This is a genomic window from Clostridium sp. UBA871 (genome assembly GCF_002295255.1).
GTDB lineage: Bacteria > Bacillota > Clostridia > Clostridiales > Clostridiaceae > Clostridium_J > Clostridium_J sulfidigenes.
Genome location: NZ_DBFV01000007.1, coordinates 1 through 115,343, shown reverse-complemented (window position 1 = coordinate 115,343; position 115,343 = coordinate 1). Strand labels below are relative to the sequence as shown.

The 115,343-nt window shown below is 30.1% G+C and carries 105 protein-coding genes and 1 pseudogene (1 of these 106 running past the window's edge); 96 read left to right on the top strand and 10 right to left on the bottom strand.

Translation table 11 applies throughout. From position 1 onward, the window contains the following. Positions 1 to 505 carry the 3' portion of a lysine exporter LysO family protein gene (locus B3086_RS11235; protein WP_035133637.1) on the top strand. The gene continues 95 nt to the left of window position 1, outside the view, so 505 of the gene's 600 nt are visible here — the last part of the coding sequence; its start codon lies off the left edge, out of view; it ends in the stop codon at positions 503 to 505. 144 nt (positions 506 to 649) lie between these two features. Here the strand turns inward: B3086_RS11235 and B3086_RS11230 are convergent, their stop codons facing one another. Genes B3086_RS11230 through nuoE form a run of 3 tightly spaced genes read right to left on the bottom strand, consistent with a single transcriptional unit; the run spans position 650 to position 4,796 of the window. Then, positions 650 to 2,383: an NADH-dependent [FeFe] hydrogenase, group A6 gene (locus tag B3086_RS11230; protein ID WP_346846554.1), complete on the bottom strand. Its 1,734-nt coding sequence runs from the start codon at positions 2,381 to 2,383 to the stop codon at positions 650 to 652. Positions 2,384 to 2,405: 22 nt separating this feature from the next. Further along, positions 2,406 to 4,301, bottom strand: a complete 1,896-nt coding sequence (locus B3086_RS11225; RefSeq protein WP_346846555.1) for an NADH-quinone oxidoreductase subunit NuoF — start codon at positions 4,299 to 4,301, stop codon at positions 2,406 to 2,408. A gap of 18 nt (positions 4,302 to 4,319) precedes the next feature. After that, a complete protein-coding gene (gene nuoE, locus B3086_RS11220) occupies positions 4,320 to 4,796 on the bottom strand; it encodes an NADH-quinone oxidoreductase subunit NuoE (RefSeq protein WP_035133630.1) in 477 nt (158 codons plus the stop codon). Between the two features lie 411 nt (positions 4,797 to 5,207). On the opposite strand from nuoE, the gene B3086_RS11215 reads away from it, so the two are divergent. The 4 genes from B3086_RS11215 (at position 5,208) to xdhC (ending at position 10,369) form a co-directional block, all read left to right on the top strand. Then, the gene (locus B3086_RS11215; protein WP_346846556.1) at positions 5,208 to 6,524 is read left to right on the top strand and encodes an amidohydrolase family protein; all 1,317 of its coding nucleotides are present in this window, start codon (positions 5,208 to 5,210) and stop codon (positions 6,522 to 6,524) included. 103 nt (positions 6,525 to 6,627) lie between these two features. After that, entirely contained in the window at positions 6,628 to 8,919 is a 2,292-nt protein-coding gene (gene xdhA / locus B3086_RS11210; RefSeq protein WP_346846557.1) for a xanthine dehydrogenase molybdenum-binding subunit XdhA, read from the top strand. Positions 8,920 to 9,023: 104 nt separating this feature from the next. Next, entirely contained in the window at positions 9,024 to 9,881 is an 858-nt protein-coding gene (gene xdhB / locus B3086_RS11205) for a xanthine dehydrogenase FAD-binding subunit XdhB (RefSeq protein ID WP_346846558.1), read from the top strand. A gap of 14 nt (positions 9,882 to 9,895) precedes the next feature. Further along, positions 9,896 to 10,369 (top strand): xanthine dehydrogenase subunit XdhC, encoded by a 474-nt coding sequence (xdhC, locus tag B3086_RS11200; protein WP_346846559.1) that lies wholly within the window; start codon positions 9,896 to 9,898, stop codon positions 10,367 to 10,369. A gap of 121 nt (positions 10,370 to 10,490) precedes the next feature. On the opposite strand, the gene B3086_RS11195 is transcribed toward xdhC, so the two are convergent. Next, positions 10,491 to 11,864, bottom strand: a complete 1,374-nt coding sequence (locus tag B3086_RS11195) for a nucleobase:cation symporter-2 family protein (RefSeq protein ID WP_346846560.1) — start codon at positions 11,862 to 11,864, stop codon at positions 10,491 to 10,493. 415 nt (positions 11,865 to 12,279) lie between these two features. Between B3086_RS11195 and ygeW the strand changes: the two genes are divergently transcribed. From ygeW to B3086_RS11100, 19 genes are all read left to right on the top strand, one after another. Next, the gene (gene ygeW, locus B3086_RS11190; protein WP_346846561.1) at positions 12,280 to 13,476 is read left to right on the top strand and encodes a knotted carbamoyltransferase YgeW; all 1,197 of its coding nucleotides are present in this window, start codon (positions 12,280 to 12,282) and stop codon (positions 13,474 to 13,476) included. An 86-nt stretch (positions 13,477 to 13,562) separates the two neighbouring features. Beyond that, entirely contained in the window at positions 13,563 to 16,595 is a 3,033-nt protein-coding gene (ygfK, locus tag B3086_RS11185; protein ID WP_346846562.1) for a putative selenate reductase subunit YgfK, read from the top strand. A 47-nt stretch (positions 16,596 to 16,642) separates the two neighbouring features. Next, entirely contained in the window at positions 16,643 to 17,971 is a 1,329-nt protein-coding gene (ssnA, locus tag B3086_RS11180) for a putative aminohydrolase SsnA (protein ID WP_346846563.1), read from the top strand. Positions 17,972 to 17,987: 16 nt separating this feature from the next. After that, the gene (gene yqeC / locus B3086_RS11175; protein ID WP_346846564.1) at positions 17,988 to 18,812 is read left to right on the top strand and encodes a selenium cofactor biosynthesis protein YqeC; all 825 of its coding nucleotides are present in this window, start codon (positions 17,988 to 17,990) and stop codon (positions 18,810 to 18,812) included. 12 nt (positions 18,813 to 18,824) lie between these two features. Next, positions 18,825 to 19,406 (top strand): molybdenum cofactor cytidylyltransferase, encoded by a 582-nt coding sequence (gene mocA / locus B3086_RS11170; protein ID WP_346846565.1) that lies wholly within the window; start codon positions 18,825 to 18,827, stop codon positions 19,404 to 19,406. Positions 19,407 to 19,422: 16 nt separating this feature from the next. Continuing rightward, a complete protein-coding gene (gene yqeB / locus B3086_RS11165; RefSeq protein ID WP_346846566.1) occupies positions 19,423 to 20,244 on the top strand; it encodes a selenium-dependent molybdenum cofactor biosynthesis protein YqeB in 822 nt (273 codons plus the stop codon). A 195-nt stretch (positions 20,245 to 20,439) separates the two neighbouring features. Next, positions 20,440 to 21,702 carry a YgeY family selenium metabolism-linked hydrolase gene (locus B3086_RS11160; protein ID WP_346876949.1) on the top strand — a complete coding sequence of 421 codons (1,263 nt, stop codon included), beginning with the start codon at positions 20,440 to 20,442 and terminating at the stop codon, positions 21,700 to 21,702. A 77-nt stretch (positions 21,703 to 21,779) separates the two neighbouring features. Further along, a complete protein-coding gene (thrC, locus tag B3086_RS11155; protein WP_346846568.1) occupies positions 21,780 to 23,018 on the top strand; it encodes a threonine synthase in 1,239 nt (412 codons plus the stop codon). A gap of 43 nt (positions 23,019 to 23,061) precedes the next feature. Then, positions 23,062 to 24,540 (top strand): pyridoxal-phosphate dependent enzyme, encoded by a 1,479-nt coding sequence (locus B3086_RS11150; protein ID WP_346846569.1) that lies wholly within the window; start codon positions 23,062 to 23,064, stop codon positions 24,538 to 24,540. Positions 24,541 to 24,693: 153 nt separating this feature from the next. Beyond that, positions 24,694 to 27,333 (top strand): selenium-dependent xanthine dehydrogenase, encoded by a 2,640-nt coding sequence (gene xdh, locus B3086_RS11145; protein ID WP_346846570.1) that lies wholly within the window; start codon positions 24,694 to 24,696, stop codon positions 27,331 to 27,333. Positions 27,334 to 27,407: 74 nt separating this feature from the next. After that, on the top strand, positions 27,408 to 28,688 hold the full coding sequence (gene guaD, locus B3086_RS11140) for a guanine deaminase (protein WP_346846571.1): 1,281 nt from the start codon (positions 27,408 to 27,410) through the stop codon (positions 28,686 to 28,688). A gap of 57 nt (positions 28,689 to 28,745) precedes the next feature. After that, entirely contained in the window at positions 28,746 to 29,330 is a 585-nt protein-coding gene (locus B3086_RS11135; protein ID WP_346846572.1) for a TetR/AcrR family transcriptional regulator, read from the top strand. A gap of 135 nt (positions 29,331 to 29,465) precedes the next feature. Continuing rightward, a complete protein-coding gene (locus B3086_RS11130; RefSeq protein WP_346846573.1) occupies positions 29,466 to 30,302 on the top strand; it encodes an FAD binding domain-containing protein in 837 nt (278 codons plus the stop codon). A gap of 33 nt (positions 30,303 to 30,335) precedes the next feature. Next, positions 30,336 to 30,803 carry a (2Fe-2S)-binding protein gene (locus tag B3086_RS11125; protein WP_346846574.1) on the top strand — a complete coding sequence of 156 codons (468 nt, stop codon included), beginning with the start codon at positions 30,336 to 30,338 and terminating at the stop codon, positions 30,801 to 30,803. A gap of 13 nt (positions 30,804 to 30,816) precedes the next feature. Continuing rightward, complete coding sequence (locus tag B3086_RS11120) at positions 30,817 to 32,064, top strand: xanthine dehydrogenase family protein molybdopterin-binding subunit (RefSeq protein WP_346893400.1); 1,248 nt, start codon at positions 30,817 to 30,819, stop codon at positions 32,062 to 32,064. Between the two features lie 19 nt (positions 32,065 to 32,083). Next, positions 32,084 to 33,034, top strand: coding sequence for a xanthine dehydrogenase family protein molybdopterin-binding subunit (locus tag B3086_RS11115; protein WP_346846576.1), 951 nt, complete (start codon positions 32,084 to 32,086; stop codon positions 33,032 to 33,034). Between the two features lie 107 nt (positions 33,035 to 33,141). Next, entirely contained in the window at positions 33,142 to 33,684 is a 543-nt protein-coding gene (locus B3086_RS11110; RefSeq protein ID WP_346846577.1) for an ECF transporter S component, read from the top strand. A 242-nt stretch (positions 33,685 to 33,926) separates the two neighbouring features. Further along, positions 33,927 to 35,852 (top strand): ABC-F family ATP-binding cassette domain-containing protein, encoded by a 1,926-nt coding sequence (locus B3086_RS11105; protein WP_346846578.1) that lies wholly within the window; start codon positions 33,927 to 33,929, stop codon positions 35,850 to 35,852. Positions 35,853 to 35,893: 41 nt separating this feature from the next. Beyond that, positions 35,894 to 38,212, top strand: a complete 2,319-nt coding sequence (locus tag B3086_RS11100; RefSeq protein WP_346846579.1) for an ATP-dependent DNA helicase — start codon at positions 35,894 to 35,896, stop codon at positions 38,210 to 38,212. 84 nt (positions 38,213 to 38,296) lie between these two features. Here the strand turns inward: B3086_RS11100 and rbr are convergent, their stop codons facing one another. Further along, positions 38,297 to 38,836, bottom strand: a complete 540-nt coding sequence (rbr, locus tag B3086_RS11095) for a rubrerythrin (protein ID WP_035133587.1) — start codon at positions 38,834 to 38,836, stop codon at positions 38,297 to 38,299. A 1,217-nt stretch (positions 38,837 to 40,053) separates the two neighbouring features. On the opposite strand from rbr, the gene B3086_RS11090 reads away from it, so the two are divergent. The 22 genes from B3086_RS11090 (at position 40,054) to B3086_RS10985 (ending at position 64,515) form a co-directional block, all read left to right on the top strand. Next, positions 40,054 to 41,160, top strand: a complete 1,107-nt coding sequence (locus B3086_RS11090; RefSeq protein WP_346846902.1) for a DegT/DnrJ/EryC1/StrS family aminotransferase — start codon at positions 40,054 to 40,056, stop codon at positions 41,158 to 41,160. A 103-nt stretch (positions 41,161 to 41,263) separates the two neighbouring features. Further along, positions 41,264 to 41,860: a sugar transferase gene (locus B3086_RS11085; RefSeq protein WP_346846580.1), complete on the top strand. Its 597-nt coding sequence runs from the start codon at positions 41,264 to 41,266 to the stop codon at positions 41,858 to 41,860. A 15-nt stretch (positions 41,861 to 41,875) separates the two neighbouring features. Next, entirely contained in the window at positions 41,876 to 42,562 is a 687-nt protein-coding gene (locus B3086_RS11080) for a YveK family protein (protein ID WP_346846581.1), read from the top strand. After that, positions 42,562 to 43,290 carry a CpsD/CapB family tyrosine-protein kinase gene (locus tag B3086_RS11075; RefSeq protein ID WP_346846582.1) on the top strand — a complete coding sequence of 243 codons (729 nt, stop codon included), beginning with the start codon at positions 42,562 to 42,564 and terminating at the stop codon, positions 43,288 to 43,290. Before B3086_RS11080 ends, B3086_RS11075 begins: the two co-directional genes overlap by 1 nt. 87 nt (positions 43,291 to 43,377) lie before the next feature. Continuing rightward, on the top strand, positions 43,378 to 44,055 hold the full coding sequence (locus B3086_RS11070; protein ID WP_346846583.1) for an acetyltransferase: 678 nt from the start codon (positions 43,378 to 43,380) through the stop codon (positions 44,053 to 44,055). Beyond that, complete coding sequence (locus tag B3086_RS11065; RefSeq protein ID WP_346846584.1) at positions 44,021 to 45,169, top strand: glycosyltransferase family 4 protein; 1,149 nt, start codon at positions 44,021 to 44,023, stop codon at positions 45,167 to 45,169. The genes B3086_RS11070 and B3086_RS11065 overlap by 35 nt, the downstream gene beginning before the upstream one ends. A gap of 65 nt (positions 45,170 to 45,234) precedes the next feature. Continuing rightward, complete coding sequence (locus B3086_RS11060; protein ID WP_346846585.1) at positions 45,235 to 46,341, top strand: glycosyltransferase family 4 protein; 1,107 nt, start codon at positions 45,235 to 45,237, stop codon at positions 46,339 to 46,341. Positions 46,342 to 46,398: 57 nt separating this feature from the next. Next, complete coding sequence (locus B3086_RS11055; protein WP_346846586.1) at positions 46,399 to 47,295, top strand: glycosyltransferase family A protein; 897 nt, start codon at positions 46,399 to 46,401, stop codon at positions 47,293 to 47,295. Between the two features lie 13 nt (positions 47,296 to 47,308). Beyond that, positions 47,309 to 48,394, top strand: coding sequence for an EpsG family protein (locus tag B3086_RS11050; RefSeq protein WP_346893397.1), 1,086 nt, complete (start codon positions 47,309 to 47,311; stop codon positions 48,392 to 48,394). A 20-nt stretch (positions 48,395 to 48,414) separates the two neighbouring features. Beyond that, on the top strand, positions 48,415 to 49,575 hold the full coding sequence (locus B3086_RS11045; protein ID WP_346846588.1) for a glycosyltransferase family 1 protein: 1,161 nt from the start codon (positions 48,415 to 48,417) through the stop codon (positions 49,573 to 49,575). Beyond that, positions 49,547 to 50,737 (top strand): glycosyltransferase, encoded by a 1,191-nt coding sequence (locus B3086_RS11040; protein WP_346846589.1) that lies wholly within the window; start codon positions 49,547 to 49,549, stop codon positions 50,735 to 50,737. Before B3086_RS11045 ends, B3086_RS11040 begins: the two co-directional genes overlap by 29 nt. Positions 50,738 to 50,825: 88 nt before the next feature. After that, positions 50,826 to 51,938, top strand: a complete 1,113-nt coding sequence (locus B3086_RS11035) for a polysaccharide pyruvyl transferase family protein (protein ID WP_346846590.1) — start codon at positions 50,826 to 50,828, stop codon at positions 51,936 to 51,938. A gap of 10 nt (positions 51,939 to 51,948) precedes the next feature. Continuing rightward, the gene (locus tag B3086_RS11030; protein ID WP_346846591.1) at positions 51,949 to 53,139 is read left to right on the top strand and encodes a glycosyltransferase; all 1,191 of its coding nucleotides are present in this window, start codon (positions 51,949 to 51,951) and stop codon (positions 53,137 to 53,139) included. A 51-nt stretch (positions 53,140 to 53,190) separates the two neighbouring features. Then, positions 53,191 to 54,381: a glycosyltransferase gene (locus B3086_RS11025; protein WP_346846592.1), complete on the top strand. Its 1,191-nt coding sequence runs from the start codon at positions 53,191 to 53,193 to the stop codon at positions 54,379 to 54,381. Positions 54,382 to 54,410: 29 nt separating this feature from the next. Beyond that, positions 54,411 to 55,598, top strand: coding sequence for a glycosyltransferase (locus B3086_RS11020; RefSeq protein ID WP_346846593.1), 1,188 nt, complete (start codon positions 54,411 to 54,413; stop codon positions 55,596 to 55,598). Positions 55,599 to 55,611: 13 nt separating this feature from the next. Further along, positions 55,612 to 56,511: a glycosyltransferase family 2 protein gene (locus B3086_RS11015; RefSeq protein ID WP_346893394.1), complete on the top strand. Its 900-nt coding sequence runs from the start codon at positions 55,612 to 55,614 to the stop codon at positions 56,509 to 56,511. A gap of 10 nt (positions 56,512 to 56,521) precedes the next feature. Next, on the top strand, positions 56,522 to 57,325 hold the full coding sequence (locus B3086_RS11010) for a glycosyltransferase family 2 protein (RefSeq protein ID WP_346846595.1): 804 nt from the start codon (positions 56,522 to 56,524) through the stop codon (positions 57,323 to 57,325). A gap of 166 nt (positions 57,326 to 57,491) precedes the next feature. Continuing rightward, entirely contained in the window at positions 57,492 to 58,313 is an 822-nt protein-coding gene (locus tag B3086_RS11005) for an ABC transporter permease (RefSeq protein WP_346846596.1), read from the top strand. A 10-nt stretch (positions 58,314 to 58,323) separates the two neighbouring features. Further along, the gene (locus B3086_RS11000) at positions 58,324 to 59,604 is read left to right on the top strand and encodes a polysaccharide ABC transporter ATP-binding protein (RefSeq protein ID WP_346846597.1); all 1,281 of its coding nucleotides are present in this window, start codon (positions 58,324 to 58,326) and stop codon (positions 59,602 to 59,604) included. Between the two features lie 101 nt (positions 59,605 to 59,705). Continuing rightward, on the top strand, positions 59,706 to 60,623 hold the full coding sequence (locus tag B3086_RS10995) for a phosphodiester glycosidase family protein (protein ID WP_346846598.1): 918 nt from the start codon (positions 59,706 to 59,708) through the stop codon (positions 60,621 to 60,623). 183 nt (positions 60,624 to 60,806) lie between these two features. Further along, positions 60,807 to 62,036 (top strand): nucleotidyltransferase family protein, encoded by a 1,230-nt coding sequence (locus B3086_RS10990; protein WP_346846599.1) that lies wholly within the window; start codon positions 60,807 to 60,809, stop codon positions 62,034 to 62,036. Positions 62,037 to 62,127: 91 nt separating this feature from the next. Continuing rightward, entirely contained in the window at positions 62,128 to 64,515 is a 2,388-nt protein-coding gene (locus B3086_RS10985) for a right-handed parallel beta-helix repeat-containing protein (protein ID WP_346893392.1), read from the top strand. Positions 64,516 to 64,566: 51 nt separating this feature from the next. Here B3086_RS10985 and B3086_RS10980 read toward each other — a convergent pair whose 3' ends face one another. Continuing rightward, positions 64,567 to 64,818 (bottom strand): hypothetical protein, encoded by a 252-nt coding sequence (locus tag B3086_RS10980; protein WP_346846601.1) that lies wholly within the window; start codon positions 64,816 to 64,818, stop codon positions 64,567 to 64,569. A gap of 312 nt (positions 64,819 to 65,130) precedes the next feature. Here B3086_RS10980 and B3086_RS10975 point away from each other — a divergent pair, with 312 nt between their 5' ends. From B3086_RS10975 to B3086_RS10960, 4 genes are all read left to right on the top strand, one after another. Then, complete coding sequence (locus B3086_RS10975) at positions 65,131 to 65,361, top strand: hypothetical protein (RefSeq protein WP_346846602.1); 231 nt, start codon at positions 65,131 to 65,133, stop codon at positions 65,359 to 65,361. 101 nt (positions 65,362 to 65,462) lie between these two features. Beyond that, the gene (locus B3086_RS10970; protein ID WP_346846603.1) at positions 65,463 to 66,404 is read left to right on the top strand and encodes a hypothetical protein; all 942 of its coding nucleotides are present in this window, start codon (positions 65,463 to 65,465) and stop codon (positions 66,402 to 66,404) included. 105 nt (positions 66,405 to 66,509) lie between these two features. Continuing rightward, a complete protein-coding gene (locus tag B3086_RS10965) occupies positions 66,510 to 66,836 on the top strand; it encodes a lasso peptide biosynthesis PqqD family chaperone (protein ID WP_346846604.1) in 327 nt (108 codons plus the stop codon). After that, a complete protein-coding gene (locus B3086_RS10960; protein ID WP_346846605.1) occupies positions 66,811 to 67,284 on the top strand; it encodes a lasso peptide biosynthesis B2 protein in 474 nt (157 codons plus the stop codon). Before B3086_RS10965 ends, B3086_RS10960 begins: the two co-directional genes overlap by 26 nt. 61 nt (positions 67,285 to 67,345) lie before the next feature. On the opposite strand, the gene B3086_RS10955 is transcribed toward B3086_RS10960, so the two are convergent. Further along, positions 67,346 to 69,139: an ABC transporter ATP-binding protein gene (locus B3086_RS10955; protein ID WP_346846606.1), complete on the bottom strand. Its 1,794-nt coding sequence runs from the start codon at positions 69,137 to 69,139 to the stop codon at positions 67,346 to 67,348. 236 nt (positions 69,140 to 69,375) lie between these two features. Here B3086_RS10955 and B3086_RS10950 point away from each other — a divergent pair, with 236 nt between their 5' ends. From B3086_RS10950 to B3086_RS10820, 27 genes are all read left to right on the top strand, one after another. Further along, positions 69,376 to 70,050 carry a hypothetical protein gene (locus tag B3086_RS10950; RefSeq protein ID WP_346846607.1) on the top strand — a complete coding sequence of 225 codons (675 nt, stop codon included), beginning with the start codon at positions 69,376 to 69,378 and terminating at the stop codon, positions 70,048 to 70,050. A 19-nt stretch (positions 70,051 to 70,069) separates the two neighbouring features. Then, on the top strand, positions 70,070 to 70,720 hold the full coding sequence (locus tag B3086_RS10945) for a zinc dependent phospholipase C family protein (RefSeq protein ID WP_346846608.1): 651 nt from the start codon (positions 70,070 to 70,072) through the stop codon (positions 70,718 to 70,720). Between the two features lie 241 nt (positions 70,721 to 70,961). After that, a complete protein-coding gene (locus B3086_RS10940; RefSeq protein ID WP_346846609.1) occupies positions 70,962 to 72,029 on the top strand; it encodes a nitronate monooxygenase in 1,068 nt (355 codons plus the stop codon). A 132-nt stretch (positions 72,030 to 72,161) separates the two neighbouring features. Further along, positions 72,162 to 73,670: a DUF1846 domain-containing protein gene (locus tag B3086_RS10935; RefSeq protein WP_346846610.1), complete on the top strand. Its 1,509-nt coding sequence runs from the start codon at positions 72,162 to 72,164 to the stop codon at positions 73,668 to 73,670. Between the two features lie 186 nt (positions 73,671 to 73,856). Further along, complete coding sequence (locus tag B3086_RS10930; RefSeq protein WP_346846611.1) at positions 73,857 to 75,245, top strand: MATE family efflux transporter; 1,389 nt, start codon at positions 73,857 to 73,859, stop codon at positions 75,243 to 75,245. A gap of 153 nt (positions 75,246 to 75,398) precedes the next feature. Beyond that, positions 75,399 to 76,424 (top strand): asparaginase, encoded by a 1,026-nt coding sequence (locus B3086_RS10925; RefSeq protein ID WP_346846612.1) that lies wholly within the window; start codon positions 75,399 to 75,401, stop codon positions 76,422 to 76,424. Between the two features lie 111 nt (positions 76,425 to 76,535). Continuing rightward, entirely contained in the window at positions 76,536 to 77,306 is a 771-nt protein-coding gene (locus tag B3086_RS10920; protein ID WP_346846613.1) for a copper homeostasis protein CutC, read from the top strand. A gap of 150 nt (positions 77,307 to 77,456) precedes the next feature. Beyond that, positions 77,457 to 78,260 (top strand): polysaccharide deacetylase family protein, encoded by an 804-nt coding sequence (locus B3086_RS10915; protein ID WP_346846614.1) that lies wholly within the window; start codon positions 77,457 to 77,459, stop codon positions 78,258 to 78,260. A 222-nt stretch (positions 78,261 to 78,482) separates the two neighbouring features. After that, on the top strand, positions 78,483 to 79,154 hold the full coding sequence (locus B3086_RS10910; protein WP_346846615.1) for a GntR family transcriptional regulator: 672 nt from the start codon (positions 78,483 to 78,485) through the stop codon (positions 79,152 to 79,154). Positions 79,155 to 79,396: 242 nt separating this feature from the next. Further along, entirely contained in the window at positions 79,397 to 79,681 is a 285-nt protein-coding gene (gene citD / locus B3086_RS10905) for a citrate lyase acyl carrier protein (RefSeq protein ID WP_346846616.1), read from the top strand. 12 nt (positions 79,682 to 79,693) lie between these two features. Then, the gene (locus tag B3086_RS10900; protein WP_346846617.1) at positions 79,694 to 80,602 is read left to right on the top strand and encodes an aldolase/citrate lyase family protein; all 909 of its coding nucleotides are present in this window, start codon (positions 79,694 to 79,696) and stop codon (positions 80,600 to 80,602) included. After that, a complete protein-coding gene (gene citF, locus B3086_RS10895) occupies positions 80,595 to 82,145 on the top strand; it encodes a citrate lyase subunit alpha (protein WP_346846618.1) in 1,551 nt (516 codons plus the stop codon). Before B3086_RS10900 ends, citF begins: the two co-directional genes overlap by 8 nt. Positions 82,146 to 82,263: 118 nt before the next feature. Next, a complete protein-coding gene (citS, locus tag B3086_RS10890; RefSeq protein WP_346846619.1) occupies positions 82,264 to 83,610 on the top strand; it encodes a citrate/sodium symporter CitS in 1,347 nt (448 codons plus the stop codon). Positions 83,611 to 83,720: 110 nt separating this feature from the next. Beyond that, positions 83,721 to 83,924, top strand: coding sequence for a hypothetical protein (locus B3086_RS10885; RefSeq protein WP_150842468.1), 204 nt, complete (start codon positions 83,721 to 83,723; stop codon positions 83,922 to 83,924). 39 nt (positions 83,925 to 83,963) lie between these two features. Next, the gene (gene citC / locus B3086_RS10880) at positions 83,964 to 85,001 is read left to right on the top strand and encodes a [citrate (pro-3S)-lyase] ligase (RefSeq protein WP_346846620.1); all 1,038 of its coding nucleotides are present in this window, start codon (positions 83,964 to 83,966) and stop codon (positions 84,999 to 85,001) included. Between the two features lie 123 nt (positions 85,002 to 85,124). Then, on the top strand, positions 85,125 to 86,504 hold the full coding sequence (gene citG, locus B3086_RS10875) for a triphosphoribosyl-dephospho-CoA synthase CitG (protein ID WP_346846621.1): 1,380 nt from the start codon (positions 85,125 to 85,127) through the stop codon (positions 86,502 to 86,504). 314 nt (positions 86,505 to 86,818) lie between these two features. After that, the gene (locus tag B3086_RS10870) at positions 86,819 to 87,295 is read left to right on the top strand and encodes an NAD(P)H-dependent oxidoreductase subunit E (protein WP_346846622.1); all 477 of its coding nucleotides are present in this window, start codon (positions 86,819 to 86,821) and stop codon (positions 87,293 to 87,295) included. A 1-nt stretch (position 87,296) separates the two neighbouring features. Next, positions 87,297 to 89,171 carry an NADH-quinone oxidoreductase subunit NuoF gene (nuoF, locus tag B3086_RS10865; protein WP_346876915.1) on the top strand — a complete coding sequence of 625 codons (1,875 nt, stop codon included), beginning with the start codon at positions 87,297 to 87,299 and terminating at the stop codon, positions 89,169 to 89,171. 4 nt (positions 89,172 to 89,175) lie between these two features. Beyond that, positions 89,176 to 90,864, top strand: a complete 1,689-nt coding sequence (locus tag B3086_RS10860; RefSeq protein ID WP_346846624.1) for a [FeFe] hydrogenase, group A — start codon at positions 89,176 to 89,178, stop codon at positions 90,862 to 90,864. A gap of 5 nt (positions 90,865 to 90,869) precedes the next feature. Further along, complete coding sequence (locus B3086_RS10855; RefSeq protein WP_035133546.1) at positions 90,870 to 91,118, top strand: (2Fe-2S) ferredoxin domain-containing protein; 249 nt, start codon at positions 90,870 to 90,872, stop codon at positions 91,116 to 91,118. A 230-nt stretch (positions 91,119 to 91,348) separates the two neighbouring features. Further along, entirely contained in the window at positions 91,349 to 91,771 is a 423-nt protein-coding gene (locus B3086_RS10850; protein ID WP_346846625.1) for a hypothetical protein, read from the top strand. Between the two features lie 117 nt (positions 91,772 to 91,888). Next, a complete protein-coding gene (gene htpG / locus B3086_RS10845; protein WP_346893388.1) occupies positions 91,889 to 93,754 on the top strand; it encodes a molecular chaperone HtpG in 1,866 nt (621 codons plus the stop codon). Between the two features lie 117 nt (positions 93,755 to 93,871). Continuing rightward, on the top strand, positions 93,872 to 94,528 hold the full coding sequence (locus B3086_RS10840) for a response regulator transcription factor (RefSeq protein ID WP_346846627.1): 657 nt from the start codon (positions 93,872 to 93,874) through the stop codon (positions 94,526 to 94,528). Beyond that, positions 94,528 to 95,967: a HAMP domain-containing sensor histidine kinase gene (locus B3086_RS10835; RefSeq protein WP_346846628.1), complete on the top strand. Its 1,440-nt coding sequence runs from the start codon at positions 94,528 to 94,530 to the stop codon at positions 95,965 to 95,967. The genes B3086_RS10840 and B3086_RS10835 overlap by 1 nt, the downstream gene beginning before the upstream one ends. A 117-nt stretch (positions 95,968 to 96,084) precedes the next feature. Then, positions 96,085 to 96,495: a hypothetical protein gene (locus tag B3086_RS10830; RefSeq protein WP_346893386.1), complete on the top strand. Its 411-nt coding sequence runs from the start codon at positions 96,085 to 96,087 to the stop codon at positions 96,493 to 96,495. A 153-nt stretch (positions 96,496 to 96,648) separates the two neighbouring features. Continuing rightward, positions 96,649 to 97,392, top strand: a complete 744-nt coding sequence (locus B3086_RS10825) for an NAD(P)H-dependent oxidoreductase (RefSeq protein WP_346846630.1) — start codon at positions 96,649 to 96,651, stop codon at positions 97,390 to 97,392. A 158-nt stretch (positions 97,393 to 97,550) separates the two neighbouring features. Beyond that, the gene (locus B3086_RS10820) at positions 97,551 to 97,901 is read left to right on the top strand and encodes a hypothetical protein (RefSeq protein ID WP_346846631.1); all 351 of its coding nucleotides are present in this window, start codon (positions 97,551 to 97,553) and stop codon (positions 97,899 to 97,901) included. Positions 97,902 to 98,021: 120 nt separating this feature from the next. On the opposite strand, the gene B3086_RS10815 is transcribed toward B3086_RS10820, so the two are convergent. Beyond that, a complete protein-coding gene (locus B3086_RS10815; protein WP_346846632.1) occupies positions 98,022 to 100,178 on the bottom strand; it encodes a C25 family cysteine peptidase in 2,157 nt (718 codons plus the stop codon). Between the two features lie 720 nt (positions 100,179 to 100,898). Here B3086_RS10815 and B3086_RS10810 point away from each other — a divergent pair. From B3086_RS10810 to B3086_RS10800, 3 genes are all read left to right on the top strand, one after another. Then, a complete protein-coding gene (locus tag B3086_RS10810) occupies positions 100,899 to 101,720 on the top strand; it encodes a GNAT family N-acetyltransferase (RefSeq protein WP_346846633.1) in 822 nt (273 codons plus the stop codon). Positions 101,721 to 101,822: 102 nt separating this feature from the next. Beyond that, on the top strand, positions 101,823 to 102,326 hold the full coding sequence (locus B3086_RS10805; protein ID WP_346893384.1) for a flavodoxin family protein: 504 nt from the start codon (positions 101,823 to 101,825) through the stop codon (positions 102,324 to 102,326). Then, positions 102,323 to 102,961 (top strand): hypothetical protein, encoded by a 639-nt coding sequence (locus B3086_RS10800; RefSeq protein ID WP_346876913.1) that lies wholly within the window; start codon positions 102,323 to 102,325, stop codon positions 102,959 to 102,961. The genes B3086_RS10805 and B3086_RS10800 overlap by 4 nt, the downstream gene beginning before the upstream one ends. A 183-nt stretch (positions 102,962 to 103,144) precedes the next feature. Here the strand turns inward: B3086_RS10800 and B3086_RS10795 are convergent, their stop codons facing one another. Continuing rightward, positions 103,145 to 103,612: a VOC family protein gene (locus B3086_RS10795; protein ID WP_346846636.1), complete on the bottom strand. Its 468-nt coding sequence runs from the start codon at positions 103,610 to 103,612 to the stop codon at positions 103,145 to 103,147. Between the two features lie 126 nt (positions 103,613 to 103,738). On the opposite strand from B3086_RS10795, the gene B3086_RS10790 reads away from it, so the two are divergent. Further along, positions 103,739 to 103,891 carry a hypothetical protein gene (locus B3086_RS10790; protein ID WP_167402807.1) on the top strand — a complete coding sequence of 51 codons (153 nt, stop codon included), beginning with the start codon at positions 103,739 to 103,741 and terminating at the stop codon, positions 103,889 to 103,891. Positions 103,892 to 104,012: 121 nt separating this feature from the next. Here the strand turns inward: B3086_RS10790 and B3086_RS10785 are convergent, their stop codons facing one another. After that, a complete protein-coding gene (locus tag B3086_RS10785) occupies positions 104,013 to 104,366 on the bottom strand; it encodes a hypothetical protein (RefSeq protein WP_346846637.1) in 354 nt (117 codons plus the stop codon). A gap of 289 nt (positions 104,367 to 104,655) precedes the next feature. Here B3086_RS10785 and B3086_RS10780 point away from each other — a divergent pair, with 289 nt between their 5' ends. The 15 genes and pseudogenes from B3086_RS10780 to B3086_RS10710 all read left to right on the top strand — a co-directional run. Further along, positions 104,656 to 104,781 carry a hypothetical protein gene (locus tag B3086_RS10780; RefSeq protein ID WP_346846638.1) on the top strand — a complete coding sequence of 42 codons (126 nt, stop codon included), beginning with the start codon at positions 104,656 to 104,658 and terminating at the stop codon, positions 104,779 to 104,781. A gap of 622 nt (positions 104,782 to 105,403) precedes the next feature. Beyond that, the gene (locus B3086_RS10775) at positions 105,404 to 105,880 is read left to right on the top strand and encodes an NUDIX hydrolase (protein ID WP_346846639.1); all 477 of its coding nucleotides are present in this window, start codon (positions 105,404 to 105,406) and stop codon (positions 105,878 to 105,880) included. 68 nt (positions 105,881 to 105,948) lie between these two features. Continuing rightward, a complete protein-coding gene (locus B3086_RS10770) occupies positions 105,949 to 106,764 on the top strand; it encodes a class I SAM-dependent methyltransferase (RefSeq protein WP_346893382.1) in 816 nt (271 codons plus the stop codon). A gap of 148 nt (positions 106,765 to 106,912) precedes the next feature. Then, positions 106,913 to 108,157 (top strand): SEC-C metal-binding domain-containing protein, encoded by a 1,245-nt coding sequence (locus B3086_RS10765; protein WP_346846641.1) that lies wholly within the window; start codon positions 106,913 to 106,915, stop codon positions 108,155 to 108,157. Positions 108,158 to 108,483: 326 nt separating this feature from the next. Then, positions 108,484 to 109,317: a GNAT family N-acetyltransferase gene (locus tag B3086_RS10760; protein ID WP_346846642.1), complete on the top strand. Its 834-nt coding sequence runs from the start codon at positions 108,484 to 108,486 to the stop codon at positions 109,315 to 109,317. Between the two features lie 67 nt (positions 109,318 to 109,384). Beyond that, a complete protein-coding gene (locus tag B3086_RS10755) occupies positions 109,385 to 109,852 on the top strand; it encodes a hypothetical protein (RefSeq protein ID WP_346846643.1) in 468 nt (155 codons plus the stop codon). Beyond that, positions 109,853 to 110,449 (top strand): GNAT family protein, encoded by a 597-nt coding sequence (locus B3086_RS10750; protein ID WP_346846644.1) that lies wholly within the window; start codon positions 109,853 to 109,855, stop codon positions 110,447 to 110,449. Between the two features lie 36 nt (positions 110,450 to 110,485). Continuing rightward, on the top strand, positions 110,486 to 111,013 hold the full coding sequence (locus B3086_RS10745) for a GNAT family N-acetyltransferase (protein ID WP_346846645.1): 528 nt from the start codon (positions 110,486 to 110,488) through the stop codon (positions 111,011 to 111,013). Between the two features lie 54 nt (positions 111,014 to 111,067). Continuing rightward, positions 111,068 to 111,412 (top strand): DUF1801 domain-containing protein, encoded by a 345-nt coding sequence (locus B3086_RS10740; RefSeq protein WP_346846646.1) that lies wholly within the window; start codon positions 111,068 to 111,070, stop codon positions 111,410 to 111,412. A 61-nt stretch (positions 111,413 to 111,473) separates the two neighbouring features. Next, complete coding sequence (locus tag B3086_RS10735; protein ID WP_150843676.1) at positions 111,474 to 111,665, top strand: hypothetical protein; 192 nt, start codon at positions 111,474 to 111,476, stop codon at positions 111,663 to 111,665. A gap of 73 nt (positions 111,666 to 111,738) precedes the next feature. Further along, on the top strand, positions 111,739 to 112,785 hold the full coding sequence (locus B3086_RS10730) for an NUDIX domain-containing protein (RefSeq protein WP_346846647.1): 1,047 nt from the start codon (positions 111,739 to 111,741) through the stop codon (positions 112,783 to 112,785). Beyond that, positions 112,766 to 113,404 carry a nucleoside deaminase gene (locus B3086_RS10725; protein WP_346846648.1) on the top strand — a complete coding sequence of 213 codons (639 nt, stop codon included), beginning with the start codon at positions 112,766 to 112,768 and terminating at the stop codon, positions 113,402 to 113,404. Before B3086_RS10730 ends, B3086_RS10725 begins: the two co-directional genes overlap by 20 nt. Before the next feature lie 22 nt (positions 113,405 to 113,426). Beyond that, positions 113,427 to 113,921 (top strand): NUDIX hydrolase, encoded by a 495-nt coding sequence (locus B3086_RS10720; protein WP_346846649.1) that lies wholly within the window; start codon positions 113,427 to 113,429, stop codon positions 113,919 to 113,921. Positions 113,922 to 113,995: 74 nt separating this feature from the next. Then, entirely contained in the window at positions 113,996 to 114,478 is a 483-nt protein-coding gene (locus B3086_RS10715; RefSeq protein WP_346846650.1) for a GNAT family N-acetyltransferase, read from the top strand. A gap of 158 nt (positions 114,479 to 114,636) precedes the next feature. After that, a pseudogene (locus B3086_RS10710) lies at positions 114,637 to 115,343 on the top strand (collagen-like protein); the annotation flags it as partial.

The window sequence follows — 115,343 nt, the reverse complement described above, 5'->3', positions numbered from 1 at the left end:
ATCCATTTCATTATTTGTTTTAATCTTTTTAGTTGGTATAGATGTAGGTGGCAACAAGACCATATTTAAAGATCTAAAAAAGGCAGGATTTAAGGTTTTGTTAGTACCATTTGGAGGAATTGTAGGTAGTTTACTAGGAGGACTTTTAGTAGGATTCCTATTTAATATGGCTCTTAATGAGAGCTTAGCTATAGGTTCAGGATTTGGATGGTATAGCTTATCAGGAGTAATGCTTAAAGAAATGGGTGGAGATACTTTAGGAGCTATAGCATTTTTAACAAATGTATTCCGTGAGATGATAACAGTTATTTTAATTCCAATATTAGCTAAAAAGCTGAATGGCTACACAGCCATAGCACCTGCAGGAGCTACTTCTATGGATACAACATTACCACTTATAGCTAAAGCAACAAATCCAGAGATAGCTGTAATAGCATTTATAAATGGAGTTATATTAAGTTCTTTAGTTCCAGTATTTGTAACATTCTTTTATAACTTAGGATAATATTACTTTATATGTTTTTAATTTTTATAATTGTAAATAAGGAACTATATAAAAATGATGGTATAAATANNTATTTATACCATCATTTTTATGTTTATATTTATATTAGTTAGGGACTAATAACTAATAACTAAATTAAGGTGTTTATCTATTTATATAGTGAGTATGAAGTAAATGGTGAGATTTTTCTCCATTAGGTTTTCCAAGGAATTCATCATAAAGCTTTATTATCTCAGGGTTTTCATGAGATTTTCTTATAACCTTATTAGCATCCTCACTATAAAGAGCATTCATTCTTTTTTCTATTAATGAATATTGCTCATTAGAATATGGTTGACCACCACCGTTTATACATCCTCCTGGACATGCCATAACTTCAATGAAGTGATATTTTTTAGATGTATCTTCTATATTATCTAACAAATTCTTTGCATTTGCAAGTCCATTTACAATAGCTATATTAATTTTGTTACCATCAATAATTAATGAAGCTTCTTTGATTCCTTCAAGGCCTCTAACAGATTTAAAATCAAGTTCTTCTAAAGTGCTATTTGTAATCCATTCATAAGCAGTACGTAAAGCAGCCTCCATAACGCCACCACTAGTTCCGAAAATAACTCCAGCACCAGTAGATTCACCCATAATAGTATCAAAATCAGAGGAAGGTAGAGAAGCAAATTCTAATCCAGAGCGTTTAATCATTTTAGCTAATTCTCTTGTAGTTATAACTACATCGATATCTGGATTATTATTTTCATTGACAAATTCTTCTCTATTAGCTTCGGATTTTTTGGCAACACATGGCATTACAGATACAACATAAAGTTTTTCCGATGGTATACCCAGTTTTTCAGCAAGGTATGTTCTTGCAATAGCGCCCCACATTTGTTGAGGAGATTTGCATGTTGATGGAAGATTTAATAGGTTTCCATAATGTTTTTCTATGAAATTAATCCATCCAGGACAACAACTAGTAATCATAGGAAGATTTTCACCACTCTTATACCTTCCTAGAAATTCTGTAGCTTCTTCCATAATAGTTAAATCTGCAGCAAAATCAGTATCATAAACCTTATCAAAACCAAGTTCTCTTAGTGCTTCAACCATCTTGCCAGTAACAGCACCTTCTTTAATACCAAATTCTTCTCCAAGTGCTGCACGAACAGCCGGAGCAGTTTGAACTACTACCAATTTATCTTTATTTCCTATAGCGTTTAATACATCTATAGTATTATCTTTTTCCATTAATGCCCCAGTAGGACAAACATTTATACATTGACCACATAAAGTACAAGCGCTATTATTTAGCTCTTCAAAGAATGCAGTGCTTATAGTGGTATTAAAACCTCTATTTATTGGTCCAATTGCACCAACCTTTTGAACTTGGCTACAAACAGCTTCGCATCTTCTACATAAAATACATTTAGAAGTATCTCTTACTATAGATGGATTTTTAAGTTCTTTTACAGCTACAGATTTTGAACCAGTATATTTTAAATTAGTTACTCCATAAGTACTAGCAAGCTCTTGGAGTTCACAATTTAAATTTTTTTGACAGGTTAAGCAATCCATAGAATGGTCTGATAATAAAAGTTCAATTATAGTTTTTCTTGCTGCTATTACTCTTGGAGTACTAGTATTAACAACCATACCTGGAGCAACAGCTGTACAACAAGATGGTGCTAAATTTTTTCTTCCTTCCACTTCAACTACACAAACTCTACAAGAACCAGGTTTATTAGTTGTCTTTTTATCATGAAGATTTAGGTAGCAAAGGGTAGGAATTTTTATATTAAGCTTACGTGCAGCATCAAGAATTGTGGTTCCTTGCTCCACTGATATTTCTTTATTATTTATTTTAAGTGTAACTAAACTCAATACTTTCACCTCTTTTAAATTATTAAACTAGATCTATTGCATCAACTGGACAGCTAGATTTACATGCACCACATTTAATACATTTGCTATGGTCAATTACATGCTTAGTTTTAACTTTCCCTTCGATACAGCCAACTGGACATTGTCTTGCACATTTAGTACAGCCAATACATCTATCAGTAATAACAAATTTCATAAGGTCCTTACAAACTCCTGCTGGACAAATCTTATCTACAACGTGACTTCTATATTCATCATAGAAATATTTCATTGTACTAAGAATAGGGTTAGGAGAAGTTTGTCCTAAAGCACAAAGTGAAGTATCTTTTATAGTGTTACTAAGCTCTTGAAGCTTATCCAGATCACTTAAATCACCTTCGCCCTTTGATATTCTTTCAAGAATTTCAAGTAATCGAGTGTTACCAATCCTACAAGGTGTACATTTACCACAAGACTCCTCTTTTGTAAATTCTAAATAGAATTTAGCTATATCAACCATACAGTTATCTTCATCCATTACTATCATTCCACCAGATCCCATCATAGAACCGATAGCACTTAAAGAATCAAAGTCAATAGGAGTATCTAAAAATTCTTTAGGAATACATCCACCAGAAGGTCCTCCTGTTTGAACAGCTTTGAATTCTTTATCAAATTTAATTCCTCCACCTACTTCAAAAAGAATTTCTCTTAAAGTTGTTCCCATAGGCACTTCTACAAGACCAACGTTATTAATTTTACCAGCAAGAGCAAAAACCTTAGTACCAGCGGAAGATTTAGTGCCGATTGAACTAAACCAATCTGCACCATTATTAATAATAGCTGGAATATTCGCTAAAGTTTCAACGTTATTAACGCAAGTTGGCTTGTTCCAAAGTCCAGATTCAGCAGGGAATGGTGGTTTATTTGTTGGTTCTCCACGGTTACCTTCTATTGAATGAATAAGAGCAGTTTCTTCACCACATACAAAGGCACCAGCTCCGTATTTAATTTCAATATCAAAATCAAAGCCTGAATTTAGTATATTTTCACCAAGGAGTCCATATTCTCTAGCTTGATTTATAGCAATTCTAAGTCTTTGAATTGCTAGTGGATACTCAGCTCTAATATATATATTACCTTTAGTAGCACCTATAGCATAACCAGCTATAGCCATAGCTTCAAGAACACTATTTGGATCTCCTTCTAAAATCGAACGATCCATGAATGCACCTGGATCACCTTCATCGGCATTACAAATAATATATTTTTGATCAGCATCATAGCCTTTTGCAAATTGCCACTTCTTTCCGGTAGGAAAGCCGCCGCCGCCTCTTCCTCTTAGTCCAGATTTCAATATAACATTTATTACGTCATCAGGAGTGCATTCTGTTAGACATTTTCCAAGAGCTAGATATCCCTTTTCGGCAATATATTCATCAATATTTTCAGGGTTTATTAATCCACAATTTCTTAGAGCTATTCTAACTTGCTTCTTATAGAAAGTCATTTCATCTTGAGTCTTAACTTTTTCTTTTATAGTTGGCTCTTCGTAAAGTAATCTTTGTACAACATTTCCATTAACAATATGTTCATTTATGATTTCTTCAGCATCCTCAGGAGTTACGTGAACATAAAACACATCATCTGGAGTAACTTTTACTATAGGACCTTTTTCACAGAAACCAAAACAACCAGTTATGGAAACGTATACTTCATCTTCCAAATCTAACTTACTAATTTCTTTTTCAAGGTTATCTTTAATTAAATCACTTTGTGCAGACTTACACCCAGTTCCTCCGCAAATAAGTATTTCTTTTTTATAGTTATTTTTTTCACAAACAAAGCCATCGATACCAGTTGCTTTTCTAATATCAAGGGATGATTTGTATTCCTGATAAATTTTGTTTAATTCTTCAAAGGAATTTATTTTATTCAACTTTGTTACCTCCTAATTCTACTCATATTCAGCTAATATACTTTTTACTTGGTCTGGAGTACAGTGACCGTAAACCTTATCATTTACAGTTAAAACAGGAGCTAGACCACAAGCACCAACACATCTTAAAGAACCTAGTGTAAATTTCATGTCTTCTGTAGTTTGTCCAGATTTAATACCTAGTTCTTTTTCAAATTCTTTAAGAACATCTCCAGCACCACGAACAAAACATGCAGTACCCATGCACACATTTATTACATTCTTACCACGAGGTTCAGTAGTGAAAAATGAGTAAAATGTTACAACACCATAAACTTTAGATATAGGTAAATTTAGTTTATCAGCGACGAAAGTTTGAACTTCCTTAGGTAGATATCCAAAGATATGCTGAGCTTTATGCAAAACCTCTATTAAAGCTCCATCTTTGACAGGTAAGGAATTAATAAAGTCTTCTAATTCCTTAAACATTTGATTTTTTTCTAAGTTACAACACACTTAAAAAATACCCCCTTACTAAATAAGTTTAACATTGAAAATATACAAAATATTTTCAATAATTCATCAAATCACTAACAGTATAATACTTTTTTAAAGATTTGTATAGTGGGATTTTAAAAAAATGTAATCTATTACAATAAATATTTATCCGATGACTACCAGCTCTAATACTCCATCTTCTTCGAGGCGGTAGCAAAGAGCTGCTACGTCCCTGGATAACGAGTTCTAAGCTTCCGTGGGAGGAATACTTCCTCTGAAGCTTAGAACTCTGTTTATCAAGAGCCATATTAGAGAATTTAATTTAATATTTCATATCAATAATTTCTATTAGTACAATAATATTTTATGGTAAATAAAAGAAAATAATGGTAAAATATTATTATAAAGCAAATATGTGGGGTTGATATTGTGAATTGTTATGATTTAGCCATAGTCAATGGGAATATATATGTGGAAGGGGAATTTATTAGAGGAAATTTGTACATTGATAATGGAATTATTAAAAACCTGTCAAAGGATATTTTCTTATCAAAAGATATTTATGATGCAAAAGGAAATTATGTATTACCAGGATTTATAGATCCTCATGTACATTTTCAGCTTAGGGTGGGTAATGAGGTTTCTGCTGATGATTTTTACAATGGTTCTATAGTAGCTGCATATGGTGGAATTACTACATTTATAGATTTTTTAGATCCAGTAAAAAATATTGAAGAGTTAGAAAAAGCTTTTGTAGACAGAAAAAGAAAAGCAAAGGTTTCTGTTGTAGATTATGGATTTCATAGTACTATTGCAAATTTTCAAGATAATGAAGAACTATTTATTGAGGAGATTAAAAAGAGAGGAATTTGTAGCATAAAATTCTTTACTACTTATAGTTCCAGTAATAGAAAAACTGGATTAAGAACTATCAGTAATTTACTGAAAATTTCGAAAAGAATGAAGGTTATACTTATGTCTCATAGTGAAAATGAAGAGCTAATCAGAGAGGGAAAGTTTCCAGTAAGATCCCATGAAGAAAATAGACCCACATTATGTGAGACTACAGAAGTTTTAACTTTAGCTGAAATGACTAAGAATATGGATGGGTATATGTATATTGTGCACCTTAGTTCAGGAGAATCTTTAAGACGAATTACGGACTTATATAAAAGTTTAATAAATAAAAATTTATTTATAGAAAGCTGCCCTCAATATTTTTATTTATCTAAAGATAATTATTTATTAAAGGATGGTTTTCTATATACCTTAACACCACCTCTTAGGTCTTTAGAAGAAATTGATGAATTAAGAAAAAATATAGATCATGTTAGTGTAATAGGTACTGATCATTGTCCATTTAAATCTAATGAAAAAGCAAGAGCAACTTTAGATTTAATTCCTATGGGAATAGGTGGAATAGAATATTCTTTTAATTTATTGTATACAATGTTTGGTGATAAAATAATTGATAAATTTACAAAGAATCCAGCAAAGATTCATGGTTTATATCCTAAAAAAGGAACGTTACTCCCAGGATCAGATGCTGATGTTGTAATATTTGACCCTTTAGATAGACATAAAATAAAATACTCTCATTCCAATTGTGACTACAATTTATATGAAGGACTAGACGTAAAAGGTAAAGTAATTACGACTATTTCAAGGGGAAGATTTATTATAAAGGATGGAAAATTGGTAGGTAATGAAAAAGGAAATTACGTAGGTAGAGAGTTAAAGTTATAGAAAACACTAAAAAGCTTGTATAGTTATATATTTTTGTGACTAATTAATCAGTAAGAATAAAGGGAGGTGCTTTAGTAGGATTATAATCTTGCTAAAGAGAATTATGAATTATAAGGTAATAGGTAGTAGTGTATCTAGATTAGATGGTGTGGCAAAGGTTACAGGGAAGGCTAAGTATGCTGATGACTATTTTGAAAGGGAAATGCTAATAGGAAAGGTGCTTAGAAGTCCTTATGCCCATGCAAAAATAAGAAGTATTGATGTTTCTAAAGCAAAAAATTTAGATGGTGTTGAAGCAGTAATTACTTATCAAGATTTACCAAAAATAAAATTTGCAACGGCTGGACATCCTTGGACCTTTGATGAAGCACATAGAGATGTAGAAGATAGATTAATCATTACTGATAAAGTTCGCTTTTGTGGAGAACCAGTGGCGGCAATTGTGGCCATAGATGAAATAATAGCTCTAAAAGCTATAAAACTTATAGATGTAGAATATGAAGTGTTGCCATTTGTAATGGATCAGGAAGAAGCTATAAAAGAAGGTGCCCCAATAATACATGAAGAAAGACAAAATAATATTATTAGCTCTTTTGGCAATGAAGTAGGAGACGTAGAAATAGAGTTAAAAGAAGCTGACAAAGTATTTACAGGTAAATTTAATACTAGTACTGTACAACATTGTCATCTGGAAAATCATAGTGCGTATGCTTATATGGAGTCAGATGGAAGAATTGTAATAGTAACTTCTACTCAAATACCACATATTGTAAGAAGGATAGTAGGACAGGCACTAGGGATGCCATGGGGAAGAATAAGGGTTATAAAGCCATATATAGGTGGTGGATTTGGAAATAAGCAAGATGTTGTTATAGAGCCATTAACTGCAGCAATGACACTTGCGGTTAATGGAAGACCAGTTAGATATGCATTAACTAGAGAAGAATGTTTTATAGACACAAGGGTTCGTCATGCTATGCGATTTACATTTAAAACTGGAGTTACTAAGGAAGGTAAGTTACTAGCAATAGATATAAAGAACTTAGTAAATAATGGAGCATATGCATCTCATGGACATTCAGTGACCATGAGCTGTGGGAGTAAATTTAGACCATTATATAATTTTAATGCTATAAAATATGAGCCTAAAACTGTATATACTAATATGCCGGTAGCAGGAGCTATGAGAGGATATGGAGTTCCACAAATTTCATTTGCTCTAGAAAGTCATTTAGATGATATTGCTAGAGAACTAAATATAGATCCTGTGGAATTCAGATTGAAAAATTTGGTGAAGCAAAATCATGTAGATCCATCCTCCAAAAATGTGGTGCGCTCCATGGGACTATCACAGTGTCTTGAAAAGGGAATGGAATTAATAAATTGGAATGAAAAGAAAAAGCTATATAAAAATCAAATAGGTAGTTTAAGACATGGAGTGGGAATGGCTTGTTTTAGTTATTTTGCAGGTACCTATCCCGTAGCTCTAGAAGTAGCAGGTGCAAGGATTGTGATGAATCAAGATGGTTCAGTACAGTTGCAAATCGGGGCTACAGAAATTGGTCAAGGTAGTGATACTATATTTGCACAAATGACTTCAGAGGTTTTAGGAATTCCAATTGATATGGTTCATGTAATTTCAAATCAAGATACTGATATTACTCCATTTGATACAGGTGCTTATGCATCAAGACAAACTTTTGTTACAGGTGCTGCAGTTAAAAAAGCTGCTATGGAGGTAAAGAGTAAAGTTCTTCAGTTTGCTAGCAGAAAAAATGGCCTCAATCCAGAGGTAATGGATATAGTTGATTGTAATGTAGTTGAAAAAACAACGGGTATAGTTGTCTGTTCTCTTGAGCATATAGCGTTAGAATCATTTTATGATAGGATTTACAGTTCTCCTATAACTAGTGACACTTCTGTTAATATAAGGACTAATGTAGTTGCTTATGGAGCAACCTTTGCAGAGGTTGAAGTAGACATAAAAACTGGTCAAATAACCGTAGTAGAAATATATAATATTCATGATTCTGGAACTATAATTAATCCAATGCTAGCAGAAGGGCAAGTTCACGGTGGTGTAAGTATGGCACTAGGATATGCTTTATCAGAGCAAATGATATTTGATGAGAAGACTGGAAGAGCTCTTAATAACAATCTTTTAGACTATAAATTACAAACTATTTTAGACACGCCTAATATTGGTTCAGCATTTGTAGAAATTCCAGATGATGCAGGAAGTTTTGGACAAAAATCTCTAGGCGAAAATACAACACTTTCTCCAGCCCCAGCTATAAGAAATGCAGTTTTAGATGCAACTGGTGTTGCTTTTAATAGAATACCAATGAATCCACAAAGAGTATTTGAAAAGTTTAAGGAAGAGGGCTTAATATAGGATTTACCTTAAATTTAAGAGTGCAGATTGTATAGTTAGTAGACTATATAAATATAGAAGGAGGTGAATTTTAGTAGAGTGTTAAATCTCTATTAAAGATAAAAATGTTTGATATTAAGAATATACAAGAGCCTAGAAGTGTAGAAGAGGCAGTAAAAATTCTTCATGAAAATAATAATCTAAAAATAATATCTGGTGGAACTGATGTTTTAATTAAATTGCATCATGATGATATGGAAGAAGTAGAACTTTTAAGTCTAAAAAATTTAAAAGAATTAGACTTCATAAAGGTTCTAGAAAATGACACCATAGAAATTGGCTCCACTACTTGCTTTACTAATATATATAGAAATAAAATTATAAAAGATTTTATTCCTGCTTTAGGGCAAGGTGCTGTATCTATGGGAGGACCACAAATAAGAAATATGGCCACTATTGGAGGGAATGTATGTAATGGAGCTGTTTCAGCAGATAGTGCACCAAGTTTATTTGCATTTAATGCTAAATTAAGACTTAGAAGTTTTAAGGGGGAGAGAATAGTTCCAATAGAGGAATTCTACGAAGGTCCTGGAAAGGTTAATATAAGAAAAGATGAAATTCTAATAAGCATTTTTATTGAAAAAAAAGACTATGAGGGAGTAAGAGGAACATATATTAAGTATAGTAATCGAAAGGCAATGGATATTTCTATGCTAGGTGTATGCGTTGTAGCTAGTAAGAAGGAAAATAAATTTAAAGATTTAAGAATAGCGTTAGGGGTAGCTGCGCCTACTCCTATAAGATGTAAGGATGCAGAGAAGTATGCCCTTGGTTTAGAATATTCAGAAAAAAATATTAATAATATTGCACAATATGCAGTAAAATCAGCAAGTGCTAGAGACTCATGGAGAGCATCAAAGGCTTATAGGGAGCATTTAATAAAAGAATTAACAGTACGAGGTATTTATGAAGTAACTAAATAAGGTGGGATTTTATTATGATTGATAAGAATTGTAAAAAGATATCAGTAAAAGTAAATGGAAAAAATTATAATTTAGAAGTAGATGTACGAGAATCGTTGTTAGATGTATTGAGAAATAGACTTCAATTTACAGGGGTAAAGCAAGGATGTTCAGTTGGAGAATGTGGAGCTTGTACAGTACTAGTGGATGGAATACCTATAGATTCATGTATTTATATGGCTATTTGGGCTGATAAAAAAGAAATTTTAACTATAGAGGGGGTATCAGAAAATGGAAACTTATCAAAGGTGCAAAAGGCATTTATAGAAGAGGGGGCAATTCAATGTGGATTCTGTACTCCAGGATTAGTACTTACAACTACAGCATTGGTAAATAGTGGTAAGGATTATACTGATGAAGAAATAAAAAGAGAAATATCTGGACATTTATGTAGATGTACAGGATATCAAAAAATATTTAATGCTACAAAAAAATCCCTTAAGAAATAAATTGAATAGAAAAAATTCCAGTTGATATTTAGGCTGGAATTTTTTGTGGAAAAATAAGAGATATAAAGAGTCGTGATCAACTTTCTATATCTCTTATATAGATTTGGGGAATACAAAGTAGTTATTTGCTTAAAGATATACCAGATTTAGTTTTAATAACAGGTTTTTGAGACTTATCGCTAGGTAAGATTAAATTTAATATTACAGCAAATATAGTTGCAGTTGTTACACCAGAACCAAAGATTATTTGTAAGGATTCTGGGAACATACTAAGAGCTTCAGGTCTAACAATGACACCTACACCTAAAGCAAAAGATATCCCAATTACAAAAATGTTCCTTCTAGTCATATCAACTTTGCCTAGAATTTTAATACCAGAACAAGCAATAGAACCGAACATAACTATACCAGCAGCTCCAAGAACTGGACTAGGCATAATTGATATTAAAGAAGCAAATTTTGGTATCAGACCCATTATAGATAATATTATTCCAGCTATAATTATAACAAACCTACTAGCAACTCCTGTAACATTTATAAGGCCAGTACATTGGCTAAAGGATGTATTTGCAGTAGAGTTAAAAAATCCAGCTAGAATTGATCCAAGACCATCACAAAGTACACCTCCAGAAAGTTGGTTGTCAGAAACCTCAATTTCACATGCCTCTCCAATAGCTAGAGTATCACCTACAGTTTCTACAGTAGTTGCTAGATAAACAGCTAAAAAACTAATAATCGCTGGTATAGAGAATTTAATTCCGAATTTAAGAGGTCTAGGAATAGAAATCCAGGATGCAGCAGATATTGGAGTAGTGTCTAATAAGTTGAGAGGTATAGCTAATAAATATCCACATAATATACCTATAAATATTGAGCAAGAACTTATAAAAGTATTTTTAGATTGATTGGTAATTATAATAATAATTAGGACAATAGCACCAAGCAATAAAAATTTAGGATCTCCATAGTTTGGGTTTCCAGAGCCTCCAGCTAACCAATCAATTCCAACAGGAATGATAGTGATGCCTATCATAGTAACAACAGTACCAGTAACAAGTGGTGGAAAAATTTTTTTAACATGGTTAATAAAAAAGCTTAGAATTACTTCTAGTAAGGCACCTACCATTGTAGCTGTACATATGGTAGCAATACCTAAAGTCATATTGCCGTTATAAGTGCTACCGATGGCAATAGCCGGACTTACAAAAGCAAAGGAGGTACCCATGATAAATGGAAGCTTGCTTCCTATGGGTCCAATACCTTTAGCTTGAATAAGTGTTGTAAGACCAGAAGCAAATAGGGCACATGAAACCAGAAATGATGTATCAGATATTTTTAATCCTAGTGCACCAGCTACTACTAGTGGAACTGCTACTATACCACTGAAACATGCAAAAATTGCTTGAAATGCAAGAATTAAAGTTTGTTTCATAGGTGGTTTGTCATCTAGTTTAATTCTAAGAAGCGATTTCTTTGGAGCGTTAGTTGTTTGCAATTTAATTCCCCCTCTAAATTTATAATTATATCTTATGCATAATGCGTGAAGTGCTATAAATATTTTACTAACCAGTTAATATAAAAAATAAAGAAAAAATATATACTTAACTATAGTTTATGAATAAGTATAATAAGGATATGAATAAATATTAAGATAATAAAATAATTTAAGCTTGAAATGAATAAATTTAAATTATTTAAATTTTACCAATCAAGAGGATGAAATGCAATAAATTTACATAAAATAAATAGAATAGAATAGTTTGAATTATCTGATTTGAATATTGACATTAAATGTAATGGGAGTTATAATTTGATTAATTAGTCAGTAAAGGGAAATTATGACGAATTTCAAAAATATAAGTATAAATTTATTTTGGAATAGGAGATTAATAAATTGAGGAGTGGATTTTGTGGAGAATATTAAAACCCTTATGGAGAGACTTAAAAAACTAGATTTCAGGGAGATGTACAATAATGATTTTTTCTTAACATGGGAAAAAAGTAACGAAGAATTAGAATCAGTATTTGTTGTTGCTGATATTCTTCGTACAATGAGAGAAAATAATATATCGACGAAAATATTTGATAGTGGATTAGGTATTTCGGTATTTAGAGACAATTCTACTAGAACTAGATTTAGTTTTGCTAGTGCGTGTAACTTATTAGGGCTAGAGGTACAAGATCTCGATGAAGGAAAATCTCAAATAGCTCATGGAGAAACTGTCCGTGAAACTGCAAATATGATTTCTTTTATGGCAGACATAATTGGAATTAGAGATGATATGTTTATAGGAAAGGGTAATGCTTATATGAAAGAAGTTTCTAATGCTGTTCAGGAAGGTTATGCTGATGAAGTATTAGAACAACGTCCAACTCTGATTAATTTACAATGTGATATAGACCATCCAACTCAATGTATGGCGGATTTATTACACTTGATTCACTATTTTGGTGGAGTGGAAAATTTAAAAGGTAAAAAATTAGCTATGACTTGGGCTTATTCACCTTCTTATGGAAAACCACTCTCGGTTCCGCAAGGAGTTATTGGACTTATGACAAGAATGGGAATGGAAGTTGTATTAGCACATCCAGAAGGATATGATGTACTTCCTGAAGTAGAGGAAGTTGCTAAGGCAAATGTAGAGAAAAATGGTGGAAGCTTTACAAAGACTAATTCTATGAAAGAAGCCTTCGAAAACGCAGATATAGTTTATCCAAAGAGCTGGGCACCATTTGAAGCTATGGAAAAACGTACAGAACTATATTCAAAGAGGGATATAGCAGGTATTGATGAACTTGAAAAAGAATTGTTGAAAGAAAATGCTAGATATAAGGATTGGGAATGCAATGAAAAAATGATGGAGCTTACTAAGGATGGTAAAGCATTATATCTTCATTGTTTACCAGCGGATATAACAGGTGTAAGTTGTGAAATTGGAGAAGTAGGAGAATCTGTATTTAATCGTTACCGTGAATTACTATATCGTGAAGCTGGATATAAACCATATATTATTGCTGCCATGATGTTCTTAAGTAAAGTTAAGGATCCTATATCTGTTTTTGAGAAATTGCTGGAAGAAGATAAGCCGAGATTTATAGAAAAATAAAGAGTAAATAGATTAATTAAATTATGTATTTACTTAAGGGTATATAATGCTTTTAAGTAACTTATGAATTATAGGGGGGAGTAAATATGAGTGACAAAATACGCCCAATAAGTTTTGAAAAACTCATTAACTGGATTTTTACTGAACTAAAAACTAAAGATAGTATTTTTGGAATTCATAAAGATAAGTTTTACTATGGAATCCCTAATAACACTATCTCTTTTTTAGGAGAGAAGTTAGGCCTACCAATTGGACCAGCAGCAGGTCCTAGTTCACAATTAGCTCAAAATATTATAGCAGCATATCTTACTGGTAGTAGATTTATTGAGTTAAAGACAGTCCAGATTATTGATGGAGAAGATCTTCCAGTGTTAAAGCCATGTATTAATGCTGAGGATGAATGCTATAACGTAGAGTGGTCTACAGAACTAACTGTAGAAGAAGCTTTTGAGGAATATGTGAAAGCTTGGATTATATTACATGTTTTAATGAAGGAACTTAACTTAAGTGTAGACAGAGACTTTGTTTTTAACATGAGTGTAGGATATGATTTTGATGGAATAAAATCAGATAAAATAGATTCCTACATAGAAAATTTGAAAAATTCACAAAATACAAAAATATGGAAGGAATCTATTCAAGTGTTGGAGAATAATATAGAAAAATTTTATAGATTTTCAATTGAAGATTTATATAAAATTCCTTCAAGGGTGTGCAATTCAATTACCCTATCAACTCTACATGGATGTCCTCCACAAGAAATAGAAAGAATTGCTATTTATTTATTAAAAGAAAAACATCTTCATACCTTTGTAAAGATGAATCCTACATTGCTTGGTGAAGCATTTGTAAGAAAAATTCTTAATAAAATGGGTTATGAATATATAAAACTAAATTCACATCATTTTAAAAATGATCTGCAATACAATGATGGAATAAAAATGATAAAAAAATTAAAAGCCGTAGCTGAAATGGAAAGTATGGAGATTGGAGTAAAACTTACAAATACTCTTCCAGTAAGGATATTAAATGAAGAACTACCAGGAGAAGAGATGTACATGTCAGGTAGATCTTTATATCCTTTAGCTATTAATTTGGCAAGTAATCTTTCAGAGGAATTTGAAGGGAAATTATATATTTCATATTCTGGTGGAGCTGAATTCTTTAATGTAGATAAGATATTTAAAACAGGAATATGTCCAATAACTTTTGCTACTACAATATTAAAACCAGGTGGTTATGAAAGAGTTAAACAGATAGCTGAAAAGGTAGAACCACTTATTTCTAATAGAAAGTCAACAATTGACATGCAATTGCTAAAAATATTAGCAAAGGAATCAATTGATGATAAGCATCACCTTAAGAAAGCAAGGGTAGTTAAAAGTAGAAAACTATATAAGGACTTACCAATATATGATTGTACAATTGCACCTTGTAGTGAAGGCTGTCCAATTGAACAACAGATTCCAAAGTATATAGAGCTTGTGGGAGAAGGAAAATATGATGAAGCTTTTCAAGTAATAGTTAGAGATAATGCAGCCCCAGCTATAACAGGAACTTTATGTAATCATAACTGTCAAAATAAATGTACTAGACTAGATTATGATAGTTCCTTAGAAATTAGAAGAATGAAAAAAATAGCTGTGGATAATGCTGAAGAATTATATATAAAGAATATAAAGCCATGCGCAATTAAAAGTCATAAAAAGGTAGCTATCATAGGAGCTGGGGTAGCAGGTTTATCTACAGCGATGTACCTTAGAAGAAATGGTATTAGTGTAGAAGTATTTGAAAAAAGAGATAAACCATATGGGATTATAAATTATGTAATTCCAAGTTTTAGAATAAATAATTTAGCTTTAGAACAGGATTTTAAAATGGTAAAAAGCCATGGAGTTAAGATAAATTTTAATGTAGCTGAACAGGTTGATCTAAATGTTCTAAGGAAAAATTTTCATTATGTTGTCCTAGCAACTGGAGCTTGGAAGCCAGCAAGTATTTCACTTAAAAGAGGTACTGATAAAGTCTTAAATGCTATTGAATTCTTAGAGGATTTTAAAGAAAACAGTGAGGATATAAAACTAGGAACCCATGTATGTGTTATTGGTGGAGGGGACGTAGCCATGGATGTATCTCGTGCTGCCAAAAGAGTTAATGGAGTTGAAAAGGTAACTATTATATATAGGAGAACTAAAGATTTAATGCCTGCTAGTAGAGAAGAAATTAAATTAGCTATTGAAGAAGGTATTGAATTTAAAGAGTTATTATCCCCTGTAGCGTTAGAAGATAATATTCTTGTTTGTGAAAGAATGATTTTAGGAGAACAAGATAAATCAGGTAGAAAAAGTCCAATTTCCTTAGGAAAATATGAAAGTATAAATGCAACTACAGTTATAGCAGCTGTTGGAGAAAAAATAGATTCAAAATTATTTAAAAGTCTTGGTATAGATATAAATTCTAAAGAACTTCCTGAAGTAAACAGTAAATGTGAAACTAATATATCTAACGTATATATAGCCGGAGATGCTAAAAGTGGTCCAGGTACTATAGTAGAAGCATTGTCTCATGGGAAAATTATAACTAGGGACATTTTAAAAAAAGAAAATATGCCTTGTGATCTCATTAGGGCTGAGGAAAATACTTGTGGATATGAACTTAAGAAATCTTATGAAAGAAAAGGTGTACTACTTGAATCAATACCTTCTAAGGAAGAGGCTATAAGATGTCTTAAATGCAATAATATTTGTGAAATATGCGTAGATGTTTGTCCTAATAGAGCAAATGCGTTTATCCATATTAAAGAAGGTCCTATAGTAGGTCATCAAATTATACATTTAGATGGTATGTGTAATGAATGCGGAAATTGTAGAGTATTTTGTCCATATAAAGGTAATCCTTACAAAGATAAAATTACTATATTTTGGAGTGAGGAAGATTTTGAAAACAGTAGCAATTCAGGTTTCTGTGTAATAGATTCTATTAAAGGTATTTTTAAAGTTAGGGATGAAAAAGGTGAAATTTATAATTGGTGTATTGAAGAAAATAACTCAGAATCAATCTCCAAGGAAATGAAATCTATTATTAAAACTTGTGTAAACAGGTATGAATATATAATCTAGAGGTATATAAATACGGTTATAATATTTAATCTATAGGGGGAGTGTGAATGCTACTAGTAGGTAATGGGATAGTTGTAACCAGAGATGATTTAAACACAATTATAGATGATGGATGTATAGTTATAGAAAAAGATAAAATTGTAGAAGTAGGAATTACAAAAAATTTAAAAGAAAAATATCTAGACTATAAATTCATTGATGCAAGAGGGAAATTAATAATGCCGGGTTTTATAAATACACATATGCATTATTACAGTACCTTTGCTAGAGGAATTGCTAATGATAGTCCTCCAGCAAAATGTTTTTTAGATATATTGAAGGGATTATGGTGGAGATTAGACAAAAAGTTAACTCTAGAGGATGTATATTATAGTGCAATAGTTCCAATGATAGATCAAATTAAGAATGGTGTAACAACTTCCTTTGATCATCATTCCAGTCCAGATGGTTTAAGGGGGAGTTTATTTACTATTGCAGATGCAGCTAAGGAAGTAGGTATTAGAAGTAACCTGAGTTATGAAACTTCTGATAGAGATGGGGAGAACGTAATAAAACAAAGTATTGAAGAAAATATTGAATTTATAAAGTATTGTAATAGGGAAAAGAATGATATGATAAAAGGATTATTTGGACTTCATGCATCCATGACTATTAGTGAAAATACTGTAGAGAGATGCCTAACAGCCATAGAGGGTTTAAATACAGGATTCCATGTACACTGTGCTGAAGGAATTGAAGATGTACAAGATTCTATGGAAAAGTATGGTGTAGGCGTAATTGAAAGATGGTATAAAAGAGGTGTTCTTTCTGATAAAACTATGGCTATTCATTGTGTACACATAACTGATGAGGAAATGGATATGCTGAAAGAAAAGAATTCCATAGTAGTTAATAATCCTCAATCTAATATGGGAAATGCAGTGGGAACATCGCAAATCTTAAAAATGGCTAAAAAACAAATATTGTTGGGGTTAGGAACAGATGGATACACCTCTGATATTTTAGAGTCTTATAAAACCGGAAGTACTATTCAAAGGCATGAAGCTAAAGACTCAACAGTAGCTTGGGTAGAATTACCACAAATGCTTTTCAAAGGAAATAGAGTTATAACTGAAAGATTTATAGATAATTCCATAGGAATTATAAAAGAAGGTGCATTAGCTGACGTTATAATTGTTGACTATAATTCTCCAACACCTATATATAAAGATAATATAGATAGTCACATTCTATTTGGAATAAGTGGGAGACATGTTGAAACCACTATTGTAAATGGGAAGATTATAATGATGAATAGAAAACTGGTTAATTTAGATGAGGAGAGAATTAGGGCTAGAAGTAGAGAACTAGCAACTGAGGTTTGGAAGAGGTTTTAAAAAGGAGTGAAAAAGGGTGGACATTTTAAATGTTCTTACTGTTAATAAAGGAGAAAAAATATCTATAGTAGGAGCTGGAGGAAAGACCACTCTTATGTTTATCCTAGCAGAAGAGTTGAAAAAAAGAGGAAGAGTTCTTATAACAACAACAACTAAAATATATCTACCTAAAAGAAATCAATACAATTGTTTAATTCTAAAGGACAGCTTTGGAGCTTATATTAATGAAGAAAGTAAGTATATTCTAAATGGAAATATAGTATGTGTATACTGTGGAAATATAAGTAAAACAAAGGAACCAGATAGTGAAATTCATGTTTATGGTTCTAGTGTTAATGGAGAAAATAAAGTCATTGGAATTGATGATAAAAGTATTTCTAATATACTTAACAATTATGATTATATTTTAATAGAATCTGATGGAGCAAAAGAAAAAGCTTTAAAAGCTTGGAAGGAAGATGAGCCAGTAGTAAGTAATTTTACTAGTACAACAATAGGAGTTTTAAGCGGAGAAGCCTTAAATTTAAAAATCCATGATGGAAATATTCATAGGATTGATGAGTTTTTAAAACTTATAAATAAAAGTGTAGGAGATAGTATAAATGAAGAAGATTTGCTAGCTTTAATATTTAAAAAAGAAGGATTATTTAAAAACTCCAAAGGTAGAAGAATTTTATTTATAAATAAGGTAGAAGAAGAGGACTTTAAGAAGTTAGAAAATCTAATAGAATATATAACAGTAAAAAATAAAGAATTAAAGTTATTAGACGGAATACTTATTGGAAGTTTATTAAATAAAACATATAGGGTTATATATGAAGAATCTACAGAAAAGCTTTAAGGGGGATTCAATGTGGTAACTGGGATTGTTATGGCATCAGGCCGTAGTACTAGGATGGGAAGGTATAAATTACTATTAAAGTATAAGGGTAAATATCTAATAGAATATGTTTTAGATGCAGTAAGTAAAAGTAATTTAGAAGATAAAATTGTAGTAACTGGCAATGAAACAATAGCAGAGTTAGCTCAGACTAGAGATTTAAAAGTAGTTAAAAACTCCCAGACATATATGGGACAAAGTCAATCTATAAAACTTGGGTTGAAAGCTGCATCTAAAATATCTGGATATGCTTTTATTACAGGGGATCAACCTTTTTTAAATGAGAGTCTTATAAATAAACTTATCGAAAAATTTGAAAAAAATCAAGATAAGTTTATTGTACCAATTTATAAAGGTAGAAGAGGAAATCCTGTAATATTTCCATGGAAGTATCGAAATGAGCTTTTAGCACTTAATGGAGATTTGGGCGGAAAAACTATTTTAAAAAATCATGAGGATAATATATTTTTTGTGGAAGTAGATGAAGAATATTTTCTTTGGGATATTGATACAGAAAAGGATTATATAGAATTATTACAATCAAATTATCATTAAGCAAGGGGACGATTTGGTGATAAATAATAGAATAATTGTAAGAGGTGGAGGCGATATTGCCTCAGGTACTATACAAAAACTTCATAGAAGTGGATTTAAAGTTCTAGTACTTGAGATAGAGATACCTTCTAGTATTAGAAGAAATGTATCTTTTAGTGAGGCAGTATTTGATGGTGAAACAACAATTGAAGGTATGAAGGGTGTTCTTGTTAGAACCTATGATGAAATACTAGAAGCTTGGGATATGGGATATATTCCGGTAGCTGTTGATAGATATGGAAAGCTCATTGAAACGGTTAGGCCTATTGCTGTAGTTGATGCAATTTTAGCGAAAAAAAATATAGGTACCACTATAGATATGGCACCTATAACCATTGCATTAGGTCCTGGATTTAAAGCAGGTATAGATGTAAATGTAGTAATAGAGACAATGAGAGGACATAGTTTGGGAAGATTAATATTTGATGGATATGCTTTAGAGGATACAGGAGTACCAGGATCTATATGTGGTTATGCAAAGGAAAGAGTAATTTATAGTTCTTATGAAGGAAAAATTAAGAATATAAGACAAATAGGAGATATAGTTAAATCTAATGAAACTATAGCACTAATAGATGATTTAGAAGTAAAAGCTAAAATTGATGGAGTGCTAAGAGGCATTATTAGAGATAACACTTATGTTACAAAGGGGTTAAAAATTGCAGATGTAGATCCAAGGCATGATGAGATCAGTAATTGCAATACTATTTCTGATAAGTCAAGAACTATAGGTGGATCAGTTCTAGAAGGAATATTATACTTTCAATCTATTAAACCCTTTTTATCTGTAGCAAACTAAATAAAATTTTCTAGTTTATTGGTATTACTAAACTTATTTAGTAATACCAATAAATTAGATTATAATGCAGGTTAATTGTATTGAATTATATAGGTTTTTATTTGAATTAACTAATTAATTAGTTAGTAAGTATTTAAATTATTGAAATAATGGTTGAAAAATAAAATATATTTATATTTAAAGGGGGATTTAAATATGTCAGAGATTACATGCCAAGAAGAAATACTGAAGTTAGCAAAAAACTATAAGGCTGATATGACAAGGTTCTTAAGAGACATGATAGCTATTCCTAGTGAAAGTTGTGATGAAAAGAGAGTAGTTTTAAGAATCAAAGAGGAAATGGAAAAAGTAGGTTTTGACAAAGTAGAAATAGACAAGATGGGAAATATACTAGGTTATATAGGACATGGCAAACATGTAATTGCTATGGATGCTCATATTGATACTGTTGGAATTGGAGATATAAATAATTGGACTAATGATCCATATGAGGGTTATGAAGATGATGAAGTTATTTATGGTAGAGGTGGTTCTGATCAAGAAGGTGGAATGGCTTCAATGGTTTATGCAGGTAAGATAATCAAAGATTTAAATTTAGAAGATGATTACACGCTAATAGTTACAGGTACTGTACAGGAAGAAGATTGTGATGGATTATGCTGGCAATATATTATAAATGAAGACAAGATAAAACCAGAATTTGTAGTAATAACTGAACCAACTTCAACTAATATTTATAGAGGGCACAGAGGGCGAATGGAAATAAAAGTGACAACTCATGGAATTAGTTGTCATGGTTCAGCACCAGAAAGAGGAGATAATGCGATATTCAAAATGGGTCCTATTCTTAATGAATTAAAAGAGTTAAATAAAAGATTAATAGATGATCCATTCTTAGGAAAAGGAACTTTAACAGTTTCAGAAATATTCTTTTCTTCACCTTCTAGATGTGCAGTAGCTGATGGTTGTACTGTTTCCATAGACAGAAGACTTACTAATGGGGAGACTTGGGAATACGCTTTAGATCAAATAAGAGAATTACCTTCAGTAAAAGAGGCTAAGGCTAAAGTAGAAATGTATACCTATGAAAGACCTGCCTATACAGGACTTATCTATCCAACAGAGTGCTATTTTCCAACTTGGGTTCTTGAAGAATCACATCCAGCTTGTAAAACTTTAATAGATTCTTATAAAGGGTTGTTTAAGGAAGATCCATTAGTAGATAAGTGGACATTTTCGACTAATGCAGTATCTATAATGGGAAGGTATGGTATACCTTGTGTTGGCTTTGGTCCAGGCCATGAAGATCAAGCTCATGCACCAAATGAATTAACCTGGAAAGATGAACTTGTAAAATGTGCAGCTATGTATGCTTTAATTCCAATTACCTACGTAAAAGAATACTGTAAGTTCGACGAAGTAGAAGGAGTTTCATTTAAAACAACTTCAAATCTATGATTTGGTTAGTCGCACTTACTCATTCGACGGAGGAGAAGGATTTTTAAAGGTTAAATCAATAAAACTGAGGTGAAATTATGGAAAAAGTTAAGGGATTAGTATGTTCTAAATGTGGTAAGAAAGTTGGAGAAGAAGTAATGTATCACTGTCCAGACTGTGGCATAGAAGGAACACTAGATGTAATTTATAATATGGACTCAGTTAAAAAGGAATTAACTAAGGAACATCTAAAGGAAAATGAAGATAAGAATGTTTGGAGATATATTCCTATTCTTCCTCTGGAATCTAGAGAAGGTATGGCACCTTTACAAATAGGAGGAACACCACTTTATAAAGCCAATAGATTAGAAAAATTATTAAATATAAAGAATGTATATGTAAAGGATGAAGGTAGGAATCCTACAGCATCTTTTAAGGATAGAGCTACAGCTATTGGTGTGGCCAAAGCAATAGAACTAAAAAAAGGTATTATGTGTGCAGCATCTACAGGCAATGCAGCTTCTTCTCTTTCAGGATTTGCAGCTTGTATGGGAATAAAAAACTATATATTTGTTCCTAAAAACATTCCAGAGGCAAAACTAACGCAGCTTCTAGTATTTGGAAGTGATGTAATTTTAGTAGATGGTGATTATGATGTAGCATTTGGATTTTGTTTAGAAGCTGTGAATCATTTTGGTTGGTATAACAGAAGTTGTGCCATAAATCCTTACTTAGCAGAAGGGAAAAAAACTGCTGCTTTTGAAATATGCGAGCAATTAAACTTTAAGGTGCCAGACAAAGTAATTATGTCTGTGGGGGATGGATGTTCCATATCTAGTGTATGGAAAGGGTTTAAGGAATTTTATGAACTAGGTTTAATAGATCGGCTTCCAACAATGGTATCAGTACAAGCAGAAGGAGCTAATCCAGTTAATAGAGCTTATAGAAATGGAATAAGAGCATTTAGTTATATACCACCAGTAACTATTGCAGATAGTATATCTGTAGGAATTCCGAGAAATGGATATAAAGCTTTAAATGCTCTTGAGGAAAGCAATGGGATTGCTATTGATGTCAGTGATGAAGAAATTTTAAGTGCAATAACAACCTTAGCAAGGCAGACTGGAGTATTTGGGGAACCAGCAGGAGTAACTAGTTTTGCTGGACTTAAAAAATTAGTTGAACTAGACCAAATAAGAGAAGATGAAACGGTGATTATTGTAGTTTCTGGTAGTGGACTTAAGGATATAAAATCAGCTCAACAGGCAGTTAATAAACCAGAATTAATAAAGCCGGATATGAATAAATTAATTGAATATCTAAAATATTTGTCTTGAATTATAAGTAATTCCTTTATAAAGATTTTGAGGAGGATATAAAATGCATAAATTAATAGATTTAGAAGTTAATGAGGATCAAATTCTAAAAACAGCAGAGAGTGCAAAAGAGAGAAATATAATTATTCCTACTATTGCTCAAATGAAGGATCCAAATAAAATACCACAAGAGATTAAAAATAAACTTGCCGAAACTGGCCTTTGGGATATTGATCCAATCAACTTATTTAGAATATCTTGGTATAATCAGCCAATTAAAGAAGGCGGTTTATATAACACATTACCCAATTATATAGAAATACCACAAGAAATATCAGGAGTTAAAGCTAGGATTTTTGCTATGTCAGGAAAGTTTTTTCCTATAGGAGCTCATAAAGTTGGAGCAAGTTATGCTTGTCTTGTACCAAGACTAGTAACAGGGCAATTTGATCCAAAGTTTCATGAAGCTGTTTGGCCATCAACTGGAAATTACTGCCGAGGAGGGGCTTATAACTCAACATTACTAGGGTGTAAATCAATTGCTATTCTACCTGAGAATATGAGTAAAGAGCGTTTTAATTGGCTTAAGAGCATAGCTGGAGAAGTAATCGCAACTCCAGGATGTGAAAGTAATGTCAAAGAGATCTATGATAAGACTTGGGAACTCAGAAGAACTAGAGATAATGTTGTTATATTTAATCAATTTGGCGAACTTGGAAATCATCTTTGGCATTATGAAGTAACTGGTAATGCCATGGTTTCCATAATAGAACATGAAAAAGGCGATAATGGAAAAGTGGCTGGTATTTGCTTGACTTCAGGTTCAGCAGGTACCTTAGGAAGCGGAGATTTCATTAAAGATAAATATCCAGGAGCTAAACTTGCAGTTGGTGAAGCCCTTCAATGTCCAACACTTTTAAATAATGGTTTTGGTGATCATAGAATTGAAGGTATAGGAGATAAGCATGTACCTTGGATTCACAATGTAAAAAATACAGATATGGTTATCGCGATAGATGACGATGATAGCGTAACTATGTTTAGACTATTTAATGAACCAGTTGGTCGACAATATTTAAGATCCATTGGAGTATCAGAAGAAGTCATAGAAAAACTTAGTTGGGTAGGTATTTCTGGAGCAGCCAATATAATATCTGCAATAAAATTTGCAAAGTACTATGAGCTTGACGAAAATGATATGGTATTAACTGTTCTTACAGACTCAGCAGAAATGTATCAGTCTAGACTTGAAGAAATGAGAAAAGATAGAGGGCATGAATATGAAGAAAAGGATGCTATGGTTGATTATAACAGAAGTATTATAGGTATAAGAACGGATTCTATGGAAGAACTAACTTATGCGGCTAAGAAGAGAATTCATAATTTGAAATATTATACATGGATAGAACAACAGCAATATGAATTAAATGAATTAAATGCTCAATGGTATGACTATGATAATTATTGGGGAAGACTTCATAAAATGGCACCAGAATTAGATAAATTAATAGAGAAATTTAATGAAAAAGTTAAAAACTTATAAGAAATAAAAGTAAATTTTATATCCTTGTAATCAAGCATACATTATAATTTAAATATGCTAGGACCCTGAGTTTATATTATATTTGATGGGTCCTATTCAGCTATATAATATGTTGGTGAATTTATATATTAGTAAATCATTGGGAGGAAATTTATGTATGAGTTTGTGCTAAACGGAAAAAATATTTCATTTAAAGAAAATATGAACTTGCTTGAATACTTAAGGGAAGAAGCAAATTTAACATCAGTTAAAAATGGGTGTGGAGAAGGTGCTTGTGGAGCTTGTATGGTTTTAATAAATGGAGTTCAAGGAAGGGCGTGCATAAATACTCTTGGAAAAATTAATGGTAAAGAAGTACAAACTGTTGAGGGTTTATCAGAATTCGAAAAACAAGTATTTTCATGGTCTTTTTCAAAGGTTGGTGCAGTTCAGTGTGGATTTTGTATTCCAGGCATGGTGATTAGTGCTAAGGGATTATTTAATAGAAATCTAAATCCATCTAAAGAGGAGATAAAAGCTGCTATTAAAGGAAATGTATGCAGATGCACAGGATATGTAAAGATAATAGAAGCAATTGAATTAGCAGCACAAATTTTTCGGCAGGGAAAACTAAATTTTGATTTAGAACGAAACGGTTCTATAGGAAAATCGTTAACAAGAATTGATGCTATGGATAAAATTTTGGGAACTGCTATATATGTTGATGATATGAAGGTTGATGGGCTTGTATATGGTTCCGCATTAAGAACAAAATATCCAAGAGCACTGGTTAAAAAAATTAATATAGATAAAGCTCTAAATCATCCTAATGTTATAACCATATTAACAGCAAAGGATATACCTGGGAATAGATATATTGGACATATTTCAAAGGATTGGCCAGCTTTAATAGCAGTGGGAGAAGAAACTAGATACGTGGGAGATGCTATAGCACTAGTGGCTGCAAAATCAAAAAAGGCTTTAACGGAAATTTTACAGCTTATAGAAGTAGAATATGAAGAGATTGTACCACTAACGAAACCTGAAGTGGCTATGAGATATGATGCTCCAAAAATTCATCCTGAAGGAAATATATATAGAAATGAAAGAGTTATAAGAGGTAATATTGAGGATGCATTAAAAAACTCTAAATATATAGTTACTAATTCTTATTCAACTCCATTCACAGAGCATGCTTTTTTGGAGCCGGAAAGTGCTTTGGCAATGCCGGATGGAGATGGAGTGCTAGTTTATACTGGCTCCCAAGGAATTTATGATGAGCAAAGAGAAATATCAGAACTATTAGGGCTGCCTAAGAAAAAAATAAGGTGTATTAGTAAATATGTTGGAGGTGGCTTTGGTGGAAAAGAGGATATGAGTGTTCAACATCATGCAGCTTTACTAGCATATATTATAAAAATGCCTGTGAAGATTACTTTAAGTAGGAAAGAAAGCATAATAATTCACCCCAAAAGACATGCTATGGAAATTGAAGTAACTACAGCATGTGATGAAGAAGGAAAATTAACAGCTTTTATAGCTAATATAGTTGCCGATACTGGAGCATATGCATCTTTAGGAGGACCAGTATTACAAAGGGCATGTACCCATGCTGCAGGGCCATACAGATGTGATAATGTTGATATCACTGGCACAGCAGTTTATACTAATAATCCACCTGCAGGAGCTTTTAGAGGATTTGGGGTAACTCAATCTGTATTTGCAGGGGAGTGTAATTTAAATCTTTTAGCTGAAAAGGTTGGTATATCAAGCTGGGAAATTAGATATAGAAATGCTGTAGAACCAGGAGATATACTTCCTAATGGTCAGATAGCTGATTCAGGTACAGCAATTAAAGAAACGTTACTAGCTGTAAAAGATAAATATTATGACAATGAAATTGTAGGAATTGCTTGCTGTATGAAAAATAGTGGAATAGGAGTTGGACTTCCTGATATAGGTAGGTGTAACCTAGTCATAAAAGATGGAGTTATTAATGTGAGAACTAGTGCAGCTTGTATAGGGCAAGGCATAGGTACTATAATGACACAGATAATTTGTGAAATTACTGGATTATCACCCAATAAAGTTGCAATAGGTTTTCCTGATACCTTTGATTCACCTAATTCAGGAACAACTACAGCTTCAAGACAGACATTGTTTACAGGAGAGGCTGTTAGGATTGCCACGATGAAGTTTATGGAAGAAGTGATGAAGCAATATAGTGAAGAAAAATTAATAAACTATGCAAAAGAAAGTTGCATAGATCGTAGTATCATTAGAAAATGGCTCTTAAATAATACAGATAAGGTTCTGAATTTTTTAAATGATAGAGAATTTTATGGAGAATACAGGGGAATAACAGACCCGATAAATTCTCCAAAGGAAAATCCTGTTAGTCATGTAGCCTATGGGTATGCAACACAGCTTGCAATACTTGATAAAAATGGTAAACTTAAAGAGATAGTTGCTGCTCATGATGTAGGAAGAGCAATCAATCCTATAAACGTGGAAGGACAAATTGAGGGGGGAGTTGTTATGAGTTTAGGATATGCTTTAACAGAGGATTATCCACTTAATAATTGCATACCTATAGCTAAATTTGGAACTTTAGGTTTATTTAGAGCTCCAGCAGTTCCTAAGATATTACCTATAATAATAGAAAAGAATACTAGTGATTTAGCCTATGGGGCAAAAGGGATAGGAGAAATAACATCTATCCCAACAGCGCCGGCAATTCAAGGAGCTTACTATATGCTAGATCATAAATTCCGAACTAATTTACCTCTAGAAGATACATTTTATAAGAAATAAGAAGAAAAAGAGTTCACTAGGTAGAAAGATTAAATTATAGTTTGAATATGATAATTTAATTAAGGAGGAATGTGATGAGCCAGATTAAAGCAATAAAAGGAAACATTATTTTTACCAAAAACTTTGGAGAATATGAAATAATCGAAAATGGGTATGTGGTACTAGTGAATAAGATAATAAAGGGAGTATATGAAGTATTACCAGAAGAACTTAAAAATGCATTAGTAACAGATTATGGAGATAAATTAATTATTCCTGGTTTTGTTGATTTGCACCTTCATGGACCTCAATTTCCTAATTTAGGGTTAGGATTAGACAAGGAATTAATGCCATGGTTAGAGACATATACTTTTCCAGAGGAAGAAAAGTATTGGGATACAACCTATGCAAAAGATGTATACACTAGTTTAGCAAGAGAACTTTGGAAAAATGGAACTACTAGAAGTTGTATATTTGCCACAGTACATCTAGATTCAACAAAGCTCTTAATGGATATCTTAAACCATTCAGGTCTCGGTGCTTATGTAGGAAAGGTAAATATGGATAGAAATTGTCCGGAATTTTTAAGAGAAGATTCAGTGAAATCTATTGAAGATACGGAAAACTTTATAAATGCATATGGGGATAAGTATGAACGCGTAAAACCAATTATAACTCCTAGATTTGTCCCAACTTGTACTACGAAATTATTAAGAGGATTAGGTGACTTAGCTGAAAAATATAAAATACCAGTACAGTCACACTTAAGTGAAAATAAAGATGAAATAGAATTTGTAAAATCCTTGCATCCAGAGTATAAAAATTATGCCAGTATTTATAAAGATGCAGGGCTTCTTGGTAACCAACCAACAATTATGGCTCACTGCGTATTACTTGAAGATGAAGAAATAGAAATGCTTAGGCAGAATAAAGTGTTTGTAGCTCATAGTCCAAATTCAAACTCCAATTTAGCAAGTGGTATAGCTCCAATTAGAAAATTTATAACTGAAGGAATACCAATTGGACTTGCTTCTGACATATCAGGAGGACATAGCTTGTCTATGTGCAACGTAATAGTAGACAGTGCACAAGCATCAAACATTAAATGGCTTGAAAGTGGAAAAAAAGAAGCACCACTAAATACAGCTGAATTGTTTTATTTAGCAACTAAGGGAAGTGGAAGTTTCTTTGGAAAGGTTGGTAGTTTTGAAAAAGATTACGAATTTGATGCATTAATTATAGATGATAGTTCATTAAAAAGTTTCAAAAAACTATCAATACAAGAAAGATTACAAAAATTTATTTACACAGGAAATCCTAAAAATATCATTAAAAGGTATGTGGCTGGAAAAGTTATAGATGAGCCATATATGTAAATTAAAAACTATATACTTTTAGATGAAATTAGGGTTAAGTGAGAAAGAAGGTTAATCATGGAAAAAGATGTGGATAAGAGGATACTTAAAGCGGCACTTGAAGTAGTATCTAAGGAAAAAATTAGTGGAACTCGTATGCATATAATTGCTAAGGAGGCTAATATGAGCCAAGCTAACCTACACTATCACTTCTCTACTAAGAATGATATTATGGTAGCATTACTTAATAGCATACAAGAGGAGTTTTCTAAGGGTCGTAAGAACTATATAGATACTGAAGCTAAAACTGTTACTGAAAATATTCAAGGGTTCTTTGAACAGAAAAAAGATGATATTTTAATAAATAAAAAGATGGAATATGCCCAAATTGATTATTGGGTTCAAGGAACTGTAAATGAAGAGATAAGGATTATATTTCAAAATACCTTTAATATCTGGAGAAAGAGTATAGAAGAGACTTTTTCTAAAGAAGAACAAGAAGGAATTGATGATAAAACTATGAGAAATATTCCTTTTGTAATGGTATCCTTAATGTTAGGGGCTTCATTACAGTACTTAATCGACGAAGGGAAATTTGATTTAGATGATTATTTTCAAGTTGCAGAAGAGATGATATTAACGGCATGCAACAAAACAAAATAAAATAATGTCATTACAGTAAAATAAGTCTTCTATATATTTAATATAGAAGATTTTTTTAAAAATTATATGTAATAAATTTGAATAAAATGAATAAATTGAATAAATATATATGAATGGGGGTATAGCGTAAAAGTGTTGAAAATTTACAGTCCTAAAACTATAGAAGAAGTTAAAGAATATATGAAAGATCATTCTAATCTTAAACTGTTAGCTGGGGGAACAGACTTAGTTCTAGACTTTAAAAGAAATAAAGTAAAGTGCGAATCCATAGTTTCCTTAGAAAAAATTTCAGATTTGAAAAAAATAGTAGATGATAAGGATGAAATATATATTGGTGCTATGGTGACTTTTAGTGATTTAATTGAAAATAATATTATAAAGGATTACTGTAATTTACTTTTAAATTGTAGTATGTCTATGGGATCACCACAAATTAGAAATGTAGCCACTGTTGGAGGTAACATTGCTAATGGAGGATCAGCAGCTGATATAATACCTTGTATAATTAGTTTAGGAGGAGTATTACTTATAGAATCAGAAGAAGCAATAAGAAGAGTAAGTTGCGAAGAATATTTTGAAAATTATAAAGAAGAGAGATTAAAAGAAAATGAAATATTAACTCATATTATTATACCTAAAACACAAAACATAAGTGGCTATTACAAGTTAGGTAAAAGAAATTCTTTAGCCATTTCAAGAGTAAGTGCTGCTGTAAATTTAGAAATAAAAAAAGATAGGATTTGTGCTATAAATATATGTCTTGGAGCAGTTGGAAGATATCCCTTTAGGGCTAAAGAGTTAGAAGAAAGGTCTTTGGGAAAAGATATTAAATGGCTATATTCTGAAGAAGCTTTAGAATATTTAGAAAGTATTGTAGAGAAAAGCATTGAGGGTAGGAAAACTATGCCTTTTAAAAGGGAGGCAATTAAAGGTGTATTTAAAAGAGCCTTAGATAACGCTTTACAGCAGTAGATATAATTTTGAATTATAGAAAAGAGGTATGTTGTGGTAGAAGTAAATATAAAAATAAATGGAATTGAATATAAAAGAAATATAAATAGTATGATGAGACTAATAGATTTTATAAGGGACGAAATTAAGCTAAAAGGAACAAAGGAAGGGTGTGGAGAAGGAGAGTGTGGTGCTTGCACTGTTATTCTAGATGGTAAAATCGTGAATTCTTGCCTTTTACTAGCTGCAACTTTAGATGGTTGCGAAATAATTACTATAGAAGGTATTAGTAATAACGGAATACATCCCATTCAAGAAGCTTTTATGGAGGTAGGAGCAGTTCAATGCGGATATTGTACTCCAGGAATGATACTAAGTGCTAAAGCTATACTAGATAAAAACATAGATGCAACTGAAGAGGAAATAAGGGAAAGTATTTCAGGAAACCTTTGCAGGTGTACAGGTTATGACAAAATAGTTCAAGGCATAATTTTAGCTCAAAGCAAGTTGAAAAATAATTAGAGGAGAGGTTGCAATGGAGTCTGTTGGAAGAGGACTTATAAGGCCAGATGTATACAATAAAGTACTAGGTAAATCGATTTATCCTGACGATTTAGAATTTGAAGGTATGTTATATGCTGGAGTAAAAAGAAGTACAATTCCCTATGGAAAAGTTAAAAATATAAATATGGAAGAAATAAGATCCATGGAAGATGTGGAAATGGTCATAGATTATACTATGATACCAGGAGCTATAAGTCATGGTGTTGTATTTAAGGATATTCCTACTCTTGTAAAAGATATAATTAAAAGAGTAGGGGATCCCATAATTATAATAGTTGCTAAAAATAAGGAAGCTTTAAAAGACGCTTTAAATAATGTGAAAATAGAGTATGAAGAGTTTAAGGGTATTTTTAATATTGAGGATGCTTTAAAAGAAGATGCTCCAATTTTAGGTGAAGTAAGTAATTTACTTTATGATTTAAAGATAAAAAAAGGGAATATTGATGATGGATTTGAGGAAGCTAAATATATAGTAGAGAACTGGTATAATACTCCTATGGTAGAACATGCTTTTCTACAGCCTGAGGCATCTGTAAGCAGAGTTGATGAAGAGGGAGTGGTAGAAGTATATGTTGCAACTCAATATCCACATTATGATAGAGAAGAGGTAGCTAGGTGCTTAAATATTGAGGAAGAAAAGGTTAGAATTAGAAATATGACTATTGGTGGAGCCTTTGGAGGTAGAGAAGATATTAATCCACAATGTCACGCGGCAATTGCAGCTTATTTGACTGAAAAACCAGTTAAGGTAGTTTATGATAGAGAAGAATCTACTATATCCCATAGTAAAAGACACCCTATGAAAATTTTTTTTAAAACAGGGGTGAGAGAAGATGGTAAACTTTGTGCGTTAAAAGCTAGAATCTATGGAGATACTGGTGCATATGCTTCATGGGGGATAAATGTATTAAGAAAGGCCGCAGTACATGCTACCGGTCCATATAATATACAAAATGTAGATATAAGAGCCATGGCTGTATATACCAATAATCCATATAGTGGGGCAATGAGAGGATTTGGAGCAACACAATGTCCTATTGCTACAGAAAGTCAGATGGATATGTTAGCTGAAAAGATTGGGATTCACCCACTAAAATTTAGATATATAAATGCTTTTAAAGTAGGAGATAAAACTGCTACAGGTCAAGTGTTAAAATCAAGTGTAGGTCTTAAAAAATGTATAGAAAAGCTTGCAGACCTTGATGGAGTAGAAATTTAAAAGAAGGTGTGAAATTGATATGAAGAACCGTGGTGTAGGGTATGCTACTATATTTTATGGTACTGGGTATGGAAATGGGTTTCCTGATGAATCAAGAGCAACGGCAGAACTTAGGGAAGATGGTGAAATTGTAGTATATGTGGAAGTTTCAGATGTAGGTTCTGGTGGTATAAGTGTGATGTGGCAAATTGCTACAGAAACACTAAATACAGATAAAAATCTAATTAAAGTAATGTATGATAACACTAGCTTTGTAAAAGATAGTGGTACTGCAGCAGCAAGTAGACAAACTTACAATACAGGAAATGCTGTATATGATGCTTGTAAAAAACTTAGAAGTAATTTAAATAAAGGTTTAAGTAGATCAAACGATAACTGTATTCATAAAGAAGAAATAAAGCTCCTTTATAAGCAAATGAAAGAAAAGGGAATTCCGATAAAGACAGAAGGTTATTTTAAAGCAGAAACTTCACAAATTGATATGGAAACTGGTGAAGGTAATCCTTATTGGCCTTATACCTTTGGAGCACAAAAAGTTACTATTGAAGTAGATGATGAAACTGGCAAGGTTGACATAATTGAAGTTATAGCTGTAAATGACGCAGGAAAAATAATAAATCCGGCTTCCGCAGAAGGTCAGGCACAAGGCGGAGTTGCCATGGGAATAGGTTATGCACTTATGGAAGAAATAGAAATAGAAAACGGTTCTATAAAAAATAGAAATTTTTCAAATTATATAATACCAACCAGTAAAGATGTACCACATATAGATACTTATTTTGTGGAGGAATTTGAGGAATCAGGTCCTTATGGAGCTAAAGGAATTGGAGAGCCTGTAATGATACCTACAGCTCCAGCTATATTAAATGCCATATATGATGCAGTAGGAGTTAGAATGTATAGCATACCTGTAATATGTGATAAGTTATTATTAGCGTTAAAAGAAAAAAAAGGTCAAATTTATAACTGATTTAAATAGAAAGTATCCATTGTTTTTTTATAATGGATACTTTCTATTTACAACTGTAACTTTATGATATATACTAATGTATATACAGTGCAGGTAGGAGGATAAAAATGAAAACAAATCTAAAAAAGATGGTAATTAGTTCATTATTAATAGCTATGTCTATTATAATACCAGTAATATTTGGGCCTTTTCTTAAGGTATATATACCACCATTCTCTGCAACTTTGGCATCACACGTACCTATGTTTATTGCTATGTTCTTAGGACCTTTTGAGGCTGCAGTAGTTGGAATTGGTTCAGTGGTAGGTTTTTTATTTGCTATAGGAGATCCAATTGTAGCAATGAGAGCATCATCTCATATAGTAGTAGGATACATTGGAGCTAAAATGATTGTGAAAAAAATGTCTTATGGTAAAGTTGTAGCTTTTACAGCACCAATACATGGAATTTTTGAAGGATTAGTAGTACTTATATTTACAGGCAATATAGTTTTATCAATTGTTGTAACAGGAATAGGAACTATAATTCATCACGTTATAGATGGTTTAATTTCTCTTCCAATTATTAGAATAATACAAAAAGGATTAGGAATTAATTTATCTACTATAGGTGAAAAAAAGAAAGAAGAGCCTGAAGATGTAGCGGTATAACACATTTCTTATAGTTTTATTTTATGAAAGTTATATTTTTTAGGATAAATTTGATTAGAAATATAGTATAAAGTCCCTATAAATATTAAATATTAAGTAAAAACCTTTAGATAATAATAGTATCTAAAGGTTTTTATTTCTTTCTCGATTAGGTATAATGTCCATAGGAAAGGTTTTATAAATAGAAGATATTATAAAAAAAATAAATAATTAAACATAGCTAAGAATAGAGGATGATACATATGAATTTAATAACACTTGAAAATATATATAAGAGTTATAGTGAAAAACCATTATTAACAGATGTTAAACTAACCATAACATCAGAAGATAAAGTTGGAATAATTGGTGTAAATGGAGCTGGAAAGTCTACATTATTAAAAATAATTGCAGGAATAGAACAAGAGGATTCTGGTACAATTACAAAGATGAATGGACTGAACATATCTTATTTACCTCAACATATTGAGTTTAATCCAGAAGATAGGATTATGGATCATGTTTTTAATGGTGCCGGGGAAATAATGGAAGTACTAAGAGAGTATGAACATGTATTAGAAGAACTAAAAACCAATAGTGATAATTCAAAGCTGCAACAACAGTTATTTAAGCTTACTAGTAAAATTGACGCATTAGGAGGTTGGCAAATAGAAAGTGAGGCAAAAGCATTACTAACAAAGTTAGGTATAACGGATTTTGATGCTAAAATGGGAAAGCTTTCTGGAGGGCAAAGAAAGAGAGTAGGGCTTTGTAATGTGCTAATAACTCCTTGTGATCTTTTAATATTGGATGAACCTACTAACCACATGGATAATGAAATAATTGATTATATGGAGGAGCTATTACAAAAAAGAAAAGGTGGGGTTATAATGATAACCCACGATAGATACTTCTTAGATAGAATTACTAATAGGATCTTTGAACTAGATAGGGGAGAACTTTATTCTTATCAAGGAAATTATTCTGTATTTTTAGAGAAAAAAGCAGAGAGAATGCAGCTTTTTGAAGCGCTTGAGAGTAAAAGACAAAATCTTTACAGAAAAGAGTTAGCGTGGATAAAAAGAGGAGCTAAGGCGAGATCTACTAAGCAAAAGGCAAGGATTGATAGGTTTGAAGAGTTAAAAGAAACATCCTATAAGATAGATGAAGATAGAATGGAATTAAATACAGCTGGTTCAAGGTTAGGAAAGAAGATATTAGAGCTTGATAATATAAGCAAGGACTTTGGAGACAAGGTAATTATAAAGGATTTTAGTCATATCTTTACTAAGGAAGAGAGAGTAGGAGTTATAGGGAATAATGGTATGGGTAAATCTACTTTATTGAATATTATAAGTGGAAGATTAAGCCCTGATAAGGGAGAAGTTACACAAGGTGAAACTGTTAAGATAGGATATTTTACCCAAGAAAATATAGAATTAGATGGAACTATGAGAGTTATCGAGTATATTAAAGAAATAGCTGAGTATATAACTACAAATGATGGAAGTAAAATTACTGCTTCTCAAATGTTAGAGAACTTTTTATTTGATGGAACCATGCAGCATAGTTTTATATCTAAATTGTCTGGTGGAGAGAAGAGAAGATTATATCTTTTAAGAATACTAATGGAATCACCTAATGTATTATTTTTAGATGAGCCAACCAATGACTTAGATATTCAGACTTTAACAATTCTGGAAGACTATTTGGATAGATTTAATGGTACGGTAATAGCCATATCCCACGATAGATACTTCCTAGATAGAATTGCCAATAGGATTTTTAGCTTTGAAGGACAAGGAAAGATTTTAGAGCTTGTAGGAAATTATAGTGATTATAAAGAGTATAGGGATATAAAGGCTGAAGAAGAAGTTGCTACATCAAGTACTAACAAAGAAAAGAAATATGATGAAAATAAAAATCGTAAAGAAAAGCCAACTAAATTAAAATTTACATTTAAAGAGCAAAAAGAATTTGATACCATAGATGATGAAATTGAAAAAAAAGAGGAAGATATTGCCACAGTAGAGACAGAGATAAACCAGTGTGGAAGTGATTTTGTAAAGTTGCAACAGTTACTGGAAGATCAAAATAGATTAAAAGATGAATTGAATTTTTTATTAGAAAGATGGGAATATCTAAATGAAATTTTTGAAGAGATGGAAACCCAGAAACAAAATAAGTAAGTACTAGGTTTAATCATGGATATACCTTTTAGGAGAAGAATATGATAGAAAATAATATGAGAATATCTGTTAGAAATTTAATAGAATTTATTTATAGACAAGGGGATATTGATGATAGAATAGGGGGTATTGGATCAGCTCAAGAGGGGACTAGACTTCATAAAGTCATACAAAAGGAACTTAAAGAGCAATGTGATGAATCAGAAGAGAAGATCTATATTAATGAGATGTATCTATCAAGAGAGTTATGCTATAAGGAAATAAATATTATTTTAGAAGGGAGAGCCGACGGTGTTATTATTAGTTCACAGAAAGGTAGTAACACTAGAGTTAAAATAATAGAGATAAAGACTACCATGAAGGACTTACTTACACTTGAAGAAAATGAAAACTTTCTTCACTGGGCCCAAGGAAAACTATATGGGCATATCTATTGTGAAGAAGAAAACCTAAGTGAAATAGATATAGATCTTATATATTGTCACAGAGAAAGTTTGCATACAAAGACCTTTTCAAAAACTTTTTTAAGGGAAAAACTAAAGGAATTTTTCAATGAAGTGATGGGCAGGTATACAAGGTGGATTCATCTTCAGAGTAGTTGGATAGAACTAAGAAATAACTCTATTGAAAAGTTAGATTTTCCTTTTAAAAATTATAGGAAGGGTCAAAGGGAACTAGCTATAAATATATATAGAACTATTAAAGAGAAAAAAGATATTTACATTGAAGCACCTACGGGGACAGGAAAAACTATTTCAACAATTTTTCCTGCAATAAAGTCTTTTACTATAAATAATTCAGCTAAGCTTATATATCTTACAGCAAAAAATATTACTAAAGGAGTGGCTGAAAATACCTTAGGCATATTAAGAGACTCTGGTATGAGGCTTAGAACATTAACTATTACTGCAAAAGATAAGATTTGTTTTCTAGAGGAAAGAATATGTAATGGCGATGCCTGTGAATATGCAAAGGGACATTTTGATCGAGTTAATGACGCCATATTAGCTATGATAGGAAACAATGAAGTTTTTAATCAACAGATTATTGAGGAGTACAGCAGGCAATTTAAGGTATGCCCTTTTGAACTTTCCTTAGATTTAATTGCTTGGTGTGATTTTATAATAGGTGATTATAACTATTTCTTTGATCCTAAAGCTATGATAAAGAGAATGGCATTTGATGATACACCATATATATTTCTTATTGATGAGGCACATAATTTAGTAGACCGTGGAAGAGAAATGTATTCTGCTGAGATAAAAGAAAGTGATTTGAAAGAATTAAAAAAAGAATTTAAATATAAAAATAAAAAACTAATAGGTATAATAAATAAAATAATTAAGAAACTAAAGGAATATACAATAGGTGAAAAGGGTAATATAGTAATAGATGAAGGACCCGGAGAAATGCTAGTTCTTTTCAGGCTTTTTGCAACAGAAGGTGAAAATTATTTAAAAGAACACATTGGTGAAACCATAGATGAAATATTTTTAAATGTATATTTTTCTTTCTTAGATTTTATTAGAATTGGAGAGTTATTTTCAGAGGATTTTGTACTATACTGTAATAATGAAGATATGGATATCCGGATAAAAATATTCTGTTTAAACCCAAGTAATGTGATAAAACAGTGTATAAAAGGTAATATAAGTAATATATTTTTTTCAGCCACTCTGTCTCCAATGAATTATTTTAAAAATCTACTAGGTGGAGATGATAAAAGTTATAGCATAAAACTTCAGTCTCCCTTTCCACCAGAAAATAGAAATTTGATTCTAAAATATGACATTGATACTAGATACAAGTACAGAGAGAAAAGTTATTACCCAATCTGTAAATATATCAATGAAACTCTAAATAATTATGAGGGAAACTTTTTAGTGTTTTTTCCTTCCTATGAATATATGACAAAAGTATATGAAGTTTACTGTAAGAATTTTAGTGAACATAATATATACTTACAAGAAAGTGTTATGACAGAGGAAGAAAGAGAAGAATTCTTGGAAAGATTTTCTTTGATGGATGTAGATAAAAATAGTAAGGAGAGAACTATAGGTTTTGTAGTTCTAGGAGGAGTATTTTCAGAAGGAATAGATTTAATTGGGGATAGACTTAAGGGAGCGATTATAGTGGGAGTTGGATTACCTAAAATATCCTTTGAAAGAAAATTAATAGAAGAATATTTTAACGAAATAGGGGAACCGGGATTTCACTATGCGTATACATTTCCAGGAATGAACAAAGTTATACAGGCTATGGGAAGGGTTATTAGAACTGAAGAAGATAAGGGTACCATAATGCTTTTAGATAAGAGGTATAGAAGTGAAATATATCAAAAGTTAATGCCTATAGAATAAGACTTTAATATAGAATAAAACATATTAAATAAGGGTATCGAATCTAGAATTAATTCTTGATTCAATACCCTTGTTATTTTAATATTAATAGTTTTTAGCTAATAATTGGAAGTAGCTTTGAGGATGTGCACAAACAGGACATGCATTTGGTGCTTTTTCTCCTTCATAGATGAATCCGCAATTAGCGCATTGCCATACCACTTTTTCTTCTTTTTCAAATACTTTTCCGTCTTCAATATTTTTTAATAAAGCTAAATATCTTTCTTCATGCTCTTTTTCAATTTTACCTACACCTTCAAATAAGTTTGCAATTTTATCAAAGCCTTCTTCTCTAGCTTCTTTTGCAAAAGTAGCATACATATCAGTCCACTCATAGTTTTCACCAGCAGCTGCATCTTTAAGGTTTTCCATAGTATCACCTATGCCATCATGAAGAAGCTTGAACCATATTTTTGCATGTTCTTTTTCATTATTTGCAGTTTCAGTGAAAAGAGCAGCAATTTGCTCATATCCTTCCTTTTTAGCTTTTGAAGCATAAAAAGTATATTTATTTCTAGCTTGAGATTCTCCTGCGAATGCTGTTGCTAAATTAGCTTCTGTTTTAGTTCCTTTTAGATTTCCCATCTTTATTCCCCACTTTCTTATTCTATAACATTACCATTAAAAGTAAGTTATTATTTAATAATTATTATTATCTAACAATTTAAATATAGTGTACCATATAAAAAATGGAATGTAAATAATTATAAACAAATATTAACATTTATTTATAATTCCCATAATATTTACACTTATTTATTATCATTATGAAATTATATATGAATTTTAACAATAGTTAAATGGTACAATTCTAATGAAAATCTCATACTATACAGAGAATCTATATGTATAGCTTAATAAAATTATAGATTAAAATGATTTATAGTTATTAATAGAGGAAATGTAGAGGTTACTAACATTATACTAGTTGATAAATTGGATAAAAGATTAGAATTAGTTCCAGAGTGATAGAATATCATTGGCTAATTTTACTTTTTTCAAAATAAGAAAATCTCTGAAACCCTTGAGGCCACAACAAATAGTTAACTATTTATATAGTTTCCTATTAACATATATAAATAGTTTAATATATATCTATTTGTTATATGAAAATATAAATTCTCTCCAAATTCTATCACTTTCATTAAACATAGAGCCTAAAACTAAAGTAGAGAGTAGTGCAACAAATAAATTTTATTAGAGTGTGTCATAGCAATGCTAGGCACACTCTTTTACTATATAATAAAACTTTTATTCAATATTATAAAAGTTTTATTGTAACTTTAGGGTGAAAGAAGAATTTTATTATTAAAATAATTAGTTATATAAAGTAGAAGTATGTATAAATAAGTGCATATACATACAAATAAAGTATCATGCAAAAGGGCATTGTTATTTCCTAGGATAAAAAGACGAAGAAAACTAAATGAAACAAATGTAAAAAAGTGGTAATATTGTAATGTAGAACTATATGTTAATTATTTATACAAAAATAGTGGATTTAATATATAAACAAAAATTTTAATCAGATTTTATAATAATAAAACTTAATATTGATTCGTGGTTAGGGATTTTAATATAAAAGTTTTAAGGAAAAGGAAAGAGTTTTTTTACATATTATCCTATGAAAGGAGGCGAAGTATATAGTGGAAAATATGAAAAGTAACAAGGATATTATTCAATCAATAAAGTTCTACAAAATAGATGAAAGTAAAGAAATTTTAGAATTAGCAGAGCAAAATAGGTTTAGTGAAATAATTAATGAAGATAGCAGAAGGAAAATATACCTTTCATCGCCACATATGGGTGAGGAAGAAATTAAGTACGTACTTGAGGCTTTTGATACTAATTGGATAGCACCAATGGGTCCTAATGTAGAGAATTTTGAGAATGAGATAGCAAACTATGTAAAAGTAAAAAGAGGCTTGGCACTAAGCTCTGGAACTTCAGCAATTCATATGGCATTGAAGCTATTAGATGTAAAAAATAATGATTTAGTTTTTTGTTCATCATTAACTTTTGTAGCAAGTTGTAACCCAATAATATATGAAAGAGCTGTTCCAGTATTTATTGATTCAGAACCTGAAAGTTTTAATATGTCTCCCAAAGCATTAAAAAGAGCTTTTGAATATTATGAAGAAAAAAATATGAAGCCTAAAGCGGTAATTGTAGTTCATTTATATGGTCAAAGTGCAGATATGGACGAAATAATAAAAATTTGCAACTTTTATGATGTGCCTATTGTAGAAGATGCTGCAGAATCATTAGGTGCAACTTATAAGGGTAAGCAAACTGGAACCATGGGTGAATTTGGAGTATTCTCTTTTAATGGAAATAAGATAATAACTACTTCTGCTGGTGGAATGCTTGTATCAAATAATATGAATGCCATAGAGAAAGCAAGATTTTGGGCCACTCAAGCTAGAGACAAGGCTAGATATTATCAACATTCAGAGCTTGGATATAACTATAGAATGAGTAATATTTTAGCAGGAATAGGTAGAGGTCAACTTAAAATATTGAATCAACGAATAGCTAAGAAAAAAAGTATTTTTGAATTTTATGATAGAAATTTTAGGAATATTCCGTGGATTGATATGGAAGAAATTTGTGACTATGGAACATCAAATTATTGGCTTAGTGTGATGACTTTATCTAAAGGATGCAAAATTAAACCTATAGATATAATAAAAGCTTTAGAAAAAGAAAATATAGAATCTAGACATGTTTGGAAGCCTATCCACCTTCAACCTTATTATAAAGGATTTAGTTTTTTTAATCACAATGATGTAGGTATAAGTGTATGTGAAGATATATTTGAAAGAGGAATTTGTCTTCCATCAGATACAAAAATGACAATTGAAGATCAACAAAGGGTAATAGATGCTATAAAAAGATTATTTAAATAAAGTTTGGAATTATAAGTAATTTATACTTGGTTAATATAAAATTTAAAAAATAAATTTACATTTAAAAAGACAGAGATAAAATTTAAGAAAGTTCGAGGAGAATATGTTTATAAAAAGAATATTTGATGTTGCTATTTCAATATTAGGACTTATTATTTTATTACCTATGTTAATTATTATAGCACTGATAATAAAGATTAAATTAGGAAAACCAATTTTTTTTATACAAGAGAGGGTAGGAAAAAGGAATAAGATTTTTAAAATGATTAAGTTTAGAACAATGAAAGATATAAAGGATGAAAATGGGAAGGTATTACCAGATGAAAAGAGGCACACAACAATAGGAAAAACACTGAGGGCATTAAGCCTTGATGAAATACCAGAGCTTATAAATGTTATAAAAGGAGATATGAGTTTAGTAGGACCAAGACCTCTTTTAAAAGAGTATTTAAGTTTATACTCACAAGAGCAGTTAAAAAGGCATCAGGTTCTACCAGGAATTACGGGGTGGGCACAAATTAATGGTAGAAATGCTATATCATGGACAGAAAAATTTAAATTAGACATATGGTACGTGTGTAACTGGTCCCTACTTTTAGATTTGAAAATTTTATTTTTAACCATATATAAAGTTATTAAAAAAGATGGAATAAACCAAGATGATAATATTACCATGGAATACTTTAATGGAAGCAATTAAAGGAGGATGAAATTTATGGATGAAAAATTGATAAATTTTGATGAAATAGTAGATTTACTAAAGAAAAAAATTTGGATTTTAATATTAATTACTGGAGCTATATCATGTTTAGGTGGTTATAAAGCTTCATTAATGACTACAAGTTATCAAGCTACAGCGAAAATTTACGTTGGTAGAGGAAATAATCTAATGGACTATTATTCTCAGAATGAAATTCAATATTACAATGAATTTATGAATACCTTTAATGAAATAATTAGGGTAGATGATTTTTTAAATGAAACATTGAAAAAATATAAAATTAACAAGTCGTCTTGGGAAGTGAAAAATTCATTAGGGTTTTCTGCATCAGAGAATACACCTATATTTACAGTAACATATAATACTAATGATATGGAGGGAGCAGAACAGGTACTAACAGCTATATGTGAAGAGTTTAATGAGCAAGCAAAAACTATAATTCCAGATGCTAAGCCGAGAATTATAGATAGTAGTAAAGTATATCCCATAGTACCTAATAAAAAGAAGCTAATGCTTATGTACTTCGGAGTTGGTGTAATATTTTCTTTGGGATTAATATTTTTTATAGATTATCTTGATGACACTATTAAGAGTAACTCTAGATTAGAAAAAGTTTTGCCAGTACCAGTATTAGGAAATATACCTAAGCACGAAAAAGGATTTAAGGGAGGAAGAGAGTAATGTTTATATACAATAAAATGCCACATTCTATATCTGCTGAATCTTATAAATCCATACGCACAAGTTTAAAATATTCATCTGTTGATAAAGCAATAAAGACCATTGTAATAACTAGTTCAGTACCAGGAGAGGGGAAATCAACAATTGCTGGTAATTTAGCACTTTGTTTAAGTGAAAGTGGAAATAAAGTTTTAATTATAGATTGTGATCTTAGAAGACCATCTTTACATAAAAAATTTAGGCTTTCTAATTTAAAGGGAATTACGGATTGTTTAATTGATAAAGATAATTTAAAAGAATCTATACAAGAATTTACTTCTGACCTATCAGTAATATCATCAGGTACTATTCCTCCTAATCCTGCAGAAATTTTAGGTTCGAAAACTTTTGAAGGATTTTTAAAAAATATAGGAAGTATCTATGACTATATAATATTAGATACTCCACCGTTACTAGCTGTTACTGATGCCAGCATTCTTGCAGGTAAAGCAGATGCAACAATTATAGTGGTGAAGTACGGTAAAACTAGAGAAAAAGATATTAATTTAGCATATAAAGAATTAAAAAAGGTAAATGCAAATGTAGTTGGAAGTATACTGAATAGTTGCGACATAAAGAGAACAGATTCTTATTATAAATATTATACTAAAGAAAAAAAGAGTTTTCTTAGTAAAAAATCAAGAAGAAGAAATTATGAAAAATATAAAACAAAAAAAGTTAATGCTTAAAATATCAAATTAAACATATTAATCTTTGACTTTAAAAATCAATTGTCATAGATTTGTTTTATTAAATGTGAAAAAGAGGAAGTTGCTATGAAAAAAGTTATCATTATAGGAGCAGGAGGAGTTGGAAGAGAAGTTGCATTAATAATAAATCAAATTAATAATTTTAAACCAACTTGGAATATAATTGGATTCCTAGATGATAATCCAACAAATTTAGGGAAAACTTTAAACGGACATAGAATTATAGGAAATGTTGAGTTATTAAATTACATTAGTAAAGACATATATGTTGTTGTAGCTATATCAAACTATAGAGTAAAGAAAGAAATAGTTTCAAAGTTAGAGGGAAAGTTTAAATTCGCAACTTTAATTCATCCAAGAGTATCCATACATGATTTTATGACTGTGGGACATGGGACAATAATATATGAAGGAGCAATTTTAACAACAGATATTAAAATCGGAGAACATGTAATAATAAGTCCTAAATGTGGTATTGGTCATGATTCTATTATAAAAGATTATGTATCCTTGTTATGGAACGTAAATATTTCAGGAGGAGATATTATTGAAGAAGGAGTACTTATGGGATCCTGCTCTACGGTAATTCAAAATTTAAAAATAGGAAAGGGAGCAATAATAGGAGCTGGCTCTGTAGTAGTAAAGGATATCCCAGCTTATAGTACTGCTGTAGGAGTTCCTGCAAGGGTCATAAGGGAAGAGGAAGTTTATGAAAAAGATATTATATATAACAACAGTAAGTAGAACAATTAATGCATTTTTAATTCCACATATAGAAATGTTAATAGATAAAGGATATGTTGTTGATTGCGCATGCTTTATAGATAAACCTATAGACAAGAGATTAATATCCAAAGGAGTTAAAGTATACAATGTACCATTTTGTAGAAAACCTTTAAGTTTAAGAAATTTTAAAGCTTTTTGGAGATTAAGATTTATACAAAAGATAAATAAATATGATGTTGTCCATGTTCATACACCTATAGCAGCATTATACGGAAGAATATTAAAACTTTGGTTTCCTAAAATAAAAATTATATATACAGCTCATGGCTATCACTTTTATAAAGGTGCACCTAAGATAGCATGGTGTATGTTTTATCCTATGGAGAAGCTTATGGCTAGATTTACAGATGTAATAATAAATATTAATAATGAAGACTATGAAATAACTAAAAATAAGTTAAAGCCTAAAATGTGTTACTTAGTTAATGGAGTAGGTATAAATATAGAGGATATTAGACGGACTGAACTAAAGGCAGAAGTGCTTAATATAAAGAAGCTCTCTTTTGATAAAGATGATTTTATAATACTTATGATAGCAGAATTAAATCATAATAAAAACCAACTTCAGCTTATAAAGGCGTTGGAACTTATAAAAGATAAGTATCCAAAGATTAAGGCAATTAGTGTAGGAGAAGGAAATAAGCTAAAAGAGTTAAAAGAGGAAATAGTAAAAAGGGGAGTAGAAGAAAATATAAGTTTTTTAGGTTATAGAGAAAACATAAATGAGCTTATAAAAATTTCAGATATAGGGATATTACTCTCCTATAGAGAAGGGTTGCCTAAAAGTATAATGGAGTTTATGTCACATAGGAAAAAAGTTATAGGTACTAATATAAGAGGAATAAGAGATCTTATAGAAAATGAAAGTATAGGTAAGCTAGTAGAAGTGGGAGATTATGAAGCTACTGCAAGAGCTATAGAGGAATATTATCTAGAAGGAGATAGAAGCTTTAATACACCTAAGGAAATAGAGAAATATGATTTAAATAATGTAATAAGTGAGTTGGAGTATATATATGATACTTTAGATTTACAAGACTACTATTTGCCTGAAAAAAATATAAATTTATAAAGCATAACTTATTACTAGAATTTAATAAGTAGCAATGAAAATATATATTGAAGGGATGTAAAAATATGAAAAGGTGTCTTCATATATTACCAATGAATAAGCTAAGTGGAGCTGAAAAAATGGTGCTGCTAATTTGTAAGAATTTAACTAATTATGAGTCGATAGTCCTATGTGGTGGGGACAAGCTTAAAAAAAGTTTTGAGGATAATAATATAAATAGCTATTCCTTAAGTTTTTCTAAGAAGCATATTTTAAAAAATATAAAGTATCTTAAAAATATTATAAGGGATAATGATATAAAAATAGTCCATGCTCATGATAATAATGCTTCAATACATGCTTATTTAGTAAAGAGTATATATGGAGTAGATATAAAGGTAATATCACATATTCATAGTTGCTATCCATGGATAAATAGTAATGGATTAAATAGTAGTATTGATAAGTTATTAAGGCCAAAATATGATTACAATATTACTTGTGGTAAGGTTGTATATGATTTTTATAAAGAAAATACAAATTATCTTAATAGGGAAAAAATATCTATATTATCTAATGCTATGGATGTAGAAGAAATAATAAATTTTAAAAGTAATAAAAGGGCGTGGATAGCTACAAAATATATCATTCCACAGAATGGAAAAGTAATAGGATTTGTAGGTAGATTAGATGAAGAAAAGGGACTTATACCTTTTATAAAAGAATTTGATAAATATAAGGAAAAATTTATAGATACAAAAATTTTCATAATTGGAAGCGGAACACAAGAAGAAGAAATTAGGACTATGGTAAAAAAATTAGAATTGGGTGAGTTTTTTATATTTACAGGATTCGAAGAAAATGTATATGATTTTTTCCCTATTATAGATGTGTTTTTTCTACCTTCGCTTTACGAAGGTCTTCCAATGGTAATACTGGAAGCTATGGCATTTGGAATACCTGTTGTAGCTATGGATGTAGGAAGTATAAGTGAAGTTATAAACTCTCATAGAGGAAGGCTCATAAAGCCAGGAGATTATAGAAGTTTTATGGAAGAATTAAGAAATTTGAAAGAGGATAAACAATTAAGAATTGATCTTGGGAAAAATGGACGTGAATTTATAAAAACCAACTATAATATAAAAAACTACTGTAAGAAAATTGAAAAAGTCTATGATAGTATTAGTAAGTGATTTATTTGAAAATAAAAGCAGATATATAAAAAGCATGATTTAGGATGGAGGATATTAATGAAACCAATTTTAACAGTTTTTACGCCAACTTATAATAGAAAAGAACTCATATATAAGTGTTATGAAAGTTTGAGAAGACAGACAAATAAAAATTTCAAATGGTTGGTAATAGATGATGGATCAACAGATGATACTAAAGAGCTGATTATAAATTGGAAAGAGGAAGCAGACTTTCAAATAGATTATATATATAAAAAAAATGGCGGTATGCATAGTGCTCATAATACTGCCTATGAAAATATTGATACAGAACTAAATATATGTATAGATTCAGATGATTATATGACAGATGATGGAGTAGAAAAAATTCTAAAGGCTTGGGAAGAAAGAAAGGCAGAAAATATAGCAGGAATTGCAGCTCTTGATTTATATGAAACTGGTGAGATAATAGGAACAAAGTTTTCAGAAGGATTAAGGGAAGCTACTTTATTTGATATATATCATAAATATGGTATTAAAGGAGATAAAAAACTTATATATAGGACTGAGCTTACAAAAAAATATCCATATCCAGAGTTTGAAGATGAGAAATATGTAGGACTAGCTTATAAGTGTCATAAACTAGATGAGAAGTACAAACTAGCTTTAGTTAATGAACCTGTTTGTATTGTAGAATACATGGAAGATGGGTCTACTAAGAATATGCTTAGACAATACAGAAATAATCCTAAGGGATGGTGCTTCTATAGAATAGAAAACTTAAAGATACCTAATACATCTTTATTATACAGATTTAAAGAATGTGTCCATTATGTATCTAGTAGTTTAATTGTAAAGGATAAGAATTTTTTAAGTGAGGTTCCATACAAAGGGATTATGTTAGCAGCTATTCCTCTGGGATGTATTTTATATAGTTATATAATCTTTAGAACTAGAGATATAAGAAACTTATAGAAAGGAGAAAAAAATGGGAATATATTATGCTACCTTAGCTTCAACTTTTATATTATCATTGCTTGCTAGAATGGCTAATGATAAAAAGTACAAGCTTATAGCTATATTTTGGATTTCTCTTGTAGTTTCGGTTTTAGTATTATTTTCAGGGCTAAGGTCTGGTATTGGAGATACAGGTATGTATAAGCACACCTATAATCTTTTAGTAGAAAATCCTAGTTTTTCTAAAGCTAATGGAGACTATGGTTTTGTCCTATTAAATTTAATTTTAATTCAATTTTCCAATAATCCACAAACTATTGTATTTGTAGTAGCTCTAATAACTCAACTATGTAATGTCTATGTATTAAACAAGTACAGGGGTTATATAGAACTAGAAATATTTATGTATATAGCAGCAGGTTATTTTACAGTTACCATGAATGGACTGAGACAGTGTTTAGCAGCAGCTCTTTTATTTCTATGCGTAAAGTTTATTATAGATGGTAGCTTTAAAAAATACTTATTAAGTGTACTTATAATTTCAACTATTCATCAATCAGCTCTATTTATGATTCCGATATATTTTATAGCAAGATTAAAACCTTGGTCAAAGAAAATATACATGATAATTGGAATTGCTGTATTAGGACTTCTTTTTTATGAGGTGCTAAGCAGTTACTTGTTTAAGATTATAGAAAATACTAATTATGGGTATTATTCAGATTTTGACGAAGGAGGATCAAGTATAATGAGAACCTTTGTAAACATGGTTCCAATTATATTTGCATATTTAAAAAGGAATGAACTAAAAGAAAAGTGGCCACAGAGTAATGTATTTGTTAATATGGCTCTTTTAAATTGCATATTTGTAGCCTTTGGTATGTCAAATTGGATATTTAATAGGTTTTCATTATATTTACAATTATACAACTTTATACTATTGCCGTATATAATACAGAATTGTCTAGAGGGTAAGCAAAGACGAACAATATATTTAGCATTCATAGTGTGTTATCTACTATTCTTTTATAGAGAGCAAGTAATAGGACTTAATATGCAATATAAGAGTGTTTTAGATATAAAATCTATTTTCTATTATACTCCCAATCATAGATGAAAAGTAAGGAGAGATGAGAAATGAAAAGAAATAAGGTGCTTCATATTGTAGGTGGAATGGACGTGGGTGGTACCGAAACTATGCTTATGAATTTATATAGAAAGGTTTATAAGGAGATTCAATTTGACTTTGTTTCTTATTACCATAAGGAAGGCTATTATGATGAAGAAATTAGAAAATTAGGTGGAAGAATAATAAAGTTAGATCCTCCAAGTGAAGTAGGTGTGATAAAATCCGTAATAAATTTAATGAAGATTATAAAGAATGATGATGAGTATAGTGCTGTTCATGCTCATACTTTATTTAATTGTGGAGTTGGAGTATTGGCTGCAAAACTAGTTGGAGTAAAGGTAAGGATATCTCATGCCCATACTACTAAGGATTGTAGTAAAAGTCTAATAAAAAGATTATACATATCCATAATGAAGGGATTAATAAAGGGGTTTTCCACAAACTTTTTGTCATGTAGCGATGCAGCAGGTAAGTATTTATTTGGATACAGTACACTTAAAGATGATAGATACTGTAAATTACCTAATTATATTGATTATGAAAGATTTATTAATAATGAAGGTAGTAGCTATATAAGAAAAAAATTAGGAATAAACAATGATGATATTTTAATTGGAAATGTAGGAAGATTTATTCGTGTGAAAAATCATAATTTTCTAATTAATTTAATGTCAAACTTAGTGAGAATAAATCCTAAATTTAAATGCATTTTAATTGGTGATGGAGACTTAAGGGGGCCTATAGAAGAAAAAATTAAAAAATTAAACTTAGAGAATAACATACATCTGTTAGGTATTAGAGATGATGTGAATAACATACTTAAGGAAATAGATTTATTTATATTACCATCCACCTATGAGGGATTAGGCCTTGTACTTTTAGAGGCACAAGCTTCAGGAGTACCATGTTTAACATCTACAGCTATTCAGCCGGAAGCAGATTTACATCTAGATCTACTTAAGAGATTGAATCTTGAAGCAGGTATAGAAATTTGGAGTAATACAGTAATGAAAATGTTAGAACAATCCAAGGTTGATAAGATGTTAATAAAAAGAACATTTGAGTTTCATGGATATAGAATTGAGGACGTTAAAGGTAAACTATATAAATTATATGGAATAGAATTAGAAGGGAATAAATATGAAAAATGTGCTAATAGCATCCTTTGATATGGAAGTTGGGGGAGTAGAGAGAAGTCTTATAAATATTTTAGAAAGCTTTGATTATAACAATTATAATGTAGATTTGATGTTATATAGACATAAAGGAGATTTTATGAAGTTATTAAGGGGCAAATTTAACATTTTAGATGAGATAGAAGAATACACCACCTTTCGAAAATCTATATTAGAGATATTTAAGGATAAAAAAATTAGTTTAGGATTAGCACGTATTAAAGCTAGAATGGATGCTTCTAAATATGCTAATAAAAATAGTTTAGAAGAATCTGGGCATGTACAGATGCAGAGGATGTGGCAATTTTCATTGAAATATTTACCTTGTTTAAATAAAGAGTATGATGTAGCTATAAGCTACCTATGGCCACATTATTTTGTAGCTAATAAGGTAAAGGCTAAGAAAAAGATAGCCTGGATTCATACGGATTATTCCTGTATTGATACTGATGTTATAGAGGATATAGAGCTTTGGAATAAATTTGATTCTATAGTAGCTGTATCGGAAGAATGTAAAAATTCCTTTTTAAAGAAATATAACAAACTAAAAAATAAGGTGGTGGTAATGGAGAATATTGTATCTCCAGAGTTTATAAGATTCATGGCTGAAGAAGAAGTGGAAGATGATATAAGTAAAGGAAAAGGCTTTAAGCTTCTATCAGTAGCTAGATTGTCAATGGCAAAGGGAATAGATAATGGAGTTAGAGCTTTAAGAACATTGCATGATAAAGGGTTTACAGATATAAAGTGGTATGTAGTTGGGTATGGGGGAGATGAGGAGATGATAAGAAAGTTAATAAAAGAGAATCATCTTGAGAAAGATTTTATAATACTAGGAAAAAAAATCAATCCATATCCCTATATGAAAGGTTGTGATTTATATGTACAGCCATCAAGGTATGAAGGACGAGCTGTAACTGTTACTGAGGCTCAAATACTAGGAAAGGCTGTAATCATTACTAACTATCCTACGGCTAAAAGTCAGTTAAGAGATGGAGTTGATGGATTAATATGTGATAAATCAGTAGAAGGAATAGCTTCTGGAATAGAAAATATTTACAATGACAGACGTTTAAAAAAGGAAATGGAAGAGTGTTGTGGAAAGAGTAACTATAGCAATATGGAAGAATTAGGAAAAATATATAAGCTATTTTAAGAAAGGGAGAAGATATGGAACCGTTAGTAAGTAGTTTACTCAAAAGAAAAATATGATTTACTATAAATAAAAGATAAGGAATAAAATTATGAAAGTGTGTACAATAACTTGTCATGATGTATATAATCATGGAGCTTCACTACAAGCATATGCATTAATAGAATATTTAAAGCAGATTGGAAATGATGTGGAAATTATTGATTATAAGCCAGATTATTTAAGTGGACATTATAAAATAATTTCAATAGATAACCCTAAGTGGAACAAAAATTATATAACAAAACTTACTTATATAATTTTAAAATTACCATTTAAATTAGAAGCATTGAAAAGGAAGAAAGCCTTTGACACTTTTAAAAATAAATTTATGTCATTATCAAAATATAGATATACATCTAATATACAACTAATAAATAATATTCCTAAAGCAGATGTTTATTTATGTGGAAGTGATCAAATATGGAATTGTTTACGAGATAATGGAAAAGATCCTGCTTTTTATCTCGATTTTGTACCAGATTCTAAAATAAGAGCTTCCTATGCAGCAAGTTTTGCGACAGAAACTATTGATAATAAATACAAAAATTTTGTAAGAGAAAATCTACTAAAATTAGATAGAATATCGGTGAGAGAAAAAAGTGGTAAAAAAATCATTAATGAATTAGAGTTAAAAAAAGTAGAAGTGGTAGTTGATCCTGTATTTTTATTAGATAGAAAAATATGGGATGATATTGGTAATACAGAATTTAAAGATAAATATGTATTAGTTTATGATTTTGATAATAATCCTATTATAAAGAAATTAGCATTGGAAATTTCACATTATAGAAGATGTAAGATATATACTATAAATCACTATAGAGGGTCATATGAGGATAAAAACTTCAAATTCAGTGGACCAGAAACTTTCATATCTTTAGTGAGAAATGCAGAATTTGTAATATCAAACTCGTTTCATGCAGTGGCATTTTCTTTAATATATAAGAAACCTATGGCAATTGTTAGAAGGTTAGAGAATATAAATACAAGGATGAGAGATTTGTTAATTGATTTTAATTTAGAACATAGATATATTGAAAATGACTATATTTTGGATAAATTGTTAGAGGATATAGATTATGCTAAAGTGGATAAAATTTTAAAAGCAAAAATTATTTCTTCAAAAAATTATATAAATGAAGTTTTATCTATCAAAAAGTAGGTGATTAATAGTGAAAAAAGATATATTATTTGTAATTAATTCCTTATCAATCGGAGGTTCAGAAAAAAGTTTAGTTTCTCTTTTAAATGTAATTGATTATTCAAAGTATAGAGTAGATTTGTTAATGCTAAAAAAGGGAGAATCATTAGACAAATATATTCCAAATAAAGTTAATATATTAGATATTCCCAATTTTTATTTATACTTAAACAATGAAAATTACGATAAAACAATAGTTAAGGGATTATTATACAGAATGTGTCGTATAAAATCATCTATAGATATACGATTAAATAAATTAAAGAGTAAAAAAACTAAAAACAATCAACAAATATTTTATATAAATCAAAAAAATATATTAAAAAGGATTGAAAAGAAATATGATATAGCAATTGCCTTTGCACAAGGATTTCCAACTTATTTTGTGGTAGATAAGATAGATGCAGATAACAAAATAGCTTGGATAAATTGTGATTACAAAGCTACTACTTATAATAAAGAGTTAGATAAAATGTTTTATGATAAAATTGACAAAATAGTTGCAGTTTCTGAGGCATCAAAAGATTCAATTATAAATGTAAACAAAAATTATACAAATAAAATAGTAGTAATTAAAGATATAGTTAATCCGGATATAATTGTAAATATGGCAACAGAAAAAATTAAAGAAATTGATTCTAATGAAGTGAATATATTAACTGTAGGCAGATTAGTAATAGGATATAAGGGATATGATGTAGCAATAAAAACTGCTAATTTACTAAGAAGTAGTGGTTATAGGTTTAAATGGTATGTTATTGGAGATGGACAAGATAAAGCGAAATTGCAAGATTTAGTTAAAGTATATGACCTTGAAAAATATTTTATATTATTAGGATCTCGTGATAACCCATATCCTTACATGAAAATGTGTGATATATACGTTCAACCATCAAGAAATGAGGGTTTTGGATTAACTGTTATTGAAGCAAAAATCTTGAAAAAACCAATTGTATGTACTAATTTTAATACTTCTAATGAATTAATTAAAAATGAGCAAGATGGTTTAATTGTAGAACAAGATGAAGGACAACTATTAAATGGGATAAAAAAATATTTAGATGACCACAGTTTCAGAGATAAGATCCTTAGAAATCTTAAATCAGAAAGCTATTATAATACAATGAATGAAATATATAAAATTTATGAATTGTTTAAATAGTAACTAAAATATATGAAGTAAGAAATATATTACTATTGTGGATGTGATTAAATGTATAAAATAATATTTATGGTTATTAATATGAACATAGGTGGTACAGAAAAAGCGCTGCTATCGATGATAAGAGAAATGGATAGAACTAAATGGGATATTACTATTCTTATGTTAGAGGAATATGGCGGATTTTTAAATAAAATACCAGACTGGGTTAGTGTTAAGTATGTATATGAATATAAGAGTTTAAAATCATATTTTAATGAGTCACCTTTATCTGTGTTAAAGAAAAATGTAACAGAACATAAATATTTAGAGAGTATCATTATTGCCATCTTATATTTCATCACTAAAATTACTGGGAATCTTAGCTACTATTATAGGTATATCTTTAAAAATATAAAAGCTTTAGATAAAAACTATGATATTGCAGTAGCTTATGCAGGACCTATGGACTTTATAACATATTTTGTAGCAAATAAAATAAACTCAGAAAAAAAAGTACAATGGATACACTTTGATATAGAAAAAATACATTTTAACAAAAGATTAGCATCTAAGCTATATAAAAGTTTTGATAAAATTTTTGTGGTATCCAAAGATGGGTTAGGTAAATTTATAAAGAGTTTTCCTAAGGTAATGGATAAGACCCAAGTATTTTATAATATTCTAGATCATGAGAAGATTAATAGGTTTGCTGATAATGGAGCTTCTTTTAAAGATGATTTTCACGGAATTAGGATTCTTACAGTAGGAAGATTAAGCAAAGAAAAAGGACAAGATTTAACTATACCTGTTTTAGCAAGATTAAAAAGTGAAGGGTATAAAGTACGTTGGTATTGTGTTGGAGAAGGTGGAGCTAAAAGTGAGTATGAGACAATGATAAATAAATTTAAAATTGAAAAAGATTATGTACTATTAGGATCAAGATTAAATCCTTATCCATATATGAAAGATTGTGATATATATGTACAATCATCAAGACATGAAGGATACTGTATAACTTTAGCTGAAGCTAGGTGCTTTAATAATCCAATTATAACAACTAATTTTACTGGAGCCACTGAGCAAATAATTAATGAAGAAAATGGAATTATAGTTAGTGAAGATGCTGATTCCATATATTTAGGGGTTAAAAAGCTATTAGACAATAATGACTTATATGAGGCAATTAGAAACAACCTTAGTAGTAAGATTATAAATACAACAGCAGAAATTGAAAAAATTAGTAGAGTAATTATGAACTGAAAAATGATAGAAGGATAGGAGTAATGCCAGTGAAAAAAGTTCTATTTATGTTAAGCAGTATGAATATTGGTGGAGTTGAAAAGTCCTTGCTTTCACTATTATCAGTTATACCAAAGGATAAATATAATGTTACAATCTTACTCCTTGAGAAAAAAGGCGGTTTTCTAGAATATCTTCCACAGTGGGTAAAAGTAGAAGAAACTAATTGGTTTCAAGATATTAAACCAATTCTTATGGATTCACCTTATGAGACTATAAAAAGTTATATTAAGAAGAGAAAATATCATAAAATTCTTGGATTTTTTTATTCATATTTTAAGAGTAAAAAATCAAATGATAGATATATATATTATAAAAACATACTAAAAAGCATTCCAATGAATATGAAAGAATATGATGCAGCAATAGCCTATGCAGGTCCAACTGAGATAATAGATGCTTATATAACACATAAAATTAAAGCAAAACTAAAAATCTCCTGGGTACATTTTGATATTTCACATCATGAGATAAATAAAAAATTATATACAAAGTTATATGAAAGATTTAATAAGATATTTGTAGTGTCTAAGAATGGAGAGAGAATATTAAATAAGCAGTTTCCAGTTACATCTACTAAATCACAGGTGTTTAACAATTTAGTTTCACATGAATTAATTAAAGACATGGCTCAAGAAAAAATAGATTTTGACAATGGTTTTAAAGGTATAAGAATTTTGACTATAGGAAGATTATCTAAAGAAAAGGGGCAAGATTTGGCAATAAGCGTATTAGATAAATTGAAAAAACAAGGGTATAAAGTAAGATGGTATTGTGTTGGAGAAGGTAATGATAGAGATGAATATGAGAGGCTTATAGAAAATCTTAATCTGAGAAACGATTTTATTTTATTAGGAGAAACTATAAATCCTTATCCCTACATAAAGGCTTCAGATATCTATGTTCAGCCTTCAAGACATGAAGGCTACGGTATAACCATAGCAGAGGCAAAATGTTTAAACAAGCCAATAGTTATTACAAATTTTATTGGATCTAATGAACAGATTGAGGATGGACAGAATGGTTTAATTGCTGAGTGTACTTTAGATAAAATATGCGATAAAATTAAATTTCTTATCGATAATCCAAAAGTTAGTGAGAATTTTTCAAAAGCTTTATCTAGGGAGAAGATAGATACAACATGTGAAGTTAGTAAACTATGTAACTATATTAATTGAAAGGAAAAATAATATGAATCCTAAAATAAGTATAATAGTGCCTGTATATAATGTTGAAAAATATATTCATAAATGTGTTGATTCCATATTAAATCAAACTTTTAAGGAATTTGAACTTATTCTTATAGATGATGGATCAACAGATAGTTCTGGTAAAATGTGTGATGAATATGGTGAATTAGATGAAAGGGTTATAGTGATTCATAAAGAAAATGGAGGACAGTCAACAGCAAGAAACGCAGGTATAAATATTGCAAGAGGTGAGTATATAGGATTTGTTGATAGTGATGATTGGATAGAGGTTGATATGTATAAGATTCTTTATGAAACATGTGTATATAATGATGCTGATATGTGTTTAACTGGTGTAAATGAGGTAGATGAAGGTGGAATTGTAAGATATAAGTATATTCCTAAAGATATAATTTTTAGTGACATTTTAAAAAGAGCACATCCATGGAATAAATTATTTAGAAGAGAGCTATTTTTAAATAATAACTTATTATTTTATGAAGGCAAGTATTATGAAGATTTAGAGTTAATACCTAAGTTATTTTTAAAGTCTAGTAAAGTGAGTGTGGCAAAGCATATAGGGTATAATTATTTGATTAGGTCAGATTCAACAACTGGTAGTAAAAATGAGAAGATATTAGATTTACTTTGGGGATATATTAGAATAAAAGATTACATTATACAAGAAGATTTAAGTATTGATTATAGATATGAGTTTGATAATGGGGTAATATATTTAAAAAATTTTTATATAGATATACTCTATAGGTATCCTATAAAATTCTTGTTGAAGAATTTTACAAAAATAAAAAAAAGTCTAAGAAAACTAACTGTTTTTAATTATAAAGATATATTTAAATTTATAATAAATTATATTAGGTTTAAATTTAATAGTTTATAGGTGGGTGTGTATGTGTAAAATAAGTATCATAGTACCAGTATACAAAGTAGAAAAATATATTAATAGATGTATTAATTCAATTCTTAATCAAAAATTTAAAGATTTTGAACTAATACTTGTAGATGATGGTTCACCAGATAATTGTGGTAAAATATGCGATGATTATGCTACAAAGGATAAAAGAATAAGAGTTATACACAAAAATAATGAAGGAGTTTCTTCAGCAAGAAATTCAGGGTTAGATATAGCAAAGGGTGAATACATAGGATTTGTAGATAGTGATGAGTACATACATCCAAATATGTATGATATATTATATAATACTATAATTGATTATCAGGCTGATATTGCATTTTGTGACTATGATATGGTGAATAATAAGAGCATAGAAAAATATGAAATTCCTAAAATATTAAATATAAATAAATTTAATAATGTTGAAGCATTAAATGAGATGCATAAGGAGAATGGAGTTAAGTTTGTTACAGCTTGGAATAAGTTATATCATAAAAACATATTTGAAAATATAAGATATCCTTATGGTAAAATACATGAAGATGAATTTGTAATTCATAAAGTATTATTTAATAGTAAAAATACTGTATATATTAACTATCCCTTGTATTATCATTATCAAAATGAAGAGGGAATTACAAATGGTAAATTTACATTAAAAAATTTTGATGCAGCATATGCATATAAAGATAGAATAAAATTCTTTAAAGAAATAAGAAATATTAACTTATATAATAAAGCTCAGTATACATTTGTTTTAAGTTTTTTAATTGCTATAAAAAAGCGTTTAATCTATTGAATATGGATAATACACATATAAAAACATATAAAAAATTATTTGCGTCAGAATTATTATATTTATTAAAATGTCCTTTATTTAGCTTTAAAGAAAAATGTATGTGGGTACTATTTTGTATAAATTCAAATTTGTATAATAAGTACTTACAATTAAAGGGGGAAATACTATGAATGAGGTAATTTTAATAACAGGTAAACCATCTCATAAAAAGAGATTGAAAGAACTGTGGAAATATAGAGAAGTTATAACATTTTTATCATGGAAGGATATTATAGTTAGATATAAACAAACTGCACTAGGGGTACTCTGGGCTATTTTTCAGCCAATATTTTCAATGATAATCATGACATTTGTATTTGGAGGATTAGCAAATATGCCCTCAGAGAATGGGGTTCCTTACGCAATTATGGTGTATTCAGCGCTTTTACCATGGAATTTTTTTTCTGCAGCATTCAATGGTGTATCTAATAGTCTAGTTAATAATGGTCATATGATTAAAAAAATATACTTTCCAAGGCTTACATTACCTATATCTTCTGTGGTTACAGCGTTTATAGATTTTGTTATTTCATTATTAGTTTTATTAATTATAATGATTTTCACTGGATACTTACCTCCAATAAAAATATTATTATTTCCATGTTTTATTATTTTAGCTTTCACAATAGCCTTAGGATTTGGCTTATTTTTTTCTGCACTTAATGTAAAATATAGGGATATAAAATATATAATACCAGTAATATTGCAATTTGGTATGTATTTGTCTCCAGTTGCATATACAAGTTCAGTGATACCAACCAATCTAAGATTAATATATTCCATTAATCCATTAGTTGGAGTGATTGAAGGGTTTAGATGGTGCATTATGCCATCAGCAAGGATATATGTTCCAGCATTAATTTTTTCAATTGTTATTTCATTAATAGGATTAACATTAGGAGTAAAATTTTTTATAAAGTTTGAAGATACTTTTGCTGATGTAATTTAGGAGGATTTATATGGTTCAGGAAGTTTTGAGGGTTGAAGGGATTGGTAAAAAGTATAGGTTGTTATCTAATCAAGATAAAAGTGATACTTTTATAGCTGTTCTTTTAAACTCTATTAAAGGAGCATTTAGTAAGAAGAATAAAATGTCATCTGGTAATGAATTTTGGGCATTGAAAGATATTAATTTTACCGTTAATAGAGGTGAAAGAATTGGAATAATTGGGCATAATGGAGCTGGAAAATCTACTATTTTAAAAGTTTTTTCTAGAATTACACTTCCAACGGAGGGAGAAATTAAAATAAAAGGTAGGATTTCTTCTCTCTTAGAAATTGGAACAGGATTCAATCAAGAATTAACAGGAAGAGAAAATATTTATTTAAATGGGTCTATCTTAGGCATGAAAAAAAAGGAGATAGAGGCTAAGTTTAAGGATATAGTAGAATTTTCAGAAATAGGTGAATTTCTTGATACACCAGTAAAAAGATATTCAAGTGGAATGCATGTAAAGCTTGCATTTGCAGTAGCAGCTCACCTTGATCCAGATATTCTCATAGTTGATGAAGTATTAGCGGTAGGGGACATGAGATTTCAAGAAAAATGTCTAGGAAAGATGGAGGATATAGCAGATGGGGGAAGAACAATACTTTATGTAAGCCATAGTATGAGGACAATACAACAGCTTTGTAGTAGGGTAATAGTTTTAGACCATGGAAAAATTATCTTTGATGGTGATGTAGATGATGGAATAAAAGTTTATATGAATAATAATTTTAATACTACCCCACTAATGAATCTTGAAAACCAAAAAAGGCAATCACATATTATGCAAAGTGCAACTATTATAAGTACGCAAATACTAAATAATAAAGATTGTATATTTACTTCTAAAGAATCTATTACCTTTAAAATGAAATGGAAAGCTGGTAAAGATTTGTTTAATTTAAGACTGAGAGTTGAAGTCTTATTTTCAGATAATACACCAGTTGGTGTAAGCTATTCCAAGCCTTTTGTAAATGCAAAATCAGGCATCATGTATGATGATATATTTAATTTGGATATAAGTACACTAGCTCCAGGAAAATATAGTGCTATATTATTATTAACACAAATGAATCAATATGGTTCATATACCGACGTTGATAGAGTAGAAAGAGCATTGAATTTTGAAATTATACCTGAAGAAAGTGAAATAGAGAAAGTAGCATGGACTCATCGTTGGTGGGGTCATGTATCATTACCAGAGGTTAAGAAAGTTAGCAATACAAATGAAAAAATAACTAAAATAATATAAACAAAAGGACTAATTAGTTTTAAATTAATTGGTCCTTTTGTTTATAATTAACAATAATTGCACATATTTATATTAGTATAAGTATTACAAGAGGAGATATTATGAATGAGAGGAACTCAAAATTATTAAGTAATCTAGATGTTGGAAAGATTATCACAATAATATTATCTGCTATTTTAATAGGGATATTACTATTTTTAGTTGCTAGTTTATATAATTATACTCCATTAAATAGTGAAGTTATTTCTCAGGTAGAGCTTGATGAATTTCCATCTGATACATATGTTAAAATAGATAATGAAACAGGGATTAGGAAGTATGGGTCACCTACAATGATGATCATCATTGAACCTATAGTAAAAGTTAACCCAAACCTTAGATATTGGATTACAACAGTAAAGATAAAAAATCAAAGTCAGCTTAATTCTGCTTTTTCAGGAGACATTTTTTCCTTAAATATAAAAGAGAAAACATCTTCTATAGCCAACAGGCATAATGCTATTCTTGCTATTAATGGTGCAGCTTGTGGATTTAATACATCAGGATATGTAATAAGAGATGGTGTAGTATACAGAGGTACTGATTTAGATTGTGCTCCATTGGTTATAGATAAGGAAGGAAACTTTAAAATATATGAGTATGGAAAGAAGAATGCAGAAGAATTATTGAGTTTGGGTGCAAGGCATACCTATGACTTTGGTCCAGATCTAATTAAAGATGGTAACATTGTTGATTATGGAGATACATGGTATAAGGAAGATATGCAACCGCGCACAGCTATTGGTCAAAAAGGATCATTAGAATATGTAATAATTGTGGTTGATGGAAGAAGTATTAGGTCCAAGGGGATGAGTTGTTATGATTTAGCAATTGAATTTCAAAAGTTAGGTTGCAACCTTGCATATAACTTAGATGGAGGAGGCTCATCTACATTATATTTTAATGGTGAAGTTATAAATGAACCTTCAGATTTTAATGGAGAGAGAAATATTTCAGATATATTATATTTCATAAATTAAATTTAGAGTTATTCAACTAAGGTTGGGTAACTTTTTTAGAGGGAAATATCTAACCATGAAGAATAAAGGTGTTCACATAATTGTAAATATGTTACAATTGTTGTGTAATACATATATTAACATAAATTCAAAGTAAAGGTGAATTATAAAGAACGTAAATTTAATATAGTTAGGAGTGTAATTATGGACAATACACAGAGTGAATTCATAGAATTATTGTCTCATTCAATCAGGGGGAAAATAACATATAGATTATATAATAACGTTAATTGGGATAAAATATTAACTATAGCCCAATTACATAAAGTGGAGGGAATAATTTATTCATCTTTAAGTGAAAAAGATATGATATCACAGCTAGATTGTGAATTGCTAAAAAAGCTTCAGATATCAGTATTTCATACTGGAACAAAACAACTGAGAAATATATATAATTTAGCTAAAATATTTAGTAGGTTTAATGACGAAGAAATTCCTGTAATTGTATTAAAGGGACTAGTGGTAAGGAATTTTTATCCTCACCCAGAACAAAGGGATATGAATGATGCAGATATATTAGTTCATAAAGAAGATTTGAAAAAAGTTAAATGTATTTTATTAGACTTGGGTTATAGCCAATTAGAGGATCATGCTTCATCTCATCATATAGTATTTTATCATTATACTTTTCCTATTATAGAAGTACACTGGCATATTGTTAAGAGAGATGGATTTAGTATTGATCTTGATAAATTTGAAGAAGACGTATGGAATAATTCTATAAAAATTAATGTAGGTGACTCAGAAGTAAAATCTCTTTGCTATGAAGATTTAGCTTTACACCTATGTATGCATATGGCATCTCATTTAGCTGCCAATGGATTTGGGTTAAGACAGCTTTGTGACTTAGTATTATTAGTAGAAAATAAGGGAAATGAAATTTCATGGATAAGTTTCTTAGACAAATCCAAGAAATATGGTTTTGAAAAGTTTAACGTTATAATTTTTTTATTATGTAATAGATTATTTCACATGAAAGTTCCTAATGAATTAATAAATATTAAATTGGATCAAGTAAAATATATTAATTTGCTCATAGATGAAATTTTAAAGGGTGGAGTTTATGGAAAAAAGGACGTGGTAAATGCCTTCGGTAATCAAATTGCTTTTAACTATGAATGTAAAGATAATAATGCCACTTTAGGAGCCATAAAGAGATACATACGTTTTATGTTTCCTAGGGTAGAATGTATGTCATATAAATATAATTATGCAAAGATATGTAAAATATTAATCCCTATAGCATGGTTTCACCACTTAATAGCAGGTTTGTTTAGAAAAGAATATTCCTTTATTGAAAAGAGTAAGTTTATAATAAGGGGAGCTTCTATTTCTGTAAAGAAAAATAAATTACTGAAATGGATGGAATTATAGGGTATAGAATTATATCACTAATCCCAATAATTGAATATTATATTATAGGACAAGTCTATAGTATAAATTAAAGTCCAAAGGGAGAAAAGATATGAGTAGTACAGTTACTATAGAATATAGAGATAATGAGACTAAGGCATTAATATACTCCAAAGATATTTATGAAAATGTAAAGACGGGATTATATATATACAAAGCTAAAGATATTAATGGATATACTCCAATAAAAGGCACTATCTTTTTATTTGTGATTTTCTTCATAAAAAATTATACTATAACATTTTATTATAATAAGAAGGATATACCAGAGCCTATTTATGGATGTATAGAAATTAACTATATAAATATTGATACAAATGAAAAATTAATACCTTCTATTAATATAGAGAATATTGATATGGGAGAATATAATTATGAAGCAAAGTCAATAGAAGGTTATGATCTAATTACCGAGAGTAAAGTAAAAGTAATATTAACTATAGAAAATCCCAATGTAGTTATAGATTTCAAGTATAGGAAGAAGGAAAGTACTGAGTATATTATTGATTTGAAATATTTTAATATTAAAAACGATGGAACTTCACCTATAGAAACATCTAAAGGTATTAATAAAGCCTTAGAATTCATGTCATCATCACTAAAGTATAAAAAGATAATCTTTCCAAAGGGTATTTATTTAATAGATGAAAATAATCCAATAGTAATTAAATTAAAAGATATAACTATAGATTTAAATGGTTCTACTCTAAAAATTAACAGTAATGCACTAGAAAGATATTCTATTGTTAGCTTTGAAGATGGAGCAGAAAACCTTATATTTACCAATGGAATTTTAGAAGGAGATAAAGAAACCCATGATTATATTACAGTACCGGGAACTCATGAGTGGGGATGTGGATTAGTAGTAAATGGTGGTTTTGATTGTATTATAGATAATATTTCAGTGATCAATGTACCAGGTTATGGCGTTGCTACTAATAGCGGTAACAATAAAAATAGGTATAATACTGTTTATGTAAAAGATTTTCAGATTGGAGATATAAATCTAAAAGGAGAAATTATTGAAAGTAACATTGTTTCTAGGACTAAAGCTTATAACATTTCAGCTTGTAACGGGAAATTTGAGTTTGGATATACTTTAGGATATCAAGGGTATCCTTATATAAAGCAACCCCAATATATATCTTATTTCTATGATAGAAATAATCAGTTTATTTCTTCAGAGAAGTGCCTTCAGTTTAGAAAGGTTATTATACCAGAAGGAGCAGTCTATGTGAGATTTGTATTTCCACAGATAGATATAGCTAGTAATTTAGGCTATGTAGGTTGGATTAGTAATTTTGAGCCGCCTACTAATATGATTTTAAGGAATTGCAACATTTCAAATAATAGAAGTTTAGGAATTGCATTTTGTGGAGGTCAGCAATGGACTATAGAAAATAATATTTTTGAAAATAATGGAGGTCAAGCACCTGGTTATGCTATTGACTTTGAAGATGGATGGGATCTAATGCAGGATATTAAAGTTGAAAATAATAAATTTATGGGGAATAAATCAGGAGATATAGTTACTTGCGCAGGAGATAATATTATATTTGAAGGAAATGAATTTACAGGAATGGTATATATGTGGGGAAGAACAACTAATTATAAATTTATTAAAAATATATTTAAATCTAATTCTGTAATCTATGAATATTCATCTAAAATTGAAAGTAAAGAAAATCAGTTTATAAATAGTAATTTAAGATTGCAACCAAGAAATACTATAGTGACTGAAAGACCTTATGTTTATGGAGAAACTTTTATAAATAGCAGTATTGATAGAATGACTGAGGAAGATATAATTTTTAACTCAATAGTTACTAGTGATGGAACTATAAATGTGAGAATTGTTGGAAATTTAAAAGATTGCAGTTTGAAAATGAAACAATGCTATTTAAATGCTGAACTTAATAGTTGTATTATTGAAGATAGCGTTTTAACATTACTATTAAATGCTTCAATGAATGGATGTATCATTTCCAAATCTATAGTAAGAACCCATGGAAATACAGGAACTATTATTTTGAATAAATGCAAGATAATAGATTGTAACCTTCTTACCCAAACATGGGGAAGTTCAACAGTATTAGAGATTGGGAATAATATTATAGAAATGAGTTCTTCATCTGATGATTTCATAAAGCTGTCAGCAGGAAAAATGAAAAACCTTATATTTAATAATAATGAAGTTAATAATAGCAGTAGTAATTCTGTTTTAAATATGTTTGATACTACCTATAGTAATCCCAACGGAAAAGTTACCTTAAGAGAAAACGTATTTAACCAAAACTCATCTCCGTATATTTTTAGCGGAACTACCATAAAGAAAGGATTATTTGAATTTAATGATATTCGAAATACTATAAATGGAAACGCAAAAATTCTAAATCCAATATATTTTAATAATGAATATTTTGTAATTTATACCGAATAAATAAATATAGATAAGAAGGCATAGGCTTTCTTATCTATATTTATGTTTAACTTATGATGTTGGAATTTGAGGATCTGGAGGAGTTGGTTGAATTTTTTTTGTACATTTTCCATATCCAGTACAAAGATCTAAGCTAAGTAGTTCATAATATTTACAATCTCTTTCCCAAGTTAATGGACAATTATTGCCTGCACCAGCAGGATTTTTACATGCACCTATAAGTGGGTTCCAAAATGTGGGGTTTGTATCTTTAGTCTCAGTAACACTTAAATTTGTTAATTCTGGTTTGTTCCAAGTTTTCATCTTTTCACCTCCCTACTATAATATGTTACTATAAAAGTAAATAAATGTAAATTAATTATATAAATTAATTATGATGGATATTAAAGAATAATGCTAGTTTTGTTAATTTAAAAGTAATAGTTTATTAAATACATTATATAAAGTAATTAGAAAAAAGCATGTAATGAATAACAGATTTCATGCAAAGATTTTTATCAAATATAGGTTTAAATAATAAACTCATCTATTGAATCTTAAACAATAAGATGGTAAAATTATACACATAAAACAATATGTGTATATAGATGATATTTAAATAGAAGGAGGAAAAAAATGAAAAGAGAGTGGAAGAAACCAATATTATTACAACTAGCTGCTAGTGATACAAATGAAACTGAATATATTGATTTTTGTAATTGGCAAGAACCAATGAGTATTAAATTTAATAATGAAGATTACACTAATCCTAATATTCAACCCGCTGATCATCCAGATTGGGTGTGGTGTTACAATCACAATAGATGGCATCCTAAAAATCATGGAAGTGCACCAAAACAATCATAATTTTTGTCCAAGATACCTATATCAAAATAAAGCTTGATATAGGTGTCTTGATTTAAGGAAATATTAGAAACATAGAATGCCAGAAAGGATTTAATGAAAGTATGTATATAGATAAAAAGTATTTCTATAGAGTATATGGACTTAATATAGATTCCAATATAGAAATTCTAGAATTCCCTAAAAGAAATGAAGATTTTATAGATAAAGACATTGTAACTATATTATATGGACAAACTCCCAATAACATTTTAGAAGAAATTAAAGAGGGAAAAAGTATTCACGTAACAAAGGATCATGTTTGGTTTCATATAGACCATGTGGCTACTTATTGTATTGAAAATGGAAATACTGTGATAGTAGATCCCTGTGAGAATTGTGATAAAAGTCTTATGAAAGTTTATATAATGGGAAGTGTCTTAGGGTTTCTCCTACTTCAAAGGGAGTCAACAGCTATTCATGGAGGCACCGTTGTCATAAATGGAAAGGCTATTATATTTACAGGAGAAAGGGGGGCTGGAAAGTCGACATTGACTACAGCACTTGTAAAAAAAGGCTATAATTTTGTAGCAGATGATGTAGCTGCATTAAGTTTTGATAATAAAATAGTCATTGAACCAGGCTTTCCTTACCATAAACTATGCTTTGATGCTTTAGAGAATATGTGTTATGTTAAAGAATCTTATCCTTGCTTTCATGTTGATGGAAAGATAAAGTATATAGTTCCAGATTTTCATGGGTTTTCTAAAGAAAAGTTTCCACTAACAGCAATTTGTGAGCTTGATATGGGTGAGGTTGATAATGTAAGAGTGGAAGAGATAAGGGGAGTAGAAAAGCTTAATAAGATTATTAAAAATATATATAGAAATGAATATATAGGATCTATGGAAGGTATGACTCCTAAGTATTTCAAAAACTGTATAGAGATCGCTCAAAAAGCTAAGTTTTATAGAATTACAAGGCCTAGGGATAAGTACACGGTGGATGATCAAATAGAAATTATTGAGGAGATATTTAAAGAGAAAAAAGGGTTTAGGGATATGTAAATTTTTAAGTTAATTCATATTAATAATTGGAGTTATAGTTACATTTATAAATAGCATAATATTATATGGGTTAAATTTATAATTATATTTGAGAGGATGAGAGAGATGGAGATTAAAGAACTTAAAGTTAAATCTGCTGAAATTAATGAAAACATGGAGATGACACTAAATTCTAAGATTACAAGAAACTCTGATATTGATGCTACAGATTTAGATGGTGAAGTGGTTATGATGAATTTAGAAAAAGGTCAATATTTTATGATGAACCAGGTTGGAAGTAGAATATGGGAGATTATTAAAGAGCCTTCTACTGTTAATAATATTATTAATACATTGCTTGGAGAGTTTCAGGTTGAAAAGAGTCAGTGTAAAGAAAATGTAGTAGAATTTTTAGGAAAACTTAAAAATGCAGAGCTTATCAGTATTAACTAGAAAGATTAGAACCTTTGCTATTTTAGATTGGAGTATTAAGTTGAAATTTCTAGAAGCTTATATATATACAGGAATATATAGGACTTTAATAATCTTTGTACCTTTTAATAAACTTAGGAAGAGATTGGGTAATGTAAAAGAAGAGTCGCCTGATGAGGTAGATATAAATTCATATAGAATAGCGCGAGACATAAAGTGGGCAGTTATTAGTGCTTCACGATATACGCCATGGGAAAGTAAGTGCCTTATTAAAGCTCTTACTGCACAAAGAATGATGAGAGGAAAGGGAATACCAACTACAATTTATCTAGGGGTTAAAAAGAATGAAAAAAATGAGATGGTAGCACATGCATGGACACGGTGTGGGTCTTACTTTATTACAGGTGGAGAGAATAGAAGTGGATATGCAGTGGTAGCTAAATTTTCAACTTTGGGATGGAAAAGATGAATTAGTGTAACATATGAGTAAAGCCACCAATGAAATCCTAAAAATTTCATTGGTGGCTTATTTATTGATTTACTGCAGTTTCTAGTATAACTTTATTCTCAATCTCTTTCAGCGTTCCTTTTTCAAGTTTTAAAATTCTATCACAGATAGGTAATGCAGAAGGTCTATGGGTTATTATAATACAGGTTGGTTTATGTTCTAGTTCTTTTACTGATTTAAGGACATTGAGTTCTGTATCAACATCTAAAGATGAAGTTACCTCATCTAGGATTAAAATTGGTCTTTTTCTTAGTAGAGCTCTTGCTATAGCTAGCCTTTGAGCTTGACCTTCTGAAACTCCACTACCTTTTTCACCTATTAAGGTATGAAAGTTATCTTCTAATTTGTTTATAAACTTCAAGGCATAGGCTGCTTTTGCGGCTTCTTCAATGTCATCTGAATTAGCATCATCTTTACCGTAGCGAAGATTATCCTCTATGGTTCCAGAAAAGAGAGTGTTTCCTTGAGGCACATAAGAAATAAGTTCCCTATGATTTCTATTTAAAACTATTTCATCACTGTTTCTTATGTTATAGCTTCCTAGGGTAATTTCTCCTTCATCACAGTGAATAAGCGATAGTAAAAGTCTTATTAAGGTTGTTTTACCTTCTCCAGAGGGACCAATTAAGGCTACAATTTCTCCAGGAGCTATGTTAAAGGTTACATTATTTATTACAGGGTTTCCTTCCCTATAACTAAAAGATACATTTTTAAACTTAATATAGGGAGACTTAAATGACTCGGGAATACTTGGAACATTGACATCTTCAAGAGAGATTTCTTCAATCTCCATAAGTCTTTCAGTAGCTGAGATACACCCTATAAGGGCTGGAAAAGTGTTAGCAAGTCCAGAAATAGGACCTTGAATATTACTGTAGAGTTGTATCATAGCAGTAAAAGTACCATATGTTCCCAATCCCTTTGAAATGTTTAAAGCCCCCCAACAAAATATAGAGAAATAAGCAATGGTAGAACAAAATCCCATGGACATCCCTGAAAGAACACTAAGTTTAGTATTTCTCATAGCTAACTCATATTTTTTTTTTTGTATTAGATGGAGTTTGTCTACATTAAATTTTTCCATACAAAAGGTTTTAACTATCATTAAGTTTTGAATAGATTCTTGAATGAAAGAGCGATATTTTATATCCTCTTCTTGTATTTCTTTATATAGTTTTTTTAGTTTTCTACCAAAGGAACGACTAATTAAAAGCAATATAGGACCTACTATCACTGCTACAATTGCTACGGATGGAGCAAAATAAATAAGAGTAGAAAAGGAAGCTATAAAAGTTACTAGCAGAGATATAATGCTAGGAATAGTACCTAATATTGTTGAAGATATTGTCCCTACATCCGATGTGATTCTAGTAAGCAAGCTAACACTGTGAAATTTTGATTGTTCAATCCATTCACTATAGGTAAGATGTTTATAAAGCTTACTTTGCATACCTTGATTGAGTCTAGTAGATGCCCTAGTACTCATAAATGAGGTAATAGGAGATATGAGCATTCTTCCAAACATTATAGTGGCCATTACAATGAGCCATTGAATAACCGTTGAAGTTTTACCACTAATAGCAGCATCTATAAGAGATTTTGATATTATAGCATTATAAACTCCAATTAAAGATAATGCAGAATTGATTATTATTGTAGAAATAAAAAAAGGAACAATAGGTTTACATTGAGAACTAACCCATTTCATTTTTGCAAAGAGATTTCTAAAATCTTCTTTTGACTCCAATTTTATATATTTATTTAATTTACTTATTCTAATGTATTTAAGATATATGTCCTTTATTGAATTGTTCATATATTCCTCCTATAGACTTTATTTAATATTAAAGAATTAAATATACTTCAATGAAATAACATGTAAAATATGAATATAAATGTAATAATATGGTAACATAACTAAGCTAGATTTTCAACTTATAAAAAGTTTCTGAAAAATGAAAATTTATTGTAGATAAATGGAATTGAAAACGTTATAATATTTATTAAATAACAAATTTTAAAAGATACAGTAGAAAAGGGGAGAATAATCAAATGAAATTAGGGGATTACTTATGGGGAGGTTTATTACTTTTATGGGCTGCAGTTTTAGTAGTTCCAACAACTAGAGAAGTATTTATGGCTATGACACAAGCATATCCATATATAAGTGGCTTTTTTAAATTCTTTGTTTTAGCTACCATGGGAGACATGTTGGGAGCTAGAATTTTACATGGACAGTGGCAAAAGACTAAAGGATTAATTTTTAAAGCAATTATATGGGGAATAATTGGAATGATGATAACTTTAGCCTTTACACTATATTCAGAAGGAGTGTTAGCTGCACAAGATATAGGCAGATTACCTTTCCATAGCTCAAAGTTTGGACATGCATTTTTAACAAGTGCTATGATGAATATTACTTTTGCACCTTTTATGTTTTTATTTCATAAGTTTTGTGATTTATATATTGATGTTAAATATAGAGGGATGAAAAAGGTAACTATAAATGATTTGGTTAAAGAAATTGATTTTAATATGCTCATAGGGTTTAGTATGTTAAAAACAATTCCATTTTTCTGGATTCCATGTCATACCCTTGTATTTTTAATGCCACCACAGTATAGAGTAGTTGCTTCGGCTTTCTTATCAATAGCTTTAGGTCTTATGATGGCTATAGCCAAAAAGTCTAAAAAAACTATAGTTAATGAACAAGAAGTCGTAGGATAGTACAAGAAGGAGGGGTTTAATGGCAACTTGGATAGCTCATCTTAGAATTGCAGAAAACATATTGAAGAATATGGATGATTTAGATTCTATAGCATTTATACTTGGAAATGTTGGTCCAGATTCTGGAGTTCCGAATGAAGATTGGAGTAGCTTCAATCCACCAAAAAAAATTACTCATTGGATTAATGAAGAAAATAATATAGATGCAGAGAGGTTTTTTGATAGGTATCTAAAAAATAATTTGATGGAATACTCAAAATATTCTTATGTCCTTGGATATTATATACACTTGCTTACAGATATTGAATGGTCTAAGTTTTTCAATGAAAAAAAGAAAAATGCTTTATATAATAAAAAATTAAAAGAGGATGCAAGTTTTATTTGGACCATAAAAAAGGATTGGTATGGATTAGATTTTTTATATTTAGAAATAAATCCTAATTTTATTTTTCATACTATATTCAAAAATATAGACGAGGTACCGGATTATATAGATTATTTTCCTAAAGGGGCTTTAATGAAGCAAGTTAAGTATATAACAGAATATTATTTAGGAGATAATGAAGAAACTAAGGAGAATTTTATATATCTTAATGAAGAGGAAATGGATAAGTTTATAGATGATACTTCTAAAAAGATAAATGGTATTTTAAAAGGTAAAATTCAATAAATAAAGAAAAATATTAAGAATAAGAGCTATACATATGATTTTATGTTATAGTTCTTTTATTTTTGTATTCCTTTATAAATATAATAGTAGATTTTTTATGAAGAATGAGTTAATTATATATATATTCCACTAGGATACTTATTGCATCAATTATTAAAATGGCTTATAATAAAATAAACTTTGATTATCAAAGTATTTGAAATTCAAAGTAAAATATCTTAATTTGAAAGGTAGTGTTTTTATGAATATAAAAGGTCTTAAGATAGGAAATATATTTGTACCTATGCCTATAATTCAAGGTGGAATGGGGATAGGAGTTTCTAGATCAAAACTAGCATCAGCAGTGACTAATGAAGGAGGAATCGGAGTTATATCTGCAGCACAAGTAGGATATGATGAAGAGGACTTTGAAAGTAATAATTTAGCTGCAAACATTAGAGCTTTAAAAAAACAAATTTTATTAGCAAAAAAAGCTACTGATGGAGGAGTTATTGGAGTTAATATAATGGTCGCTATGAATAATTATAAAGAGCATGTTAAGGCAGCCATAGAAGGGGGTGCGGATATTATAATCTCAGGAGCTGGAATACCAATGGAATTACCAAAGTTAATCAAAGGTTTTTCAGTAAAAATTGCACCAATAGTATCTTCTTTAAAGTCAGCCAAAGTTATTTTGAAGCTTTGGGATAGACATGATAAAGTAGCCCCTGACATGGTTATAGTTGAAGGACCAAGAGCAGGAGGACATTTAGGATTTAAAAAAGAAAATATAAATATGACTGAAGAAGCCTTTGATAAAGAAGTAGTAGATATAATTAATGAAACTAAAATTTATGGAGAAAAGTATAATAAGGAAATTCCAGTAGTAGTGGCTGGAGGTATATACGATGGAAAAGATATAGCTAAATACCTAAAACTAGGTGCAGATGGAGTTCAAATGGCAACTAGATTTGTAGCAACAGTAGAATGTGATGCATCAGAAAATTTTAAGAAGGCTTATGTTGATTCAAAAGAAGATGATATAGTTATAGTAGATAGTCCTGTAGGGTTACCAGGAAGAGCTATATGTAATCCATTTGTAGAGAATACTTTTAAAGGGAAATTGAAAGTGGAAAAATGCTATAGATGTATATCTCACTGTAATCCAAAAGAAACTCCTTATTGCATTAGTGAAGCACTAATAAATGGTGTTAAGGGAAATATGGATGAAGCTTTAGTATTTTGTGGAGACAATGCCCATAGGATAAAAAGTATAGTTACAGTAAAGGAATTAATGGAGGAGTTAAAAGCAGAAATTTTAAATGCATAAAATCCAGAAATAAATCATAAACATCAAATTTAGAATTAACAAAAAAATTAAAAATTTTTAATTTAGGTTTTACTAATGATGAAAATATGTAATAATAATATGTATGTTTTATTATTAGGATGAGGTGTAAAGATGAAAATTGGATTTGATCATGAAAAATATCTGGAAGAACAATCAAAATATATTTTAGAGAGAGTAAATAATTATGATAAGCTTTATCTAGAATTTGGAGGAAAACTATTATTTGATATGCATGCTAAAAGAGTTTTGCCAGGCTTTGATGAAAATGCAAAAATAAAGTTACTTCATAAGCTTAGAGAAAAGGCAGAAATAATTATCTGTGTATATGCTGGTGATATTGAAAGAAATAAGATAAGAGGCGATTTTGGAATTACATACGACATGGATGTACTAAGATTAATTGATGATCTTAGAGGATATGATTTACAGGTAAATAGTGTGGTTATAACTCGTTATAGTGGTCAACCAGCTACTAATATCTTTATAAATAAATTGGAACGTAGAGGTATTAAAGTTTATAAGCATGAAGCTATTAAAGGTTATCCTACAGAGGTTGAAACTATCGTAAGCGACGAGGGCTATGGAAGGAATCCATATATAGAAACTACTAAGCCAATAGTAGTAGTAACAGCACCAGGACCAGGAAGCGGGAAATTGGCTACTTGTTTAAATCAATTATACCATGAGAATAAAAGAGGAAATGCTGTTGGATATTCTAAATTCGAAACTTTCCCTGTATGGAATGTGCCTTTGAAACATTCTTTAAATATTGCCTATGAAGCAGCTACTGTTGATCTTAAAGATGTAAATATGATAGACTCTTTTCACTTTGATGCATACAATGAGGTTGCAGTAAACTATAATAGAGACATTGAGATGTTCCCAGTTATAAAGAGGATTATTGAGAAGATAACTGGAAAAGAATCTATATATAAATCACCAACAGATATGGGAGTTAATAGAGTAGGATTTGGAATTACTGATGATGAAGTTGTTAAGGAAGCTTCTATACAGGAGATAATTAGAAGATACTTTAAAACTAGTGTTGAATATAAAAAAGGATATGTAGATGCAGAGGTTTTTCAAAGAATTAAAATAATTATGGAAAGTTTAAATCTTAAACCAGAGGATAGAAAAGTAGTCATTCCTGCTAGAGAATATTCTAGTAAGCTTAAATTAGAAGCAAACAAAAATGATGCCTGCCCTGTAGTAGCTCTAGAACTTGAAGATGGTACTGTTTTAACAGGTAGAAGTTCAGAGCTAATGGATGCATCTTCAGCAGCTATTTTAAATGCAGTAAAGTACCTAGCTAACATATCTGATGAGATTCATTTAATTTCACCAGTGGTATTAGAACCTATAAAAAGTTTGAAAACCAATGCTTTAGGAAGTAATAATACATCTTTAAATTCAGAAGAAATACTGATTGCCCTTAGCATTTGTGCTGCTACTAATCCTATGGCTCAAGTTGCTTTAGAAAAACTTATAAAGCTTAAAGGGTGTCAAGCTCACTCTACTACTATTCTAAGTACTGGTGACGAGCAAATATTTAGAAAACTGGGAATAGATGTTACTTGTGATGCTGAGTATCCTTCACAAAATTTATTTTATAATATGTAAAATAGTATAAATAAAAATAAATGAACAGTGTATATGATGATGAATTTAAAATCATGAAATATACACTGTTTTATTTAGAAAAAAATATATTTCGACATCCTAAGCTTTTTATAGAAATTTATAGTATCTATGGTATATAATATATATAGTAGTAATAACAAATTTAAATGTGATTTAGGAGGGAACATGGTTAAGAATAAAAGAAATTTTATTTTAAATGATAACTTATACAAAGTAATAGGTGTCTTAGCAATTCCTATTATGATAAATAATTTAATACAAACACTATATAATTTAGTTGATGGATTATGGGTAAGTAAAATTGGATCAGTAGAATTTGCAGCTACAGGGTTTGTTTGGCCAGTTAATTTTTTATTTATATCTATCGGAATGGGCTTATCTATAGCAGGTACATCTATCATTTCTCAGTTTATAGGAGCTGATAAATATGAAGAGGCTAATAAGTATGCAAGTCAGCTTTTGGTAGTATCTTTTTTATCTTCAATACTATTTGCTATAGTAGGATATATAATATCTCCCTTTGTTGTAAGAGTAATGGGGGGTACAGGGGAACTCGCAAGAAATAGTATAATATATCTAAGAATTACCTTCTTAGATATGCCTTTTATGTTTTTATTTTTTAACTTTAACTCCATAATGAATGCAGAGGGAAATACAGTATTTCCAACTGTCCTTAGTGCAATTAGTGCGGTTCTTAATATGATTTTAGACCCAATATTTATATTTACATTTAATATGGGAATCGCAGGAGCAGCTATAGCAACTCTATTGTCAAAGGCTGTTTTAGCAATAGCTGGAATTTATGTATTGATGAGAAGATCATCTAAGGTAAAACCTTCTTTTAAGAACTTTAGATTTGATAGAGAAATAATTAAGAAAATCATATCAGTTGCCCTTCCATCATCTATTGGACAATCTGGTTCAGCCTTAGGATTTATGGTTTTAAATGGTTTTATAGTATCCTATGGCACAGCTACACTAGCAGCTTTTGCTATGGTAAATAGAATTACATCTCTTGTAATTCAACCAGCCATGGGAATAGGAGCAGCCCTTACGTCTATTATAGGTCAAAATCTAGGGTGTAACCAACTTAAAAGAGCGAAGGAAGCCTTTGTAAAAGCCATAAAGCTTACCATCGGTTTTTCTGTTTTAGGGTTAATTGTATTATTAGCTTTTGATAAACAAATCATAGGTTTCTTTATGCAGTCTAAGGATGACATGATGGTAATTTTAGAGGGGATAACATATTTGCAATATATAGCATGGTCTATGCCACTTATGGGTATATTCAGTGTATTGCAAGGGGTATTTCAGGGATCGGGTCATACTAAATATTCTATGGAGATGGAAGTGGGAAGACTTTGGTTTGTGAGACTTCCTATGATATTACTATTCAAGAATTTTACAAATATAGGTTCTGTAGGCATATGGTTTTCTATGAGTTTTAGCAATCTTATAATATGTATTTTTGGATATATAATGTATCGCAAAGGAGCCTGGGAGAAAAATATAATTCATCATAAGGATTGTATAGAATTGAAAGAGGCAAAATAAAGGAATCTATGGGATGAAATCAGAATTAATGTTAAAATATACACATGGGATAAATAATTATCCTATGTGTATTTAATATATATTATTGTTTTATACTTGTCTATATTATTGATAGTGTTTTAGAAGTTAATCACTTTCATAAAATTTTGTGCATTGAGCACAGCGAAAGGAATGAATGTTATTATGGATGAGATTTTAATTGAAGAATATAGGGGAGAACTTTTAGAATGTGTACATAGAGGATATATATGTTGTGTAAATGAAGATGGACAGGTTGTTTACTCTATAGGTGATCCTGGATTTGTAACTTTTATGAGATCATCAGCAAAACCAATACAAGCTATTCCATTAATAAAGAGAGGCATTGATACAAAGTATAATCTTAGTAATAAAGAAATTACAGTTATGACAGGCTCTCATAGGGCAGAACCATTTCATGTTACGGCATTAGAATCTATAATGGATAAAGTCAAGATAGATGAAGATGAACTTATATGTTTACCTACATATCCATTATCAATGAATGCTAAAGAAGAAATACTAAGAAATGGTGGAGAAAAGAGACGAATTTATCACAACTGTTCAGGAAAACATATGGGAATTTTAACTTTATGCACTGATATGAACTGTGATAAAAGGGAATATTGGAATATTAATAGCCCAGCACAACAGGAAATTCTTTCCCACATTTCAATGATATCTGGATATCCAAGAGAACAGATAAAAGTTGGTACAGATGGATGTGGAGTTCCTGTATTTGCAATGCCTATGAAAAATTTAGCTATGGCTTATATGAAGATGGCATGTCCTGACACTATTGGGGATGAGTTAACACGAGATGCTGTAATAAAGCTTACTAAACTAATGAATGAAAATTATGAGATGGTTTCCGGTACTGATTTAATATGTTCATTACTTTTAATGGATGATAATATAGTTGCAAAGGGTGGAGCAAAAGGAGTATATTGTTTTGGACTTAGAGATGAAAGACTTGGATTTTCAATTAAGATAATAGACGGATCAGAGGAAGAATGGCCGCTAATTGTAGCGTCTATATTAGAGCAGATTAATTATAAAAATAAAGATACTATAGATAGACTAAAAAGGGTATTTCCAAGGGTTATTGTTAATGATAATAATAAAGAAGTAGGAGAAAGTATTGTAAGATTTAAGCTATAGCAGATCAACCTATTTTTAATATTAAGTTTACTTAGATAGTTATATATTAATATGTAATTATTTGCAGGAAGTATATTACATATTAAAAGGTTGAGATGGAGGTAATTAATAATGAAAGAAAATGTTTTAGTAGAGATATGTTGTGGTTCACTAGAAGATGTTATAATAGCTAAAAAAGCTGGAGCCCATAGGGTAGAGTTAAATTCAAATATGTTTTTGGGGGGAATAACCCCATCAATAGGTACTATTGAAGAAGCTAAGAAATTAGTAGATATTCCTATTATGGTAATGATAAGACCGAGAGGAGCTGGATTTTGTTATTCTGAATATGAAATTAAAACCATGGAACGAGATATGAAAGCAGCAATTAAAGCTGGTGCTGATGGTATAGTATTTGGAGCATTACGGGAAGATGGTACTCTTGATGTAGAATTATGCAAAAGATTTATGGATATTGTAGGAGATAGAGAAGCTGTATTCCATCGTGCCTTTGATGTAGTGAAAGATCCCTTTAAAGTATTGGATACTTTAGTTGATTTAGGTGTAAAAAGAATTCTTACTAAGGGACAAAAAAATACAATAGAAGATGGAGCAGAACTTTTAAAAGAGTTGATAAAGTATAGTAAAGGAAAAATTGAAATACTTCCAGGGGGGGTAAGACCTCATAATGTAAAATGGATGATCGAAACTTTGAAGTTTAATCAGCTTCATGTAGCCTCTTTTACTAGAAGAAAAGATCATTCAACCCAATGCAATCCAAAAGTTTACTTTGGAAGTCCTCTAAATCCAAAAGAGATTGACTATGATATAGCTAATTACGAATATTTAAAAGAAATGTGTGAGAATATAAAAACTATTACTAAAGCTAATTGTATAAAATAGATAAAAATTATTTTTAACAAAGGTTGTTTCATGTTAAATTTGAGACAACCTCTTTTTGTTAATTTAACCTTTAAAATAATAGTATACCTTTATAAATAAGAGCACAATATATATTAAGATAATTAACTATTTATATAAGGAGGATTAGTAATGAAGAAATTAAAATATTCTTCTGTGGTTGTACTTATACTTATATGTATATTTTGTACTTTCAATTTAGCATTAGCTGAAGACAATAGGGAATGTACTGACAAGGAATACTTAAAAAAAATAGTATATCTAACTTTTGATGATGGACCTACCAATAATACTTTAAAGATACTGAAGATTTTAGAAGAAGAAAATGTTAAAGCTACATTTTTTGTTATAGGAGAGCTAGCTAAAGAAAATTCTGATATATTAAAGCAAGTTGAAGGACAAGGGCATGAAATATGTATACACACTTATAATCATAAGAACTGCATCTATTCAAGTAAGGAAGAATATTTAGAAGATTATAACAAAGCTAATAAAGCTATCACAGATGTCCTTGGTCATGAACCTTCAAAATTCATGAGAATGCCTGGAGGGTCTAGCACTACCATTGGAGATAAGGGAACTGTTAGAGCTATTAGAAATGAATTATGTGATGAGGGATTGTACTATGTGGATTGGAATATATCTATTGAGGATGCTCTTTCTACAAATGTGCCTGTAGAAAAACTTTTATCTACCTTTAAAAAGGAGCTTAAAAAAACTTTTATAGATCCCAATACTGCTATAGTACTCATGCATGATGGGGCCTCAAATTCTACAACACCTAAGGCGCTTCCTTATATAATAAAATATTTTAAGGATAATGACTACGAATTTAAGAATTTTGGAGATATATCTGAGGAAGAATTATCTCACCTTTTGAATCAAAGACAGATTAATAAATATAATCAACCAAAGCAAACGGATACTTCAAATTAAGAATCTAATCCTTTAAAAATAATAATTACTTTATATGCATAAGTATTATACTTGATTTAATTTGACAAAGGGTTAAAGGTATGTAATATTTATGTATATAATTAATATTTTTGTATAGTTAAAATATTAATTGGAATGATTTTATTTGTAATGAAAATTTATAATTAAAATAAAGTATGTGTAGTATAGTCACAAATTATTTTATTAAGGATGTAGATATTTATGAGTAGTATTTTAAAGAATTTAGATGATGGAAAAGAAAAATCTATAAGAGAAATAGTTCTTAAAGATCTTCGAACAGCTATATTTACAGGAGATATAAACCCGGGAGATAGATTGATAGAAAATAATATTGCTACAGCTATGGGGGTCAGTAGAACCCCAGTTAGAGAGGCACTAAGACAGTTAGAAAGTGAAGGCTTGGCTGTGAATATCCCTAGAAAAGGCACTATAGTCAAGGGGATTTGTATTGAGGATGCTATAGAGATATATGATATTCGCGAAGTTTTAGAGGGCCTTGCAGTAAGGGGAGCATGTATGCATATTTCTCGAATTGAAATAAGAGAATTGAGAGAAATCATAGAAAATATGAAAAAACTTATTGATACTAATGAAGAAAAGGAATATGTAGAAGTTCACAATAGATTTAATAAAATAATTTTAGATGCTTGTCATAATAAAAGGCTAATATCACAAATGGAATATATATATGAATACTTACAGAGCCTAAGAAAGATTAGTTTAATGACAAAAGAAAGGAAATTAGATGCACTTAAAGAGCATATAGAAATTGTAGATGCTATAGAAGCTGGAGATGAGCAACTTGCTGAAGAAAGAGCAAGAGATCATGTTACGCGTGCTAAAAAATCTTTTCAAAATGCAGTGGTTAAATAGTAGTTTATAAACGATTACCTATAAAACATAAAGAATTGTTAATACTAAAATTGTATTAACAATTCTTTTTTTTATGCTTTATAGCAAGTTTGAAATTATGAAAATTTTAAAAAAAATATTCAATTTTCTATTGATTTTTACAAATGAATTGTATACACTATAAACAAGATGTATACAAAAAGTATTTAAAGTATGAAAAGGGATACAAAAGTATTGAATATTTTTAATCAGGAGGCGTAAATATGGAACTTAAAACAGTAGCTAGTGCTGGCACATTGGAATCCAGTGATATTCAAATTATAATTGAACCCTCAACTGCTGGAATAGAAATTACTCTAGAAAGTACTGTTAAAGCACAATTTGGAGAGGAAATAGAAGCAGTTATCAAAGAAACTCTTAAATCCTTTGGGGTAGAAAGTGCAAAGGTGTTTGCTAATGATAAAGGTGCAATCAACCCTGTAATAAAAAGTAGAGTTCAGACTGCAGTTCATAGATCAGCTGAAAACAAGGAATATAAATGGATGTAAGGGGAGATTAAGATGAAACTAAGACGTTCGATGCTATTTGTTCCTGGAAATAATCCAGGAATCATAAGAGATGTACACATATATAAACCTGATTCAGTAATGTTTGACTTAGAAGATGCAATTGCTATATCAGAAAAGGATTCTGCAAGATTTTTAGTTCACAATATGTTAAAAAATCTAGGGGATTACTATAAAGAACTAGATATAGAAACGGTAGTTCGTATCAATGGTTTAGATACGGAATTTTGGCAAGAAGATTTAGCGGCAATAGTTACAGGTGGGGTTGAAGTTGTAAGAATTCCTAAAACTGAAACTGTAGAAGATGTTATGACTGTAGATAGAGAAATAGAAAAAATAGAGAAGGCTTGTGGAAGAGAAATTGGTTCAACAAAGATAATGGTAGCCATTGAATCGGCTTTAGGAGTTATGCATGCCTTTGAAATAGCAAAATCTCCAACTAAAAGGTTAATAGGTATGGCTTTAAGTGGTGAGGATTTTGTAACTAGTATGAAGACAACGAGAACTCCAGAGGGAGATGAGCTTTATGTGGCAAGAGGAATGATTGCTATGGCAGGAAGAGCTTGTGGACTTGAAGTGTTAGATACCGTTTATTCAGATGTAAATAACGATGAAGGATTCCTAAAAGAAGCTAATCTTATTAAGAGAATGGGATTCGGCGGTAAGTCATTAATTCACCCAAGACAAGTGGAGCTTATACACAGTGTATATACTCCTAGTGAAAAAGAAATAGTTAAAGCTAAAAAGATAGTCGATGCTACAGCAGAAGCTTTACGTGAAAATAAGGGAGTATTTACTGTAGACGGTAAAATGGTAGATAAACCAATTATAGAGAGAGCTCAAAGAGTTTTAGAACTTGCTAAAGCAGCGGGGGTTTTAGTTGGAGGTGAAGATAATGAATAATAGAATAAGCAAAGAATTATTAAATAGCATACCGGGATATGAGAATAGAAAGGTTTATGAAACTCCCTTTATTAATCAACCAAAGGGAACTATGGTTGAAAGTGATGGTGAAAATTTAAAAGAGCAAGTAAAGAGAACTAAAGTAGTAGAATCTATAAGAGTTGCTATAGAAAAATGTGAAATTAAAGATGGGATGACTATTTCTTTCCATCATCACTTTAGAGCTGGAGATAAGCTTTTAATGATGGTAGTAGATACATTGGCAGAAATGGGTATTAAAAATTTAAGAGTAGCATCAAGTTCTTTAACAAGTGCTCATGATGGACTTGTAGCACATATAGAAAATGGTGTTGTAAATAGAATTGAAAGCAGTGGTCTTAGAGGAAAACTTGCAGCTGCAATATCTGAAGGAATTTTAGATAAGCATCCAGCAGTTATTCGTTCTCATGGTGGAAGAGCTAGGGCTATTGTAGAAGGAGATTTGAAAATAGATGTAGCATTTATAGCAGCTCCATCTGCTGACTGCATGGGAAATGCCAACGGTGTAAAAGGAAAATCCATATGTGGATCTTTGGGTTATGCAAAGGTAGATGCAGAGTATGCTAATAAGGTAGTTGTAGTAACAGATACTTTAGTTGATTATCCCAACTTCCCACAGAGCATTCCACAAACTAAAGTTGACTATGTAGTTGTAGTTGATGAAATTGGTGATTCAAAGGGGATAATGTCTGGAGCAACTAGATTTACATCAAATCCTAAAGAGCTTTTAATGGCAAAAAGAGTACTTGATGTAATGCTTGCATCTGGAAGATTTGTAGATGGATTTTCTATGCAAACAGGTAGTGGTGGAGCATCTCTAGCAGTTACTCGTTTTGTTAAAGAAGAATTAAAGAAAAGAGATATTAAATTAAGTTATGCCCTAGGTGGAATTACAGGACCTATGGTAGATCTTTTAGAAGAGGGACTTTGTGATACACTATTTGATGTCCAATGCTTTGATTTAAAGGCTGCAGAGTCCATTGGAAAAAATGAAAAACATATAGAAGTTAGTGCAGATTTTTATGCTAATCCATTTAATAAATCAGCTGCAGTTAACAAATTAGATTTTGTTGTCCTAAGTGCATTAGAAATAGATACTGATTTTAATGTTAATGTTATTTCTGGCTCTGATGGAGTTATTAGAGCAGCATCAGGTGGACATAGTGACACAGCAGCTAATGCTGAAATATCAATTTTAGTAGCACCTCTTACAAGAGGAAGAATTGCAACTATAATTGAAAAAGTAACTACTATTGTTACTCCAGGTAGTACAGTAGATGTAGTTGTTACAGATTATGGTGTAACTGTAAATCCAAGAAGACAAGATTTAATCAACAAGTTTAAGAAGGCAGGCCTTCCATTAATAACTATGGAAGAATTAAGAAAAATTGCTGTTAAGCTAATAGGAGTTCCTAAGGAATTAGAGTTTTCTGATGATGTAGTAGCAGTAATAGAATACAGAGATGGAAGTATTATAGACGTAGTTAAAAAGCTTAAAAAGTAAGCTAGATATTATCTTTGATTTGAAAGGTTTAAACAAATAACTTGTTAACCCTATTAGGACTTACTAAAAGTAAGGCCTAGTAATGAAATTATACAATTTAATTTTAGGAGGATTAATTATGCCAGAAAATCTTATTGAAGAAAAAAAAGGTCCCTTTAAAGTATACGGCATGCCGTGGTACATTTTTGCAGGAGTTGCAGTAGTAGTTTTCTTTGCAGCAATCAAAGGTTTTTTACCTAAAAACTCTGTAGGTGCCTTTGCACTATTATACTCAGTAGGTATCCTATTTGCTATGATTGGAGATAGGATTCCAATATGGAAAGAGTATGTTGGAGGAGGTCCAATTCTTGCTTTCCTAGGATCTGCAGCGTTGGTTTACTATGGGATAATACCAGAAGCAAGTGTTGAAGCTGTAAAAATATTCATGGATACCGCAGATTTCTTAGACTTATTTATAGCAGTACTTATAACAGGATCAATATTATCAGTTAATAGGAAGCTACTTATGAAAGCTTTCCTTGGATATATTCCAGCAATATTGGGTGGAGTAATTGCAGCATTTGTATTAGGAGCTTTAGGTGGAGCTATGTTTGGTATTCCTATGTCAGAAATAGCTACTAAGTATGTACTTCCAATAATGGGTGGTGGTACTGGAGCAGGAGCAATTCCAATGAGTGAAATTTACTCAAGTGTTACTGGTGGGGATCCAGCAGCATGGTTATCCTTTGCTCTATCAATTCTTACAATAGCTAATATTATAGCTATAATAGCAGCGTCAGTATTAAATAAATTGGGTGAAACTAAAGCTGGAGCTAAATTTAATGGACATGGTGAATTAATAAGAAATGCAGAAGATATATCTAAATTAGAAGAAACTAGAGTAGTTAAAGTTACAGCTAGAGAAGTTGCAGCAGGACTAATTCTTGCCTGTGCATTTTATGTACTTGGAAATATTTTATCAAAAACTTTAATTATACCGGAATTTACGTTAATGGGAATCAATGTTAAAATTGATATTCATAGATTTGCGTGGATGGTTATTTTAGTAGCTATAGCTAATGTAGCTAATATAATTCCATTAGAATTAAAAGAAGGAGCTAAAAAGCTTCAAGGATTTTTCTCTAAACAATTCTTACTAGTAGTAATGGTTGGAGTTGGTATAGCTATGACAGATCTTGGAGAGCTTATAGCAGCATTCAATATAGCTAACGTTGTTATAGCAGGCCTAATAGTCTTAGGAGCAATTCTTGGATCGGGAATTGTAGGATGGTTAGTAGGATTCTACCCAATAGAGACAGCAATTTCAGCTGGATTATGTATGGCAAACCGTGGAGGTTCAGGAGACGTTGCGGTTCTTACAGCAGCAAAACGTATGGATTTAATGTCCTTTGCACAAATTTCTTCTCGTCTTGGTGGAGGAATAATGCTGATATTAGCAAGTATAGCCTTTGGTATGTTCTTCTAAAATCAGATTTTGAAAATAAATATAAAAAGAGTGTTGCTGTCAACACTCTTTTTATATTATGATACAATGTAAGTATCCTATAGTTATAAACTTATAATGGAGTGAAAGATATGAGTAAAAAGAAAAATAGAAAAACAAATAAAGAAATTTTACAAGAAGCTCATGCAGAAGGAATGTTTAGTGAAGCAGAAGAAATATCTAAAGGAAAAAAGAAATATGAATTTAAAAGTGGATTTGATGCTGTGTTTTCAGTAATTATTGTAATTATTGCATTACTAATAATATCCTTTGTAAGAAGATACTTTAACTTATAAAATTAAGATAGGATGTAATTTATTAAATGAGGTGAAGAAATGTATTATAACACTCAAAAAATAAATCTTAATTCTAAAATAGAAGTAAATAGGGTTGAGGAATTTTTAAGGGGATTTGCCCTTAAATATGAAGATGTAGATTATACTTTAATAATAGAGGAAGAGGGAGAAATAATAGCTACCTGTTCTAAGAAAAATAATATCGTTAAATGTTTTGCCGTAAGCGAGGAGCATCAAGGTCAAGGTATATCAAATATACTTATTACTGATATCACTAATAAACTCTTTGAAGAAGACATATACCATAACTTTATTTTTACAAAGCCTTCGAATAATTTTCTGTTTCAAGGACTTGGATATAAGGTAATTGTTGATACGGATAAAGTTAGTTTATTGGAAGCTGGAAATAAAAATATCCATAGTGAGTTGAAAAATATAAAGAAGAGTTATGAATTAAAGGAAGAAGAGCAATATGCTGCGTTAATTATGAACTGTAATCCTTTTACATTAGGACATAAATATATAGTTAAGAAAGCAGCTATGGATAATAAAAATGTTATAATTTTTGTGGTAGAAGAAGAGAAGTCCTCATTTCCATTCCAAGTTAGATTTCAACTAATAAAAGATGGAGTTAAGGAATTTAATAATGTAACTGTAATACCTGGTGGGAATTATATTATATCATCAGCTACTTTTCCAAATTATTTTTTAAGAAAAGATGACGACATTTTAAAAGAATATACTAAAATAGATGGAAACGTCTTTGGAAAATATTTTTGTAAGGAACTAAATATAACTAAAAGATATGTAGGAAGTGAACCTTACTGCAATGTTACCAATACTTATAATGAAACTTTAAGAGAAGTATTGCCTAAGTACGGTGTGAAAGTTGAAATTATAGAGAGATGCGAGATAGAAAATAAAGCTATAAGTGCGTCTAGAGTTAGAGAATTACTTAAAGAAGATAGACTAGAAGAAGTAAGGGAGTTAGTCCCATTAACTACCTATGAATTTTTAACAAGCAGCCTAGGGAAAGATATTATAGAGAAGCTTAAACTTAGAGATTTGCCTCATTAAAATAATAAATATTTCCTATGACAAAAATTGAAGGCTAATTAATAGACAATATAAACATTTAATTTTATCATAGTAAGGAAGGGGAAAAGTGATAGGATAATTATTGCCTATCCTTACATTAATATGGACTATACAGAAATAGATGAATTTTTAAATCATAGAGAAAAGAGAGTATTATATCAAGAACAACTTCTGAGAAATACATCTGGTGGAGTTACTCTTGCCACTGTAAGAGTAAACTATCCTGGTATAAAAAAATCTAATTATATTACAGATAGAATTGCCAAGATAGTTTGTGAGGATATATATTTATTTAATAATAAAAATATAATTTGTAAAGAAATCTATAAGAATAAAGAAGGAGTTATAGGTCATTTCATTTTTAATACTGATAACATTGAAGTAAAAAAGCAACTTATATATATGGAAGAAAATCATATATTAGGCAGATGTGTAGACATAGATGTATATTATCTTGATGATAGTGATCCATTGATGCCGTCCTTGCGTGGAATATCTAGAAGTGACATAGGCCTAGAACCTAGAAAATGTTTTTTATGTGAAGAAGAAGCTAGAATATGTTCTAGAAGTCAAAAGCATAGTATAGAGAGGATAAAAGAGTATTTTATTAGTAAGTATGAAGAATATACCTGCTATGTAGATAAAAGAGATAGATTGTCCTATGAGATATCTCAACTAGCCCTTAAATCAATGATTACAGAGGTATCAACTATGCCTTCTTATGGATTAGTTTCACCTGTTACAAAGGGGTCTCATAAAGATATGGATTACTATACATTTTTAGAGAGTAGTTTTGCCATAGCACCATTTATAAAGGAAATGGTAGAAGCGGGATATAGCTATGAAACTCCAAAAAATATTTTTAAAGCTATTAGAACTATTGGAATAAAATGTGAAGAGACTATGTTTAAAGTTACTAAAGGTATAAATACCCATAAAGGTATGATATTTTTAATAGGAGTAGTGGCTACTGCGCTAGGTAAAGCTCTATATGAGAAAATATCCTTCAATAAAGTTCAAATTATACTAAAGAATATGTGTGAAAATATATTGGATGATTTTAAAGATTTGCATAAAAAGAAAGACTTAACTCATGGAGAGGCTTTATATTTAAAATATGGCTTTGCTGGAATTAGAGGAGAAATTAAAAAAGGTCTTGAAAATATTTTCCAGGAAATAATACCCAAACATAAAGATTCTAATCTAAAAGGAAATGATTTGTATTCTGAAACATTGCTTATGTTGATTAGTAAAGTAGAAGATAGTACCATTGTGCATAGACAAAATATAGAAAAACTTCGTGAAGTTCAAAGACGTGCCTATGAAATTTTAAACTTGGGGGGCTTCAATAGCGAAGAAGGAATTAAAGCAGCCCATGACTTTGAAAAGCAGTGTATAGACGAAAATGTGAGTCCGGGAGGATCAGCGGACTTATTGGCATTAGTTATATTTTTGACAGAGTCTGAAAGGTTCTTTTCATAAACTTTAACTCGTTACAGATGTAAATTTTTAAAGTAGATATATTTAATTAACACAGGATGTTAAATATATCTACTTTATTTTATAATTTTTTCAAAAATACCCATGGAATATAGAGAATATATAATAATCATATATAGAAGTTAATGTAAAATTAAAGTAAATATAAAAAATGCAGGAATAATAGTTTACATATTTAATATAATATATAGAAATTAATTAAAAAAATAATTATTTTTATGTATTGAAATATTTGAAAATTCAGTATAAAATGTAATAGTGATAATAATTTAACAAGCATTGTAGGGGGGAAAACAATGAATACATCCTTTAATTATGAAGAACTAGATGTTATATTAAAAAATCATGGATATAACCCTAGTAGTATAATTGCAATATTACAAGATACTCAGGAGATATATAGATATCTTCCAGAGGAAATATTTCCATATTTCTCTAAAAAATTAGGTATTAGCGAAGCAAAAATTTACAGCGTAGCTACATTCTATGAAAACTTTTCTTTAGAACCTAAAGGGAAATATGTAATAAAAATATGTGATGGAACAGCATGTCACGTAAGAAAATCTATACCAATATTAGAGAAGCTAAGAAGTGAATTGAATCTTTCAGAAAACAAAGTTACTACAGATGATTTAATGTTTACTGTGGAAACGGTTTCATGTCTTGGAGCCTGTGGTTTAGCACCAGCACTAACTGTTAATGACAAGGTTTATGGGGCTATTACTCCTGAGAAGGCAATAGAACTTTTAAATATGCTTAAGGAGGACAAATAATATGCTTCTTAATAGAGAGGATTTAATTAATATAAGAAATACCTATAAAGAAAGCTTTCACAACGAAAAGGTAAAAATTCTTGTATGTGGAGGTACTGGTTGTATAGCAGGTGGTTCATTAGAAATATACGATGAGTTTGTAAGACTAATGAAGGAAAAAGATATAAGATGCGAGGTTAAATTAGAAAAAGAATCTCATGAAAAATCTGTTGGAATTAAAAAAAGTGGTTGCCATGGATTCTGTGAGATGGGACCTCTAGTAAGAATTGAACCATGGGGATATTTATACATAAAGGTTAAGCCACAGGATTGTGAAGAAATTATAGATAAGACTATTGTTTTAGGTCAATGTGTAGATAGATTGGCTTATGAAAAGGATGGTAAGGTTTACAGAACTCAAGATGAAATACCTTTCTATAAAAAACAAACTAGATTGGCATTAGAACATTGTGGTCATATTGATTCTACATCTATAGAAGAATATTTTGCTATAGGTGGATACTCTGCTTTAGAAAAAGTACTATTTGATATGACTTCGGATGAAATTATAAAAGAAATCGATGATTCAAATTTAAGAGGCCGTGGTGGCGGTGGTTTCCCAACTGGCCGCAAGTGGGGTCAAGTAAAACGTCAACCTGAGGGTGAGAAGTACATTGTATGCAATGGTGATGAGGGAGATCCAGGTGCATTTATGGATAGAAGCATAATGGAAGGAGACCCACATAGAGTTATAGAGGGAATGATGATTGCAGCAGTAGCCTGTGGAGCACAGGAAGGATATATATATGTACGTGCAGAATATCCTCTTGCTGTTAGCAGATTAAAGAATGCTATAGAAGAAGCTAAAAAGTATGGAATATTAGGTGAGAACATTCTTGGTACAGGTTTTAGTATGGATATAAAAATCAATAAAGGAGCAGGTGCTTTTGTATGTGGAGAAGGAAGTGCACTAACAGCTTCTATTGAAGGAAAAAGGGGTATGCCTAGAGTTAAGCCACCAAGAACTGTAGAACAAGGATTGTTTGGAAAACCAACAGTGCTTAATAACGTAGAAACCTTTGCTAATGTACCTATAGTAATTGAAAATGGAGCAGATTGGTATAAAACCATGGGTCCAGAGAAGAATAATGGAACAAAAGCTTTTGCATTAACAGGAAACATCGAAAATACAGGACTTATTGAAGTTCCAATGGGTACAACCTTAAGAGAAATAATATTTGATATCGGTGGAGGAATAAGAGGAGGAGCAGAGTTTAAAGCTGTACAAATTGGAGGTCCTTCAGGTGGTTGTTTAACAAAAGAACATTTAGATTTACCACTAGATTTTGATTCTTTAAAGAAAGCCGGAGCTATGATAGGTTCTGGTGGGCTAGTTGTAATGGATGAAAATACTTGTATGGTAGAAGTCGCTAGATTCTTTATGAACTTTACTCAAAATGAGTCTTGTGGTAAGTGTATACCATGCCGTGAAGGTACTAAGAGAATGCTTGAAATATTAGAGAGAATTGTAGCAGGTAAAGGTGAAATTGAAGATATTGATTTATTACTAGAACTTGCAGATACAATATCTTCTACAGCTTTATGTGGATTAGGAAAAACTGCAGCATTCCCAGTAGTAAGTACAATAAAGAATTTCCGTAGTGAGTATGAAGCGCATATTATTGATAAGAAATGTCCAACCAAGACATGTCAAAAACTTAAGACTATCTATATAGATGCAGACCTTTGCAAGGGTTGTTCAAAATGTTCAAGAATTTGTCCAGTAGGTGCCATTTCAGGTAAGGTTAAAGAACCTTTTGTAATTGATAAAAATAAATGTATTAAATGTGGTGCCTGTATTGAAGCTTGTGCCTTTAAAGCTATAAAGGAGGATTAATAGAATGAATGAACAATTTATGATTATAGATGACATCCCAGTGGAAATAAAGGGAGAAAAAAATATTTTAGAGGTTATTAGAAAAGCAGGAATAGATTTACCAACTTTATGCTACTACTCAGAGCTTTCTGTATATGGAGCTTGCCGTATGTGTATGGTAGAAAATAAGTGGGGTGGAATTGAAGCTGCATGTTCTACACCACCAAAAGCTGGTATGGAGATATATACTAATACACCTAGATTAAGAAAATATAGAAAGAATATATTAGAATTATTACTTTCAAATCATTGTAGAGATTGTACTACATGTGAGAAAAATGGACATTGTAAACTACAGGAGTTAGCACATCGATTTGGGATAAGACAAGTAAGATTTGACAATACAGCAGAAAAAAGCGAATTAGATACATCATCTTTATGTATAGTAAGAGATAAGAGTAAATGCATACTTTGTGGTGACTGTGTAAGAATGTGTAATGAAATTCAAAATGTAGGTGCCATTGACTTTATAAAAAGAGGAGCAGAGATGAGTGTAGGTACAGTTTTTGACAAACCTATAGCAGAATCAAACTGTGTAGGTTGTGGTCAGTGTGCAGCAGTATGTCCTACAGGAGCTATAGTAGTAAAAGATGATACACAAAAACTATGGAAAGATTTAAGTGATAAAAATACTAAGGTAGTAGTGCAAATAGCTCCAGCAGTAAGAGTTGGAATAAGTGAGGAGCTTGGACAAAAAGATGGAGAAAATGTAATGGGTAAAATCGTTGGAGCTTTAAAGAGAATGGGCTTTGATGAAGTATTTGATACATCTACTGGAGCTGATCTTACAGTACTGGAAGAAACAGGAGAATTTATTTCAAGATTAGAAAATAATGAAAGACTTCCGTTATTTACTTCTTGTTGTCCAGCTTGGGTTAACTATGTAGAAAGAACTTACCCAGAGATGATGAGTAATATCTCAACATGTAAATCTCCTATGCAGATGTTTGGTTCTGTTTTAAAAGAGCACTATAGTCATTCTAGTAAAAGAATAGTTAATGTAGCAATAATGCCTTGTACAGCTAAGAAATTTGAAGCTGATAGAGATGAATTTAAAGTTGATGGAGTTAAGGATGTAGATTATGTTATAACTACTCAAGAGCTTATAGCTATGATAAAGGAAGCCGGAATTGTATTTTCAGAGATAGAACCAGAAGCTGTAGACATGCCATTTGGTGTTAGTAGTGGAGCGGGAGTTATATTTGGAGTTACAGGTGGAGTTACAGAGGCTGTTTTAAGAAGAGTTTTAGATGACAAATCTGTATCTACACTAAGAACTATAGCATTTAATGGAGTAAGGGGAATGTCTGGTGTAAAGGAAACTAGTATTACAGTAAATGACAAGGAATTGAAAATTGCTGTAGTTAGTGGTCTTAAAAACGCTGATGACCTAGTGAAAAAGATAAAATCAGGAGAAGCACATTATGATTTTATTGAAGTAATGGCTTGCCCAGGTGGATGTGTAGGTGGAGCAGGACAACCATTTACTATGTTTGAAGGAAAGCAAAAACGTGGAGAAGGTTTATATGCAGCAGATAAGATGAGTAGCCTTAAACGTTCAGAAGAAAATCCAGTAATGATGTCTCTTTATTCAGGATTATTAAAGGGAAAAGTTCATAAGTTATTACATGTGAATTATAATAGAGGGGAGTAAACGCTGTGGTAAACTTAAGTGTTTGTATAGGTAGCGCCTGTCATGTAAAGGGATCTTATAATGTTATAAATGCTTTTCAACAGAGCATTGAAGAATATAATCTATCTGATAAAGTAGACTTAAAGGCAGTATTTTGTTTAGGTCATTGTTCTGATGCTGTATCTGTAAAAATTGATGACGGAGAAGTATTCAGTGTATCAGGCTTAACGGCAAAGAGTTTCTTTAAAAAAGAAGTATTACCAAGAGTAAAATAAGGTAATAAAACAAGCTAAATGTTAAATTAATATTGAGCCTACACTTATAATAAAGTGTAGGTTCAATATTTTGTAAGTTTTAGTGAGCTATTTTGAGAAGAAGCTCTATTTACTAATAGTAAATAAGTATAACTTCTAAAAAATCTCTGCAGTTGTTAATTAAAATCTATATATGTGATATAATGATGTGCATGTAAAACTTAAGAATTAATTAACAGGAGCTGATATAAATGTATGTATTATTTGGTGAAAATGTAATTCATAATGATGAGATGAAAGAAATAATAGAAAGTAAAACTGATTTTAAAGTAATTAAGGATATGACAAAGGGAACTAAAAGAGAAGATGTTCATGCCTTTTGCTTAAGTGTGAAAATCTCAATCTTAAATGAGATTATAGAAGAAGAATATGATGATTTTAATTTAAGTGAAATGGAAGAGGACGACATTTTTGATGAATATCTCAGTTTAGCAGAAGAGATGGCCTTAGATATGGAAGAGTTTATTCCAGAGGAAGCTATTATAGATGCAAAGGCCTATAAATGGGATCAATCAGATAAAGATATAAAAATTATTGTTATCATTGGAAATGACCAATTAGAAGAAAGAAAATTGAGAGATATAATGAAAAGATTACTAACTCAAGCAGAGTAAATGTGATATTTTTACAAAAAATTCACAATATATTCTTTATTTTATATAGAATTAGGTATAAAATATTTTATACGGTTGAGTATAAAATTTTATTATTTTTGTTTGGAGGAGATATATATGCTTAAAGAGAATGGAAACATTTCAATTCACACTGAAAATATAATGCCGATTATAAAAAAATGGCTATACTCTGATAAGGATATATTTATAAGGGAACTTATCAGTAATGGTTGCGACGCTATTAATAAATTAGAAAGACTAGTGACCTTTGGAGAAGCAACTGTGGAGAAGTCTAAATACGAAGTTACTGTATCCTTAAATAAAGATGAAAAAACTATAAAGTTTATAGATAACGGTATAGGAATGACTTCAGAGGAAGTAAAAAAATATATTAACCAAGTAGCTTTCTCAGGAGCTGAGGAGTTTTTATCTAAATATAAAGATAAGATTGATGAAGGAAAAGGCATAATTGGCCATTTCGGATTAGGGTTTTATTCAGCTTTTATGGTATCAGAAAAAGTTGAAATTGATACTTTATCTTATAAGGAGGGCGAAGAAGCTGTTAAGTGGATTTGTGAAGGCGGTACAGAATATGAAATTGAATCTTCTGAAAGAACTTCTAGAGGAACAACTGTTACTCTTTATATAAGTGAAGATAGCAATGAATTCTTAGATTATTATAAATTAAGGCAAATTATAAAAAAACATTGTAACTTCTTCCCTGTTGAGATTTATCTAATAGATGAGAATGAGAAAAAAGATGATAAGGATTCAGAGAAGGATATAGAAAAAACTCCTTTAAATGATACAAAACCATTATGGATGAAAGCTCCAAAGGATTGTACAGATGAAGAGTATAAAGAGTTCTATAGAAAAGTCTTCAATGAATATAATGATCCGCTATTTTGGATTCATATGAATGTAGACTATCCATTTAATTTAAAAGGGATATTGTACTTCCCTAAATTAAAACATGAATTTGAAGCTACAGAAGGAGAAGTGAAACTTTATAATAAGCAAGTTTTTGTGGCAGATAACATAAAAGAAGTTATTCCTGAGTTTTTACTTTTATTAAAGGGTGTTATTGATTGCGAAGACATTCCTTTAAATGTATCAAGAAGTTTTCTACAAAAGGACAGTAATGTATCAAAGGTTTCTAGACACATTGTAAATAAGGTAGCTGATAAACTTACATCTCTATTTAAAAATCATAGAGATGAGTACAATGACTTTTGGAAAGATATAAATATTTTTATTAAATATGGTTGTCTAAGAGATGAAAAATTCTATGACAAGGTTAAAGATATACTAATTTTCAAAACTACTAATGGAGACCATGTAACATTAAAACAATATCTAGAAAACAATAAGGAAAATCATGATAAAAAAGTTATTTATGTTAATGATGAAAAGCAACAGTCTCAATATATTAAAATGCTAAAAGACAATAACTTAGAAGCTGTGATTTTAAATACCACACTAGACAGTCATTTTATTACTTTAATGGAGAGTAAAGAGGAAGGAGTACAATTTAGTAGAATTGACTCTGACTTAACAGAAATATTAAAGGATGATGCAATAGATGAAAGTCCTGAAGAGAACAAGGCTATAGAAGAGATATTTAAGAATTCTATAAATAAGGAACAACTAAAAATCTCTATAGAGCCTATTAAAACAGAGGAAGTTCCTGCTATGATTACTCTATCAGAACAGTCTAGAAGAATGGCTGAGATGAGTGCGATGTTTGGAGGAGGGGATATGTCAATGTTCCCTAAAGAAGAGACTTTAGTTGTAAATAGTTCAAATCCATTAATTAAAAAATTATTTAATTTATCTAAAGATGAAAATAAAAAAGACTTGGTTAATGATATTTGTAACCATGTGTATGACTTAGCTATGATAAGTCATGGACAATTAGGTGCTGATGAAATGTCTGATTTCATAAAAAGAAGCAATGATTTACTTGGAAGATTAATTAACTAGAGGTACCTAATAATTGTAATGATGAAGTGTATGTCCTAAAATAATTTGGGGACATACACTTTATTTTATACTATAATGGTATAAAATAAAAATGATATATTATATTAGGAGGTTTCAATGAAAATTTTAGTTGCTGATGATGATGAGAGAATTTTAAGACTTATTGCGGATTATTTAACTTTTAATAAATTTGAAGTAGTTACTGCAAAAGATGGTAAACTTGCTTTAGAGAACTTTGATGATACCATTGATTTAGTAATTTTAGATGTTATGATGCCTATTTATGATGGATGGATTGTATGTAAAGAGATTAGAAAGATATCAGAAGTACCTATAATTATATTAACGGCTAAAGATAGTGATTTAGATGAACTTTTTGCCTTTGATATAGGAGTGGACGACTATGTATCTAAACCATTTAACATAGCCCTATTACTTGCTAGAGTTAATAGACTTTTAAAAAGTAAAATTATTAAGGCGGGAAGCATTGTATTTAAAGGGATTGAAGTAAACGAAGAAAGTCACATGGTAAAAATAGACGGTAAGGAGAAAGAACTAAATCCGAAAGAATATGAACTATTGCTTTACTTTGTAAAAAATGTAAATAAAGTAATAAGTAGAGAAACGCTACTAAGAGTTATATGGGATGAAGATTACTTTGGTGATACTAGAACTGTAGATACTCATATAAGTCGGTTGAGAAATAAATTGGAAGATTATAATAAGTATCTAAAGACCATAAGGGGTTTTGGATATAAGTTTGGAGAAGTATGATGAAATCAATTAAATTAAAGTTATTTTCTGGTATAGTTCTCATATTCAGTATTTTTATCTTAGGGATTGCAACCTATGGAGTCACATATAAAGACTTTTTTCAAAGGGAAAAGTTAATGGAAATGAATGAAGTAATTGAAGAAATTAAAAACTATATAGATAAAGATTATGATAATAGAGTTGATGGGAAGTTAGAAGGACTTTCAGAGAAGTATAGTGTTCAAATAGATATAAAAGATGCACTAACATCAGAGAGCAGATTTTCTAGCCATAAAATGGGTAAAAATAATATGATGAATGGGCAGCATAGGTTTGAAGTTATAGAATTTATAGGTGAAAAAGAAGGAGTAAGTGAAACCATAACTCTTGATAGATCTACAGGTGTAGAGTTCTTAACTGCTGTAGGAAAAAATGTATATACTTACGAAATAACTGTTAAAACACCAATTACTGTTATTGATGATGCAGTAAATAAATCTATGAAGCTTTTATTTATGATAATGGTACCTGTTGGATTTATAGCACTTTTTATAACAGCATTATTTTCAAGACAATTTACTATGCCAGTAATAGAAATAACTAAAAAAACTAGAAAAATAGAAGAGCTAAGCTTTTGTGAGGATTTAAATATAAAGAGTATTGATGAAATAGGAATACTAGCTAAAAGTGTTAATAATTTATCCCATAAAATAGAAGAAACCTTAAAAAATCTAAAAGAAAAGAATTTAGAGTTAGAGACTATGATGAATAATGAAAAGAAAAATCAATTAGCTCGAAGGGAATTTGTGTCATCTGTATCTCATGAACTAAAAAGCCCTATAACTGTTATTTCAGGTTATATTCAAGCACTTCAAGAAGGTTTTATATCTTCAGAAGAGGATAGAAAATATTATTTAGATGTAATAGGTGGAGAAACAGAAAGATTAGGTATCATAGTCAATGATCTTTTAGATTTATATAAGCTAGAATCAAATACCTTTAAATTAAATAAAAAAGAAGTAAATATAAATAGTTTGATAAAAAAAACTCTAGAGAAAAATAAATTTAGATTCGAAGAAATGAACATAAATCTTAACTTTACGGAAGGTGAAAATATTACTATTATAGTGGATGAAGTTAGATTAGAGCAAGCAGTACAAAATTATATTAATAATGCCCTTAGCCATGTAGATGAAAATAAAATAATAGATATTAATCTAAAAGTAATTGAAGATAATTTAGTAATCTCTGTGTATAATAGTGGCAGTAACATTGAAGATGATAACCTTACTAGGATTTGGGAAGGGTTTATAAGGGTAGATAAGGTAAGAAACTATAAAGAAAAACGCCTAGGTTTAGGTTTAGCCATAGTGAAACAAATAGTAAATCTTCATGAGGGTACCTATGGGGTAAAGAATAGGAAGCATGGTGTGGAATTTTGGATAAGCTTAAGGTTATAAAAATGTATATTTATTTTAATCTAACTATTAGATTGTTGTAACATTAATGTAACATTCCTTTGTTATTATAAAGGTGTAAAAAAAATAAAAAATAATTAATGAAGGGAAGGATTTAATATGAAAAAATCAATGATAGCTTTAGCACTAGTAGGAGTAATTACCGCTTCGGGAGCAACTATGGCCTTTGCGGAGGAAAATTTAGGAGGAGCTTTTAGAAATGGTGGAGCTACACAGGTTCAAAGCTTAGTAGAAGAAGGAAAGATTTTAGAAGATGCAAAGAAAATTATGCTACAAGAGAAATATGAAAGAGTAGATGCTGCGGTAGAAAGAGGAACAATAACTGCAGAAAGAGGAGAAGAAATTAAAGCTGAAATGGCTGAAAATAGTGCTACTTGTGATGGGACTAGCATGAATAGAGAAAACAAGGAAGGCTATGGACTTAATCAAGGCTTAGGTAATGGTGCAGGTCAAGGTAGAGGAGCTGGCCAAGGAAAAGGTGCTGGTAGAGGAAATTGTATAAATAACTAAATTTATTATTTAGGTAGATAATATTATAGGAAGGATAGATATATTTATATAAGTATATCTACCTTCCTTTTTTCTATAATATTTCTTTACATTAGTTTGGATAGTTATGGTAAAATATTGTATATATACTACGACTATGAAGGAGATAATAATATGAAATGTGTAGTTATTCATGGTAGCCCAAGAAGAGGAAATACGTGGAATGTATTAACTCTAGTAAAGGAAGAAATGAGAAAAAGTTTAGACATAGAGTTTATTGATATTGAGCTAAGAAAAGAAAATCTTCCCCTATGTATAGGATGTTTTAATTGCATTTATAAGGGCGAAGATAAATGTCCTCACAAAGATATTATGAGTAAAATTATGAAAGAAATTAAAGAAGCAGAAGCACTAATAATTACTTCTCCTGTATACTCTATGCAAATAAGTGGATTACTAAAAAACTTTATAGATCATATGTCTTACAATTTCCATAGACCAAGTTTATTTACAAAGAAGGCTTTAATAATAACCACCACAGCTGGCGCAGGTCATAAGGATGCTGCAAACTATGTGAGAAGTGTTTTAAACTACTGGGGATTTAATCATGTTCAAACTTTACCAATTGCTTATAGAAGTAGGGAACTTACAGAGAAAAATAAAAAAAAGGTATTAGAGTGTGGAAAAAAATTTAGTGAGGAATTAAAATCTAAAAAGATTCATAAACCTTCCTTAAAATCAGTAGTTATGTTTAACCTTTGGAAAGCCATGTCAAAGGAGAAATATGAAGAAGGAAGTGCAGACTATGATTACTGGCATAGTGAAGATATGAGTAAAGGTGTATTCTCACCTAAAGTTCCTATTGGTATATTAAAAAAATTAATGGGAACAATTATTTATGGGTTAATGAATAAATAAGGTATGTATAAATATATAAAAAGTGGAAAATAATATATGAAAGATATAAGAATTTAGCTTGAACTATAACATGATAAGTACTATAATATGAATACATTATNNATAATGTATTCATATTATAGTTATTAAATAAAAAATCCGCGGTTGGGGTGATGGTTTTGGATATAGAAATTGAAGATATACTTGTAAAGTTGTTAGAAGGTCAAACAAGACTTGAGACAGAAATTAATGGTGTTAAAAGTGAGATAAAGAAAAATTCAATAAAAATTGAAGCTATAGAAAAAAATATAGATATGATTGTAGAAGTACAAAGTTCACATAGGGAACAAAATGAAAGTTCATTTAAAAGCACAGATTTAATAATAGAAGAGAAGACAGACTTAATTGAGAAATCAATAAAAAACATTTCTAAAAATGTTAAAGAAGTAAAAGAAAGCATAGAAGTATTAAAGGACATGACAGGTAGACATGAAGTAGATATTAACATACTAAAACGAAGGCCGGTATAGATAAAAATTTAATGACTTCATTAATAACCATTTTATTAATTTAAGATAGTTATTTTTTATGGCTAAAATATAGATTAAATACTAAGGGGGTGCTACAAGCACCCCTTATATATTATAGATTTAGTTAGCTATAGGATAACTTGCATTTAGGTTATATTTTGTAGAAGTACTATGAGCACCATTATATCCAACAACTTTAAGATAGTATGTGCCTAGTGTACGTGCTGAATAAGAAATGGATTCATTTGATGTTGAGCTTTTAGTAGAAGAGGCTACTCTTTTTCCTGATGAGTTATAGAGGTATAAGTCATAGTCATATGGTAGATTTGTTAATGTTGCAGAGATAACACCAGATTTGTTAGTTGTTACTTTATAATAATCAACGTCTGTATTTGAATATATATATGAACTATAATCTACACCACTATTTATAGTATATGCTTGGGAAGTAGAATCGTTTGGTTCATATGGGTCTGCTGGTTCTTCTGGATCTGTAGGGTCTGTTGGATTTGTAGAGTCTGGTAGGATTTGTATAGATGGGTCACCGAATAATGTCCAAGTGTTGAAGGTTAACAAATCACTGCTTGTACCGTTATCTAGCATTCTAGTTTCACCAGAGTAACACAAGCCGCCTAGTGACACCCTACTGTTGTTGCAAAGTAAGTCAATTATTCCGTCTTGACCATTCATAGGAGGTATCCAAGGTTGATTTACTGTTGACATTAATGTTCCTATTGCACCTATTGGGTTTCCGTTACTATTCTTTGAGCGAAGCCAAGTTTCTGCAAAACAAGTACCGCTTTGGAATTTACCACTTACACAAGAAACACTTATAATAAAAGGAAGTTGTCCTGGGTTTTGAAGATTTTTTATATTGGTATTGCTGAAGCCTGTTGTTACCCAGTAATTTTCAGCACCGTGTCCACAATAATTTATTATACCTCTGCCTTGGTTTAGACTATTAGTAACAGAAGAAGCTGATGCACCTGGATCGTATATACTATCCACTTGAGTATAACCTGCATTTAGAAGTCTACTCTTTATACTATCCATTTGTTGTATATCTGTTTCTCCAGAACCTTCATCTGATGCTATACCAACGCCTTTTTTAAACCATGCAGCTGTATTATAACCATTTTGTTCAAACTCAATAGATCTTTGTACTTGAGTTTCAACATCTGCAATACTTTCTGCAGAAAAACGGCCTACATATATGTCAGGATAATCATCTGAACCTGCAACCTTTGTATAAGTAGGATCAGAAACCCCTGTAGAGTAAGTAGGAGAGGATACATGTGCATAGTCACCTACAAGAAGTACATAAGTTAATTCAGGGTGTTGATTGTAATAGTTTTGTATATAGTTTTTTATTTCAGTTGGATTATTAGATGATGATACTGTAGACATATTTACTAATGTAGTGTTTATTCCTCTGGAGTTTTTCCAATTAATAAAGGAATTCATAGCACTACTAAACTGATCATAGGATATGATAAGCATAGAGCCTGTCTCTGAAGGATTATTCATTAAACGATGAGTAGGAGTTTTTAAATTACTGTAGTTAATAAATGTGTTTGAATAAGCAGGTTCGAAATCAGAAGTGGTTTTATTAGACCTTGAAGTGGTAAGTGAATTTACTGATGATTTACCATCTGTTATTATTTCTACAGTTACAGATTTATAAACTCTTAAAGTTTCATTTTTAGGTTTATATTGAAATGCATTTAGTGTAATAGTTGTCCCTCTTAATTCTCTCATTATGAAAGGTTCACTAAAAGAAACTAATTCTGAAGGATAAAAGTTTTTATTTTTATATTCCTTACCTAACTTATAAGGTATATCTTCAGGATTTTTATCCCTTGTTATAGAACCTTTTGATGGAGCTATAGGGATGTTTTTATAGTCTTTATATTCTGATGATATAACGTTCAACTTAACGTCGGCATCATTTGGTATAACTATATTTCTGCATATGCGAGGAAGTTCAGGAGCCCCTTCTTCAAGAGGTAAGCTAGTACCCTCACAATTAATATTATAGTAAGATTTATTGTTAATGTTTACTAAGTCTTTACTAAAATTATTAATATCAAATTTTACAACTGTATGGTGAGAATCAGACTCTAACACAGTAACACTAACATCTTCAGTGCTATTTGAGTTACCATCATTGTCAAGACTAGAAGTGGTTCTAGTATTAAATACGAAGAAACATTGAGTAACTAAAAATGTCAGTAGAAATAAAAATACTGATAGTTTTGATTTAAACAATTTTTTCATACATTCCCTCCTAAAAATTAGAATTTAATAGAGATAAAATAAATAGAAAATTATCTAAATAGTACATCCCTCCTTTTAAATTATTATAATTGTAACTTATGATATGAAGTGTGTTTTGTCTATATAGATAACAACTAAAATATGAAATTATTAAAGTTGTTTATCTCAAATATAATATTATGAAAAATTATAATTTTAATATGGGGTTTGAAAATTAATTATGTGACAATAGATAAATCATATTATATAAAATTGGATGAATAATTTTTGAAGATGTTTATAAAAGTAGTTCATCACTTTTATGAAAGAATGCATATGGATTTTATGCACAATTATATGTAATAATTAAATGAAAAATTTATGTTATTTATATATTAGAACAAATTTACATAATTGTAAATATGAAATGTGAAATTTCTTTAAAAAGTTAATAATATGGAAACAATTAACAATAGCTTAAATTCAAAATAGTGTATATGATATGCGATATACTGAAAATTTGCATAGGTAAGGTGTAACTTTATTGTATGACGAATAATTGTTAGATAAAACGAGATAACTATAAATTTAAATAATACTTTATTAGTATTATATGTTATAATTTCCTTATTAAAGATAATAACTTAAAGAAAAAGTGATAAGTTCATCTAGTAGTAAGAGCATAGTTTATATAATAAAACATTTAGGTGAAAATTAAATTTAAAAAGTGGGGGAACTATGATGTATAAAATTAAAGATAGTAAAAGAAAACATATGATAGAAGCTTATGACCAAGACAATAACTTAGTAGGGGAAGGTATAATTTCACCTTTTATGGAATCTGATTTATATGAAAGGCCTAGATTAAATATCTACATTGATATTAAAGTAAAGGATGTTATAGATAAAAGGGAGTTAAAAGATCAAATCTTTGATGAAATAATGAAGAAATCACAAGTAATAAGACAAGAAAATAAGGAGCTTGATGTAAGAATCTATCATTGTTGTTTTTCAGACAATAAAGAGAATATAGCATATTATTCTTCTAAAAAAGGCTTTAACCATGATGAAGGAATGCATATTATAAAGAAAAAAATAACTGAGGAGAGTTTCCAGATTACAGATATTGAGGGTATAGACTTTGCTACTCTTGAATTTATAAACGAAGACGAGATAAAACAGTTAGTAGAAAAGCAAAACGAAGTATTTGTTAGAGGCTATTCCATTGAGGATATAAAGGAATTAAGAAGAGAAAATCAATGGTTCAGTATAGCAGCTAAACATAGGGGCGAAATTGTAGGTAATATTATTATTATCGTAAAGGAAGATGGATTAAACAATAAATATGGTTGGGTGGATGATTTATTTGTTTCAAAAGAATGGAGAAAGCAAGGTGTTGGAAAAAATCTGATTATAAGAGCCTTTCAAGGGTTAAAGGATTTAAATATCAAGGAATCAAGACTAGAAGTCTGGAGTGCAAACAAAAGAGCATTGTCAGTTTATAATAGTGTAGGATATGAGTTTCACGAAGAAACAGAATCATCAATTGGGATGTCTCTTTAATGCTATTTTATATGAAATACTTAACTTGTAATGATGATTATTTATATGAGGATACAATAATTGAAAGTTATATTATAAACTATAAGAAAGGAACATTGTAAAATGAAGTTATTGATACATGACTTAGAAAATAAAGAGTTTAAAAAGACATTTCCTAATCAATTAGATGATACAATTATTATTTCAGATGATGGTACAATACATCATTGCATTGGTTGTTTTGGTTGTTGGATAAAAACACCTGGAGCTTGTATAATACGAGATAAATATGGTGATATGGGAGAGTATTTGTCAAAGTGTCAAGAGGTCATTCTTATTAGTAAATGTTGTTATGGTGGATTTAGTCCCTTCGTAAAAAATGTATTAGACCGAAGCATTTCTTATATCCATCCCTATTTTGCAATAAGAAATGGAGAAATGCATCATCGAAGAAGATATAAAAATCATATAGATATGAGAGTTTGGTTTTATGGTGAGAATATAACTGAAAAAGAAAAACAAACTAGTGAAAAATTGGTGAAAGCAAATTCTATTAATTTGGATTGTCATGTTAGTAGTATTTCATTTGTTAATAGCATTGAGAAAATGGAGGATGAGATACTATGAAAATAGCTATTATTAATGGAAGCCCTAAAATTAAAGATAGTGCCTCTGATTGCATCTTACAAGAGTTGAAAGTTTTTTTAAGTAAGCAAGATAATACGATTATAGAATATCACTTTAGAAAGCCACAATTGAGTATAAAGGAAATGGAGAATCTAGTAGAATGTGATGATTTAGTATTTGCGTTTCCTCTATATGTAGATGGAATTCCATCTCATTTGCTAAGTTGTCTTACAAAATTAGAAAATTATTTTCAAGCTGTAAATGAAAAAGAGATTAAAGTTTATTCTTTGGTGAATTGTGGATTTTATGAAGGTCATCAGAATAAATTAGCCATTGAAATTATGGAAAATTGGTGTATAAAAGCAGGACTTCAGTGGGGACAAGGGCTTGGAATTGGTGCAGGCGGCATGCTCCCATCCTTAAAAAATGTACCTATTGGTAATGGACCTAAGAAAGACTTAAAAAAAGCTATAAACCAAATTGCAAACAATATTTTAAAATCTACCTCAGAAGAAAATATATTTATAACAGCAAATTTTCCAAGGGTTGCCTATAAGTTTGCTGCAGAAATGGGATGGAGACAATCTATTAAAGGAAATGGATTAAAGAGGAAAGACTTATTTTTAAGAAAATAATAGTTTTTTTACTTATTTAGAACAGAAATAATGAAATTCTAAATGATATGAAAGAAAATATTAATATTGAATTATTTAAATTTGGAAATAAGAATACCGCTTATTCATTATGAATAATACGGTATTTTTATTTATTGAAGAACCTTTGAAAAAAGCTTAAAATCAACTTAATATAGTCATAATCTACTTTAGGCAAAAGTTCACATAATCAACTGGCACATCCATTCTAATAGCAATTTCCTTAATTGATAAACCATTATTCAAGAATCTTCTGACAACCATGATCATATTTTCACCAACTTCAATAATATGATTGTCAGGGTCGTAAAATCGAACAACACGCTGCCCCCAAGAATGTTCTACTATGGAATGTACATAATTAATATCTGTCATGTTATTAAGCCTTTGAATAAAGCAATCAAAATTATCTTCTTCAAAGTATAATTCTGTGTCATTTCCTCCAAATACAATTTCATTATCTTTTTTGTGAATAAAAGTACACCACGAATCTTTTGTTTGTAATGCAATACCTCCTGTTAAAGTCACATTTGCACCAAAATCCTCAACAACCTTTAATCCAAGCACTTCATAATAAAACAACTTTGATTTTTCTATATCAGAAACCACTATTAATGAACTCAAAAATTTCATTATATTCCTCCTCATATAAGTAATAATTCTTATTTGATTTAATTATTATAGTAACTTTTTAACCTATTTTTCATATTGTGTAATTGGCAAGAAAAATTTTTCATTAATGAAAAGGGGGGGATTATCATGTTTAAGGAAAAAACGTACAATAAGAATAATTGTAAAAATTCTAGTTATAAATATAAATGTCAGTGTTATACACATGAATATATAGGTATTGCAAGAATTGTTAAATCACAGCCATACCCAAAGCAACCATCGTTTTCTTGGAGCTTCTAGCTAAATAAACCAAGTGTAAATAGAAATGTGTATAAATTTATATTGAGCTGTCATCCCTGACAGCTCTTATTGTTTAATGGCTAAGTGCTAGTTGTTTTCAATAGCTCAATTTTCTAAAAGATTAGATAGTTGTTCCTAATTTCTTCATTGTATAACCTATGATAAATAAATCAATGACTAATCCTAAAATTATAATAACTGTTTTTGAAATTAGTGATAAATGAAAGCTAAGGGATATTTTAATAAATATCAGTGATGTTAATAAGCATATAATTATAAATACACCAATCAAAATAGCAAATTTTTTAATGCCATTTTTTTTTGCATATTCAATAATATCATCAATACTACACAATAGAATGGTTATCATTAATATGGCACTATCCCATTGCTGAATTCCAATAAGTTTAGCTAAAATCCATAAAAGTATACCAAATACGATGATAAGGTGCTTGTATTTTTTCCATGAATTCATTTTAAATTACTCCTATTCACTCAGAATGCATTAGAATTATTTATTGATTCTGTTTAATTAATATACATAGTATAACATATTTTTCAATACAGTTCTATTAAGCTTAAATATCAAGCTATTGTAATTCATTTTCAACATTTATTTATTACTATCAGTAATTTATACACCTGGGCATTCTCCTTGTCATATGTGTTTTTAGGAGAAGAAAAGAGGATATTTATTTTCAGGTGACTTAATTTATAAAGGAACTTTAGATATTTTTTATCCTACAACAAATCCTACTGACTTTATGCAATCAGTTCAAAAAATCAGTACTCTAGATATTAAAAGAATTTTCCCAGGGCACCACAGTTTAGATATTAGTGTTAATTTAGTTGATGAAATTAATCAAGGATTCGCTAAAATTAAGAAGTAAGGTTGTCTGCATCAAGACGCTGGAGTCTTTAAATTTGAGAATTTTGCAATTCATATTTGAGCAAATTTAATGTATACAACTATAAATATAATAAGCATAGTCTACTCTATAAACACTTATATTATAAAATAATTTCTACAACATAATATAATAAACCTAAAGAATATATTTGGATTTTTCTTGTTAATACAAAAATATATGCGTAAAAAACTATTTAACCATTTATATAGGTATACAGGTATATAGGAAACTATTAAAATATATAACTATTTAAATAGTTGTTTTATTCATGCGGGTTTCGGGCGGTTTTCATGTTTTAGTGGTAAGCGTTAATGAAGTAAGAATTTTTTATTTTATATTTACTTTTATTGGTTTATAATTAATTTATGGGTTATAATGTATTATCTAGTATATAAAGAAGGATAAACGTGCTATATATAGTCTATGGTTTTATAGGATTATGAGTATACTATTTTGTTACAGTGCTATTTGGTGGAGATTCTGGAATAGGGATATTAGCTGCAATAATAATAGTATGCACAATAATTATTATAGAAAAACTTAATGATATAAAAATGAAATTAGATGGAAAAGATAAATAAATTTTAATTGGAGGCTTAAAATGGATTGTGGATTTGAAAAAGAAGATGGATGGTTTAGATATAGAGCAGCAGCGATTATAATAGAAAATGGACAAGTACTTTTTGTGAAAAATGAAGTAGACGATTATTATTACTCCGTTGGAGGAGGTGTACATCTTGGGGAAAAGGCAGAAGATGCAGTAAGAAGAGAGGTTTTTGAAGAAACAGGCGTAGAATATGAGATTGAAAGATTAGTTTTTATTCATGAGAACTTTTTTAATGGTACTGGATCATTAGAAGGGTTAAAATGTCATGAGATAACCTTTTACTTTTTAATGAAGTCAAGAGGAAGTCAAGAACTCAATAGCAATAGTTATTCCCTAGGTGGTCGTGAATATATGCATTGGCTACCTATTGAAAAATTGAGGGATTATTTAGCTTTTCCTAGCTTCTTTGCAGAGAAACTAACATGTATTAGTGATACTCTTGAACATATTGTCACATATGAAAGCATTTAATTTAATATTATTTAGGATATATGGAGTTGTTAGTACATATATAGTGAATATTAGGGAGGTTAAATGTAATGAATAAAATAGAACCTTATAAAGGGATTTCTGCTATATACGAGGAGATAAGACCTTCTTATCCAGAAAAATTAATTCAAGATGTAATCTCAAAGACTGATTTGAAATTCAATGATAGGCTACTTGAAATTGGATCAGGAACTGGAAAAGCAACTATACAATTTGCAGATAAAGGCTTTAGAGTTCATGGAATAGAATTAGGGGAAGATATGGCAGAAATACTAAGAGATAAGTGCAGAGACTACCCAAATGTTTCAGTTGATGTAGTATCTTTTGAGGAATGGAATTGTCCTAATAATGAAAAATATGACATGATTTTTTGTGCTCAGGCATTTCATTGGCTAGATAAAAATATTAAATATAAAAAATGTCATGAACTTTTAAAGGAGAATGGCTATCTTGTTTTATTTTGGTATAATCCATGTGATGATGAATTTCCTAGAACAAAAGAAATTGAAAGAAAGGTTGAAAGTATTGTTAAAAAGTACATTTCTAATTACTTTGCTGACAATAGAAAACCTGAAAGACGTGTACATGATGGAATATCAACCAATGATGAAAGAAAGGCAGAAATAGAAGCATCTGAGTTGTTTGATTTAGTTGAAAAAATAGAATATACACAAGAAGTAAGAAATAATTCAAGGCAGTATTTAAAGGCTACAAAATCAATGCCAGCATTTGCTTCTATTATTGATGGATTAGATGAGGAAATCATTAAAAAGATGGATAGTGAAATTGAAGAGGTTATAAATAATAATGAAGGATATGTAAGTGGGTTCTTTAAGTTTTCTTTGTATATAACTAGGAAAAGATGACTTAATATTATAACATAAGACAATGATNNATCATTGTCTTATGTTATAATTTATTAAATAAGGAATTAACTATTTTACTTCAATAGAAATTAATAAATAATTATAGTACAATAGTTTTTGAAACATAAAGATAAATCAGGAGGGAACAATGAAAGAAAAATCTTATTTCTGTGAAAAACAAGTTACGGATGAAACTACTAATGAAACAAACATCCTAGAACAAGAAGCTAATGACTTAAAGAATGAAAAATATTTAGAAGATGTAGATACTGAAATTGCAGGGTTAGTAGATGAAATTATCCTTAAAAGAATTCAAAGGACAGCTAAGAGTGCATTGAAAAGAGAGTGTTCTAAAGATTTAAAGGAACTTCTAAAAGTGGAAACCAAGGATACTTTAAAAGAGATAATGAATGAATTAAACATTGAATATAAGTCAGCTGATAAAAAAGATGATTTGATTGATAAAATTGCCATTAATTATGAAGATGCAATCTTAAAAGTATTGAAATATGTAGATAGTGATTGTTATATTTCTTTACAAAAAATACTAAAAAATAATGGAATTATTCCTATAAGTGGACATATGGATGAGTCCGAAAACTCTATATTTATGCAAGAAATGGGAATGTTATATATTGCTGAAAGTGATGATAAATTATATCTTTGTGCACCAGAGCAGTTTCTTAAAGTTATACCGCAAATAGACAAGAAGTCTATAGAGAAGAATGATGAAATAATAAAGTTATTTAGAGGTATGCTTTACTATTATGGTGGGATTGCTGCAAAAGAATTTATGGAAAGATTACCTGAGGATGCAAAGATAGATTTACCCTTAGAAGAAGTAGAGAAAATTTTAGCTATGGGAGAAAAAACTTGTGCTGAGTATATCTATGAAGATAGTTTTGGGTTAAATGGTTTTTTATGCGATATACAGGAGTTGGAAGCTCTAAAATTACAAGGATTAACAGATGACTACAAACAACTTACAAAAACAGAGTTGCTTAAGGCTAGTAGAAGAGATTACATAGGTGATAAAAATAACTATAAAAAATTTATAAAAGTTATTAAGGATAACTATGATATACCAGGAGATGGTATAGAACAATTACTGGAGTTTACATATGAAACATATCAATTTGAAGGTAAAGAAGAACTAATTAAGAAGGCTCTTGATCATCTATCTGTACCAGAATTTTTGGAAAGTGAAATAATTAATGCAATAGATGATGTTTGTAGGAAAATCCCAGCTTGGAAATATAATGGGTATACAGAAGCAGAGAAAAATAATTCTAATAGAGTTAACATAGAAAAGGTAAGAGTTGGAAGAAACGATCCTTGCCCATGTGGTAGTGGTAAAAAGTATAAAAAATGCTGTGAATCTAAGGGATTATAACTTGGTTAGGAAAGTCTTAGTTTTATAAAGTTTAATTTAATAGTAAACATAAGTAAATAAACTTCAGAGGAGATAGTGCTCTTCTGAAGTTTATTTTTGTTTAAATTTGTTTGATTTGCTCATAAGATAAATAGATATCCATGTAAAATAAAGTATAACTTTATAAAAAGAGGAATATTAAAGTTTTTAGCGTATATATAAAGGATGGTAAAAAGATGCTATTAAAATAAAGGAATTATTGGGATTTAAATGAAGAATAGCAGAATAGAAATGGATATATAGTAGCAATATCTTTATGATAAATGTTTTAGGGGAGGTATTTAGTTATGAACTTATGTATTAAACAGTATAAGTATGAATATAAAGATGAAGTAAATGAGCTTATTTCAGATGATGATTTTGTAAGAAACGATGTAATTAGCTGCTTAAATAGATGGCCTCAGTATGGGAGCATTGTTGTAGTTGAATCTGAAGTAGTTGGTGTAGGTGTATTTACTGGAGTAAGTAAAAAGACTAGTATGACTTTTTATGTGAAACCAGCAAAAAGAAAAAAAGGTATTGGAACTGCCTTGTTAAAGCACTTAGAAGATACAATGAGAAATGTTGGAGTTAAGGAAATAGTTTGTGATTTTAGAATTAATGATGTTGAAAAAACATTTTTGTATAAGAATGGATATAACTATTGGTTTAAATCTAATTTTATGACTTATAATGGCAGCAAATTGGCGGTAGATAACGATGAAATTATAAATTATGAAGATAAGTATTATCATGAATGTCAAAAAGTTTTCAGTGAAGCATTTCATAAAATGCGTTTATCTGTGGGTCTAGATTCTACATTGAGCCTTCCAAGTGATGAAGAGAGAAATCAGTACAAAGAAAATGCAGAAAATATATTTCTGCTTCGTAAAAATGGTGAAATAGTAGCAGCTGTTAGACTTGAAGCTAATGAAATAGATTCACTTGCAGTAGGAGTAGAGCATCAACATAAAGGGTATGGAAAAGCATTGTTAAGCTATGCTGTTAATAGATTGTTAGATAAAGGATATACAACAGTGGCACTTTGGGTAGTTGAAGGAAATTCAGCAAAGTTTTTATATGAAAAGGTAGGTTTTATAAAAGAACGTGTACATGAGTTCGTTGTTAAAGGTATAAAGTAGAAAAGGTTATAAATAAAAGTTTATAGAGTAAATAATTTTTATTTATAACATATGGAGGAAATATATTATGAATAGTTGGAAAAGTGATAGAATTGGTTCTGCAGAAAGAGATGAAAATCCTACAGTAATGGTAAAAATGAAAAGCGGCTTTGCTGTTATAGGAGATAATCAATTTCTGCCTGGATATTGTGTTCTTCTTGGATATCCAAGAGCGAGTTCATTAAATGAATTATCTCTAGAAGAAAGAACTCAATATTCAACTGATATGACATTAATAGGAGACGCCATTATAAAAGCATGTAATCCATTAAGAATTAATTACTCTATTTTGATGAATTTAGATCACTATTTACATGCGCATATTGAGGCTCGTTATGATTGGGAACCTGAAGAGAATAAGTGTAGACCATCTTATTTTTATCCAAAGGAACAAAGATATGGTAGTCAGTATGAATATTCAGATGAAAAATATGGTGATTTAAAAACAAATATAACAGAAAATTTGTTGGAATTAATGAAGGAGATTGATTACTAGATGTATGAAGAATATTTTAGTGAGGTGTATACCGTGATTGATTACAATGAAATTTTAAGAGAAAATTTAGTCTTAAAATCAAAGAGGTTAATTTTAAGACCATTCACTATGGATGATATAGATGATGTTTTTTTATATGCCAGTGATGATTTTGTAACAAAATATTTAACATGGCCTTCATATAAGGATATATCAGAAATAGAGGACGTTGTGAAAACATACTATATTGATAAAAGTGGAGTTTTTGCAATTGAATTAGAAGAAGAAGAAAAATGTATTGGGTGCATTGATTTAAGACTATATAATCAAGATAATAAAGCGAGTTTTGGTTATGTTTTGAATAGAGGTTATTGGAATAAGGGTTATATGTCAGAGGCTTTAAATCTAATATTAGACTTTTCTTTTTCAAAACTAGAATTGAATCGTGTTGAAGCTACGCACTACATAGGAAATGAGGGCTCTGGTCGTGTTATGCAAAAATGTGGTATGAGATATGAAGGAACTGGCATACAGGAAGTAAAAGTAAAAGGTATTTTCTATGATGTTGTTCACTATGCAATTTTGAGAGAAGAATGGTTAATTGGATATAGTGACTAATGAAGATAAATTTAAGTTAATTGGAGGGGTACATATATGGATATAGTTTTTGAACTAGGACAAGCTGATGATTTTGATGAGTTAGAACAGCTTTATAACGATTTAAATGACCATTTAGCAGAAGGAGTAAACTATCCTGGATGGAAAAAAGGGATATATCCTGTACGGCAAAATGCAATTGATGGAGTCAAACATGGAAATCTTTATGTAGCAAAGCATAGTAATAAAATAGTTGGTTCTATTATTTTAAGCCATGAGCCTGAACCTGCATATTATAATGCAGAATGGGGATTTAAGTCTGATTATTCAGATGTTTTTGTAGTATATACATTTGTAGTACACCCAAAGTTTTTGAAATGTGGTGTAGGTAAAGCGTTAATGGATTTTGCTATTGAGCATAGTATTAAGTCACAGGTTAAATCAATTAGATTGGATGTCTATGAAGGTAATATACCTGCAATTAAGCTATATGAAAAATGTGGTTTTAAATATATTGATACCGTTGACTTAGGGCTTGGAAACTATGGGTTGAATTGGTTTAGATTATATGAAAAATTACTTTGACAGTGTGAGTATACTCTATAGTTAAATTATTAAGTATAAAAGTGGGAGGAAATTATGGGGATTAAATGTAAAGAAGTTTCAGATTATTTTGCAAGTTATGGAGTGGAAAAAGAAAAACGATTGGAGTCCATTAGAAATATAATTCACGATATAGTTCCTGATATAAAGGAAAAAATGTGGACTAAAGTTCCATGTTTCTATATAGATAGAGCAACTATTGTTATTCGCGTATTCAATGATCATATAAATATTTTTGTAGATGAAGTATTTCAATATAAAGATGAGTTATTAGAATATAAAATTACACCAAAAGGCGCACTACAAATATTTGATAAACAAGCAATACCATTTGAAACTTTATCAAAGATATTTAGATCTTGTTTCACAAGTGTGTATTAGGATTCCTATAACTGCCCATCACACCTTATATGATTGTTTGGCTTGTCAGCATATTTGTCCAATGAATTCGGAGCAAAAAGAGAAAATTATTGAGGATATAATTTTTACAGAAGAAGAAACCAATATGTTATTAGAAGGGAAATCCATTGATTCTTTTTCAGCGGGCTTTAAATCGAAGGTGTATATGCTAGGAATTGATCAATGGTATGAAGCAATTCCAAGAAATTTGAAAGTTTTATTTGATAATATGTAATACCGGTAATATTGAAACTTTGTAGTAAAATTATATAATAAGAGAAATATAAATTAAGAATTGGAGGATTAGAATGGATACTAAGAAGAAGTTAGTTATTGCTATAGCAGCAGTATCTGGTGGTGGAAAGACTACTGTTACAACAGTATTAAATAAAAAATTACATAATTCTAAAGCATTATACTTTGACGATTATGAATTTAATGGTCCTGAAGATATATGTGAGTGGGTTGAGAGAGGTTCAGATTATAATGAATGGAACTTGACACCTTTAATTAATGATTTAAATTCTTTGCTTTCCAATTCTATAGAATCATTAGACTACATAATACTTGATTATCCATTTGCTTACAAACACAATGAAATGAGTAAATATATAGATTTGACAGTATTTATTGATACATCTCTGGATATTGCCATGGCTAGGCGTATATTGAGAGATTTTAAAGAATTTTCTTTTGAAAGTATAAGGCAAGATTTAGATGTTTATTTATCACGTGGAAGATTAGGTTATTTAGAAGCGTTGAATTCAATTAAACCAAACTCTGATTTTGTAATAGATGGTTCCTTACCAGTAGAGGCTATAGTAAGTCAGATTCTTGAAATAATCAATAGGAGGAGCAAATTTGAGAATATGAATTACGTAGAATACATACGTGATAGAGTTGGACATGATGCAATAAATTTAACAGGGGTAAATATTTTAATAATCAACAAAAACAATCAAATTTTGCTTCAAAGAAGGGGAACATTTCCATATAAGTGGGGACTAGTTGGAGGAATTACAGAATTAGGAGAATCCCTTGAAGAAACTGCTATTAGAGAATCAAAAGAAGAGACAGGATTAGATATTAAGGGGCTAAGGCTACTAGGAACTACATCAGGAGAAAAATGCTATATGGACTTACCTAATGGCGATAAAGCATACTTTATAACTGTTGGATATTTTACTAAAAGTTTTAGTGGAGTATTAAATATAGATGATTTTGAAACCAAGGAATTGAAATTTTTTAGTTATGAACAATTACCTGACAATATACCAAATAGTCATAGGATCATGATTGATAAATATTATAATAATTTTAAAGGAGAAGATTTAAATGTGGATGGAGTTAGATAATATTTGGCAAGAGGCTTTTTCATTGGCTTGGGAATCTTTTAAAAGGAATACTATTCCTATAGGAGCTGTTATAGTTAATGAAGAAGGCAATATCATATCAAGAGGAAGAAATAGAATCTTTGATGATTCTAGTAACAATCCGTTGGTAGGAAGTAATATGGCTCATGCTGAAATGACTGCTATGATAAATTTAAAAGAAAAGGAACATCCCGATATAAAGAAATATACCTTATATACAACTATGGAACCTTGTCCTATGTGTTTTGGGACCATGGTGATGATGGGAATAAGAAATTTGAGGTATGCAGCAAGGGATGGTTTTGCTGGTGCAACGGAATTAAATTATAATATGGATTATATAAAAAGCAAAAAAATATTTATATATAAAGAAGATGATGAATTAGAGTTATTTCATATTTGTCTACAATCTGCTTATGAGTATTCAAGAAATCATAAGAGATTAGAAGAAGTATTGAACTCATGGAGAACCTATTGTAGAGAAGGTGTTTTGCTGGGAAAACAACTGTATGATGAAGGTTATTTTTTAGAAGCTATAAAGCAAAGAAAGGAAATTGGACAAATATATGATGAAGTAATACTTAGATTTAACAATATTTAATATTATTTGGAGGAGCACCTTAATGAATCAAGATATATTGTTTAAAACTAATGACTTTGTTTTTAGTTATCGAGTTGCAGGATTATTAATTAAAAATAACAAAGTTCTACTTCAACGCCCTATAAGTGATGCAGGATATGCAATTCCAGGAGGGCATGTTTCTTTTGGAGAAACAAATGAAGAAACTCTAATTCGAGAATTTAGAGAAGAAATAGGTGTAGACATAAAGGTAGAGAATTTAAAGTGGGTAGGTGAAATTTTCTTTCCTTGGGGAGATAAACCATGTCATCAAATTAATTTATTTTATAAAGTTACTTTAACTGAAGATACACAAATTCCATTGAATGGAGATTTTTATGGGATTGAAAAAATAGAGAATGGCTCATTTAAACTTGAGTTTTTATGGGTGGATTTGAAAGATATTTTAAATGTTGATCTATATCCTACAAATGCCAAAGAGTTACTATTAAATAATTCAAAGGAAATAAAGCATTTTATTTATCATGAAGAAGTATAGATAATGAACTCAAACTATAGATAAATTAAATCAATTTATAATTTAGCAGACAAGGATAAAGAGGGGAGATTTTTATGAATTTGCATGTAAGAGAAGCAGTTAGAAGTGATTATATTGAGATCAATAATCTTGTTAAAGAAGTACATAATTTACATGTTGAAAATAGACCAGATGTTTATGTGAATACTGATACTCCTTTGATAAAAGAAGATTTTTATGAGTTATTAAGCACCAGTGACACAAAGGTATTTGTAGTAGAAGATCTTAATAATAAAGAGTTAGTAGCATATAGCATTGTGAAAATTATGGCCCATAGAAGTATTCAGATACTTAGAACAATGACACTTGCTTATATAGATGATTTTTGTGTTAAAGCTAGTAAGCAAAAGAATGGTATTGGAAGATTACTTTTTGATTATGTTGTAAGTTATGCAAAATCAGAAGGAGCTTTATCTTTACAGTTGATTGTATGGGAGTTTAATAAAGATGCTATTAAATTCTATGAATCATTGGGAATGACAGTAAGAAATAGAAGAATGGAATTAAACTTGAGTTAATATAAATGTAAAAAATATAATTTAAAGATAGGTACTGAGGGAAATAAATCCCCTAGTACCTTATTGTTTTTTATGAACATTTATTATTATAGGTGAGTATAATAATAATGAATCTAATAGAAATAAAATTTCATATAGATAATAGGGGGAAATCATTTATGTCAGAATATTATAATGGTGAAAACATCAATCAAATAAATTATACAAACCAAGGTTTAAATGTAGACAATAGTGATTATAGTAATGATTCAAGCTATTGCCCAGAGTATCAATATAATTGCTCACAATGTCCTTATTACAACCAATGTCAACAACAGTGTTGCTGCTGTATTGGTCCAACAGGACCACAAGGTCCAAGAGGATGCATTGGACCGCAAGGCCCAACAGGACCACAAGGTCCAAGAGGATGCATGGGACCACAAGGTCCAACAGGCCCACAAGGTCCAAGAGGTTACATGGGATTACAAGGACCAACAGGCCCACAAGGAGCAACAGGTGCGACAGGTGCACAAGGACCAACAGGTCCAATAGGAGCAACAGGTTCAACTGGAGCTCAAGGACCAACAGGCCCACAAGGTCCAAGAGGTTACATGGGATTACAAGGACCAACAGGCCCACAAGGAGCAACAGGAGCAACGGGAGCAACAGGAGCAACAGGAGCTCAAGGACCAACAGGCCCACAAGGAGCAACAGGAGCAACAGGAGCGACAGGAACAACAGGAGCAACAGGAGCAGCTGGAGCAACAGGAGCAACAGGAGCTCAAGGCCCAACGGGGCCACAAGGTCCAATAGGCCCAACAGGCCCACAAGGAGCAATGGGAGCAACGGGTGCGACAGGAGCTCAAGGCCCAACAGGCCCACAAGG

Excerpts from the sequence above, each read along its gene's own strand:
- xdhA (WP_346846557.1), top strand. The coding sequence starts at position 6,628 with ATGAATTATAAGGTAATAGGTAGTAGTGTATCTAGATTAGATGGTGTG.
- xdhB (WP_346846558.1), top strand. The coding sequence starts at position 9,024 with ATGTTTGATATTAAGAATATACAAGAGCCTAGAAGTGTAGAAGAGGCA.
- xdhC (WP_346846559.1), top strand. The coding sequence starts at position 9,896 with ATGATTGATAAGAATTGTAAAAAGATATCAGTAAAAGTAAATGGAAAA.
- ygfK (WP_346846562.1), top strand. The coding sequence starts at position 13,563 with ATGAGTGACAAAATACGCCCAATAAGTTTTGAAAAACTCATTAACTGG.
- ssnA (WP_346846563.1), top strand. The coding sequence starts at position 16,643 with ATGCTACTAGTAGGTAATGGGATAGTTGTAACCAGAGATGATTTAAAC.
- B3086_RS11160 (WP_346876949.1), top strand. The coding sequence starts at position 20,440 with ATGTCAGAGATTACATGCCAAGAAGAAATACTGAAGTTAGCAAAAAAC.
- thrC (WP_346846568.1), top strand. The coding sequence starts at position 21,780 with ATGGAAAAAGTTAAGGGATTAGTATGTTCTAAATGTGGTAAGAAAGTT.
- B3086_RS11150 (WP_346846569.1), top strand. The coding sequence starts at position 23,062 with ATGCATAAATTAATAGATTTAGAAGTTAATGAGGATCAAATTCTAAAA.
- xdh (WP_346846570.1), top strand. The coding sequence starts at position 24,694 with ATGTATGAGTTTGTGCTAAACGGAAAAAATATTTCATTTAAAGAAAAT.
- guaD (WP_346846571.1), top strand. The coding sequence starts at position 27,408 with ATGAGCCAGATTAAAGCAATAAAAGGAAACATTATTTTTACCAAAAAC.
- B3086_RS11135 (WP_346846572.1), top strand. The coding sequence starts at position 28,746 with ATGGAAAAAGATGTGGATAAGAGGATACTTAAAGCGGCACTTGAAGTA.
- B3086_RS11120 (WP_346893400.1), top strand. The coding sequence starts at position 30,817 with ATGGAGTCTGTTGGAAGAGGACTTATAAGGCCAGATGTATACAATAAA.
- B3086_RS11115 (WP_346846576.1), top strand. The coding sequence starts at position 32,084 with ATGAAGAACCGTGGTGTAGGGTATGCTACTATATTTTATGGTACTGGG.
- B3086_RS11110 (WP_346846577.1), top strand. The coding sequence starts at position 33,142 with ATGAAAACAAATCTAAAAAAGATGGTAATTAGTTCATTATTAATAGCT.
- B3086_RS11105 (WP_346846578.1), top strand. The coding sequence starts at position 33,927 with ATGAATTTAATAACACTTGAAAATATATATAAGAGTTATAGTGAAAAA.
- B3086_RS11100 (WP_346846579.1), top strand. The coding sequence starts at position 35,894 with ATGATAGAAAATAATATGAGAATATCTGTTAGAAATTTAATAGAATTT.
- rbr (WP_035133587.1), bottom strand. The coding sequence starts at position 38,836 with ATGGGAAATCTAAAAGGAACTAAAACAGAAGCTAATTTAGCAACAGCA.
- B3086_RS11090 (WP_346846902.1), top strand. The coding sequence starts at position 40,054 with ATGGGTGAGGAAGAAATTAAGTACGTACTTGAGGCTTTTGATACTAAT.
- B3086_RS11085 (WP_346846580.1), top strand. The coding sequence starts at position 41,264 with ATGTTTATAAAAAGAATATTTGATGTTGCTATTTCAATATTAGGACTT.
- B3086_RS11080 (WP_346846581.1), top strand. The coding sequence starts at position 41,876 with ATGGATGAAAAATTGATAAATTTTGATGAAATAGTAGATTTACTAAAG.
- B3086_RS11075 (WP_346846582.1), top strand. The coding sequence starts at position 42,562 with ATGTTTATATACAATAAAATGCCACATTCTATATCTGCTGAATCTTAT.
- B3086_RS11070 (WP_346846583.1), top strand. The coding sequence starts at position 43,378 with ATGAAAAAAGTTATCATTATAGGAGCAGGAGGAGTTGGAAGAGAAGTT.
- B3086_RS11065 (WP_346846584.1), top strand. The coding sequence starts at position 44,021 with ATGAAAAAGATATTATATATAACAACAGTAAGTAGAACAATTAATGCA.
- B3086_RS11060 (WP_346846585.1), top strand. The coding sequence starts at position 45,235 with ATGAAAAGGTGTCTTCATATATTACCAATGAATAAGCTAAGTGGAGCT.
- B3086_RS11055 (WP_346846586.1), top strand. The coding sequence starts at position 46,399 with ATGAAACCAATTTTAACAGTTTTTACGCCAACTTATAATAGAAAAGAA.
- B3086_RS11050 (WP_346893397.1), top strand. The coding sequence starts at position 47,309 with ATGGGAATATATTATGCTACCTTAGCTTCAACTTTTATATTATCATTG.
- B3086_RS11045 (WP_346846588.1), top strand. The coding sequence starts at position 48,415 with ATGAAAAGAAATAAGGTGCTTCATATTGTAGGTGGAATGGACGTGGGT.
- B3086_RS11040 (WP_346846589.1), top strand. The coding sequence starts at position 49,547 with ATGAAAAATGTGCTAATAGCATCCTTTGATATGGAAGTTGGGGGAGTA.
- B3086_RS11035 (WP_346846590.1), top strand. The coding sequence starts at position 50,826 with ATGAAAGTGTGTACAATAACTTGTCATGATGTATATAATCATGGAGCT.
- B3086_RS11025 (WP_346846592.1), top strand. The coding sequence starts at position 53,191 with ATGTATAAAATAATATTTATGGTTATTAATATGAACATAGGTGGTACA.
- B3086_RS11015 (WP_346893394.1), top strand. The coding sequence starts at position 55,612 with ATGAATCCTAAAATAAGTATAATAGTGCCTGTATATAATGTTGAAAAA.
- B3086_RS11010 (WP_346846595.1), top strand. The coding sequence starts at position 56,522 with ATGTGTAAAATAAGTATCATAGTACCAGTATACAAAGTAGAAAAATAT.
- B3086_RS11005 (WP_346846596.1), top strand. The coding sequence starts at position 57,492 with ATGAATGAGGTAATTTTAATAACAGGTAAACCATCTCATAAAAAGAGA.
- B3086_RS11000 (WP_346846597.1), top strand. The coding sequence starts at position 58,324 with ATGGTTCAGGAAGTTTTGAGGGTTGAAGGGATTGGTAAAAAGTATAGG.
- B3086_RS10995 (WP_346846598.1), top strand. The coding sequence starts at position 59,706 with ATGAATGAGAGGAACTCAAAATTATTAAGTAATCTAGATGTTGGAAAG.
- B3086_RS10990 (WP_346846599.1), top strand. The coding sequence starts at position 60,807 with ATGGACAATACACAGAGTGAATTCATAGAATTATTGTCTCATTCAATC.
- B3086_RS10985 (WP_346893392.1), top strand. The coding sequence starts at position 62,128 with ATGAGTAGTACAGTTACTATAGAATATAGAGATAATGAGACTAAGGCA.
- B3086_RS10980 (WP_346846601.1), bottom strand. The coding sequence starts at position 64,818 with ATGAAAACTTGGAACAAACCAGAATTAACAAATTTAAGTGTTACTGAG.
- B3086_RS10975 (WP_346846602.1), top strand. The coding sequence starts at position 65,131 with ATGAAAAGAGAGTGGAAGAAACCAATATTATTACAACTAGCTGCTAGT.
- B3086_RS10970 (WP_346846603.1), top strand. The coding sequence starts at position 65,463 with ATGTATATAGATAAAAAGTATTTCTATAGAGTATATGGACTTAATATA.
- B3086_RS10965 (WP_346846604.1), top strand. The coding sequence starts at position 66,510 with ATGGAGATTAAAGAACTTAAAGTTAAATCTGCTGAAATTAATGAAAAC.
- B3086_RS10960 (WP_346846605.1), top strand. The coding sequence starts at position 66,811 with ATGCAGAGCTTATCAGTATTAACTAGAAAGATTAGAACCTTTGCTATT.
- B3086_RS10955 (WP_346846606.1), bottom strand. The coding sequence starts at position 69,139 with ATGAACAATTCAATAAAGGACATATATCTTAAATACATTAGAATAAGT.
- B3086_RS10950 (WP_346846607.1), top strand. The coding sequence starts at position 69,376 with ATGAAATTAGGGGATTACTTATGGGGAGGTTTATTACTTTTATGGGCT.
- B3086_RS10945 (WP_346846608.1), top strand. The coding sequence starts at position 70,070 with ATGGCAACTTGGATAGCTCATCTTAGAATTGCAGAAAACATATTGAAG.
- B3086_RS10940 (WP_346846609.1), top strand. The coding sequence starts at position 70,962 with ATGAATATAAAAGGTCTTAAGATAGGAAATATATTTGTACCTATGCCT.
- B3086_RS10935 (WP_346846610.1), top strand. The coding sequence starts at position 72,162 with ATGAAAATTGGATTTGATCATGAAAAATATCTGGAAGAACAATCAAAA.
- B3086_RS10930 (WP_346846611.1), top strand. The coding sequence starts at position 73,857 with ATGGTTAAGAATAAAAGAAATTTTATTTTAAATGATAACTTATACAAA.
- B3086_RS10920 (WP_346846613.1), top strand. The coding sequence starts at position 76,536 with ATGAAAGAAAATGTTTTAGTAGAGATATGTTGTGGTTCACTAGAAGAT.
- B3086_RS10915 (WP_346846614.1), top strand. The coding sequence starts at position 77,457 with ATGAAGAAATTAAAATATTCTTCTGTGGTTGTACTTATACTTATATGT.
- B3086_RS10910 (WP_346846615.1), top strand. The coding sequence starts at position 78,483 with ATGAGTAGTATTTTAAAGAATTTAGATGATGGAAAAGAAAAATCTATA.
- citD (WP_346846616.1), top strand. The coding sequence starts at position 79,397 with ATGGAACTTAAAACAGTAGCTAGTGCTGGCACATTGGAATCCAGTGAT.
- B3086_RS10900 (WP_346846617.1), top strand. The coding sequence starts at position 79,694 with ATGAAACTAAGACGTTCGATGCTATTTGTTCCTGGAAATAATCCAGGA.
- citF (WP_346846618.1), top strand. The coding sequence starts at position 80,595 with ATGAATAATAGAATAAGCAAAGAATTATTAAATAGCATACCGGGATAT.
- citS (WP_346846619.1), top strand. The coding sequence starts at position 82,264 with ATGCCAGAAAATCTTATTGAAGAAAAAAAAGGTCCCTTTAAAGTATAC.
- B3086_RS10885 (WP_150842468.1), top strand. The coding sequence starts at position 83,721 with ATGAGTAAAAAGAAAAATAGAAAAACAAATAAAGAAATTTTACAAGAA.
- citC (WP_346846620.1), top strand. The coding sequence starts at position 83,964 with ATGTATTATAACACTCAAAAAATAAATCTTAATTCTAAAATAGAAGTA.
- citG (WP_346846621.1), top strand. The coding sequence starts at position 85,125 with ATGGACTATACAGAAATAGATGAATTTTTAAATCATAGAGAAAAGAGA.
- B3086_RS10870 (WP_346846622.1), top strand. The coding sequence starts at position 86,819 with ATGAATACATCCTTTAATTATGAAGAACTAGATGTTATATTAAAAAAT.
- nuoF (WP_346876915.1), top strand. The coding sequence starts at position 87,297 with ATGCTTCTTAATAGAGAGGATTTAATTAATATAAGAAATACCTATAAA.
- B3086_RS10860 (WP_346846624.1), top strand. The coding sequence starts at position 89,176 with ATGAATGAACAATTTATGATTATAGATGACATCCCAGTGGAAATAAAG.
- B3086_RS10850 (WP_346846625.1), top strand. The coding sequence starts at position 91,349 with ATGTATGTATTATTTGGTGAAAATGTAATTCATAATGATGAGATGAAA.
- htpG (WP_346893388.1), top strand. The coding sequence starts at position 91,889 with ATGCTTAAAGAGAATGGAAACATTTCAATTCACACTGAAAATATAATG.
- B3086_RS10840 (WP_346846627.1), top strand. The coding sequence starts at position 93,872 with ATGAAAATTTTAGTTGCTGATGATGATGAGAGAATTTTAAGACTTATT.
- B3086_RS10835 (WP_346846628.1), top strand. The coding sequence starts at position 94,528 with ATGAAATCAATTAAATTAAAGTTATTTTCTGGTATAGTTCTCATATTC.
- B3086_RS10830 (WP_346893386.1), top strand. The coding sequence starts at position 96,085 with ATGAAAAAATCAATGATAGCTTTAGCACTAGTAGGAGTAATTACCGCT.
- B3086_RS10825 (WP_346846630.1), top strand. The coding sequence starts at position 96,649 with ATGAAATGTGTAGTTATTCATGGTAGCCCAAGAAGAGGAAATACGTGG.
- B3086_RS10815 (WP_346846632.1), bottom strand. The coding sequence starts at position 100,178 with ATGAAAAAATTGTTTAAATCAAAACTATCAGTATTTTTATTTCTACTG.
- B3086_RS10810 (WP_346846633.1), top strand. The coding sequence starts at position 100,899 with ATGTATAAAATTAAAGATAGTAAAAGAAAACATATGATAGAAGCTTAT.
- B3086_RS10805 (WP_346893384.1), top strand. The coding sequence starts at position 101,823 with ATGAAGTTATTGATACATGACTTAGAAAATAAAGAGTTTAAAAAGACA.
- B3086_RS10800 (WP_346876913.1), top strand. The coding sequence starts at position 102,323 with ATGAAAATAGCTATTATTAATGGAAGCCCTAAAATTAAAGATAGTGCC.
- B3086_RS10795 (WP_346846636.1), bottom strand. The coding sequence starts at position 103,612 with ATGAAATTTTTGAGTTCATTAATAGTGGTTTCTGATATAGAAAAATCA.
- B3086_RS10790 (WP_167402807.1), top strand. The coding sequence starts at position 103,739 with ATGTTTAAGGAAAAAACGTACAATAAGAATAATTGTAAAAATTCTAGT.
- B3086_RS10785 (WP_346846637.1), bottom strand. The coding sequence starts at position 104,366 with ATGAATTCATGGAAAAAATACAAGCACCTTATCATCGTATTTGGTATA.
- B3086_RS10780 (WP_346846638.1), top strand. The coding sequence starts at position 104,656 with ATGCAATCAGTTCAAAAAATCAGTACTCTAGATATTAAAAGAATTTTC.
- B3086_RS10775 (WP_346846639.1), top strand. The coding sequence starts at position 105,404 with ATGGATTGTGGATTTGAAAAAGAAGATGGATGGTTTAGATATAGAGCA.
- B3086_RS10770 (WP_346893382.1), top strand. The coding sequence starts at position 105,949 with ATGAATAAAATAGAACCTTATAAAGGGATTTCTGCTATATACGAGGAG.
- B3086_RS10765 (WP_346846641.1), top strand. The coding sequence starts at position 106,913 with ATGAAAGAAAAATCTTATTTCTGTGAAAAACAAGTTACGGATGAAACT.
- B3086_RS10760 (WP_346846642.1), top strand. The coding sequence starts at position 108,484 with ATGAACTTATGTATTAAACAGTATAAGTATGAATATAAAGATGAAGTA.
- B3086_RS10755 (WP_346846643.1), top strand. The coding sequence starts at position 109,385 with ATGAATAGTTGGAAAAGTGATAGAATTGGTTCTGCAGAAAGAGATGAA.
- B3086_RS10750 (WP_346846644.1), top strand. The coding sequence starts at position 109,853 with ATGTATGAAGAATATTTTAGTGAGGTGTATACCGTGATTGATTACAAT.
- B3086_RS10745 (WP_346846645.1), top strand. The coding sequence starts at position 110,486 with ATGGATATAGTTTTTGAACTAGGACAAGCTGATGATTTTGATGAGTTA.
- B3086_RS10740 (WP_346846646.1), top strand. The coding sequence starts at position 111,068 with ATGGGGATTAAATGTAAAGAAGTTTCAGATTATTTTGCAAGTTATGGA.
- B3086_RS10735 (WP_150843676.1), top strand. The coding sequence starts at position 111,474 with ATGAATTCGGAGCAAAAAGAGAAAATTATTGAGGATATAATTTTTACA.
- B3086_RS10730 (WP_346846647.1), top strand. The coding sequence starts at position 111,739 with ATGGATACTAAGAAGAAGTTAGTTATTGCTATAGCAGCAGTATCTGGT.
- B3086_RS10725 (WP_346846648.1), top strand. The coding sequence starts at position 112,766 with ATGTGGATGGAGTTAGATAATATTTGGCAAGAGGCTTTTTCATTGGCT.
- B3086_RS10720 (WP_346846649.1), top strand. The coding sequence starts at position 113,427 with ATGAATCAAGATATATTGTTTAAAACTAATGACTTTGTTTTTAGTTAT.
- B3086_RS10715 (WP_346846650.1), top strand. The coding sequence starts at position 113,996 with ATGAATTTGCATGTAAGAGAAGCAGTTAGAAGTGATTATATTGAGATC.